This is a genomic window from Paraburkholderia caffeinilytica, assembly GCF_046030355.1.
In the GTDB taxonomy this organism is placed as follows: Bacteria; Pseudomonadota; Gammaproteobacteria; order Burkholderiales; family Burkholderiaceae; genus Paraburkholderia; species Paraburkholderia caffeinilytica_B.
In genome coordinates, this window is record NZ_JAQQCQ010000032.1 from 1 (window position 1) to 83,618 (window position 83,618).

The window sequence follows — 83,618 nt, forward strand, 5'->3', positions numbered from 1 at the left end:
ATTATGTCAAATTTCTAATGCAGGAAGCGACACGCTAACAACCCAGTCCTTTCCCCCCGTCACCCAACTCTACAAATCCCCACCCCAAAAGTGGCCACCCAAAAATAGCCAAAACCGGTCATTTAACAACACCAGTTGAGCGTCTAATCTTCACTCACCGGAGCACTGAACGGGTCCAACTCATCAAGGAGTGAATCATGGAACAACGTCTCGACTTCTACAAAGCCAATCCCGCCGCCATCAAAGCATTGCTCGGCGTCGAAGAGCGCATCGGCAAATCGGCCCTCGAAAAATCGCTGACCGAACTGGTTCGTCTGCGCGCGTCGCAGATCAACGGCTGCGCGTTCTGCGTCGACATGCATACCACCGACGCCCGCAAAGGCGGCGAATCCGAGCGGCGCCTGGCTACTGTCGTGGTGTGGCGCGAAACGCCTTTCTTCACCGACCGCGAGCGCGCCGCGCTCGAATGGACCGAAGCGCTCACGCTGGTGTCGCAGGAACACGTGCCCGACGCCGTGTGGCAAGCCGTACGCCCGCACTTCAGCGAAGAGGAACTGGTCGACCTGACGCTGCTGATCTCCGCCATCAACGCATGGAACCGCTTTGCGATCGCGTTTCGCAAGTTGCCGGCTTGAGCGCGACGCAGCCATCCCGCTGCGAACCGTTTCTGTATAACTTCTGAAGGAAACAAGCTATGAAAATCATGCACGTCGACGCGAGCGCCAAACGCGAGCGATCCAACTCGCGCGCGTTGAGCCGGTATTTTCTGGAGCGCCTGCGTGAGGAAGGTGTGGATATTGAAGTCGATTATCTCGACGTCACGGTCGATACGCCGCCGCATGTGAGCGAAGCCTTTGCCATTGCAACCTACACGCCGTCGCATGAGCGCACGCCCGCCATGAAAGCGACGCTTGCGGCTTCAGATGCACTCTGCAAGCGCCTGCTCGACGCCGACGCACTGGTCTTTGCCATGCCCATGTACAACTGGTCGATGCCCTCTGCGTTCAAGGCTTTCATCGACAGCATCACGCGTACCGGGCTCACCTATGTGAACACGGACGACGGCCGCATAGAAGGCCAGCTTGCGCGGCAAAGCGTGCTTTTCATCACGAGTCGCGGTGCTGACTTGCGCGCCGGCACGCCCTACTCGTCGATGGATGCGTTGACGCCGGCACTGAAGGCCGCGTTCGGATTTCTCGGTGTCACGGAGCCGTCTTTTGTCGACGCGCAGCCGCTGCAGTTTTCGGATCAGGCTGCGCGAATTGAAGCACTCGAACGCGCACGCACCGAGCTTGCCGCGGTGGCGGCGAACTGGGCCAACGAGGCGCAGGCGCGGTCGGAATCGGAATCGGAATCGGCTTCAACGCTGAAACTGAACAACGATGTCATGGCACTCAGCCAGGAGTAATCACATGAAAATTCATACCCTGATAACGATGGCCGCGCTCACCGCGCTTTCCATCCCGGGAATCTCCCAATCCGTATTCGCCGCGGATACGGCCGCAGCACGCGAGACGATTACGCCCGCGTTCACTGAGGCGATCGCTAATGTTCCAGGCAAAACAATGACGGCGCTTGTCGTCGACTATGCGCCTGGCGGCAAATCACCATCGCATCGGCATGGACAGGCTTTTGTGGTCGGTTATGTGCTGTCGGGGGCGATCCGCAGTCGTATCAACAATGGCGAGGAGCACGTCTTTCATGCGGGCGAATCGTGGACCGAGAAGCCCGGCGCGCATCACATGGTCAGCGAAAACGCGAGCGATACCGAACCCGCAAAACTGCTGGCCATTTTTGTGGCAGACACGAAAGATAAAAACCTGGTTACGTTCGACAAGCAATGAACGCTTGATGTGAGCTTCAGGCGGTCCATGCGCTTATCGCATGGCCGCACATTCTCCTGCCCTACCCTCGCCGCTCCCGCCTAGAACTTCGGATGGCACTCGAAATTCACTGACGATGCATGCGCGGCCATCATCTCCACGCCGCTCACCGTTTCAGTCGTGACACTGCTCTGCATACCGCGACGCTCGCAGTAGTCGCGCGCCTCGCTGACTGCATGGTCGTGCGCGCGTGCCCATGCCATCCGCCCGCCGGTCGCGCTCGCGGCTACCGTGTAAGTGCCGGGTTTGCCGGTCGCCACGACATCGGTTGCCGATGCGCATCCCGCCAAGCTGGCGCATGCGACCATTGCCGCAGCAAACGCGCGCGCCCGATCAGACACTGAGCTGCGGGCCTGCCGCACTGCGGATGCCCGCTCCTGATCGAGCACATGATCCGAGAGATGGTTGAACATGTTCGCCTGCATTTTTTAACCGTTTACCAATCTCGAAATTATGCGCAATCAGGCGCACCAGATCAGCTTCGTCGTCTGAAAACACTGTTGCACACGCCTGAACAATCGCCGGCGGTCCTTGTCTGGATAGGCGTTCGTAGGTTCACGGCGTAACGGGCGCAAGATCGGGCGAAAAGCGCGAGCCCATCGGCCAAAGGCAGTTTTTCAGGGTCTTTCTCTGCCATGCAATGTTTGCACTCTCCTCATATAAACAATGCACTAGCTTTATTCCGCTAGTTGACTGAAATTAGCACGGTCATTCCATTTTTCAGGGCGCGGGATTCGGGTCGGAGAACCCTCCCCGCATGCGCCCGCAATAAGACTGTGCAATCGCGTCCGCAGCAGGCGGATATAAAAAGAGGAGACATGTATGCGTTTTATCAATCATGGCGTTTGCGGAGCCACGCTGATTCTTGCCGCAGGCGGCGCCGCGGCTGCCGAGTCGGGCGTGACCTTGTACGGCGTTGTCGATGCGAACATCCAGTATCTGGACAACGGCGGCGTCCATTCGTACTCGGAGAAGAGCGGCGGCTCGACCGGCTCGCTGTTCGGCCTGAAGGGCACTGAAGACCTGGGCGGCGGCCTGAAGGCTCAGTTCAACGTCGAAACGGGTTTTAACGTGAACAACGGCGGCCTGTTCGCCGACACCTCGGCGCTCTTCTATCGTCAGGCATGGGTCGGCCTGACCGATGCCCGATACGGTTCGGTGACCATGGGACGCCAGTACGAGCCGAGCTTCCGGGTCATCTACCCGTCCGATCCGTTTCGCGCGAACGAAGTGTTGTCGCCGTTTTCGGCCACCGTTCTCGCTGTCGACCGGAACACCCTCTCGACGCAATACGATTCCGGCCGCGCCAGCAATTCGATCATGTATCAATCGCCGGATCTGAAAGGCCTGAAGTTCTACGGCATGTATGCGTTCGCCGCCACGGTGAGTCAGCCTGTGCCGGCCACGACGGGCAACATGCTGAACGTTGCGGCGACTTACTCGGGCTACGGTTTCTACGCAGGGCTTGCCTACGTGAACCAGCATGCGGGACAGGAAACCATCGCCGGCCTGCCTGCTTCGCTGAGCCTGTTGGGCACCGAGCATTTCATCGGCGCACTCGCTTACCGGATCGGCATCGTGAACTTCCAGTTCAACTATTCATACAACCGCGCGAATGACCCGGCGCCAGGCTCGCTGGCTGCGCACCTGGGCACCGGCCATTCGCTGAGCATCGCGGAATTGGGCGCGACGATTCAGGCCACGCCGGCTGACGTGATCGCGATTGCCGGCGTTCAGCGCAACGTGCGGGGCGCGCATGACAATACGCCGGGCATCGAAGTGGGCGTCGATCATTCGATCTCCCAACGGACGAGTTTCTACATGCGGGCGGGCTACATGAAGAACAACGGCACCGCCACGGTGAGCTGGCCGGGCGTAACCGTGACCGCACCCGGAACCAAGCAGATTCTGGCGACGCTGGGTATGACGCATCGGTTCTAAGGCGAATTGGCGCCTTCGCTTCATCCATCTGCTGCAGTCGCGGAACCGCAGCCAGCCGTGGCAGCGCCGTATTAGCCAACTTGAGTCAGGCTACCTTGATAGTCACGGCGTACGCTATGGCCGAACCTCAAGGCGATGCGCTCGCGCTAGCCGGCATGCCAGGGTGTGAGTTTGCCGTGCCGCCGCCTGCGTCCGGCGGCAGAACGTCGTCCGGGGTGGGCGTCGGCGCCAGGGCCGGCTCGCCGCTGCCATGCACCTCACCGTCGACTGCCCTGTTTGCCGGCGCGGGCGCTGACGCCGGTGCTTGGAGAAGCGGTGGCTGTGGCGGCAACGCGCGCGGTTCGACATCCGTGGCGGTCGCTGAAGCCGCCGCCGGTGCAGCAGAGGCCGGCGCATTGGCAACAGCAGGCGCATGGCGCGTCGTATTGCGTGTGGTAACCGGCGCCTCGGTTTTCGCGGGCGACGCGGTAAACAAATGCTGGAACCATTCGCGCAGCCTGGCCGAGCGTTCCGCAAACCAGCCCGGTTCCTGATCGGTCGCGAACCTGACGCGGGTGTCCACCAGCTTCGCGCGTTGCGCGCGCTGGAAAAAGTCGCCGACGATCGGCAACGCGCTGTGCGCCCCCTGCCCCCAATAGTCGCTGCGCAAGGTCACCCGGCTGTCGTTGAAGCCGACCCATGCCCCCGCCACGAGTTGCGGCTGGATCAGGATGAACCAGCCGTCCGCGTTACCCTGCGTGGTGCCCGTCTTGCCCGCGACATCGCCACGCACGCCAAAGCGGCTGCGAATGCTCGACCCCGTACCGCGGCTCACCACGTCGCGCATCACATCGACCAGGGTACGGGCGGCGTCGGACGGCAGTTCCTGTTTGGGCGATACCGGCGCGAATTCGGCCAGCACTTCGCCGTTGCGGTCTTCGATACGCGTCACCATCACCGGCTCCACGTAACCGCCGAGGTTGGCGATCGTGCTGTAGGCCGAGACCATCTCCTTCAGCGTCACCGGGCTCGTGCCGAGCGCGAGCGACGGTACCGGATCGAGTTCGCTGTCGCGCACGCCCATGGCGCGCGCCAATCGCGCGACCTTGTTCGGGCCGACTGTTTCCATCAACTGGGCGGTGATCCGGTTGCGCGAATAAGCGAGGCCGTCACGCAGGCTGATAGCACGCTCGCTCGGCTCGTCCTCGTCGCTGGGACGCCAGACTTCGCCGCCCGCCAGCGGTATCTCGACGGGTTTGTCGATAAACGTGTCGCTGGGTTTGGCGCCGTCTTCAAAGGCCGCGGCGTAGACGAACGGCTTGAAGGTCGAACCCGGCTGACGCCGTGCCTGCTGAACATGGTCGAACGGATCCTGGCTGAAATCGCGGCTGCCGACCCATGCCTTGATCTGGCCGTTGCGCGGGTCCATGGCGAGGAAGTCCGCCTGCACCCGGGTCTTGGATTCGCAAACCGACTGCACCAGGTCGCGGTCGGACGAGACGCGTTTCATCGCGTCGTCGTCGGTGAGGCCGGCATCTTTCGCGGCGCGATAGTCGGGCGTTTCGCGCAGGAAAGTCTGCAACAGGTCGCGGCCGTTCGCACAACCCGCGCGCGTGCCCCACGCCGAATTGGCGATGCCCTGCAACTGGTTGCCCTGCAGGGTCACGGCCTGGGTGGCCATGGTCTGCAAGCGTGAATCGATGGTGGTACGCACCACCAGTCCGTCGGAATAGAGGTTGTAGTCGTTGCGATCGGCCCATGCCGCGAGCCACTTGCGCAGCTGCTGCGCGAAGTGCGGCGCGGGTCCGGGCGGCTCGGTCTGCCGCTCGAAATCGATGCGCAAGGGACGGCGCGCGAGTGTCGCGTAGGCCGCGGGCGTGAGCTTGCCGTACTTGACCATTTGCGCCAGCACCGTGTTGCGCCGTTGCAAAGCGCGTTCCGGGTTGAGCACCGGGTTGTAATAGCTATTGCCTTTGAGCATGCCGGTGAGCGTCGCGCTTTCGAGTACATTCAGGTCGCCGGCCGATTTGTCGAAATAGGTGCGCGCCGCCATCTCGATGCCATACGCGTTGTACAGGAACGGCACCGTGTTGAGGTAAGTCTCGAGGATCTCGTCCTTGGTGTAGAGCGCCTCGATCTTGAAGGCCGTAATGGCCTCCTTGATCTTGCGGGTCAGCGTGGGCGCGCGGCCGATCTCGTCGGGATAAAGGTTCCGGGCCAGTTGCTGGGTGATGGTCGAACCGCCCTGGCGGTCGCCGGAAAACGTGTGCAGCGCGGCCGATGCCGTGCGGCGCCAATCCAGCCCAAAATGCTGATAGAAGCGGTGGTCTTCCGTGGCGATCAGCGCATTCACCACATTCGGCGAGATGTCCTTGAGTTTCACCCACTCGCGGTTCGAGGGCTTGAATTCGGCCAGCAGTTTGCCGTCCGCCGAGAGAATCTGGGCCGGCTGCTCGATTTTCGCCTTGCGGATGTCGCCGATGCTGGGCGTGAACGGAATCAGGACCAGCACATACAGAACCAGCAGCACCGGAATCGCGGCGCAAGCCCACGCCGCGCCGCGCAGCGTGGGATGGCGCAGGTGCCAGAAGCCCCGGACAATGGGCGGGTTTGCCAGGATGAGCCCTTTCTCAAGGGTCTGTAGGAATGAGGTGATCAGGCGCTTCACACTTGCTACCGTCTGCTGGGAAAGGCTGAATCCTACCAAGATGCTGGCCGAAGGCCGATTTTTGCGTCGCAATTGGGCAAACCCAGGCGCCGCGCACAGGCAGAAACCCAAGCCCACTATAATGTCGGCAATTCTGACAAGAGGTGCTTCATGATCATCAAACCGCGCGTGCGTGGCTTCATCTGTGTATCGACCCATCCGGTTGGCTGTGAGGCCAACGTCAAAGAACAGATCGAATACGTCAAGGCACGCGGCCCCATTGCCAATGGCCCGAAAAAAGTGCTCGTGATCGGCGCCTCCACAGGTTACGGCCTCGCCGCGCGCATCAGCGCCGCCTTCGGCTCGGACGCGGCCACCCTCGGCGTGTTCTTCGAGCGCGCCGGCAGCGAAACCAAAGCCGGCACCGCAGGCTGGTACAACACCGCCGCCTTCGAGAAATTCGCCACGGAAAAAGGCCTGTACGCAACCAGCATCAACGGCGACGCCTTCTCCGACGAAGTCAAGCAACGCACCATCGAGGTCATCAAGCGCGATCTCGGTCAGGTCGACCTGGTCGTCTACAGCCTCGCCGCGCCCAAGCGTACGCATCCGAAAACCGGCGAAGTGTTCACCTCGACCCTGAAGCCGGTCGGCAAGGCCGTCAACCTGCGCGGCATCGACACCGACAAGGAAGTCATCAAGGAAACCGTCCTCGAACCCGCCACGCAAGCCGAAATCGACAACACCGTCGCGGTGATGGGCGGCGAAGACTGGCAGATGTGGATCGACGCCCTCCTCGAGGCCAACGTGCTCGCTGACGGCGCGAAGACGACCGCGTTCACCTATCTCGGCGAAAAGATCACGCACGACATCTACTGGAACGGCTCAATCGGCGCAGCCAAGAAGGATCTGGACGAGAAGGTGCTCGGAATCCGCGAGAAACTGGCGGCCAAGGGTGGCGATGCGCGCGTTTCAGTACTCAAGGCGGTCGTGACGCAGGCTAGCTCCGCGATCCCGATGATGCCGCTGTACCTGTCGCTGCTCTTCAAGGTGATGAAGGCGAAAGGCACGCACGAAGGCTGTATCGAGCAGGTCTACGGTCTCTACAAGGACAGCATGTACGGCGCCACGCCGCACATCGATGAAGAAGGCCGTCTGCGCGCGGACTACAAGGAACTCGATCCCGAAGTGCAAGCCCGCGTCCAGGAACTCTGGACTCAGGTGACCAACGACAATATCTACGAACTCACCGACTTCAGCGGCTACAAGACCGATTTCCTGCGTCTGTTCGGATTCGAGATCGCCGGCGTGGACTATGAAGCCGACGTCAACCCGGACGTGCAGATTCCCGGACTCGTGCAGATGTGATGCTCGCTTGCGGGGTCTTTACGACCCGCAAGCCGTGCGTCTTCAGTATGGACAGTCGACGCGTTCAGGATGCGTCGTAGCCGTGATCATTCTGCGTATCAGCAGGGAAACGCCGCCTGAAGCGTGCGCAGAATGGCTAGGCCGATCGGAAAATCGTCTGACAGGCCCGGATGGTTGGTGAAAAACTGGTCGAGCAGCGGATAAACGTTCTGATTGCCGATAGCCAGGTTTTGCGGCGGACAGAACAGCGGAGGACGCTTCTTCGACACCAGATCGCCGTTCGCCCACCCCAGTGCATTGATCGTGCCGGTGATGTAAGCCGCGTAGACCGAGTTATTGTCGGTATGAGCCCAGAGCTTGTATTGCGAGGCCGTCATTTCGGCGCTTGCATTGAGAGTGAAACCGGCCATCAGCAAAGCCAGTGCAAATTTCGATACCCGCATCGTCGAACCTTCAATCTGTGTCGCAAAAGCGGCCATTGTAGGCGAGTCGGGTCGGGGTGCGCAGATGCGTCCGGCGCTCACGGCTTTGTAAGCGCCAGACAGGCATTTTTGTAAGCATCCGCGTGCGCTGGAATCTTGGGACGTTCAGCGTCGCCACCACTCAAACCGATTCAAAACCCGTCAACACATTCACCGCGTTCACCCCGATCGCCGCGACCGCGTAACCGCCTTCCATCACGAACAAAGTCGGTTTCCCCAATTGTCCGATCGCCTCGCCGATGCGCAGATAGTCAGCGCTGCGCAGCTTGAACTGCGAAATCGGGTCTTCTTCGAACGTATCCACGCCGAGCGACACCACCAGCGCATCCGGTGCGTAATCAGCGACGCGCGCGCAAGCCGCATCGAGCGCTACCGTATAGTCCGCCCACGCCGTGCCCGGTTGCAGCGGAAAGTTCGCGTTGTAGCCGAGGCCGGCACCCGCGCCGGTTTCGTCGGCGTGCCCGAGAAAGAACGGATATTCGGTGCGCGGATCGCCATGCAGCGACGCGAACAGGACGTCCGAACGCTGATAGAAAATGCTCTGCGTGCCGTTGCCGTGGTGATAGTCGACGTCGAGAATCGCCACGCGTTGCGCGCCCGCGTCGAGGAATGACTGCGCCGCCACCGCCGCATTGTTGATATAGCAGTAGCCGCCCATATAGTCCGCTGCGGCGTGATGCCCGGGTGGCCGGCACAACGAGAACGCACCGCGCGCGCCTTCCCTCACGTGGCGCGCGCCGGTCAGCGCGACATTCACGGCATCGCTCACGGCAGCCCAGGTGCCCGCGGTGATCGGCACACCCGCATCCATCGAGTAGTAGCCGAGCTTGCCGTCGATATCGTCCGGCACGCGGTCCTGGCGCATGCCGCGCACCGGCCATATGAGCGGCAGCGCATCGTGCTTGCGGCCGAGCGCGCTCCATTCGTCCCATGCGCTGCCAAGAAACGCAACGAAGCCTTTATCGTGGATGCGGTGCACCGGATCGAGCCCGAACGAGGCCGGCGCAATCACGTCGCCGAGCTTCGTTTCGCGCACCCGTTCCAGCACGAAATCGGCGCGGCTCGGCATCTCGAAGCACGGCTTCATTTCGCCGTCGATCAATTCAGCATGGCCATGGTGCAGCCGGTGCCGATCGCTATACACAGTCAACATGCAATGTCTCCTCAGGGTGCGTGTTGTTCGAACCTGTCACTCAACCCGCCGGCGAGTCACACTCGCGGACGCTACACGTCAGGATGCGCTTTCCCGGGTACTGTGTTCGCCGTCGCTCGTCGCGAGGATGCCGTAGCAGGCTGGACGCCGGTCGCGAAACACGCCCCATGCGTGACGCGTCGCTGCGACGGCATCGAGATCGAAACGATGAAGCAGGATCGCGGACTCGTCGCGCCCCGCTTTCTGCACCTGCTCGCCGTACTGATCGGCGATGAACGACGAGCCGTAATAGCGCTGCTCGAAGTCACGGCCCTGCTCACGGCCGGTGCGGTTCGCGGCGATCAGCGGCACCAGGTTCGCGCCCGCATGACCTTGCATCACGCGCTGCCAATGCGCGCTGCTGTCAAGCGACGGGTCTTGCGGTTCGCTGCCGATCGCGGTCGGATAGAACAGCAGTTCGGCGCCGAGCAGCGCCATTGCGCGGGCCGTCTCCGGGAACCACTGGTCCCAGCAGATACCGACGCCGAGCGTGCCGTAACGCGTCGGCCAGACGCGAAAACCCGTGTCGCCCGGCGTGAAGTAATACTTCTCGCTGTAGCCTGGGCCGTCGGGGATATGGGTTTTGCGGTAGCGGCCGAGCACGCTGCCATCGGCGTCGATCATCGCCACCGTGTTGAAGAAGACGTTGCCCGCCCGTTCGAAGAAGCTGATCGGCAGAACCACGTTCAACTCGGCCGCGACGCGGCTGAAGCGCGCGATCGCAGGGTGGCCCTCGTACGGCAACGCATGACGGAAGTGCTTTGCGTCCTGTTCGGTGCAGAAGTACGGAAGCTCGAACAATTCGGGCAGCAGGATCACCTGCGCGCCCTGCGCCGCTGCTTCGCGCACCAGACGTTCTGCCTCGGCGAGGTTCGCCTCGCGGTCCCATCCCGATACGGCCAACTGGATGGCCGCCACACTGACTGCACGCATCTCGTGTCTCCTTTGTATTCGTCTGTGAAAATTCTGCCCGAGGTGCGCGAATGAGTGACAACGGAGAAACGGTCATCGAGGGGATAAATGTGGCCAAAGTGACCTCGATATGGCCTCGCGAAATACCGGCGCTCAGGAAAACCCCATACCCTTATCCAACGGGCGCTTGCGCCTCGCTCGCCGGGTTGCGGCGACATGTTGCTTCCTCTATTCTGTATGTACTGGGTTCATGAGCAAGGATCCGCGTTCGTCTGCCTGAACGCGTAGCAGGCGCCCCCATCCTCGTTCACCTCGCGGCGAGTCACCAGGCTCGCACTGTCCCAAAGGAACGGCCCCGGATGGCATATCTGCTCGACACGACTACCGCGCGTCTGTTCGTCGCGGTCATTGAGGAAGGAAGTATCGCCGGAGCCGCCCGGCGCGAAAACATCGTTCCGTCGGCCGTCAGCAAACGCATTAGCGAACTGGAGCAGCGGCTCGGGCATCGCTTGCTGATTCGTCACGCAGGCGGCGTCGAAATGACCTCGACCGGCGCGATCGTTCTCCGCCGCGCACGCAATCTGATCCACGAAGCAGGCCAACTCGACGCGGAACTCGCGCAACTGAGCGCGGGTGTCGAAGGCCACGTCCGTATCATTGCCAGCGAAACAACCCTGGTCGGTTATCTGCCGGAGATTCTCGGCCAGTTCCTGCAAGCGCATCCGGCCGTGCACGTCGACCTCGAAGAGCGTGCAAGCGCCGACGTCGCACCCACAATCGAACAGCACGGCGCCGACCTCGGCATTTACGCCGGCGACACGCCGCCCGGCGGCTTATGGGTGCGGCCCTGCTTTCGCGACCAGATCATCGCGGTCATGCGCAAGGAGCACGCGCTGGCGGCACTCCCTGGCGTCACACTGATCCAGTTGCTCGACCACGAAATCATCGGCGACGACGAACGCGGCGCACTCAGCAGTTTGCTCAACCGGCAAGCGGCCGCTTACGGCCGCACGATGCGAATCCGCGTGCGCGCGCGGGGCTTTGATCTTGCGTGCCGCCTTGCGCACCAGGGGCTCGGTATCGGTATCGTTGCCGAGAGCAACTCCTTGCTGCTGCTGAGCGAAGCCATGGACCTCGTCACGCGCCCCGTTCTCGAACCATGGGCACGCCGCGAGCACCGCGTCTGCGTCCGGCAGCCCGATGAGCTGTCCACCGCCGCGCGGCTGATGCTGGCGCACATCCTGGGCAAACAGGATCGCAACGCCGAGGCTCCGTTCTGAGCAATGATCGGGACCGTGCAGTCTATGGTCCCGATCAGGCCGACGCGCCGGTCGCGCGTCAGAACGTGTGGCGCAGCCCTAACCGGACAACCGCCTGGCGATCGCTCGTCGAGGCCGTCACCTGATTGATCGCGGCCACGGCGGGCTTGCCCGTCGAGTCGAATCCCAACGCCTTCTGATACACGCCGATCATGTACACGTCCGTTCTTTTGGACAGGAAGTAGTCCGCTCCGACGGTTGCCTGGTGGTATTGGGCCGCATCGTGACCGTCGACGGAGGTGCCGCGCGTGTAGTCGTACTCGGCACCTAGCACCAGCGCCGTCGTGAGCTGGTACTTGTAGCTGAGTTCGACGTTGTTGAAAAACGCGCTGCCGGTGTAGTGCACGGTATTCGGCCCACTCGTCTTCGTGTCGCCAAGGCCGGCAAATCGGGTGTACGAGTAGGTTGCGCCGACGGTCGATGCACCGAATGTGTAATTGCCGCCGGCGCCGAAGACCTGATACGTGTTGGCGGACGCGTAGCCGCTATATACCGGACTGGCGATATTGTTCGTCGCGGCGGTCAACGTAGACGACGAACTGCTGCCGAAGAAACTGACGTTTGGATTGCGCACGTTCAGGTAGCCTACACCCAGCAACAAGGGGCCGTTGTTATAGCCCGCGCCGAGCGACCAGACCTGATTGCGTGCGGCGCTCCCGGCAATGCCGCCGAAACTATACAGACCGCCGAAAGTCAGTCCGCCATAGTCGGCGCTGGTGTATTTGACGGCATTGTTGGTTCGCTGGGTGTTGTCGAAGTTGTCGAGATCGCCTGGGTGCGAGCCGATCGTGCCGCCCCATTGATCGCCGACGGTGACAGGACCCACGTAGTCGACGACCGAATCATACTGACGGCCGAGCGTTAGCGTACCGAAGCGTGTTGTCAGCCCGACATACGCCTGACGGCCGAACATCAAACCGCCCTGTCCCAGCTTGCCGCTGTTCACGTCGAAACCATTCTCCAACCGGAAGATCGCTTTCATTCCGCCACCGAGATCTTCCGACCCTCGCAGGCCAAAGCGGCTGCCCCCATGCACGCCACTCACCATGTTGTACAGCGGATGTCCACCGGCGTTCGTGTTGAATTCGAGACCTTCGTCAATCAAGCCGTAAAGGACTACGCTCGACTGCGCGAAAGCAGGCACAGCGGCACTCATGGCGACCGTCGCCACGACATACGATATTTCGCGTTTCATGATTGTCTCCGGATATATAGTTAGGATGTCAAAACATGATGACTGCACCTCTTTTCTGATTGATCGTTTAATGGCAGGCGTCGGTCAGGCTGGATTGCTACATACGGCCAGGCAGCCACATCACCAGGTCGGGCCAGATCGACAGGATCAGAAGCAGCACGAACATGATCGCGTGAAAGGGCATCGTGCCCAGCACGACATCACGCAACACGCCTGTCCAGATACTCTGAATCACAAACAGATTGATCCCGATCGGCGGCGAAATCTGGCCGAGCTCGATATACATCACGAGGATCACGCCGAACCAGATCGGGCTGATGCCGTATTGCAGCAGCACCGGGTGAAGAAGCGGCACGGTGACGACCATCATGCCGATGCTCTCGACGAGGCAGCCGAGAATGCTGTACAGCAGAAACAGCGCGAGAAAGAACGCCAGCCGCGAAAGATGCAGACCGACGATCCAGCTCGTCAATTCTTCGCCGACACCCGACGTATCGATTGCATAAGCGAAGATGAACGCCGCATAGATAATGAACAGCAGATTGCCCACTATCAGCACGGTGCGGCGCAAAGCCTGCCGGAGCTTGTCCAGCGTCAGATCACCCATCAGGATCGCCAGCAGCGTGGCAAAGATGCAGCCTGCCGTGGCGGCCTCGACCGGCGTGACCAGACCGAGATACATGCTGCCCATCGTCCCGCCGATCAGCAGCACAAACGGCACCACGTCGATCAGCGCGCGGCCCAGTTCGGCCATCGACACAAGCGGCGGTTCCGCCGGCGTAGCCTTCGGACGCACGAGCGCATAGACGCCCACGTAGATCATGAACATCGCCGTGAGCATGAGGCCGGGAATCACGCCGGCCATGAACAGCTTGGCGATAGACGTGTCGGTCAGGCTGCCGTAAATGATCAGCGCGACGCTCGGCGGAAACAGAATGCCCAGCGTGCCGCCCGCGGCCAAAGATCCCGCCGAAAGTCGCGGCTCATAGCCCCGGCGCAACAGCTGTGGCAACGCCACGCCGCCGATCGACGCGGCGGTCGCCACACTCGATCCGGTGATCGCCGCGAACAATGCGCAGCCCACAATATTCGTTTGCACGAGGCCGCCAGGCACCCGGCAAACCAGCCGCGACAAACCTCGATATATTCGCGAGCTGAGCCCGCTGAATTGCATGATTTCGGCCATCAGCACGAACAGCGGGACCGCCGTAAGCGTGAAACTGTCCATGCTCCCCCAACTGACGAGGCCCAGTCCGCGCAACGCAGAGAAGCCGTTCTGCAGAAACAGGAACAGCGTGCCCGGCACGGCAATCGCAAACGGCACAGACATGCCGCAGGCGAGCAGAAGAAGGAACGCGCCGAACGATAACGCAACCTGAAGTTCCGGTGGCATGGTCTACCTCCCCCGCTGCCGGCGGATCGCCCCGCCCAGCCAGCCAAGATTCTTGACGAGACTCTTTGCGACCGAAATACACAGCGCTCCCGCGCCGATGGGAAGCGCGAGTTGCGGAATCCACAGCGGCGTCATCAGAATCGTCGAAGCCAGCTCGCCTGACTCCCACGAACCCTGTTCGAGCAGAAACATCTGCCAGAACAGAATCACGCAAAAGGTCAGCGAAATGACGTCGAAGATCACGGCCGACACGGCTTGCCCCAGATCCGACAAGCGCGCCTGAACGAAGTCGACGCGGTGGAAATAGCCATTGGCCTGGCACACGCACAAACTGAAAAACGCCAGTGCCGCCAGCAGATAGCCACCGAATTCGTCGGAGAGTTGAAACGAGAAACCGAACAGATTGCGCGTGACCAGCTCAGTCCCGATGATGCCGATCATCGCGATAATGATGATCTTGCAGATCCACAGGAATACCCACTCCAGCCATCCCGGGTTGGACTCAGGCGCGAACGGGCTTTGCCCATGGCGTAGTGTCTGTTGCAGGACGATCCGCTCCGCGTCTATGCCGAGCTTCGTCGCCGGCCCGGCGGGGTCCGGTTCCTCGATCTGTGTCATGAAACGTATGTCTCCTCGAAATCCGCCTTCACACGACCGGCGTACCGGTCTCCTCCGTGCGATTTGCCGGCCAGGCTAGTCCGGAATCACCAGATCCAGCAGCGGTGCATATTGCTGGCCGCCGTAGACGTCGTTGTCGAGCTTCGAGCCGGAACTCTGCGGCCGGGGGAAGCTGACCTTCACCGCGAGCGCAGCATCGTGATTCACGACGATGACCTCTTCAGGCGTGCGGTGAAACGTGCGCGCGACATCTTCCGCATTGATGACATGACTGTCGCGCACGCGCCGGTACACGGATTCGTCGTTGAACATGATGTCGAACGTCAGCCAGAACGGGCCGGCGTTTTTCGAGCGCACGAGAACGGCGAGATCGCCGATGGTGTTGGCCATGATCAGAGCTCCTCAAATTCGGTGGAAAACAGACTGGTCGGCGAATCGGGAACCAGCACATGATTCAGGTGGAATTCATACACCGGGCCGCGGTTGATTTCATTCGGCGAGTACGGATAGGCCACGCCCGAGATCAAACCGTTCCACTTGGGAATCGGATTATGAACAGCGAGGTGCGAAACGCTGCTCGCGATCGTATGCGACAGTTCCTGCGATTCGCTGATGACATCCCACAGAATCAGGATCTCGTGCCCCTTGATGGTGGGATCGGGCTCCAGTTCGCCCATCACGCCGTTGCGGCCATACACGCGCGTGACGATCTCGTACTTCTTGTCGCCGATGGTGTTGGAGAGCCGTATCTTGATGTTCTCGTCAAGTTGCGCGAGCCACGAGTCGAGGCTGGAAATGATGTACGGGTCACGCACCGCGCCGGGAATGATGGTCGACCATCCACGCTGACGAACCCCTTCGATCTTGATGGTGTACTCGGAAGCCGGCTCGAACCGCGAACCCGATACATTGACGGCTCTATCCGAGATCGCCTTGTACTTCGAGTCCCGCGTAATCAACGTGCCCGACGGTTCTTTCAGATCGAACGGATCGGCGTTTTCATACAGCGTGTGAGAAGCCACGCTTTGCGGCGTGCAGCGATAGTCGTCTCGCATCGGGAAGACATCGAACGAATCGTCGTGCAGCACGGCCATCATGCTGTCCGGTGCAAGCCGCACAGCGACCGCGGCCGCGCCGCATTCGAGGATCTTGGCCATATGCCAGACCACCGCCGGATCGAAGCCTTTCATCAGCGGCATGGCCGCGTAGATCGACGTATCGCTGCTGCGCCCGGCCAACACCACCTGGGCGCCAGCCTTGAGCGCTTCCTGGATCGGCTCGACGCCCATCATCGCGACGATGTGCATCGATTCGTCGACCTCCTCGGCGGTCAGCGGTTTGGACGGCGTCAGCGGATGCGAGCGGCCGGCGTTGACGTGTTCGAGCACCACCTCCTTCGTCAATTCCGAATGGATGATCGCCAGCTTGAAGTGAAGATCCTGCTCTCGCGCCAGATCGCGCACGATCTCGACGAGCGACGCGAGCGACTTGTCAGAGCCCGACGTGCCCGCCGAGCCGATCACGAGCGGAATACGCGCCTTGATTGCGCGCCCGAGAATGTTGCCGACGTCGCGCCTCACAGCCGCCACGGAAAAATGACTTTTCCCCTGGGCAAGTCCGTTCGGACCGGAGTCCGTCGAACCGGCGTCGCAGCCGATCATCTGCGCGCCTAATTCGATTGCCTTGTCGATCGACTCCGCCCGAAACCCGGAACCTAGCATGCCTGTTGCCGCAACCAGCTTGAAAGTATTGGACATCCTGACACCTTCTCAAGAAAAAAATCGCCATAAACACCATGCGCACAACGTCACAGATGCGAGAACATGGTTCGCCCAGGCACGTCCATCTGTGCCGTAATCACAGTGCCGGTCGAAGACTCGGTAATGAATAGGGTTTTACGTTCCGGCCCGCCGTAGGCCAGATTGGTCGTCATGCGGCCGCCGGTGCAGGATGCAATCCGATACAACGGTTCGCCCAGCGGACTGAACAGCCAGACGCTGCCGAGCCCTGCGTGGGCGACCGCGATGTTGCCCTGTTCATCGATCGCCATACCGTCCGGTCCGCCACCGCCCGACATCTGAATGAAGGTGCCGACTTTGCTGACCCCGCCGCGCGTCATCGGCACACGCCAGATTGCGTTGGCGCGGGTCACGGCGAGAAACACCATGGTTTCGTCGGCGTTCAGCACCAATCCGTTCGGACTGGGCACGTTGTTCAGCAGGACGTCCAGCCGCCCGTCGGCGCAGACGCGAATGAGCCGGCCGGTGGGATCCTGATGACCGGACTGCCCCTGATCCGTGAAATAAAGGTCGCCGTTGCTGGCGAACACGAGGTCGTTCGGCCCTTTGAGGCGCTCCAGATTGGCGCGAACCAGAAACGGCTTCGGCTTGTTGTCACCCGGTTCGAGCACCAGCAGGCCGTTCTTCTGATCGGCGATGAAAATCCTGCCGTCCCTGTGGATCTTCAGACCGTTCGGCTCGCCGTCGTATTCGGCGACCACGGTGAATTTGCCGTCCGGCGCGATGCGCAACACGCGGCCATAGGGAATGTCGGTGCAATAAAGATTGCCCTCCCGATCGAACGACGGTCCTTCGAGGAACGACGTCGGTCTGCCATGGTGGCGTCCTTCGAGCCAGTCCGTCGAGCGGTTGCGGATCTCCAGTTCGACCGGAACCTTGGCGAATACATGTGTTTCAAGAAGCGGCGGGGCAGCGTACATTGCTCATCTCCGAGGCGAGGTAATCCGTGTCATTGACCGAGCGCGGCGCGCAGCCGGGCGAGTTGCTGTTCCGCGTCAGGTCCGCGCGACTTCGCCCACTCGCTCCAGTACGGGCGCATCATCGCGGTGATCGATTTTTCATCCGAGTCGCTGCCCGGTATGACGGTCATGCCGCTTTTCGCAAAACCGTCAGTGAGCGAAGTCTCGTTGGTGCGCAGCAGGCGCGTGAGGTTCGCCGCGGCCGTTGCGCCCAGGGCGGAGATTTTCTGCCGCATGTCCGGCGGCAGCTTGTTGAAGTCGGCGAGATTGGCCGTGAAGATGACGGCGACGTAATTCGCGCCGGTGCGCAGGTTGTACTTGAGCAGGTCATGCCAGATCCGGCCGCCCCCTGAGCTCGACGTCAGTACTGCGCTGACAATGCCGCGTTGCAACGCGGCCGACACTTCCGGCGTATCGATGCTGACCGGTATCGCTCCTGCCCGCTTCGCGAATTCGGCCTGCTCGGCGGTCGTCACGCGAATCTTCTGCCCTTTCAGTTCCGCGAGCGACGTCAGCTTCTGCGTACTCCACAACACCTGGGGCGGGTAGTACGAAATGCCGAGCAGCTTGACGTTCTTCGACGCGAGTTGCTGATCCAGGAGGGGCGTGAGGAGCCGGATACCGGTGTCGAGCGCCGCGTCGTTCGCATACAGGCCCGGCAGGGACAGCAGCCCCGCAATCGGCACGAAGCCCGTGTAGGAGCCCGAATCGGTCAGGCCGAACTGCAACACGTTGTCGCGTATCGCGGATGGAATCGTGCTCGACTTGATCGGTAACGAACCGCCGACATTGCACGTAATCGACACCGCGCCGTTGGTCGCCGTGCCGATATCGCGGGCCAGCGCGACCAGCGCCTGATAGGCGGGATCCGTCGACGATGGAAGATAGGTGTAGCAGCGCCAGTTGAACTCGGCGGCCGACGCCGGCGGCGTGATGAACCATGGGCTGATGGCGAGCCATGCCAGCCAGAGCGCGCGCGCTATTTTCATATGTCTCCTCCTCCGTAGCGTTCAAACGCTTTCGGGGTTTGCTGATGCAAATACTAGGAGGGAAGACTCAACATGAAAATTGACCATTGGAGATGAGGCCATCACCAGTGGAGATGGGGATTCTCCCGGCTACGCGCAGCGATAATCGCTCGGGCGATGGCCGGTCCAACGGCGGAAGGCATGCCGGAAGCCGGCCGTTTCACTATAACCGAGCCGCTCGGCGATATCCGATATCGACAGGCGCGTGCGCACCAGGTAGTCGAGCGCGAGATCGTGGCGCACGCGGTCGAGCAGCGCCTGAAAGGCGGAACCGCTGCCGGCCAGACGCCGTCGGAGCGTGCGCTCCGACACACACAGCGCATCGGCGAGCGCGCGCAGCGAACCGTAGCGGCACGGGTCGGAATACAGCAGGCGCAGGCTGCGCGCGGTCACGTCGTTGCCCGCCGCGGTGGCCCATTCGCGCTCCAGTTGCGCGCATTGCTGACGCGCCATCAGATAGCTCACCGGCTGGGCGAGGGGCAACGGTTCGTCGAGCCAGCTGGCCGGAAAAATCAGCGCGTTTTCGGCTGCGTCGAAGGTGGCATGGCGGCCTATCCGCTCTTCGTAGGCGTCCGCGTGAGCCGGCGCACCGAAGGTCACGTTCAGCGCGGATGGCGCGCGCCGTGCTGACAGCACGTCGCAGACGATCGCCCACATCGACGCGAGGCACATGTCCGCATTGAGCACCGTGAGATCCGGCCGGTAATGGTAATCGGCCGCGACGATCGCCGCTTCCTCTGCGTTGCGGCGCAGCGAAACCTTGAAATAACTCCCGAGCAGTACGGGAAAGTCCTGGGCGCACTGCAACGCGTCGCCGAGCGTCGGACTCACCAGCATCGCGTAACCCAGGATGCCGTAGCTCGAAATATGCATGGCGCGGCCGATGTCCAGGCCGATGCGCGTATCGCCGCTGGCGCGCAGCGCATTGGCGAACACGATCAGTTCCTGCGCCTGCGTGATGATCCCGGACGGCTGCCGCAAATCGCCCTCGCCCACGCCGCTTCCCGCCAGCAGCACCTCGGCGCCGATCCCCTGCCGCTCCAGCAAAGCGACGGCGGCAGCAATGGTGTGCAGGGTCGCGACGCATTGAGCGGGCGATGGGCGTTGCGAACAGGGTGCATCGGTCATGGGTGGCGCTCAGATTCCTTCGATGAGTCGATGATATTTGATCAAATTTCCCAAAGGCAAAAATCCATGCGATGATTTGATCAAATCCCATCATGCAAAAAGCCCAGCTTTCCCGAACAGGCAGCGTATCGCGCAAGCATGGCAGCCGCGCTTCGCGCCGTCTTCATCAACCGACTGGAGTCAACCTTGCAAAGCGACCTACGCGACGACCTGCGCGAATTTCTGGAACATCACCACATCCATGAAGTGGAATGCGTGATACCGGACATGACGGGCGTCGCGCGCGGCAAGATCGTGCCGAAGAACCTGTTTCTCTCGGAAGGGAAAATGCACATGTCGAACGCGCTGCTGATGATTACCGTCAACGGCGAGTTCGCGGATTTCGAGCGCTTTGTCGGGCCGAGCGATCCCGACATGGTCTGCATCCCCGATCCAAACACGGTGCGGCTCGTACCGTGGGCGATCGAACAGGTCGCGGTGGTGATCCACGATTGTGTCGGGCTCGACGGCACACCGATCGGCATTTCGCCGCGCGCGGTGTTGCGGCGCGTGCTGAAGTGCTATGAGGAAAAAGGCTGGCGTCCCGTGGTCGCGCCGGAGATGGAGTTCTACCTGATCGCGCAGAACCAGAATCCGCATGAACCGTTGCGCCCGCCGCTCGGCCGTGCGGGGCGCAGCGAAGCCGGCCGCCAGTCGTTTTCAATCGACGCCGTCAACGAATTCGATCCGTTCTTCCAGGATCTGTCGCGCTTCTGCGAGACCACGCATCTCGGCGTCGAAACGCTCGTGCATGAAGTGGGCGCGGGGCAAATGGAGATCAATTTTTCGCACGGCGACGCGCTCGATCTCGCCGACCGCGTGTTCCTGTTCAAGCGCGCGGTGCGCGAAACCGCCTTCCGTCACGGCATTTTCGCGACGTTCATGGCCAAGCCGATGGAGCATGAACCTGGCAGCGCGATGCATATTCATCAGAGCATCGTCGACAGCAAGACCGGCCAGAACATCTTTTCATTGCCCGACGGATCGGCGAGCCCGCTGTTTTTCAACTATATCGGCGGCTTGCAGAAGTACATGCCGCACGCCATGCCGATGTTCGCGCCCTACGTGAACTCTTACCGGCGCCTGTCGCGCTTCACCGCCGCGCCGATCAACGTGCGTTGGGGTTACGACAACCGCACCTGCGGCATCCGCGTGCCGAATTCCGGACCGGACGGCCGGCGGCTCGAAAACCGCGTGCCGGGTGTCGACGTCAACCCGTATCTGGCGATGGCGGCCACCCTCGCCTGCGGCTATCTCGGCATGGTGGAGCAGCAGGAAGCGTCGGCGCCGATGGTCGAAAGCGCCTACGACCTCGAATACGAATTGCCGCGCGGTCTCGAAGATGCGCTCAAGGCACTCCTGAAGTGCACCGAACTCGCGGGGGTGCTCGGCGAACAGTTCGTGCAGGCCTATTGCGCGGTGAAGGAGAAAGAGTTCGAGACCTTCTCGCAAGGCATTACCGCGTGGGAGCGCGAGCATTTGCAACTGCTCGTCTGAGCGCGGTCTGTCGCTGGAAACATTCTGGAAACGTCATTGGAGAAGCTGGATTTGAATACTCGCCACGGCATCAACTGGGCGCGCGCGCAAGCGCTCGTCGAACGCGAACGCAGCGCATTTGCCGACGCCATGCCAGGCTCGCGCGCGCTATCCGAACGCGCCGCGCGCCACCTGTTGTTCGGCGTGCCGCTGCACTGGATGAACGACTGGTCGACGCCCTTCTCCCTCTATGTCGACGAAGCGCGCGGCGCCGCGTTTACCGACGTGGACGGTCATCGTTACGCGGACTTCTGCCTCGGCGACACGGGCGCGATGTTCGGCCACTCGCCCGCGCCCGTGGCCCGCGCGCTCGCGGCCCAGGCCGAACGCGGCTTGACGACCATGCTGCCGGGCGAAGACGCCGCGTGGGTCGGCGAAGAACTCGCGCGCCGTTTCGGCTTGCCCTACTGGCAGTTCGCCATGACCGCGAGCGACGCCAACCGCTTTGCGTTGCGCTGGGCACGCGCGGCGACCGGACGCAAACAGATCGTGATCTTCAACGGCTGCTATCACGGCACCGTGGACGACGTCTTCGTCGATCTCGTCGACGGCAAGCCGCAACAGCGCGACAGTTTGATCGGTCAGGTGCACGACCTGCTCGAGAGCACGCGCGTGATCGAATTCAACGACCTGCCCGCGCTGGAAACCGCGCTGAAGGATGGCGCCGTGGCCTGTGTGCTGGCCGAACCGGCGATGACCAACATCGGCATGGTGCTGCCCGACCCGGATTACTGGCGGCAAGCGCAAGCGCTCATGCGCCGCTACGGCACGCTGCTCGCCATCGACGAAACCCACACCATCAGTTGCGGGCCGGGCGGTTACACGAGAACGGAGGGCCTCGAACCCGACCTGTTCATTCTCGGCAAACCGGTGGGCGGCGGTTTTCCGTGTGCGGTGTACGGCTTCAGCGCCGAGTTGGCGGCCCGCGCACAGCACGCCAAGCGCAGCGCACCACCGGGCCATTCCGGCATCGGCACGACCCTCACCGCGAACATGCTGGCAATGAGCGCGATCCGCGCGACGCTCGCCGAGGTCATGACCGAGGCCGCCTACGCTCATATGTTCGCGCTCGCCGAGCGCATCGAGGCCGGTCTGAAAAGCGCGATCGCGCGTCATGGCCTCCCGTGGTGTGTGACGCGCGTCGGCGCCCGCACCGAATTCCAGTTCACGCCGACGCCGCCGCGCAACGGCGCCGAAGCCGGTCGCCAGCTCGATCCGGAACTGGAGCATATCGTGCACCTGTACCTGCTCAATCGCGGCGTGCTGATTACGCCGTTTCACAACATGATTCTGGTGTGTCCTGAGACATCGGCGGCCGACGTCGACAAACTGGTTTCCACGTTCGACGCCTGCCTTGCCGAGTTGATTTGACCTAGGCGATTTTCAGATCGAGGTTGATCGAATGCGGCCGGTGCGAAACCGTCGACTTTTTTTACCGCCTCTTTTTCGGCTCATTTTTCAGCCCTTTTTCGGCCCCTGCATCGAGCTTTATGAAAACTTCGCGCCACCACACGCTGCAGGACCAGACCTACGAAACGCTGCGGCAATGGCTAACGATCGGGCGCTTCGTGCCGGGCGAGCGCATCAAGATCCGTCACGTCGCTGCCGAACTCGGCGTGGGCGAGATGCCGGTGCGCTCCGCCTTACAGCGCCTCGCGGCCGAATCGGCGCTGGTGAACGTGCCCAATTGCGGCGTGACGGTGCCGCGTCTGTCGAAAGAACAATTCGACGACGTGCTGCGCGTGCGCCTGATTCTCGAAGGCCAGGCCGCCGAACTGGGCGTGCCGCATCTCAGCGCGCACGATCTGGAAACACTGGAAAAACTGAATACGCAAATGACGCAGGCCTTGCGGACCGCCGATGCCAAGGGTTATCTCGATGCCAACGAGGCATTCCATCTGATCCTGTACCGCGCGGCCGGCTCGCCGCTTCTGCTCGAGTTGATCGAAACGGTGTGGCTGCAGGTCGGTCCGATTTCAAATCTGTTGTTTGGCGATGCGCAGTTTGCCGGCACGCTTAACGACGCGCACGATGAATTGCTGAACGCCGCAAAGGCGCGTGACGCCGCCGGCGTGCGGCGCGCGATCGAACACGATCTGAGTCATGCGGCGAGCTGCTTGCGGACGCAGTGTCTGTAGGGGCTGGGGCGGGAATTACGCTTTCAACGTTGCCTGCTCGAGAATCATGTCGTAGAGGGCCTGCGCTGCCGGCGACAATTGAGCGCTCTTACGCGCCACAAGGACGAGCGTGCGCGACACCACCGGGTGCGTGAGTTCGACCATGCGCACCGTCGGATACGCGCCCTTCTGAATCGCGAGCGCCGGCACGACGGCCGCGCCCACGCCCTGTGCGACCAACCCCACTGCAGTCGAACTGCGCTGCACTTCATAAAACGAGCGCAGCGCCAGTTCGTTCTTTGCCAGCGCGACATCGAGCAATGCGCGATTACCGCTGACCTCGCCCGCAAAAATCAGCGGATACGATTGCAATTGCGACCAGGCAATGCGCCGCCGTTTTGCCAGCGGATGATCTTCATGGCAAATCAGCACGTAGCGGTCTTCCGTCAACGGCACGCTGGCAAGATCCGGATGATGCTCGCCGGCGATGTTGATGCCGAACTCAACCTCCCGCCGCAGCACGGCCTCCTCCACCGCGGACGAGGCGTGATCGAGGATCTTGATCCGGTTATGCGGATAACGCGCGGCATACGCCTGCAGAATGCGCGGCAGATACTGCACGCCCACCGTCGGCACGCAGGCCATCGACACATCGCCGCGACGGGCCACGCCTGTCTCACGAATCTCCACCAGCGCATCGGCAAGCTCGCCCAACAGGCGGCGCGCCTGAGGCAGAAAATGGCGCCCGATTTCCGTCAGCGCCATGGAACGGGTGGTCCGCTCGATCAGCGTGACGCCGAGGTACGTTTCGAGTTTGCGCAGACGTTGCGTAATGGCCGTTTGCGTGACGTGCAGTGAATCGGCTGCACCTTGAAAGCTGCCGCGATCTGCGATCGCGACGAACGCCTGTACGCCAAGCGTATCGATTTTCATTAGAAAAATGAACGAATCGGAATAATAAATTCATTTTACTCCGCCCTCGCCACCGCACAAAATGAGCGGATTGGATCGGTTCGACGCCGCACAGCGTGTGCGGATGTCAGCGGACACGGTCCAGCGATCAGGAAAAAGGAGCGCGACGTGACTTCATCGACGAATTGGGCTGCAAAGCAGTATGTGATATTCGAAAACGAGCGCACGCGCCCGGTCAGGGATCTGCTGGCGGCGATCCCGGAAACGGAGGTGCGGGTCGCGGTCGACATAGGCTGCGGCCCCGGCAATTCCACCGAAGCACTGGCGGCCCGCCTGCCCGGCGCGGCGGTCAGCGGGCTGGACAGTTCCGCCGACATGATCGCGGCGGCGCGCAAGCGCTTGCCGCAATTCCAGTTCGAGGTGAGCGACATCGTCACGTGGGACGCCACGGGCCCCTACGACCTGATCCTCGCCAATGCCGTGCTGCAATGGGTGCCGAACCACGAGCAGCTGTTTCCGTCACTGGTGAAAAAACTTGCGCCGGGCGGCAATCTTGCCGTGCAAATGCCGGACAACCTCGACGAACCTGCACACCGTCTGCTGCGCGAAATCGCGGCAGACGGCCCTTGGGCGAACAAGCTGAAGGGAGCGGAACGCACTATGCGCTACGGCGCCGACTGGTACTACGCGTTGCTCAAACCGCTGTGCGCGCGGGTCGACGTGTGGCGCACCGTCTACCACCACCCGCTCGCGGGCGGCGCGGACGCGGTGGTCGAATGGTTCAAAGGCAGCGCGCTGAGACCGTTCCTGGCCGAACTCGACGACAGCGAGAAAGGCGTATTCCTGGAACGCTACCGGGACGCGATCGCGCGAGCCTATCCGGCCCTCGCTGACGGCACCGTGCTGCTGCCGTTCCCACGGCTGTTTATCGTCGCTACGCGCTAGCGCAGTCAGGCCGCCTGCCGCCTGCCGGTTACCACGCGGTGTTTGTGGTGCCGGAACCGCCAGGGTCAGTCAGGCATTGCCGCTCGGGAATTCTGCGTGATATTGTGTAACGTAAGCGGAGGGCGGCTCGCCGTCCTCACCGGAACGCAAATTACAGCAGCGAGCGTCGCCATGAGTGATGTACGCCATCATCTGAGTCCACGTGACCGTTTGGAGCTGTTGTGCTGGCTCACATGCGGCTGCCTGGGTGCTTATTACCTGAATGAGGACTGGCCTGACGCGGCGTTTCACGTGCAGGCCGCTCATAAGTGGCTCGACCATCGGTCCCGGGAAGCAGACTGGCTGAGTATCGCCAGGTTGTCCGCAACTGCCCTGGAGATTGCGCAGCGGCACGCAAAATTTGTGGATGCCGATTGGGCACGGGACGCTGTCGAGGAGATTCTCGATACGGACGAGCTTGACCCTCAGGCGCGGCTGGTGAGACAGGTGCTGGCGGATTGCCAGAACGCGCTGGCGGACAAACGGCTGGCAGACTAGTTTTCCCCCGCACGGCACGTCGAGTGATTCGGGATGCGGCGCTGGGGCCAGCGCCTGCCAGCGCCGCCTAGGCAGATTAAAAATTGTGCCGCAACCCCACGATCACGGAGAGCTGTTTGTCCGTGTCCGAATTGACGATATTCGGAATCTGCGCCAGATTCTCCGTCTGCCCTGTCGACGGATTGATCCCCAGCCCGGCGCCGGAAGACTTCTGCCCGATCGCCACCGCATAGACTGCCGTCCGCTTCGACAGGCTATACACCGCGCCGAGATTGATCTGATGCACGCGCGTCGACGCACTGTTGCTCGGTTTGGCATCATTGAAGATATAGGCCAGACCCAGTTGCAAATCCGGCGCGAGCGCATAGGTCGTATTCAACTCGGCAATGTCGAACGAAATATCCGCGCCGGCCGGCGATGCCGCACTCGCGAAATACTGGCTCTGCGAGAGACGCGTATGCGTATAGGTGAGCGCCACCCCCGCCTTGCCGAACGCATACGAGCCCCCTGCGCCGAAAATCCTCACCTTGCTCGCCTGCTGCAGCAGACAATACGATGCGTCCGCATTCGCGCAACTGAAATCCCCGATATATCCGGTGGTACCGCCTAAGGCCGCCTGCAACGGCTGGTTCAACTCCAGATACCCCGCGCTCAGCGACAGCGGCCCTTGCGCGTAATTCGCCGCCAATGCCCAGCCCTTGTTCTGCGAGAAATTCCCCGCCACGCCCCCCAGGCTGAACAACCCGCCAATCGTCAAGCCACCGAAGCTCGGGCTGATGTACTTGATCGAATTGTTGAAGTTGAAGGCTTCGTTGAGATTGTCGACGTCGCCGAAATGCGAGCCGTACAGCGTCGCCCAGTTATTGCTCGACGCGTACGCACCCATGTAGTCCGAGAACGGATCGTATTGACGGCCGAACGTCAGCGCGCCATACGTGCCGTTGTTCAACCCGACCCACGCGTTGCGGTTGAACAGCGTATTCGATTGCAACATCGCGCCGTTGCCGATCAGAAAGCTGTTCTCCAACGTGAAGTTCACCGTGGTGCCCCCACCGATATCCTCGGCGCCCGTCAGGCCCCAACGCGACGGCACCAGATTGCCGCCCGCCAACTGATAATTCGCGTGACCGTTGGTGCTGCCGTCGGCGAGCGTCGTCTGCTGGTTGGTGGTGTAGACGACGCCGGCGTCGACCGTGCCATAGAGCGTCACCGAAGATTGCGCATGTGCGCCCATCGCGAGGCCGCACGCGGCCAGCGCAAGCGCCGAGCGCTTGACGAATGTGTCTGCCATATTTTTTTGCCGGAAGTTGAGTGGTGAAATCAGCAACAACAAACAGGACGAACCGGACGAACGACATCGCTCCGCCGCCGCTCGAGCATGAACGGCAGCAGTCGATCGTTAGAACGTGATGAGACGAGGCGCGCCGGGTGGCTTGCGCGCCATTCGCTTACTGCCCGAAGCGCGCGTAGATATCCGGCCGCTTCTTACGCAGGATGAGACCGATCACGACGCCGGAGAGCGCCACCGCGAATACGATCCAGGGGAAAGACTTGACGATCGGGCTATCGGAGCCGCTGAGCGCATCGAGATTGCGCACCAGAATCACGCCGATATACAGCAGGCCGATACCGCCCACCAGCGGCGCGACGAACGAGTGCCATACGCGCGTGTCCTTGCGCGTCTTGCGGAAGAATGCGATGACGGAAAAACTGGTCACCGCTTGCAACATCACAATACCGATCGTGCCGAGCGCCGAACTCCAGCTGAAGACGATATTGAACGCATCGCTGCCGGCCGCGATGAAGAGCCCGAGCAGAACGCACACGGAGAGCGTTTGCAAATAGCTCGCCACATACGGCGAACGGTACTTTTCGTGCACCCGGTTGAGCGCTTGCGGCAGGATGCCCTCCAGGCTCAACGCGTGGATATAACGCACCAGCGTGTTATGGAACGACAACAGACTCGCGAAAATACTGCTGAGCAACAGGAAGCTCATCACCGTCGTTACCGCACCGCCCAGGTACTTGCCTGATTGAATGAACCAGAAATCGCCGGGTTGCTTCGTCGCGACCGCGACAACATCGTTCAGTCCGTACGCGCAAACAATCGTCCACGTGACGAAAGCGAAGAACACGAGAATCAGCATGACCGATACGTACGTCGCGCGCGGCACGGTGACCTTCGGGTCACGGCACTCCTTGCCGTAAATCGCCGTCGCTTCGAAGCCGATGAAGGACGCGAAGGCGAACATGACCGCAATGCCGAGGTGGCCGCTGAACACATGCGCCGGTGTGAACGGAGCGAGCGTGAGGCCATTCGGACCACCGCCATGCACGACGATCGCAATCGCAAGCAGCAGCAGGATGCCTAGTTCGAGACACATCAGCACGCCAAGCAGACGGCTATTCAGATCGATACCGCGGATGCCCGTGAATTGCACCACCGCCACGCAGATCAGCGAATAGCCGTACCAGGGCATCGCCGTGTGCAGAAGCGGAGAAAGAATCACGGTGCAGAAAAATCCAAACAGTCCGTATAGCGCGATCTGGATGAAGGTGTACGACATCAGTGCGACGAGTGCGCCGGCCATGCCGAGCGGCCGTCCGAGTCCGGCGGTGATGTATGCGTAAAACGCGCCGGCGCGCACCACGTGCCGGCTCATCGACGCAAAGCCCACGCTGAAAATCAGCAGTACGACGCCGGCAATCACGAACGCGCCCGGAATGCCGGCGCCATTGCCCAGACTGATCGCGGGCGGCACCGCGCCGAGCATGCCGGTAAGCGGCGCGGCCGCGGAGATCACCAGAAACACGATCTGCCACAGGCCCAGCGTATTGCCCTTCAATTCCACGGGGTTCTCCACGTCGACCAGACGGGTTGGAGAGTAGGGTTCATTCATCGCTGCCTCTATTTTGTTGGCTAGTCTGGATCTCGCCTAAACCCTGGAAATACTGGTCCAGACGCTCGGTTGACCGACGTTCGACGTTTCGGTGTGAGCGCATGGTAGGTAGCTAAAAAATAAAGCGACTTCGCGAACTGCGCCAAATTTTCGATAATTTGCGCCAATGGCCGCGAGCGTGTCAGGCACGGCGGTTCGCAGCAAATGCTTAGGAAAGTTTAGGAAACAGAAGTTTTTATTTTCGTGCGGCGACGATGCTCTCACGCTTTCAGAATGAAAGAATTTGCCAGATGGTCACCGTTTATTGTTTTTTCCAGTTGCGCGTGGCGCGCCACAACACGGTTGCATCGGCATAACCCACGGCGCGGGCAATCGCCGCGTTGGTGAGTCCTTCACGTTCAAGCAGCCCTTCCACACTACGTTGCCGCTCTTCGCGCACGATCTGCCGCACAGATGTCCCCGCCTCAGCCAGATGCCGTTGCAACGAGCGATGCGAGAGACCGAGATCTTTCGCGATGTCGGCGACGACCAGCTTTTCATGTGCGAGCCGCCGCGTCACCAGATCGCGGACCTGTTCGACGATGCTGTGGGGCACCGCATCGCGCGCAATCAGATCGGTGGCGTGGCGCTCCATCATGCGCGCCATTTGCGTATCGGCGCTTTTGAGTGGTGCGTCGAGGTCCAGCGGACGCAGAATGACGCCATTGAAAGGCTGTTGAAAACGTACTGGCGCGCGGAAATTTCGTGCATACGGTTTGAGATCGGCGGGTGCCGCGTGTTCGAAATGGAGTTCGACGGGATTCCACGCCACGCCGCGCACCATCCGGATCATGTTGCACATGGTTGAAAGGCTGTATTCCGCGTCCTGCCGTCGCGGCCAGATCTGCGGATTGGCGACCTGATAGGTCCAGACCGGCCATTCGCCATCGCGCAGCAACTCGCAGGTCGTGGCGTTCTGCCACGACGCGAGTGCGAGCGTGAACTTGCGCATCGCCGCATTCAAGGTCGGCGACGACAGAAACACGAGACCCGCCGGCCCGAGTTCCGTCAATTGCAATTCGCTGCCGAGGCGCAAGCCGAGCGACGGCTCGCCGAGCACTTCGGCCGCGCGCTCGAATGCCGCCACGTAACGCGTGAGCGGCAGAATTTCATACGGATTCGACAGGAGCTTGCGACTCATGCCGAACTCCTCGAGCAGCGCGTCGCAATGAGCGCCTGATGCATCCAGTGCGCGCACGACCGGTCCCATTACCGCCGCGCGGATCATCGGAAAACTGCCGTTGAGCGTGACTTTTTTCATGCTGAGCGTCTCCTCTCAAGTCTTCGCTGATGTGCTGCGTGTCATTCCTCCTGGCGCACTTTATCGTTCATTTGGCGCGATAGGCAAGCGCGAAAATATTATTGGGTTCCTACGATTTGCCATCGACTCAGCGTTCGACGCGCTTCACCGAGCCGCGCACGCAGTCCGGTCCAGCCCACTCCTTACGGGAATCTTATGAACACGAATGCCACGAAAGCCGCTCACGCCCCGGTTCATCCGCTCGATCCGCTGAGTCCGGACGAAATGCAACTTGCCTGCGATCTCGTGAAGGCCGCCGAAAAACTCGACGCGCAGGTTCGCTTTCCGATGGTCGAATTGCGCGAGCCGCCGAAAGCCGAAGTAGTCGCATTCAAGGCCGGCGAATATTTTTCGCGCACGGCCTTCGTCCTCGCAATCGATCGTACGAATGGCACGACTATTGAACTCCATGTGGACCTGAGAGAGAAAAAAATCGCCTCACGCAACGTGCTGCCGTTCGATCAGGCGCCGTACGGCCAGCCGCCGATCATGATCGAAGACTTCATGAACGCCGAACAGATCGTCAAAAACGACGCGGCGTGGCGCGTGGCCGTGATGAAGCGCGGCATCACCGAGAGCGATCTGGAGCGTGTCCAGGTCGACCCGTTTTCCGCCGGCTGCTTCGACCGCGAGAACGAGAACGGCCGGCGCCTCGTGCGTTGCGTGAGCTACTACCGCGAGAACGTGACTGACAACGGCTACGCGCATCCGATCGAAGGCGTGGTAGCAGTGGTCGATCTGCTCGAGAAGAAAGTAATCGAACTGGTGGACGACGGCCGCATCATTCCGATTCCGCGCGCGAAGCACAACTACGATACGCCGAGCCTCGGCGAACCGCGCAACACGCTCAAGCCGCTGTCGATCAGCCAGCCCGAGGGTCCGAGCTTCAAGATCGACGGCTGGCATGTGAGTTGGCAGAACTGGAACTTCCGGGTCGGCTTCACGCCGCGCGAGGGGTTGGTGCTGCATCAACTGTCATGGGACGACGGCAAGAACGCGCGGCCGATCATCTACCGTGCGAGCGTGACGGAAATGTGCGTGCCCTACTCCGACCCGAGTACGAATCACTACTGGAAGAGCGCATTCGATGCCGGCGAATACGGCCTTGGCAAACTGGCGAATCAACTTGAACTCGGTTGTGATTGCCTCGGCACGATCCGCTATTTCGACATTCCTTCCGCTGACGATTTCGGCAATGCGTTCGTGATGAAGAACGCCGTGTGCATGCACGAAGAGGACTACGGCACCCTGTGGAAGCACTACGAGTTTCGCACCGGCGTCTTCGAAATGCGCCGTTCGCGACGCCTTGTGATTTCGTTCTTCGCGACGGTCGGCAACTACGACTACGGCTTCTACTGGTACCTCTATCAGGACGGCACGATTCAACTCGAATGCAAGCTGACCGGCATCGTGCAAACCTCGGCGGTAGCTGACGGCGACACCTACCCGTGGGGCGGCATGATCACAGAGAACCTCGGCGGCCCCACCCACCAGCATTTTTTCAATGCACGCATGCACATGATGGTGGATGGTGAACGCAACACCGTGACCGAACACGAATTCGTGCCACGTCCGATGGGCGAAACGAATCCGTACGGCAACGTCTTCGACACCACGAAGCGCGTATTCAAAACCGAGAGCGAAGCCGCGCGCGTGGCGAACGGCAGCACCGGACGTTACTGGAAGGTGACCAACCCGAACGTGAAGAACGCCGTCGGCGCAAATCCCGGCTACAAGCTGATCGTGAACGACTCCCCGCTGATGCTTGCCGACGAACGCTCGAAGGTCCGCCAACGCGGCGGCTTTGCCACGCGTCACGTGTGGGTCACCCCGTTCGATCCGGCCGAGCGCTACGCCAGCGGCGACTACCCCAACCAGCACGCCGGCGGTGACGGCTTGCCGCGCTACATCGAGGCGAACCGCAACATCGAGAACGAAGACATCGTCTTGTGGCACAGCTTCGGTCACACGCACGTGTGCAAGCCCGAAGACTTCCCGGTGATGCCGGTGGAATACGCCGGCTTCATGCTCAAGCCGAACAACTTCTTCTCCGCCAACCCCACGATGGACTTGCCGTCCGAGCGAGACCAGAACAGCGTCGAAGACGGCAAGTCCACCGATCATGGCTGCTGCACGCGCTGACCTGACGACGCGCGGCGCGCGAGCCGCCGCTGCACGCATGGCCGACGCGACACGCGCGCGTCCCGCGACTGCGTGCAGCGTAGTACACCGGCCAACTTCAAGCGACGGCCGCGTACCACGCATGCTGATTGCGGGCGCGGACGGTGGGGAATGCGGACAGATTGCATGCGCGAGAGACGCTGTAGGCGGGTTAATCGCGAGCGTAGGTTGGATGGCACGTGTGTCAGTAGCGAGTGTGAACAACGCAGCACACAGATTAATTGCGAGCATATGCGGCATAGCCTGTGTATTGCTCGTGAGCGGCGCGGCGACACTGATAACGCAAGCCAGTCTTGGTCAACGCGCCAACGCGCTGTGGATGAGCGCATTGGCGCTGGCAACGATGACTATCGTGCCGTTATTGATGTCGAGCGCATCCAGACCGCGGACCACGCTTGCGACGGCGGCAACGCTAATTGCCGCGATGAGTGCAATGAGCATCTTGCCAGCGTATGTGATTGGATTGAAGCATTCCACCACGATAGCCGGGTTGTTTGTGGTGGTGGGTAGCGTGCTGTTATATGGGCAGTATCGTGCGGGCGCGTCAGCGTTGCCTCATGAGGATTCCGATCCGAATCGGCAGGCAAATCGAAACACAGCCCAGTCGGCCGGAGCCATCCACGCAACCGGCGCGACTGCGCTGCTCGCATTGCTTGCAGGCTTATCGAGCGGCAGTCTTGCGCGTTTCCAGTTTTACGCGATTTGCGGCATGAGTAGCGCCCAACCGACATGGCAGATCTTGCTTTCCGTGGGTGCCGTTTGCACGTTGGCGTTCATCGCTGACCGATCCACCGACAACAAGCGAATGTTGATTGTGCTGTACGCGCTACGAGCTGCATTAATTGGAGCCCTCGCATCCGTAGACAGTCCAACACTCGCGCTCCTCGCCGCAAAAATATTTCTGGTTCTCGACTGCCTGACGATTCCGGCGCTGATGACATTGCGTGGGAAATCGCGCAGCGCAATGAGTGCGAGTTGCCCTGGCGCGGCCCACCACATCGGGATGGTGATAGGCGCGACATTATCGACGACGCCCTACTTTTTCGGCGAAGGATTCATCGTGCTGTATGCGCTAAGTGCGATGACGAACCTGCTCTGCGCCGGCACATTAGCAACCAGACGGTTCGAAAGAACAACCCACCCGGCAGACCTTTCCGACGAGCACAAAGTGCGAGGCGGGAAGTATGACTCCCTTGTCACAGGAGTTGAAGGTGCGAAGACACAGATTCCAGATGCACCACAACCCGTTGCGAGCCATGGCGCCCACTTAGCAGGCGTGGTGTGAGCCGCTTTCTTTTGCCTACTTTTCTTTGCGGCCGGCAAAGAAAAGTAGGTGCTGCCCCGCACAGGGGCGAACGCTAATAAACCACAAAAAATTCAAAAAAAGGCCAACACCCCAGGCAAGCAGCAAAAAACCAGAAACCCCGAAAGAAAACCGAAACGCACCCCTCACCCCACCGGAGACAAATCATGCCCGAGCAAAAAACCCCAGCGAAGCTGCCAACCACCATGTTCATCAACGGCGAAAAAACCCCAAGCGCCGCAGGCAAAACCTTCGCCATCTACAACCCAGCAACAGGAGAAGAACTAGCCCACCTCCCAGACGCATCCGAAGCCGACATCGACCACGCCGTCAAAACCTCAAAAGCGGCCTTCGAGGCAGACACCTGGCGCAGAATGCCGCCCGCCGCCCGTGAGCGCCTCTTACTAAAACTAGCCGACCTGATCGAACAACACACCGACGAACTCGCCACCCTGGAAACCTTGAATCAGGGAAAACTACTAGCCTTCTCAAAGATGCTGGAAGTATCAGGCAGCGTCCAATGGCTGCGCTACATGGCCGGCTGGGCCACCAAAATCGAGGGCACGACGTTCGACCTGTCGATCCCTTTCCCGCCGGGCACCCGCTACAACGCCTCAACAAAACGCGTCCCGGCGGGCGTCGTCGCCGCAATCGTCCCGTGGAACTTCCCGCTTCTGATGGCGGTCTGGAAAATCGCTCCAGCCCTGGCATGCGGCTGCACCGTCGTATTGAAGCCAGCGGAAGAAACACCGCTAACGGCAATCCGCCTGGCCGAACTAGCCCACGAAGCCGGCTTCCCCGCAGGCGTCTTCAACGTCGTCACCGGCCGTGGCGAGACCGCCGGCGCAGCGTTAGTCAAGCATCCGCTGGTGAACAAGGTCACCTTCACGGGATCGACCGAAGTGGGCCGCATCATCGGCCGTCAATGCGCTGACGATCTGAAGCGGGCGTCGCTGGAACTGGGTGGCAAGAGCCCCGTAATCGTGCTGGACGATTGCGATCCGAAGAAAGCCATTGAAGGCGCAGCCGGCGCGATTTTCTTCAACCATGGGCAGGTCTGCACCGCCGGTTCCCGCTTGTACGTTGCGCGCTCGATTTACGACGAAGTGGTGCAAGGCATCGCAGCCGTAGCCGATGGAATCGCATTGGGTTCCGGTTTCGATGCCGCGACGCAAATGGGACCGATGGTTTCCGCACGGCACCGCGACAAGGTCATGGGAATGATCGCGCAAGGCCGGCAGGAAGGCGGCGAGATCCTGTCGCGCGACGCGGCCGTTGATGCGGACGGCTTCTTCGTCCGGCCGACGGTCATCGCCAATCGCGCATGCAAGCCGCTTTCCGTGGTCAGGGAAGAGGTGTTCGGACCGGTGCTGGTGGCAATGCCGTATGACGATATCGACGAGGTCCTGATCCAGGCCAACGCATCGGAATATGGTCTTGGCGCGAGTGTCTGGACGAATCAGCTCGATAAGGCGTTGAGGCTGGTTGACGGCATCGAAGCGGGAACCGTTTGGGTCAACACGCACAACATGGTCGATCCCGCGATGCCGTTTGGCGGGTTTAAAGCGTCGGGAATCGGGCGCGAACACGGCAAGGCCATTGTGGATGCTTATACGGAAAGCAAGTCGGTTTGCATCGCGTATTGAGCGGCCGCAGCACGTCTTGCGGCACGAACACTTCGTCGCCACAAGACGTGCGCACCGGTAGCGCCTCGGGGGCAACACAGTAAAATAGCGGGCACCCGCGCCGCAGCGCGTCAGCCTACCCTTGGGTGCCCCACCTTGAAACGCAAAATGCCCGCGCTGAATGCGCTAAAAGCCTTCGAAGTCGCCGGCCGTACAGGCAGCTTCACGCGCGCAGCGGAACTGCTGAACGTGACGCAAAGCGCGGTCAGCCGGCAAGTCCGGCAACTGGAAGCCCAACTCGGCGAGACCCTGCTCCAGCGTCACCATCACCACCTCGAACTCTCGGCCGCCGGCCGCATCCTCCTGCAAGCCCTGCAACAGTCATTCGACCGGATCGAACTGACGGTCCGCAGCCTGCAGGAGAAAACCCATCGCAACCGCCTGCGCATCAATGCGCCCCCCACCTTCACGAGCCGCTGGCTGATGCCGCGTCTCGGACGTCTGCGTGACGCGCATCCGCACCTCGAACTCAGCCTGTCGACCCGCATCGACGACAACCTCGCCGAATCGGGCGTGCTCGACTGCGCCATCCGCTTCGGCAACGGCGAGTGGGAAGGCGTCGACAATCGTTTGCTGATGAATGAACGGCACATCGCCGTCTGCGCGCCCGCGTTGCTCGCGCGCGAGGCGGGACGTACCGCCATCGATCTGAACCAGTTCACGTTGCTGCATGTGCTCGCGAGCGCCGATCAGCGCTATCTGACCTGGCAGCATTGGTTGAAAGCCGCCGGCATCGAGAACGTGGATACCCGTGGCGGCTACGAATTCGATCTGCTCGACCACGCCATCCAGGCCGCTATCGACGGACTCGGCGTGACCATCGCCGATCGTCACATGATCGGTCGCGAACTCGCGGAGGGCCAACTCGTGCAGGTGCTGAACGTCCACGTCGACGGCCATCAGTCGTACTGGCTCGTCACGCGTGCGGAACAGGACGAGCTGCCGCACGTCGCGCTGTTTCGCGACTGGCTGCAGCAGGAGATCTGGCTGACCGGGCGCGCACTCGATTCGTCGGAGTCGGCGCAGCTCGACGAGGCGGATTGAGGCGGGCGAAGTCAGGCCGCGGCAGCGAGTTCCGCCGTTTGGGGTTCAAAGGCAGCTTCGACGGCGGCGTCCATGAGAATCATCTCTGCACCCTTCTCCGCCACCATCATCGTCGGCGCATTGATGTTGCCCGAAGTGATGTTCGGGAAAATCGACGCGTCGACCACGCGCAAGCCCGCAATCCCATGCACCCGCAAACGTGCATCGACCACCGAGGTGCGCGGGTCGTCGCCCATCGCGCACGAACCGCACAGGTGATAGATCGAGCCCGATTGCTCGCGGAAATACTGCAGGAAGCCTTCGCGTGTATTCACCTGCGGCCCCGGCGAGATTTCCTCGACCGTAATCTCTTTCAGCGCCGGCGACGCCATCACCTTGCGCACCAGCTCGCAACCCTGGATCACCTCGTCGATGTCCTTCTCCGTGGTCAACGCGTTGATGCGGATCTTCGCGGCGTCTTCCGCACGGTTCGACGCGATCTCGATCGAACCGCGGCTGGTCGGACGGCACGGGTTGAATGCCAGCAGAAAGCCCGAATACGGTTCGGGTTCGAGATTCGCCTTGTTGCTCTTCGGAATCCGGTACGACAGCGGATTGAAGTACAACTGCAGATTCGGTTGCGTTTCCTGATCATCTCCCTTGAAGAACCCGCCCGACTGGTTCACGCTCATCGCAAGCGGCCCCTTGCGCGTCAGCAGATACTGCAGGCCGAGCTTGAGCTTGCCGAGCAACGGGCGCATTTCATCGTTCAACGTCTTCACGTTCGCGCGATAGTAGAAGCTCACGCACAGATGGTCCTGCAGATTCTGCCCAACAGCGGGTAGTTCCTTGACCATCGCAATGCGATGTTTCGCGAGCAATGCGCTATCGCCCACCCCTGAGAGTTGCAGCAGCTTGGGCGAATCGACCGCGCCCGCCGAGAGGATCACCTCGCGCTTCGCCATGAACTGCCGCGTCGCGCCATTCTGCGTCACGCTCACGCCAATTGCCCGTTGCTTGCCGTCGAACAGCACGCGGCTTGCGAGCACGTCACGCTCCACCGTCAGGTTCTTGCGCGTCAGCACCGGATGCAGATACTCGAAGCTGCTCGACGAACGCTGCCCGTTGCGCGTATTCACATCGTAGATGCCCGCGCCTTCGAATCGTGCGCCATTGAAGTCGTCGCTACGCTGGTAGCCGGCCTGGTCGCAGCCCTTCAGGAACACGTGGCAGATCGGATGGACTGCGTCCTTCATCGGCGAGATACGGATCGGGCCGTCCGCGCCGTGATACTCCGTGTTGCCGAGCGGATGCGATTCGAGCTTGCGGAAATACGGCAGCACGTCGCGAAACGCCCAACCCTGGTTTCCCGCCGCGGCCCAATCGTCGAAATCATGCGGCTGGCCGCGCACGTAGATCATCGCGTTGATCGAGCCGGAACCGCCCTGCACCTTGCCACGCGGGCAATAGATCGGGCGATTGTCGAGCTCCTTTTCGGGCTCGCTGTAATACATCCAGTTATAGGTTTCGTTGTAATACGTCTTGGTGAAACCCACCGGAATCTTGAACCAGAACGAACTGTCCTTGCCGCCCGCCTCGAGCAGCAGCACCGAATATTGGCCCGACGCCGAGAGGCGATTGGCGAGAATGCAGCCCGCCGAACCCGCGCCGACGATGATGTAATCGTAGTTCATGCTCTATGTCGCCAGACGGCGCCCAATCCATTGAATGCGTAAAACAGCGTGTAACCTGCCAGCCGACTCCGGCAGGTTCAAACCTGGCTCAACCCTTGGCCGGCGCGAGATCTTTCACGTCGGCCGGTTGTGCGGCCATTTGCAGATGCAGACGCTCACCGGTATACGGCGTGTGCTGCCTGACGACGTCCATGTTCAACTCCACGCCCAAGCCCGGTTCCTGCGAAGGAATGATGTAGCCGTCTTCCCATTGAATCGGCTTCTTCAACACTGCCGCATGGAAACCGTCCCACGTGCCGATGCTTTCCTGAATCAGGAAGTTCGGCGTGCAGGCCGCGAGCTGAATGCTGGCGGCCGCGCCAATCGGCCCGTTGTACAGATGCGGCGCGATCTGCGCGTAATACACCTCGGCAATCGCCGCAACTTTCTTCGCTTCGAGCAGGCCGCCCACACGCGCCACGTTCAGTTGCAGAATCGATGCCGCGCCCGCTTCGAGCAGCTTGAAAAATTCGTACTTGGTGGTCAGGCGCTCGCCCGCGGCAATTGGAATACTCGTGTGCTGCGCGACTTGCGCCATAGCACCTTCCTGCCCTGGCGGCACCGGCTCTTCAAACCACAACGGATCATATTTCTCGAGGCGTTTGGCGAGACGGATTGCCGACGACGGCACCATCTGCCCATGCGTGCCGAACAGCAGGTCGGCCTTGCTGCCGACGGCTTCGCGCACACGGCGGCAGAAAGTCTCGCAACGGTCGAGCACGTCCAACGACAACTGATGGCCCGAATAGGCCGTGTACGGACCCGCCGGATCGAACTTCACCGCGGTGAAGCCACGCTTCACGTTTTCAATGGCGCATTCGGCGGCGAGATCGGGATCGTCGTAGTCGTATTCGCCGCGGCTGTTCTTCGGATACAAGTACGTGTACGAACGCAGACGCTGGTTCACCATGCCGCCCAGCAGTTCATACACCGGCTTGTTCGCCGCCTTGCCGATAATGTCCCAGCAGGCCATTTCCAATCCGCTGACCACGCCCATCATCGTGAGATCGGGGCGTTGTGTGAAGCCGCTCGAATACGCTTCGCGCCAGAGCCGCTCGATATGATGCGGGTCCTTATCGAGCAGATAGCGGCCGAATACGTCGTCGATGATGTGGGTCATCGCTTTCGGGTGAAACGTCGCCGAATAGATTTCGCCGACGCCTTCAATACCGCAATCGGTCTTGAGCTTGACGAAGATCCAGTACATGCCGCCTACGTGCGGCGGCGGTACGGCGACGATATGCGTTTCGAGCGAGACGACTTTCATTTACGCAACCCCTTTCTTATTGAGCATGTTTCTCAGCGCCAGGCCGGCAAAGCCGCCGAGCGCGGCCATTCCGGCCACGTAGCCGAAGTAAAGCTGGTAACCGAAGACACCCGGGAAGTTCTGCGTCAGATAACCATTGACCAGGGGCAGGAACACGTCGGGTGAATAGCCGAGTACGGAGATCAGGCCGATGGCGAGGCCCATTGTTTCGACCGGGATATTGCAGCGATCCAGCAGCGACCAGTACAGCCCGCGAATCGCGTAAGTCAGAATGCCGATGAACAGCACGAGGAACACCAGCAGCACGTGGCTCGAGATACGCGGCGCAGCCATCAGACCCAGCAGCGACAGGGCAGCGAGGAAGAGCGCAATCACCAGGACCGAGACCTTCGAATAGCGGTCGCCGAGAAAGCCGCCGCCGATGCCGCCGATCGGGCGCATCCACAGCTTGAGCGTCGTGATCGTGCCGGCCATCACCACTGTCAAACCGATTTCGCCTTCATGCAGATACGCGGAGAAGCTGTAGGTGGCCCAGAACACCTGATAGCCGCAGAACACGATGGCGGCGACCAGCCACAACTCAGGAATCGACGCGAGCGTTTTCAGATCGACCAGCACGTTGCTGTGTTTCTTCGTGGCGCGGTTGGCAGCGGCGTCTTTAGCGCCTTGCGCGTCTTTGACGAGCGCAAGCACTACGCCGAGCGCGATGCAAAGAAATGCGTACATGTAGACAACCAGCTTGAAACCGGCTGCCACGGGCTCACCCTTGGTCTGCGTGAACCAGGCGAACAGCGTAATCGCGATGGTCGCGAGCATGGCTTCGATCAAGCCGCGTCCGCCGTCGAGCAAACCGAAAAAACGGCCCTGCTCGTGCGTGCCGGCGATCATCGTCACGCGTTTGATGACGGCGGCCCAGAAGGTCAATCCAGTCGTCAAACCCCAACCGCCGAAGATCAGCATCAGCATCTGGAACGACGGCGCAGTCGAATACCACAGGCCGAGCACACCGGTTGCGATCAGCGAAAAGCAGATCAACAGCCGCGGAGCGATCCGGTCGGCGAGCCAGCCGCTCGGCAGGTAACTCAGCAGAAAGATCGTGCCAAGCGACGAATACAGATAGCCGAGTTGGCTGTCGGTGATGTGAAACACTTCGAGCATGGTCGGTTGATAGACCTGCCGAAGATACAGAATCGGGTAAATCGCACCGGCTGCCAGCACCAGCAAGATGAGCTGGATGTAGCGTTGAGCCTTGCCGTTTTGCAGCGCGATTTCTGCGTCGCGTGAGGCAAGCGGCGCGGTGGTTTGAACGGGTTGAGATGACACGTGAGCGCTCCTGAGAGACACAGCGCCGGTCCACCGGTGCGCCGGGTCTCCAAATTTTTGTTTTAAATGCAGCGGGTTTGCTGCGTCTCTGCGGGTTTCAAGGCGACGCCTGCCGTCTACTCCGAATCGCGCGGCACGCGCCGGTTTCAGCTTCAGTACTTCATGACCACGAGGCGGGTCTGTGTGAATTCGAGCATGCCGTGCTTGCCGTCGTCGCCGCCGAGGCCCGAGCGTTTCCAGCCCGCGTGGAAGCCCTGATACGGATCGGCCGGCGTGCGGTTCACATACAACTCGCCGGCCTCGATGCCGTTAGCGATCTTCATCGCGCTGCGGTAGTTCTCGGTATAGAGCACCGACGACAAACCAAACTGATGGTCGTTGGCCATTTCCAGTGCTTCGTCGAGCGTGCGGTATTTGACGACCGGCATGATCGGACCGAAGGTCTCTTCCTGGATGATTTCCATGTCCTGACGGCAGTTCGACAGCAGCGTGGCCGGATAGAAGAAGCCCTTGCCCTGCGGCAGCCTGCCGCCGGTTTCGAGCGTGGCGCCCGCGGCGATCGCGCGCTCGACCATGCCGTGAATCGACTGGCGCGACGCGTCGTTGACGAGCGGCCCCATTAGCGACGGCTGTTCGCTGCGATCGCCGCTTTCCACCGCGCTCATGTGCTTCTTCAGCAGCGCGACGAAACGGTCATGCACGCTTTCCTGCACGTAGACGCGTTCGATCGCCGTGCAAAGCTGTCCGCAGTGCGTGGTCTTGGATGCGACCAGATCGCGCGCGGCCTTGTCCAGATCGGCATCCGCCTCGATGATCGCGGGCGTCTTGCCGCCTAGTTCGAGCGACGGCTTGGCGATGTTCGCCTTGCAGTATTCGAGCACCTTGCGGCCCGCGCCGACGCTGCCGGTCAGCGTGATCATGCCGACTTTGGGATGCGTGCAAAGCGCCTCGGCGGTTGCGTGATTCATCGCGAGAATGTTCACGACACCGGCCGGCAACCCTGCTTTCTCTACTGCCCTGGCGATCTCGAACGCGGAGGTCGGCGTGTTGTTGCTCGGACGCACCACCACGGTGTTGCCGGCGATCAGCGCGGGCGCCACCTTGCGCATGAACGTATAGACCGGGTAGTTGAACGGGATCAGGCACGCGACCACGCCGATCGGTTCGCGATGCAGCACGAGGTTTTCGTCGGGGGTGTCGCTCGGAATCACCTCGCCTTCGATGCGGCGCGCCCATTCGGCGTGGTAGCGGGTGATCTGGCCGGCGTAGATCGCTTCGTTGGTGGCGTCGGCAACGCTCTTGCCCGACTCCAGCGCGAGCGCCGCGCCGATGGCGGGCGCGCAGTCGGTGAGCGCGTCGGCAAGCTTGTGCAGATAGACCGCGCGCTCGGCCGAAGGCAGCTTGCGCCAGCCCTTCTGCGCGGCGGCGGCCGCGTCGACCGCGGCGATGGCCTCGGCCCGGGTCGCACCCGTGACGTGGCCAATCACGGCTTCAGTGGCGGGGTTGATGACGGCGATGAGCTCGTCGCTTGCCGCGTCGATAAAGCAGCCGTTAGCAAAATTACGATCGAGTCGCATGTCGTCTCCTGAAAAATCGGGTGCGGTGGCGCATTGCCTTCGGCTATTGCCCTCATGCCAAAGGTGCATGGACGGAATTTTTCTCCTGGGCACGGTGCGCCACAAGCGAATAATTCGCGGGACAAACATGCGAAAAAATCACGTTTATCCAGGGATGTGCCTCATTCGCGATTCCTGTCCTGGATAGCAGAATCCGGGCTTTGCCAAAAGCAGCGGCCTTTGCGACCGGTCGAACCGCGTTTCGGACCATTCGCCGCTCACTACCAACGTCTGGAGCTCACAATGAAAAAGAATGTCATCGCCACCGCAGCCTTCACCGCGCTTGCCTCACTGGCGGCTCCGTCCGCCTTCGCGCAAAGCAGCGTGACCCTGTACGGCGTGCTCGATGAAGGCATCGACTACACCAACAACGCCGGGCGCGGCGCGGTCTGGGAAATGGCGAGCGGCTATGCGCAAGGCAGCCGCTGGGGCATGAAGGGTTCGGAAGATCTGGGCGGCGGCATGCAGGCCGTGTTTCAACTGGAAAACGGTTTTGACGTGAGTTCGGGACGCCTCGGCCAGGGCGGCCGCATGTTCGGCCGTCAGGCCTATGTGGGCTTGAGCGACAACCGTTTCGGCACGGTTACGCTCGGGCGGCAGTACGATTCGGTGGTCGACTACCTTGCGCAGACCACCGCCAACGGCAACTGGGCCGGCTACCTGTTCGCGCACCCGTACGACAACGACAACACGGACAACTCATTCCGTCTCGGCAATAGCGTGAAGTACGCGAGCCCGGAGATCGCGGGCTTCCAGTTCGGCGGCGTGTACAGCTTCAGCAACGACACGAACTTTGCGAACAACCGCGCCTATAGCTTCGGCGGCCAGTATGCAAACGGCGGGCTGCTGATTGCCGCCGCGTACCTGCAGGCGAACAATCCGGGCGCAGGGTCGACCGGCGCGATCACCGCGAACGACGCGAGCTTCATCGCCGGGCGCATGCGGGTGTTCGGCGGCGGCATCAACTACACGTTCGGCGCGGCGACCGCCGGTTTTGCCTACACCAACTCCAACTATAAGGACCCGACCGGCAATGGCTATATCGGCATTCCGCTCGCGGCGTCCGGCGTCAGGCTGGATACGCTGAAATACCAGAATTTCGAAGTGAACGGCAAGTACCAGTTCACGCCGGCCTTCTTTATCGGCGCGCAATATGTGTACACGATGGAGAACTACGATGCGTCGACGGGCAGCGTGAAGCCGAAGATTCACTCGGTCGGTCTGATGGCGGATTACAACCTGTCGAAGCGCACGGACGTTTATGTGCAGGGCGAATATCAGAAGGTCGCGGGCGATTCGACCCACTCGATACTCGACAACGCGTTCATTCCGGGCGTGCAGGCGCCGTCGTCGACGGGGAATCAGGTCGCCGTGCGGGTCGCGCTGCGGCACAAGTTCTGAGCGTTAGGGGATTGCAGCGCTGGAGCCACGCGGTAAGCGGCTCCAGCGCTGCAAGTATTCAATTTTGGCGATGTTCGCGTTCCGTATACATCCTGACTTTCTGAACGCGGCGACCGCCAGCAGCATCACGACGCAGGCGCGTCGCGACGCGGCGCGGATATCCGGCCGCACTACTCCGTCGCGTGCGCATGCATCACATTGGCATGCATCGACCACGCCATCCACGGACGGCGCAGCGCGACGATCGCGAGAAACGCGCAAGCCGCCAGCGCGCCGAAGGTCGCAAAACCCATCTGATAGCTGCCCGTGCTTTCCTTTGCGATACCCATCACGACCGGCAGATAGAATCCACCGATGCCGCCCGCCGCGCCGACAATGCCCGACATCAGGCCGGTGCGGCCAGCCCAGCGATGCGGCACCAGCTGGAAGGTCGCGCCATTACCCAGACCGAAGGCCACATACAGACACAGCAGCAGCATGATCCCGCCCGCCATGGACGGCATCGCGGCGGCAAAAATAAAGTCGCACAGCGAAATGATGGCAAGCAGGAAAGTCAGCGCGCGCACGCCCGACACCTTGTCGGCGATCAGACCGCCGAGCGGCCGCACCATCGCGCCGGTTGCGGCAAGCAGCGCCATGAACAGGCCTGCGTCGATCTTCGAGAGTTGATACAGGTTGGTCAGCAGCAGCGAAACATACGACGACATGCCGACAAACCCACCGAACGTAATGCTGTACACCAGCATGATCGCCCACGTGTCGCGCTCGGACAGCACCGAACGATAGCGCCTGGGCAGCACGGCGATCGCCAGCAGCGCACCGATCACCGGCAACAGCAGCACACCGGTCTTGCCGGCACCGAACATGCCTGCTTCGACAAGCAGCACGAGCACGATCAAGCCGACGAGCGTCACCGCGAAACTGCCGAACGCGCGCAGCACGCTGCCGGATTTGATACCGGAATCGTTGGCCCAGAAGTACAGCGTAATTGCGGCAATCGCGAGCAACGGCAGTGCGCCGGCAGTCGCCATTTGCCAACCGTAGTGCGTGGCCAGTTGCGGGAACAGGAAGCCGTCGAGCACCGCGCCGATGTTGCCGGCTGCGGCAAGACCGAGCACGAGGCCCTGCACCTTCGGCGGATAGTTGCTGCCGGCCATCGGCAGTGCCACCGCGAAGCTCGCGCCACCCACACCGAGAAATACGCCGAGCACCAGCAGCAAGGTATACGACGGCACGGACGGTAGGAGCGGCAGCACGATCGTCGGGACCGCCGACAGCAATACCCCCATTAGCGCGATGCGCTTGCCATGGGCCGATTGATAGAGATTACCGAGCGTCACACGCAGGATCGCCGCCGACAGCACCGGCACGGCAACCAGCAACCCTTGTTGTGCAGGCGTCATCGCAACGCTCTTGCTGATGAACGGCGCGAGCGGCCCATATAGCACCCAGACAGTGAAGCCTGTGTCGAAATAGAGGAAACACGCCACTAGCGCGCGCCAGTCCCCGCTCTTCAGGGATTTCATCACGTTGTTCATTAGACATCCTCATATTTGCTGGTTGTTCGCTGACCTGATGCACGGCGCTGACGCGCCACGCACCGGAATGATCACGATGTTGAATACCGGTCGTGGAATGCAATCTCCATGCCACTCGGGTCCTCTTTCGAAGCTCGACTTCGTACGTTCTGAAGCCGTGAAACCGCGCTTGTGTCAACCACTTTAGAAATCAATAAACATCGCGTGCGTAGCGCTTTTCCTGCGCTAAACGGCTCACATAATCGGCGGCTTTTTCCTCACTCATGCAGCCGTGCTGGGCGACCACCTGCTTGAGCGTCGCGTCGACGTCTCGGGCCATCCGGCTTGCGTCGCCACAGACGTAGAAATGCGCACCTTCTTCGAGCCATGCCCACAGTTGCGCACCCTGTTCGCGCATGCGGTCCTGCACGTAAACCTTTTCCGTTTGATCGCGGGAGAAAGCGACGTCGAGCCGGGTCAGCACACCGCTGTCGCGCATCGCTTCCAGTTCGTCGCGATAGTAGAAATCCGTGGCCGCATGCTGTTCGCCGAAGAACAGCCAATTGCGCCCCGTGTCGCCGCGTGCACGCCGTTCGTGCAGAAAACCGCGGAACGGTGCAACGCCCGTACCGGGACCGACCATGATGATCGGCGTGTCCGAAACATGAGGAGGACGAAAGTGTGCGGATTTCTGCACGAATACCGGTACATTCACGTCGCCGGCGCGGTCGGCGAGAAACGTCGACGACACGCCCTTGCGATGCCGGCGGCCATTGCTGTAGCGAACCGCGGCAACCGTCAGATGAACTTCACCCGGATGGGCCTTCGGGCTCGATGCAATCGAATACAAACGCGGTTGCAGGCGCTTGAGCATGCCGGTCAGTTCGGTTGCCGTCAGGTTCACGGGAAATTCGTGCAGCACGTCGGCAAGTTGCTGGCCCCATAGCCATTGTTTGAGATCGGCTTTACGCGCCGGCGTCAACAGATCGCACAATGCGCCGTTGCTGCTTCGCGCGGCGATGAATGCCAATGAGTCGGGACTGGGACGGGCGATCTCGTAGTGCTTGCCGAGCGCGTCGGCGAGGCGCATGTCGCCCACGCCGGAGACGTTCACTGCAGCATCGGCGCTCAAACCGCTCAGGCTGATCAATTCATCGACCAGTTCGGGGCAATTGCTCGGCCATACACCCAGCGCATCGCCGGCTTCGTATTCGAGGCCCGAGTCGCCTGTGCTCAACGAAAAGTAACGCGTATCCTTCGCGGCGCCCTGCTTGTTCAACTGCAGGTTCCTGACGAGACGCGATGCGGCCGGACGCGTCTTGGTCGGCACGGCACCAGGCACTACGGCGTTGATCATGCCGCCCGGGGGCACCGCATGCAGTGCCGCATCTTCTTCCTTGATGCACACGATGATGCTTTCGAGCCACTCGTCAGCGGTTTCCTGATACTCGCTGTCACAGTCGACGCGATCCATCAAACGCAGCGCGCCTTGAGCGGCGAGACGCTCATCCAGACGGCGGCCGTGGCCGCAAAACTGGTCGTAGTTGCGATCGCCCAACGCGAGCACGGCATACCGCAGACCGTCGAGACGAGGCGCGGCGTCGCCGACCAGCTGGGACCAGAAACTTTGCGCGTTGTCGGGCGGATCACCGTCGCCGAACGTGCTCGACATCAGCAGCACGTATTGCGCTTTCGCGAGCGCCGAGGCCTGATAGTCCGCCATGCACGACGTGCGGATTTCGAAGCCCGACTCCATCAGACGCGTGGCATAACGTTCGGTCAGCGATTCGGTATTGCCGGTTTGCGAAGCCCACAGCAAAGTCACTTTGGGCCGCGCGCGCAAGATGCGAACGCCGGATGCCTGTTCCGTGTCGGAATGCGATGCAGCAGGCGCACCTGCCGGCGCGGCCGCCTGGATTCCGCTGCGGCTATAAAGTCCGGCCAGCAAACCGTCCACGTACAAGCGGTTCACCGGATCAAACGGCGCGCCGGCCGGCAGCACCGGCACGCTGTCGATGCCCTGTCCTTCAGCCGAACGCAGGCCGCTGACGAAACCGGCCAGATACGTCCGCTCCGTATCGGTCAACGACGGCGCGGGTATCGGCGGAAGCTGCAACAGACGAGTGAGTGCATCGATACGGGGCATATCCAGATCCTCGGCGTTCGCCGATATAGCGCTTGCCGGCGCGGCGCCGGCTGCAACGATGGGCGCGTCGGTGAGCATCGCATCGTCCGCATTCGACACCAGCGGTCCGACGGTTTCGAGCGCGACCGGGCTGAGCGCGACCGCACAGAACTTGAATTCGGGTTGCTGCGAAACCGGATCGATGGCGTCGCTCGTCACGGCGTTGATGCACAGGTCGTCGCCGAATACATCGTTCCAATGCATCGGCGCAAAACAATTCCCTGCCTGCACGCGCTCCGTGACGACCGCCGGCAACACAGCACGTCCGCGACGCGAACGGATTTCAACCGGGTCTTTGGACTTGATACCGAGCGTGGCAGCATCTTCGGGATGAATCTCGACGAACGGTCCAGGATTCAGCCTGTTGAGCATCGCGACCTTGCCGGTTTTGGTCATGGTGTGCCATTGATGCTGCAAACGGCCCGTATTCAACACGATGGGAAATTCCCGATCGGGCAATTCGGCCGGGGCCGCAAAGGCACGGGCGAAGAACATGGCTTTGCCGCTCGCGGTCGGAAACACGAGCCGCGGACGGCTGCCGTCGGGCAGTTTCTTCAGCGTCTGGCTGACGCCGTCGTTGATATAGCGAATGGGATTTCGATCAGCGGTGTCGTGAGCAGCAAGCGGCCATTGCAACGGCGTTTCCTTCAGACGGAGATGACTCGCGCCGCGCAGGTCGTAACCCGTTTTCGGATTCGACGCGCACGTGATCTCCGCGAAAACTTCTTCGGCGCTCGCATAGGTAAACGCATCGGCAAAACCCATTTCACACGCGACACGCGCGATGATCTGCCAATCCGGCAACGCAGCGCCCGGTGGTTCGATACCCTTCTGCATCAACGTCAGATTGCGCTCGGAGTTGATCATCACGCCTTCGGCTTCGGCCCACAATGCGCCGGGCAACAGCACGTCGGCGTAACGGTTGGTCTCGGTGTCCAGAAAGGCGTCCTGCGAAATCACGAGTTCCGCGGCGCGCAAGCCGGCGATCGCGGTCTGACGATTCGCGACGCTCGCCACCGGATTCGTGCAGATGATCCAGCACGCCTTGATCTCGCCCGCGGCCATGCGCGTGAACATGTCGATCGTGCCGTTGCCGACTTCAGTCTTGAGCGTGCCTTTCGAAATGCCCCACAGGTCTTCGATAAACGCACGATCCGCTTCAACCAGCACCGAACGCTGGCCCGGCAAACCGGGGCCCATGTAGCCCATCTCACGGCCGCCCATCGCGTTGGGCTGACCCGTCAGCGAAAACGGCCCACTGCCGCGACGGCAGATCTTGCCCGTCGCCAGATGCAGATTGCAGATTGCATTGGTGTGCCACGTGCCGTGCGTGCTCTGATTCAGGCCCATGGTCCAGCAGCTCATCCATTCCGGCGCCGCGCCGATCATCTGCGCGGCCTGGCGAATATCGTCGATAGAAAGTCCCGTCATCGCCGACACTTTTTCCGGCGTGTAATCGGCGAGGAAAGCGGGCATGGCGTCCCAGCCTTCCGTGAAGTCAGCGATAAAAGCCGCGTCCGTATGACCGTTTTCGTGCAGCAGATGCAGCAAGCCATTGAGGAGCGCTAGGTCGGTCCCCGGCTTGATCTGCAGGAAGAGATCGGCCTTGTCAGCCGTCGTAGTGCGGCGCGGGTCAACCACGATCAGCTTCGCCCCCGCCTTCACACGATCCATCATGCGCAGGAACAGAATCGGGTGACAGTCGGCCATATTCGCGCCGATCACGAAGAACAGGTCGGCATGGTCGATGTCTTCGTATGATCCCGGCGGCCCGTCGGCACCGAGCGAGAGCTTGTAGCCGCTGCCCGCGCTCGCCATGCACAGACGCGAATTCGACTCGATGTTGTTGGTACCGACAAAACCCTTGGCGAGCTTGTTGACGAGGTACTGCGCCTCGATCGACATCTGTCCCGACACGTAAAACGACAGCGCGTCCGGCCCATGTTCGTCGAGCAGGCCGCGCAAACGCTCGGCCGTGGAGCTGATTGCGTGCGCCATTGGCAGCGGCGTGGGATCCTGGTCGCGTGCATGGCGCACGAACGCGTCTTCCAGACGGCCCGACTTGCGCAACGCGACATGCGCCGACTGGCCCTTGGTGCACAGCCGTCCGAAGTTCGCCGGATGCTCCTTGTCGCCGGAAATCTTCACGACCTGGCCGTCCTCGACGTGCAGCACCATTCCGCAGCCAACGCCGCAGTAAGGGCACACAGTTTTCACGTTAGTGGAGGACATGGCTAGCGGCGTCGTTCGAAGGGGGAACAAGGACAATCAGCAACTCAGGCCGCGATCCACACCTGCCCGTCTTCCACCCGCGCGGCGAATGCACTGACGGAATACGCCGGTGTTTCGAGGCACTCGCCGGTGCGCAGATCGAAGTGGTGCTTATAGATCGGCGAAGCGACCACGAGGCGCTCGCCGAGACTGCCGATCAACCCGCGCGAAAGCACCGCGGCTTGCGAGCCCGGATCGTAGTTTTCGATCGCATACACGGTGCTGTCCGCGTCGCCGTTATTCACATGAAATATCGCCACCTGTTCGCCGTTGACGAGCGCGCACACCCCCGTGTTGGGGACGATGTCGTCAAGGGGGCAAATCGGCGTCCAGGCGAGCGGCAGGCGGTCAAGGTTCATGGCGGAAGTCCTCGGTGAAGGGCAAAAAAATCAAATGGTCTCGGCTACCACGGGAATCGAAGCGAGCTTCGATCGCCGCTCGGCCACCGTCGCGGGCCGGATCTGGCCGCGCTCCTCGACGAAGGCAACATTGCTGTCCGGCTCGCCGCTGTTGACGAAATGACGGAAGCGCTTGCGCGTTTCAGGATCGGTGACGGCCCGCTTCCATTCGCATTCGTAGGTGTCGACCACGTGCTGCATTTCCACCTCGAGCTCGGCAACTACACCGAGACGATCGTTGACGACCACGTCGATCAGATAATCGAGGCCGCCTTCCAGGTTGTCGCGCCACACGCTGGTGCGTTGCAGACGGTCTGCCGTGCGCACGTAGAACATCAGGAAGCGATCGATGTAGCGCACCAACGTCGCCTTATCGAGGTCCGAGGCGAGCAGTTCGGCATGGCGCGGCTTCATGCCGCCATTGCCGCAGACATACAGGTTCCAGCCCTTCTCCGTCGCGATGATGCCGACGTCCTTGCCCTGCGCCTCCGCGCACTCGCGCGTGCAGCCGGATACGCCGAACTTGATCTTGTGCGGCGTGCGCAAACCCTTGTAGCGATTCTCGAGTTCAACCGCGAGACCGACCGAATCGCCGACGCCGTAACGGCACCAGGTCGAACCGACGCACGACTTCACCGTGCGCAGCGATTTACCGTACGCATGGCCCGATTCGAAGCCCGCGGCGATCAGTTCTTCCCAGATGAATGGCAGTTGTTCGACGCGCGCGCCGAACAGATCGACTCGTTGACCGCCGGTGATCTTGGTGTAAAGGCCGTATTTCTTCGCCAGTTGACCGACTGCGATCAAACCGTCGGGCGTCACCTCGCCCCCCGCCATGCGCGGCACGACCGAATAGGTGCCGTCGCGCTGGATATTGGCGAGGTAGTAATCGTTGGTGTCCTGCAGCGCCGCGTGCTCTTTCTTCAGTACGAATTCGTTCCAGCACGACGCGAGAATGCTCGCCACCGCCGGTTTGCAGATATCGCAGCCGAGGCCGTGACCGTGCTTCGAAAGCAACTCGCCGAAGCTGCGCACGCCCTCTACGCGCACGAGGTGATACAGCTCCTGCCGCGAATACGGGAAGTGCTCGCACACGTGGTTGTTGACCGCGAGGCCCTGCTTTTTCATCTCGGCCTTCATCACTTGCGTGACGAGCGGCACACAGCCGCCGCACGACGTGCCGGCTTGCGTCGCGCGCTTCAAGGCGCCGATGTCGGTCGCGCCCGCGCACACGGCGGCGCACAGGTCGCCCTTCGAGACGTTGTTGCACGAGCAGATCTGCGCGCCGGCAGGCAGTGCCTCGACGCCGAGCGCCGGTTTCGCCTGACCGTCGGACGACGGCAGGATCAGGAATTCGGGCGACGGCGGCAACTCGATCCGGTTCAGCATCATCTGCAGCAGCGTGCCGTACTCGCTCGCATCGCCGACCATCACACCGCCGAGCAGATACTTGCCGCATTCGGACACCACCAGTTTCTTGTAGACCTGCTTGCGTTCATCGCTGAACTGGTAGGCGCGGCTGCCAGGCGTGTTGCCATGCGCGTCGCCAATGCTGGCGACGTCCACGCCCATCAGCTTCAGCTTGGTGCTCATATCGGCGCCGGCAAATTCCGCCGAATCGCCGTGCAGTTGCTTCGCCACTACACGTGCCATCTCATAGCCGGGCGCGACGAGACCGAACAGCTTGCCGTTCCAGAGCGCGCATTCGCCGATCGCGTAGATGTGCGGGTCGCTCGTGCGGCAGGCGTTGTCGATTACGATGCCGCCGCGTTCGCCGAGCACCAATCCGCTCGCGCGGGCCAGATCGTCGCGCGGACGGATGCCCGCGGAGAACACGATCATGTCAGTGTCGAGGACGCTGCCGTCGGCAAATTGCATGCGGTGCGTGCCCGTCTCGCCATCGACGATCGCCGCGGTGTTCTTCTGCGTGTGCACCGTCACGCCGAGTTCTTCGATCTTCGCGCGCAGCACGCGGCCGCCGCCTTCGTCGACCTGCACGGCCATCAGGCGCGGCGCGAACTCGACCACGTGCGTTTCCAGCCCCATGTCGCGCAACGCCTTCGCGCATTCGAGACCCAGCAGGCCGCCGCCGACCACCGTGCCGGTCTTCGAACGGGCGCCGCATTCCTGCATCGCCACGAGATCGTCAATGGTGCGATAGACAAAGCAATCGGCGCGTTCGCGGCCTTGCACGGGCGGCACGAACGGATAGGAACCCGTAGCGAACACCAGTTTGTCGTACGGCAAGGTCTCACCGGTCGACACCGTCACGGTGCGCGCGTCGCGATCGACCGCTACCGCTTTCGCGTTGAGCTTCAGCAAGACGTTCTGACGTTCGAAGAAGCCCGGCGCCACGAGCGACAGATCGTCCGCCGTCTTGCCCGCAAAGAATTCAGACAGGTGCACGCGGTCGTACGCCGGGCGTGATTCCTCGCACAGCACGGTGATGTCGAGGCCATGCGCCGCGTCTTGCGCGAGGCATTCGACCAGTTTATGACCGACCATCCCGTGACCGATAACGATGATTTTCATGACCGCGGCTTCCTCAATGTGCTGGGCGCGAATCGCTGCCGCGTGGCTGCTGCGCGAAAGCGATTCCGGAAATAAAAACGGCGTCCCGCGAACCCAGTCGATGACTGAATTCGGGGGACGCCGTTGTCCTGACCTGTGCTGCGGCGAGTGCGCTGTTGTTGCACTCACGACGGATCCACGTTGATCCGCTGACAGGGCTTAACGCAAAGGCTATGCCAATTGCGCGAAATTCCCGCTGCAGCGCTGTGGCACGGGGCTTCGCGGGACATGATATGGACCTGCTGCAAATACCGCGCGTGGCGCGTCTTGATGCAGCGAGGCACAGGGATGGTGCGGCGCAGCACCGTGCGCGTGCGGACAATGTTTCATTGCGACCGGTAACAATGCAGCGCAACTCGATCGGCTAACGGGTGAGCGCCGCTTTCGTCGGGACTTCAAATTGCTCAATACACGGTACGCAATTACGGTACGCAACCTGGAGAAGCCGGATGCCCATCGATGATGCCGCGCGCCTGCTGATCGCCGACGACGATCCGGACCTGCTGGCCGCTTACGTACTCTATTTCAGCGCACACGGTTTCGACATCCGGACCGCGCGCAACGGCCTCGACGCGTTCGCGCAGTATTGCGCATGGCATCCGCGCGCCGCGCTGCTCGACGTCGAAATGCCCTGTCTCGACGGTCGCGCAGTCGCCCGGCGCATCCGCCATGTGGCCGACACGCCGGCGCCCACGCTGGTTGCCGTGACCGGTCTCGCGCGCGATGAGGACCGGCGCGAGTCGCTACGCTCCGGATTCAATCATCATTTCGTCAAACCCGTGCCGATGTCGGTGATCCTCGCGGCGTTGACCGGGCATAGCCGCCGTTAATCGCCGAAGCCCAATTCAGCGTCGACCGTTTGCCCGACCCGCAGCCACGCCCCGGCCCCACGCGCGACGAGCGCGTTGTTGCCGAATGTCACCGCTCCGCCCCGCTGCGGATTCGCCCGGTAGACACTCATTGTGTCGGTCGGTTCGTTCGGCCAATCGGGATCAGGGGCGCCCTTCGCCTGATCGATGGTCGGCATCGGACAGCGTGCGCACAGCTTGACCAGTTGCAATTGCACGCCCTCATCCGCTGCGCCGTCGATATGCAGACTTTCGACATAGTCCTCTTCGTACGCATCGAGCCCCGTCAGCACGACATTAGGGCGAAACCGGTCCATCGGAATCGACGGAGCGCCTTTGCGGTTGAGACGCACGTTCAGATCGTCGAGCGAAGCCTGGCCGACCACCAGCAGCGGAAAACCATCGGCGAAATGCGTGATGGCGCCGCCGACGCTGTCGGTGTAATCCGGATCGACAATCCGCTCGCGCTCGGGATTGAAGTGCAGAAGTCGCGCGGGTATGCCTAGAAAGCCCGAAAACCATGTGGCGCTTTCTTCGCCGGTGTCGAGCCCGTAGGCCGTGTCGCGCCAGACCACGGTTTGTACCTTTTGCGGTGCGCCGAGTTCGGCGGGATCGAGCGGCGTGCGCAATTCGCTCATGCCCGGCGCGCGGATCACGAGTTCCTGGTCGCCGAACTCGACCGTGATCAGCGCCATGCGGGGATACGCACGCTGCGTAAGCATCGCGCCGTTCGGGTCGGTGACCATCCAGCGTCGATCGTATTCGAGGCCGGTGGCGAGCAGGCGTGCTTCGTTCAGCGCAACGCCGGCGCAGGATTTGATCGGATAGACGAAAAGCTCGCTGATGGTAGGCATGATGGAGGCGGTGGGGAAAACACGCGTTTTTTGTGTCGATACCCGATTGTAGCGGCGCATTGGCCGACCTGTCCCGGAACGCCTGCTGCGCGCGGGTTTGCGCCGCACGATCCCGAATCCGGCGGTTTTCAACGCGCGGTCTGAAGCCGGCCGGGCGACGCGGCCGTTTCTTCCGGCTGCGCTTGGACGTAAAATCGCGAGGCAAAGCGTGCGGGCAAGGACCAGGCCCCGCGCCGCGGCATCCGCGCAAAATGCTGGAAAGCTCGCAAGCCGGAGATGATCGTCACGGCCAACATCGGTTGCCAGCCCCATCTGGGCGGCGCCGGACGCACGCCAGTGCGCCACTGGATTGCACGTGTAGAAGCATCCCTACCATAAACGAAACAGGAAATTCATTATGCTGAGCAAACCCGTGTTGACTGTTGCCGAAACGACCCGAATCCTCGAAGCCGCCCGCGCGGAGGCCGAGAAGAACCAGTGGGCCGTCGCCATTGTGGTGGTCGACGATGGCGGCCATCAGCTCGGCATGCTGCGTCTGGACGGCAGCGCGCCGGCCAGCTCGTACATCGCGACGGAAAAGGCCCGCACGTCGGCAATCGGCCGCCGTGAAACCAAAGTGTATGAAGACATGATCAACAACGGCCGCACGGCATTCCTGAGCGCGCCGCTGCAAGGCACGCTGGAAGGCGGCGTGCCGGTGATCGTCGACGGCCAGGTGGTCGGCGCGGTCGGCGTGTCGGGCGTCAAGTCGGATCAGGACGCGCAAATCGCCAAGGCGGGTATTCAGGCAATCGCTGCTTAAGTTCGGATCCGTCTGGAATCCGTTCAAAGCGGCGGCAATAAAAACGAAACAACACGGACCGGTGCCCCCACATCGGTCCCATTCAAGGATGGAGCAGTCGATGAATCAGATGAACCCGCGCGGTGGACTGCAAGTCGCCGCCAACCTCGACCAGTTCGTCGAAACCGAAGCCCTGCCCGGCACCGGACTCGACAGCGCAGCATTCTGGTCGGGTTTCGACGCCCTCGTGCACGAGCTGGCGCCCAAGAACCGTGCGCTGCTGGCCGAGCGCGACCGCCTGCAAACCGAACTCGACACCTGGCATCGCGCCAATCCAGGTCCGGTGCGTGATCTGCGCGCGTACCGCGCCTTCCTCGAAGGCATCGGGTACATCGTGCCGTCGCCGGCAAGCGTCAAAGCCACGACCGACCACGTGGACACCGAAATCGCCGAACAGGCCGGCCCGCAGCTCGTCGTACCGCTGTCGAATCAGCGCTATGCGCTCAACGCCGCCAACGCGCGCTGGGGCAGCCTGTACGACGCACTGTACGGCACCGACGCGATCCCCGAGACCAACGGCGCCGAAAAGCAGAAGGCCTTCAATCCGGCGCGCGGCGCCGCGGTGATCGCTTATGCCCGCAAGTTTCTCGACGAAGCCGCCCCGCTCGCGAACGGCTCGCACGTCGACGCCACGCTGTATAGCGTCGAAGGCGGCAAGCTGGTCGTCACGCTGAAGAACGGCAAGACCGAACTGAAAACGCCGGCGCAGTTCATCGGCTATCAGGGCGAGGCGAGCACGCCGTCCGCCGTGCTGTTGAAGCACAACGGCCTGCACTTCGAAATCCAGATCGACGCGAACGATTCGATCGGCAAGACCGATTCGGCGCACGTGAAGGACGTGCTGGTCGAAGCAGCGGTGAGCACGATCATCGACTGTGAAGACTCGGTTGCAGCAGTGGATGCGGACGACAAGGTGCAGCTCTATCGCAACTGGCTCGGCCTGATGAACGGCACCCTGACGGAAGAAGTCACGAAGGGCGGCAAGACCTTCACGCGCCGTCTGAACGCCGATCGCGAGTACACCGGCGCGGATGGCAAGCCCGTCAAGCTGCATGGCCGCTCGCTGCTGTTCATCCGCAACGTCGGTCATTTGATGACGAATCCGGCGGTGTTGACGAAAGACGGCCAGGAGATTCCGGAAGGCATTCTCGACGCCGTCATCACCACGCTGTGCGCGCTGCACGACCGCCAGCACAAGCTGAATTCACGCACCGGCTCGATCTATATCGTGAAGCCGAAAATGCACGGTCCGGCCGAAGTCGCATTCGCGAGCGAGGTGTTCGCGCGCGTCGAAGACCTGCTGAAGCTGCCGCGCAACACGATCAAGATGGGCATCATGGACGAGGAGCGCCGCACCAGCGTCAACCTGCTCGCCTGCATCGGCGAAGCGTCCGAGCGCGTTGCGTTCATCAACACGGGTTTCCTCGACCGCACCGGCGACGAAATGCATACGGCGATGGAAGCCGGCCCGATGATGCGCAAGGGCGACATGAAGTCGAGCGCATGGATTACCGCGTACGAGCGCAGCAACGTGCTGGCCGGTTTGAGCGCGGGCCTGCGCGGCCGCTCGCAGATCGGCAAGGGCATGTGGGCGATGCCCGATCTGATGCACGCCATGCTCGAACAGAAGATCGCGCATCCGAAGGCCGGTGCGAACACCGCCTGGGTCCCCTCGCCGACCGCCGCGACGCTGCATGCGCTGCATTATCACCAGGTCGACGTGCAAGCGGTTCAGCAGGAACTCGAACGCACGGATTACGCGAAGGTGCGTGACGAACTGCTCGACGGCCTGCTGACGATTCCGGTCGTCGCCAAGGCGAAGTGGAACGCGGACGAGATCCGCAGCGAAGTCGAGAACAACGCGCAAGGCATTCTCGGCTACGTGGTGCGCTGGGTCGATCAGGGCGTGGGCTGCTCGAAGGTGCCGGACATTCACAACGTCGGTCTGATGGAAGACCGTGCAACGCTGCGTATCTCCAGCCAGCACATTGCGAACTGGCTGCATCACGGCGTCGTGACGCGCGAACTGGTCGAAGAAACCTTCAAGCGGATGGCGAAGGTGGTCGACGAGCAGAACGCGGGCGACCCGCACTATCAGCCGATGGCGCCGGGCTTCGACACGCTGGCGTTCAAGGCCGCGCAGGCGCTGGTGTTCGAAGGACGTGCACAACCGAGCGGCTATACGGAACCGTTGCTGCATAAGTTCCGGCTCGAAGTGAAGAAGGCGCAGTAAGGGCTTTTTGGGGCGGGGCTCGGGTATCAGGCACGATCTGTCGGGTTCGCCTGGGTTCCAGTCGCAACTAAGCTGCAACTAGGCTGCGACCAAGCCGCAACCAAGCTCTAAGCCAGGCCGGAAAGAAAGACGGGCACCGCGTGATGTGGCGCCCGTTTTAATTTGCGCGGTAGTGCTGCGCGTTGCTTCTGCGTGAAGCGTTCGTCTCTTACACCTTAAGCCGCTTCGGCCGTATATTGCGCCGGCACATTGGCTGGCATATTCGCCTGCATATACGTTTGCAAATACGCTTCGAACTCCGCCTTCACTTCCGGATGACGCAGCGCGAATTCCACCGTCGCCTTCAGATAGCCCAGCTTGCTGCCGCAATCGAAGCGTGTGCCGAAGTAGCGGTACGCGAGCACCTGCTCTTCAGTCAGCAGCGATTGCACCGCGTCGGTCAATTGCAACTCACCGCCCGCGCCCGGCTTGAGCGCGCGGATATGCTTGAAGATAGTCGGCATCAGCACGTAGCGGCCTACCACGCCGAGGTTCGACGGCGCCTTGTCCGGCGCCGGCTTTTCGACGATGCCCGACAGCTTGATCACATTGTCTTCCCACTCGCGGCCATCCACGACGCCGTACGAGCGGCTGTCTTCGCGCGCGATGGTTTCGACGCCAATCACCGAGCTGTGATAGTGATTGAACGTGTCGACGAGCTGGCTCATCACCGGCTTCGAGCTATGCAGTAAATCGTCAGCCAGAATCACGGCGAACGGACTGTCGCCCACCAGTTTCTCGGCGCACAGCACCGCGTGACCCAGACCGAGCGCTTCGGCCTGCCGCACATAGAAACAATCGACATTGGCCGGCTTGATGCTGCGCACGAGGTCGAGCAGCTTCTGTTTGTTGCGCGCTTCGAGTTCCGCTTCGATCTCGTAGGACTTGTCGAAATGATCTTCGATAGCGCGCTTGCTGCGGCCCGTCACGAAGATCATTTCAGTGATGCCGGCAGCAATCGCTTCTTCAACCGCGTACTGAATCAGCGGCTTGTCGACGATCGGCAGCATTTCCTTGGGACTTGCTTTGGTAGCCGGCAAAAATCGTGTCCCGAGGCCCGCTACGGGAAACACGGCTTTGGTGACTTTCAGCATGGTAGGCATTCCCACATCGGTTAGAAATTAGTGTGTGTTCGCGGGCCTCGCGGCCACTCGATGTCGCCGAAAAGACTAACAAAAAAATTAATCTATTTCAGGCGTGAATTTTGTTCAATTTCAGTAAATAAATCGATTGGCTTTCGATATGCCAGATCGTGGAATAAATCAGGAAACAATTACGTCCCGGCATCGAATTATTTTCGGAAATTCCGAAAATTTTACATATCCGGCGAAGACGGTCGCGGGGTGCCTCAAGCGGCTCCGAACGCGGATCGTGGAAGCGCCCGAGCGCTTCCAGACACCGATCATTCGTTCTCGTCGAGTTGGGGAAGCTTGCCCGGGTTCATGCGGAAACGGCGGATCGGCTCGTTGCGCAGCGCCTCCCGGTAGGCGGAGGCGGCGACAAGGATCAACAGCACGGCAATGCCGGCGAGTAAATGCAGGTTCATGACTTCACCTCTGGTCAGAGAATCCGTGTCTTAAATTAGCACAACAAAACCGGCAAATAATTCGATGTAGCAAGTGCTTATGCGTAATTACAATTCGTCACAAAATCGCCATTTCATTCGATTCATCACGCAATTTTTTATCGATTTTTTACCTCCGCAGTGCACTAGCATGTGATGCACCGCGGGCGCGCCATAGAATAAGCGGGCGCCCCCGGGAATAAGCTTTTCTTCCTTCAGAATAAGGATCGCGCATGAGCGACTCAGCACTGGATGCCGCCGGCTCATCCCTGCCCCTTTCCCCGTCACGACCGGCTGCCGCGCCGCGCACGCAGAGCGAAGCGCGCGCCGACAGCGCCGGCAAGGAACATGTCATCGACGCCATGCGGGGCTTTGCCGCGCTGCTGGTCGCGTATTTTCATTGCCGCCAGGTGGAATGGGTCGGCATGCAGGCTTTTCACCAAAGCGTTGGCCACACATTCAGTCTGAGCACGCTTGCCGCCTATCTGACGTTCCCGATTGCGTGGGGTTCGGCCGGTGTGCCGATTTTCTTCGTGATCAGCGGCTACTGCATTCATCGCGGCGGCGCGCTACGTCTGGCAAAAAATCCCGACTACCGGCTCGACACCAGCAATTTCTGGATGCGCCGTTTCGCACGCATTTATCCGGTGCTGCTTGCGGCGCTCGTGCTGACTTTTGCACTCGACTGGGTCAGCCTGCAATTGCCGCCGGTCAATCACAAGATCCGCGAGATTGGGCTGCAGGCATTTCTCGTCAATCTGTTTTCGCTGCAAGGCGTGGCCGGCAAGACGTTCGGGTCGAACGGCGCGCTCTGGACCCTTTCGCTCGAAGTGCAGTTCTACGCGATCTATCCGCTGCTATTCGCGCTGCGCCGGCGTCTGGGCATGACCTCCGTGCTGGCAATCGTCGCGGTGATCAACGTCGTGTCCGCGTATGGGCTCGAACGCCACGATATCCAGTTCTTCACGTCCTATTGGTTTTCGTGGATGCTCGGCGCATGGATCGCCGACGCGAAGGCGCATCGCGCGCCGGATGCGCGCTCCTCGGCGTGGCTCTACGTGCTGGCCGCGGCGTTCATCGCGCTCGGCTGCGCGGCGTTCCATTTCGGCCAGTATGGCGCGTTCCAGTTATGGGCCGTCGGTTTCGCGTTCTACCTGTACAAGGCGCTGGAGCGCCGCCATGCCGACACGCCCGGCGTGCGCCTCCTGTCGCGTTTCGGCGACTTCAGCTTTTCGCTGTACCTGATCCATTTGCCGATCTTCGTGCTGCTCTCGTCGATCCTGTTCCGCTCGTCGCTGCAGATGTCGATCTGGCCGTCGTTCGGCTACATGCTGGTGGCGGTGCCGATGGCTTACGTGTTTTACCGGCTGGTCGAACTGCCGGCGATGAAGTGGTCGGCGAGTTTTAAGTCGAAGCGTGGCGTGAAGGCCGCCTGAGAGCGATGCAGCAAGAAGGTCGGGGAAACACCATGTTCCGTTCAGAAACAGGTTTCTCCTTCGACAACGAGAGCAAGGCGTGCCGCTGCGAGCACGTTGTGCAACCCGGTTGCATAGGCGGCGCACGGTGCGAAAAAAACGGAGCGGAAGTCCGTGGGACTTTCGCTCCGTTGCGCTAACGACAGAGACTGGCCGAATCCCTGCCTACTCTCGCGTTAAATCACCGCACTCCATCATCCGTCTGACAGCCCACATAAACCCCATAGCGCTCTCTTAGCGCCCCGCCACGCGCTTCAGAATCCGCTCGACACCTTCCACATACGTCGCCGTCCCGAACCGGCTCAACGCGGTCTGATAACCGTTCCTGACCAGCCTGTTACGCAGATCGTCGTTCGAGCGCAACTCAGCCAGCGTATCGGCGAGACCATGCGCGTCGCCAGGCGTGCATAGCACGCCGTTTTCGTAATCGTCGATGATCTCCAGCACGCCGCCCGCGCGTGCCGCCACGACCGGCCGCTGCGCCAGCATTCCCTCGACGATCACGCGACCGAACGGCTCCGGCGTAATCGACGTGTGAACGACCGCATCGACCGCGCACATGCAAGCCGGAATATCGTGCTGGAAGCCGAGAAAATGCACTCGGTTGCCCAGGTTGTGCGCGGCGACGAAGGCGTGCAGTTCGATTTCGTACGCGTCCTCGCCGAATAGCGGCGCGCCCACCAGCACCGCATGCATCTGCGGATTGAGGACCATCGCTTCGAGCAGCACGTGTTGCCCCTTCCAGCGCGCGAGGCGGCTGAACGAGCCGACCAGAAACGCCTCTTGCGGCAGCTTCAGGCGCTGGCGCAGCGTCGCTTGCGGGACCGTGCGCAACGCGTCGAACGGGGTCGCGGAAATACCGTTGAACACCACGTCGATACGTTTTTTGTCGAAATGCGTGAGTTCCGCGAAAGCACGCGCGGACGCCGCCGAATTGGCGATCACGTGCGTGAGACCGAGGCGCGCGCACCACTTGATGATCGCCAGCTGCTTGCCGCCGAAATGCTCGGGACTCACGATATCGCGCAGATGCCAGACCACCGGCCGCCTCGCGAGCTTGCCGGCAATCGCGCCGATCACCATCGCACGCTGCGTGTTCGCGTAGATCACTTCGGCGTCACGCGCGCGTTTCGCGGTAGCACGCACGAGCGACAGCAAGCCCTTGAGCGCCTGGCCCTTCGGCAACGACCCACCTTGCTTGCGCACATTGCGCAATGCGCCGGCGTCCAGCACGTTGACGGTCACGCCGGTTTTCGCCAGCGCGGTGTGGAACGGACCGTCGTCGAACAGCACGACTTCGATGCGCGAGCGCAAAGCCTTGACGATTTCCAGCAGCGATAACTCCGCACCGCCAAGCACGCCGCTCTGGTCGACCGCGAGAATGCGCGGCGCATTGGCGCCTGGTTCTGCTTTGTAGGGGACATACGGGGGCAGCGTCGCCGAGCGCAATGCCGGCACCGAAGCCCGCACGTGAGCGAAGAAACGTTCGCGGAAATGAGCAGCCGAAAACTGCTCGGCGTTCGCGCGGCAATCCACCGGCGAAAAACGCTTCACGTGGCCGTCGAAACGCTCGACCGCCGCGACGATCGACTCAACGTCCTGCTCGTCGAAGAACATGCCGGTAGGCCGCGGCTCCGACAGATCGCGCACGGTTTCAAGCGCCCCACCCTTGCCGTAGGCAATGACCGGCGTGCCGCATGCCTGCGCTTCGACCACTGAAATGCCGAAGTCTTCTTCCGCGGCGAACACGAAAGCCTTCGCGCGGCTCATTTTTTCCTTGAGCACCTTGAACGGCTGATAACCCATGATCTCGACATTCGGCCCCGCCTTCGCGCGGATCTTCTGCATGTCGGGGCCGTCGCCAATCACGATCAGCTTGCGCTCGGGCATTCGCGCGAACGCCTCGACGATCAGATCGATCTTCTTGTACGGCACCATCCGCGAGGCGGTCAGGTAGAAATCATCCTTCTCGGTGCACAGCGCAAACGCTTCGACATCGACGGGCGGAAAGATCACCCGGGCTTCACGCTGATAAACCTTCCTGATCCGCCGCGCGATGAAGTCGGAGTTCGCAACAAAGCCGTCCACCGAATTCGACGTGCGGATATCCCAGTTGCGGATGTAGTGCAGAATCAGCCGCGCCATGGCCGACTTCGGCCCGGCGGTCAGTTTCGACTGCTGCAGGTACTGGTGCTGCAAGTCCCATGCATAGCGGATCGGCGAATGCACATAGCTGATATGCACCTGGTCGGGGCCGGTGAGAATCCCTTTTGCAACGGCGTGGCTGCTCGATATCACCACGTCGTAAGCCGACACGTCGAGCTGCTCGATCGCGAGCGGCATCAACGGCAGATACGCGCGGTACCTGGTGCGTGCGCGCGGCAGTTTCTGGATGAACGAGGTCGTAACCGGCTTGCCGCGCAGAAAGCTGCGGTCGTCGAGAAAATCGACGAGGCTGAACAGGTCCGCGTCCGGAAAGCACGCGACGATCTGCTCGAGCACTTTCTCGGCGCCCGCATAGGTGACGAGCCAGTCGTGCACGATCGCGACACGCACCGTCTTGTCGCTGCGCAACGCCGAGCGGCGCGACGGCGCCTGAACACCGGGAACGGTGGTGAGTTCAGCCAGTGCGCTGCGCGTCGCGGGTTGCAGCACGGCTTCTTCAAGGACTTCGTGGTTCATGCGCTTTTCCTCGGATTCAGTCGCAACAGCAGTGAACGCGCAAGATCGCGCAAAGCGGGTGTCATCGTGATCGACCAGGCAACGTTCGCGCCGACCATCAACAGGCCGGCGACGATTGCAAGAGCGAGACCTGGCAGGAAGCTGGCAAGCCACAGGCTGGCCAGCAGAAAAACGAGGTGGGCGAGCATGTCGAGCGTGATCTGGCGGGCGTGGATCGCCGACAGCCGCAGTAGCACGGCGTAGTCGAAGAGCGCCCGGCCGGCCACGGCCATCGCAGCGCCGGTCAACCCGAAATGCGCAATGCCGAGCCACAATGCCCCTGCAAACAAGGGCAATTCGAACAAGCCGACGCGCGCGGCGGTGGCCGGGTTGACCTGTGACTGAATCAGAATCCGCGTGACGTTCGCCTGGCCGACCAACCACACGGCGACGATCATGATCCGGCCCACCGGTGCGGCCACGGTGGCAATTTCATTACCGACCCACAGATGCAAAAACGGCTCGAGCACCAGCATCGCGACCAGTGCGACCGGCGTGAACACACCGTTGAGAAATTCGAGCGACTGCTGCGTGATGGTGTCCGCATCCGCGCGGCCCACGGCCGAGAGCCTTGGAAACAGCGTGCGCACCAGTGCGGTCGGCACGATATTCAGGCGCGTCACGAGGTTCTGCGGCACGGTGTAGTACGTGACGAAACGCGCGCCGAGACTCGTACCGAGCATCACACGGTCGAGCGATTCGGCGATCATGTTGGTGACGCTCGCAATCAGCATCCAGCCGCCGAAGTTGAAGAGTCCCTTCGCCACGCCGAGTTGCGGCGGAAGAATGCTGCGAATCTCCAGCACCTTCAGCGCGGAGCGGCCCAGCAGAATCGCCGCGAGAATGCGGGCGAATACCGCGGCGGCGAGCACGTTCTGCAAGGTCGCGCCCAGCCACAGCGCGGCGCCGAGCGGCAGCAACTGGAACAGAAAGGTGCCGATGGTCTGATTGGTGTTGTAGACGCCAAAGCGTTCCGCGCCGTTGATCGCCCCGGCGAACACCCACGACACATTGGCAATCGGAATCGCCACCGCGAGCCACGGCAGCGCCATATAGACTTCATGCTGCAGTTCGGGCGACACCTTGGTGAAATACGCGGTGTACAGAAACGCGCCGAAATAGATGATCAGGCCGCCGATCACACCGGTCGCGAGATTGAGCCACGTCGCGCTCCAGAACACGCGCGCGCTCTCGCCCTTGTCGCCCGAAGCACGTGCCTTCGAGATGTGGTTCTGCGCGGCCATGCTCATGCCGAGATCGAGAATCCCGAAGTAGCCGATCAAGGTCCACACGAGACTGATCACGCCGTAGCGCTCGACGCCGAGCAGCTTGATATACGACGGCACGGTCACGAGCGAGACGAAAGTCGGCAATACCAGCCCGAAGAAGTTGATCGCTACGTTCTTGAGAATACCTTTGTCCATCGGATGCCTTGGGTTTGACTACATTTGCGTGGCGCTTTTGCGTGGCGTTTTTGCCTGGCGCGTTTGCCTGATATTGCGAATAAAACGGCCCCACACCGCGTCACGGTTTCCAGCGATACATCATCACTTTCCCGCGTGCGTCCTCTTCGACGAACACGAGGTACTCGCCATTGCTGCGTTTCGCGGCGCTGATGCCGTTTGGCACATCGACCCAGCCCGACGCACCACCGACTTCCGGACCCGGACGGATCACCCCAAGCTCCTTGCCGCTGTCCTTGTCCCACACGTGCACCGCGCCGACCGGCTCGACGCCGAAGAGGTATTGCCCTTCAACCGTGAGGCCGATGATCGTGGCGATAGGTTTGGTCTGCGTGGTCCACGGCAGCGTGATCGAATAGCGCTGCACCGGATTGCCGCTCGACCATTTGTCGTAGCGCACCAGCACGCGGCCCACTTCTTTCCAGAAGCCGCGATCCACCGGCGTATCGGGCGTATAGCCGGTCACATACATCGTGTCGGTGCCGGGCTCGTAGATCGCGCGATGGAGCTCGGTGAACGGTGGCGGCACCGGGTACTGCGTCAGGTTCGAATACGCATAGATGGGGTTGCCCTTCGCATCGAGTCCACCGAAACGGAAGCGGTAGATGCCCTTGTTGTCGCGGGTGCGCCAGATGTCGCCGGCGCTGTCGACCCACCAGCCCCAACCGCCCGCGAGTTTCGTGCCGCTCGTGTTGAGCGTGAATTCGTCCGTGTTGAACTTGCCGTCGCCATTCACGTCGCGCCAGATCCAGTCGCCGCCCGGCGGCGCATTCGGCACCTTGGCGACCGCGCGCTCACGCCCGGCGATGAAGCCCGAAGGAATCGCCGTCTCGCCGTCGTGCTGCGGGTCGAAGCGATAGATCTTCAGGTGGTCCGCGTACATGTCGGTCAGGTACAGGAACGTGTGTCCCTTGAGCTTGCGAGCGATCGGCAATCCGGGATATTGGTCGGTGTGAAAGACCGGGTCGTCGGGATACTTGAAGCGATTCGACAGAAAACCCGCGTATTTCCAGTCCTGTCCTGCAGGCTTCGACAAATCGAGGTCGAAGCGTTTGTTGCCGGTATAGACGCTGTCCGGACGTGACGGATCGATCCATGCGCCGTCGACGAACAACAAACCTTGCACCTGCCAGTTCTGTTTGCCATCCGGCGCATAGCTTTCGAGCGTGGCGCCGAGGCCCGCGCCGATCGGGTCGTAACGCGGTCCGATGCCGTTGGTCGACACATAGACGTTGCCGCGTGCATCCACGCCCACGCCGGTCAGGCCGTTGAAGCGCTGTGGGCCTGGCTTGCCAGGCGTGCCGCTGAAAATGCCGCCGCGCTCGCCGAGCGAGCCCGACTCCGCATAACGGCCATTGCTCCTGCTGAAAAACAGCACCTGTTGGCGCGGTCCGTTGTCGGCGATCAGAACGCGGCCTTGTGCATCCAATGCGATATCGACCGCGACCGTATCGGCGGGCAACGCAAACGCGTCGTCGATGCGCTTGCCCGCGGCGGTGTAGTGCTCCACATGCGGCGCCTTATCGCTGCGCGTGCCGCTCAACACCCAGAGCGTGCCGTCAGGGGCCAGCGCAATGCGGCCGGGCTCGTGCACGGTCCAGGTCGTTTTCTGCTGCATCGATTCCGCGTCATACACCTCGATGCGATCGCGCGCCGTGTTCGCCGCGTAAAGCGTGGTGTCGTTCGCCGCCAACCCGCCGATTTCAGCGCTCGTGCCGGCCGGCACTTCGTTCATCATCAGAAAGCCCGCTGCCAGTTGCGCATGCGGGTCGGCGCTTTTTGCGGCCGGCTGAAATGGCGCGGCACGCTTCGGATCGGCGATCTGCCGACGCGAAATGCCGAACCATTGCTTGCCTTTCTCCGGCCACACCCCCTGCTCGACCAGATGCCCCTTCTCGTTACCGACCGTGATCGCCACGAAGGCGTACTTACGATTCACCGCGATCGCGCTGCCGCCGCCATTGCCCCAGCCGTGCGTGCCACCCGCGAAGCCCAGCATCTTGCCGTTCTGGTAGACGCTCGCTTCGGCGCCGCTTTCGTCCCATGGCGCGTTTGTATAGACCTTGCCGTCGGGCGCGACCGCAATGGCGGTGATGTTGATTTGCGCCCACGTGCCGTCGCCGAAACCGAAGGTGTTGCCAATCCAGGAATTTTTCGCGTTCAACACGGTTTCCGCGGATGCCGTGAAGCTGACCGATGCCGCCGTCATTCCGGCCGCATAGGTGAATACAGCAATCCAGGTTTTGAACGTGAAACGCGCCAAAGTTATTCCTCCAATCCGGGCCGTGCCGCGCCCGGGCAACGGACCCGCACGGCACGGCTCACATTACGCGGAAAGAATGCCGTGACGAAAATCGAAAATAATTCAAAAATATTCGGCGCTTTAAGCGTTGTGAAAGAAAATGATTTAAAAATAGATTAAATAGAAATGGCGCTGAAGGCGGCTTCCCGCCGTGCCTTTGCGTCCCATCCTTACCGATGAAGCCCGATTCCGGCTGCACTTCTTACGGATTACGACAACCACAAGACATACGCATAAAAATCTATTGAGAATGGGTAACGAAACACCTTGTTGCAATCTGATTCATTTATCCATTTCATTCCCGTTTTTTCATCAATTTATTTTCCCTAGAATCGAATGCACTTCCGTTGCGATGCGAAGCGAGCACGCTGTTGCTCTCAAACCCCGTTCCCGCTTCGCCCGGCCCATCCGCTTCACTCCATGGACGGTTCATGACTGCTAGCGCACTGCCCTTAGCGCCTTCTCACTCTCGCCGCATCGTGCAGCTCGACGGCTTGCGCGCGATCGCCGTGCTCGCGGTATTTGCCCAGCACGCCCTGAAGGCGCCGCTGTGGATGGGCGTCGATCTGTTTTTTGTTTTGAGCGGTTTTCTGATTACCGGCATCCTGCTCGAGCGCAAGGCGCGCCAGCAGTCGTATTTCGGTTATTTCTATGCGCGCCGGGCGCGGCGCATCCTGCCGCCTTATCTGTTGCTGATGGTGGTGTCGTCGATTCTGTTCGGCTTCGGCTGGGCGCAGCACTGGCAGTGGTATGCGTTCTTCGCGACCAATATCGGCGAGGCGCTCAATCAAAGCGGTCACGACAGCCTGAATGTGCTGTGGTCGCTGGCGGTCGAAGAGCAGTTCTATATCTTCTGGCCGTTCGTAATCCTGCTGCTGCCCGAGCGCGTACTCGGATACGTGGCGGCCGCGTTGATCGTGCTGGTGCCGGTACTGCGCGCGGTCGCCACGCCCTGGTTCGATTCGTTCTGGCCCATCTATTACCTGACGCCGTTCCGCATGGACCTGCTGGCGGCCGGCGCGCTGCTCGCCGTCGCCGTGCGGCGCGATCGCAATGCACTCGAACCGTTCAAGGGCCTCGCGGTGCTCGGTTTTTTTGCCGCACTCGCCGTGCTAGCCTGGTTGCATCTGCACTATCCGCGGTTCCGGGCGGCCAATACGCCGCTATCGAACGCCGCGCTCTACAGCGTTTCGCTGGTGCTTTGCACTTCGGTCGTGGTCATCGCCCTGCAAAGCAAGGGCATCGTCAAACGGTTGCTGTGCAACCCCGTGCTGGTCTATATCGGCACCATTAGCTACACGATCTATCTGATCCACCTGAGCGTGCTGTACACGCTGTGGCCGCTGCATCTGAACCGCTATCTGACGGCAGCGCTGGCGCTCGCGATCACCCTCGCCTACGCCAGCATCACGTGGTTCGCGTTCGAAAAACGGTTGATCTTCGGCTCGGCGGGCAAAGCCCATGCGTCCGCCGGCAGCGTGTCAGGGGGCGCGTCGCAAGCGCCGCAAAGCCGCGCATGAGGCGCCGCGCGTGGCTCACCGCGGGCGTGTCGGCCGCTGCGTCGATGCTGGTTTTACTGGCAGTGGATGCGCACGCCGGCAATCCAGCATCGCAGGTGCTGGTGGACGCCTACGGCGATTCGACCACGCTCGGCATTACATGCAGCAACGGCCGCTGTGGACCGCAGCCGCAAAACGCCGTGTCCTATTTGCAGGACGAATTACAAGCCCGGTACGGCCAACGGGTGCGCGTCACGAACTACGGTGTGGGCGGCACGACGGCGACCCAGTTGCGCGACGGCACCGGCAACCGCCGCGCCGGTCCGACTGCCGGTCTGCCGTGGCAGGAACGGCTCGCCGCTTCCTCCGCGCAGATCGTGTTGATCAATTACGGCATTAACGAAGTGATGCAGAACCAGACGCCCGAGCAGTTCTACGCGGCCGAAACGGCGCTCGTGAAAACCGCGCGCGCCCTCGGCAAAGAGCCGGTTCTGCAAACCTCGAACCCGATGCCCGACAACCGCCTCAACGCGCGGCTCGCCGCGATGGTCGCAATGACGCGCCGCGTGGCCGCCGAACAGCAGGTGCCGCTCGTCGATCAGTTCGCGGCCATCAGCAATTTACCGGACTGGAAGACGCAGATGTCCGACGGCGCGCATCCCAAGCCGGATTTGTACCGGCTCAAGGCGGAACAGGATTTTCGGGTCGTCGATCCGCTGGTGCGGCGACTGCTGGACGGCACGCTTTGACGCTCCTTTTCACGTGCACTTCTCTTTCTCTTTTACCAATATCGAAGGCAAGCTATGAGCCAACCACGCAAAGCGATCATCACCGGCGTATCCGGACAGGACGGCGCCTATCTGACCAAACTGCTGCTCGACAAGGGCTACCACGTGACCGGCACTTACCGGCGCACGAGTTCGGTCAACTTCTGGCGCATTCGTGAGCTGGGCGTCCTCGATCATCCGAATCTGCGTCTGGTCGAGCACGATCTGACCGATCTCGGCTCGACGCTGCGCCTGCTCGAAAGCGCGCAAGCCGACGAGTTGTACAACCTCGCGGCGCAAAGCTTCGTGGGTGTCTCGTTCGACCAGCCCGTGACGACCGCCGAAGTGACCGGCATCGGCGCGTTGAATCTGCTCGAAGGCATTCGCATTCTGAATCCGAAGACCCGTTTCTATCAGGCGTCGACGTCGGAAATGTTCGGCCTCGTGCAGGCCGTGCCGCAACGCGAGGACACGCCTTTCTATCCGCGCAGCCCGTATGGCGTCGCCAAACTGTTTGCGCACTGGTCGACTATCAACTATCGCGAGTCGTACAACCTGTTCGCGAGCAGCGGGATTCTGTTCAATCACGAATCGCCGCTACGCGGCCGCGAATTCGTCACCCGCAAGATCACGGACACTGTCGCGAAGATCAAGCTCGGCAAACAGGACGTGCTGGAACTGGGCAACCTGAGCGCCAAGCGCGACTGGGGTTTCGCACTGGAATACGTGGAAGGCATGTGGCGCATGCTGCAAGCCGATGAACCCGACACCTTCGTGCTCGCCACCGGCCGCACCGAGACGGTCCGCGACTTCGTGCGCATGGCGTTCGCCGCGGCGGGCTATCAGCTCGAATGGTCGGGCAAGGAAGAGCGCGAGACCGGTATCGACGTCGCCACCGGCAAAACGCTGGTGCGCGTGAACCCGAAGTTCTACCGTCCGGCTGAAGTGGATCTGCTGATCGGTTGCGCGGACAAGGCGCACGAGAAGCTCGGCTGGAAGCCGGAAACCACGCTTGAACAACTGTGCCACATGATGGTTCACGCGGACCTCGGCCGGAACGAGCATCACGAGACGTTCTGATTCGACGTGGCGACGGCGGCCGCACGAGCGGTCGCCGTCTCATCTGTGCTCATGCGCTCGCCTTCCCCAGGCGAGCCGAAAAGAGGTAAGCCTGATCGCAATGATTCAGGTCAATGCTGCCAATACCTGGTAGTGCAAAAATAGCCGTTCAGCGGTCGCGTCCGCGCTGGTCTGTTTTGGTCAGCGTCAACGCACAGATATGCACCTTCTATGAGGAATCCCCCATCTTGACATCCCAGCAGGACAAAATCCGCCAACGCGCACCCGCGCCTCAGCTCGTCAGCCACGGCGACGTCGCCGTCAACATTCGCGACGCTGCCCGTGACGACTCGCAAACCGACTCGCCTGGCGACTTCATCAGTGCAGCCGCGGCGCGCGCCAATCAGGCAGCGCGGGCCGCCGAGCGCAGCGAAACCAGCCGCTCGGTGGAAGCCGCCAACGCCTTTATCGTGAACGGTATGGAAAGCGTGCTCGCGGGGCAAACCCAAACCGAACGCGAACCGGGTGGTGTAATAAGCACCATCAAGACACTGCTGGACGGCCTCTCGCCCGACGAAGCGAAGGCGCTACGCATGCAATTGCTCGAAGGCAATCCTGCCACCTGGCATGCGGGCGCCGTGCGCCATCCAGACGACGAACTGTCGCCGGCGCTGCGCGAAGGCGGCTATCCGTACCGCAATCTGATGTCCCGCCGCGCGTACGAAAAGCAGAAATATCGCTTGCAGGTCGAATTGCTGAAGTTGCAGGCCTGGGTGCGGGAAACGGGGCAGCGCGTCGTGATCCTGTTCGAAGGCCGCGACGCGGCGGGCAAAGGCGGCACGATCAAACGCTTCATGGAGCATCTGAATCCACGCGGCGCGCGGGTCGTCGCGCTGGAAAAGCCGAGCGAGTCGGAACGCGGCCAATGGTACTTTCAGCGCTACGTCCAGCATCTGCCCACCGCGGGTGAGATCGTGCTGTTCGACCGCTCGTGGTACAACCGCGCCGGCGTCGAACGGGTCATGGGATTCTGTTCGCCGCAGGAGTATGGCGATTTTATGCAGCAAGTGCCCGAGTTCGAGCGGCACCTTGCGCGCAGCGGCACGCATATCGTCAAGTTCTGGTTCTCGGTAAGCCGTGAAGAACAGCGCCGCCGCTTCAAGGAACGGGAGGTTCATCCGCTCAAGCAATGGAAGCTGAGCCCCGTCGACCTCGCCTCGCTCGACAAATGGGACGAATACACTCAGGCCAAAGAGGCGATGTTCGCGCAAACCGATACGGCCGACGCGCCGTGGGCCGTGATCCGCTCCGATTGCAAGAAGCGCGCGCGGCTCAATGCCATGCGCTACGTGCTGCATAAGCTGCCGTATGCGAATCGCGACGCCGAGGCGGTCGGCGTGGTGGACCCGCTGATCGTCGGGCGCGCGATGTAACGCCGGCGTGGTTGCGGCAGGTATCACAAGCCGCAAACAAGCCGCAAACGCGCCGGGTTGTCTTTCAATGCATCCGACCCGCCGCAACCGCTCCCGGTTGTCCTTCAATGCACCCCGCCCGCCGCAATCGCCTCGCTATACACCGAGGCCACCCGTTTCGCGATCACCGCGTTATCGAAGTTCTCGCGGGCATAGCGGCGGCAAGCATCGGCATCCGGCAACTTCAGCGAGCCGTTCAACGCACCTGCCAGGCCTTCAGCGATCGCCTTCGCGCCGGTCGCCGGCAACACCAGATTCGGCGACAAACCCGCCACCGCTTCCGGCAAACCGCCCACCGGCGTGACCAGCACCGGTGTACCGGAAGCCAGCGATTCCACGGTAATCAGCCCGAAGCCTTCCAGCGCCACCGTCGGCACCACGCTGATATTCGCCGCACGGTATAGCGCCGCCAGATGCTGATCGGGCACGAAGCCCAGCAACTTCACGTTGTCCTCGAGACCCGCCTCGGTGATACGCGTCTGTAACTCGCCTTCCAGGCGCCCCTTGCCCGCGATCAACAGCAGGACATCGGGTTCGGTGCGCTTGAGCAGCTTCACCGCATCGATCAGATCTTCCAGACCCATGCGGCGCACCAGACGCCGCACGGCCAGCACGATCGGCCGGTCCTGCGGCAGTTGCAGTTTCAGGCGCGCCTCGGCCGGCGTGATCGGCAAATTGAACTGCTCGACATCCACGCAGCCCGGCACCACGCGCACGCGGTCCGGCGCGATGCGATAGCGCGAAGTCAGAATCTTGCCGAACGCCTCCGACAACACGATCAACCGCGACGAGCGCGCATACACCGATTGCTCCAGATAGCGCTTGGCGCGTTGACCAAGCGAATCGGCGCCTTCCACGTGGCTCTCGTCGGCCCACGGTCCCTGAAAATGCGAGACCTGCGGAATGCCGCGCGTCACGTCGAGACCCGGAAACGTGTACAGCGCGAAGTGCGACGAAATCACGTCGGGACGCGAGGTGCTGATCTCCTGGCGCAGCGCGCGGCGTGCCGCCATCAATCGCAGCGGCAGCGACTGCGCGGCGGAGCCGAAGCCGTTGATCGCGCCACCGGTGTCCGCGGCGACTTTAGGCGATCCCGCCACCACGCCGCGCACCGCGACGCCCGCGCCGGGCAATGCGCCGACCAGCGAATAGTACATGCGGTCGAGGCCGCCCGCGCGCTCGGGAAACCAGTGCATCCCGATCTGCAGCGATTTGATTGAGCTTGTGGTCATGATTGTTGCCCCTGTGCGTTATGGTGGTTTGTCTGTCCGGCCAGCGTGTTCAGCGTCAGCGCGTCGGTCCTGGCGACCGCCGCCGCTTCCGCTTCGCTGCGTCGGCGGTCTTTCTGCTGCCCCGCCAGTTGCCGGTACAGTGCGATGTATTGCGCGGCCATCCGCGCCCAGCCGAAGCCAGTCGCGAGTTCGCTGGCGGCGACGCCCATCGCGCGGCGCGCGTCGTCGTTTTCAGCAAGGCGCGCGACGGCGCCTGCCAATGCCTTGGGGTCGTCCGGGTCGTCGAGCACGATGCCGCATTCCGGCGTGATGATCTCCGCACCGCCCGCCGTACGCGCCGTGACCACCGGCAGGCCCGCGGCCATCGCTTCGAGCAGCGACAGGCTCATCGCCTCGTAGCGCGACGGAAACACGAACGCGTCGACCGAATGCATCAGCACCGGCATCTCCTTGACCAGCCCCAGAAAATGCACGCGATGCGCAATGCCGAGCGCCTTCGCTTCTTCCGGATACGGACTGCCCGGCAGAAACCCGGCCACCGCGATCTGCACGTGTTCGGGCAGATGCTTGAGCGCTTTCAACACCGTGCCGAGATTCTTGCGCGGCGTGCGCAGGTCGCCGACGAACAGCAGCAGAAATGCGTCCGCCGGCAAGCCGAATTTCGCGCGGTCGCCCGTGGCGGCTGCGAAGCCCTGCGTATCGACGCCGTTGTAAATCACGTCGACGCGGTTATGAGGTGTCAGCCCGATCGCGCGAATCTCATCGGCGACCTTTTGCGATACCGCCGTGATCACCTTCGAGCGACGGTAAGCCCAGCGTTCGAGCAGCGCATTACAACGCGTATAAACCGACTGATACGCGGACCACACGCCCTTGGTAAGCCCGAACGGGTAGTACTTGCTGCCGAACCAGCCGCTATGCACGAAGTGCGAGGTGTTGACGTCGGCGGGCATCCACGTGATGAAACCGTTCACGTGCAGCACGTCGAATTCACGGCGATGCGCGCGCAACCACAAGGCGCTTTTGAACGCGAACACCTGCTGGCGCAGCAGATTGGTGGGCCACCAGCGGCCGATCTTCATCGGCACCCAGCGGACGTTCGGATGCGCGAGCAAATCCGGCGCAACGTGCGACGCGACCAGCGTCACACCGATGTTTTCATCGAGCGCGGCGCGCGCAATCTCGTGGTTGACGCGCCCCTGGCCGTCGTTATGGCGTACGACGTGCGTGACAATGGCGACTCTCAATCAGTGCCTCCGTGGAGAAATAGCGTGCGTCTGCGGTTCATCTTTTCGTAATGCACCGCGGAAAGGATCGAAAAAACACTCATGAAAAGCAGCAGGCCGCCGGTGCCGACCAGCGAATTGGTAAACACCAGCATTGCGAAGGTCGCGAGACTGAGGCTCAGGCAGGCGGACACGAATTTGTCGTTGCGCAGCTTGAACGAGGCGAGCGCCGCGCGGACCACCAGCCACACGATGCCGGACATGTAGAGCAACGTACCGGGCCAGCCGAGTACGAACGGGATGTTCATCACGCCACTGTCGAAGTTGCCGTACTGGCCGAGCTGGCCGCCGTCGTTCGAGAGCTTGGTCGAGGTGCCGGTCGCGCCCATGCCTTCGCCGGAGACGTCGGTGAAGGCGGTCTTCGCGAAGGTCGCGTAGAACTCGTTACGCGCGGCGTAGCTCTGGTCGTCGCTCAGGTTGACGAGCGTGTTCAGGCGCGCCTGCATCCGCTCGGCAACCGGCCCGACCGTGAGCAGCGGCACGCAAAGACCGGCAAGCAATACCGCACTCGCAACGATCCGCACGCGCACCTTGTTGTTCGACTTGACCAGCTGGATCAGAAGCGCGATCACCCAGCCGCCCCACGTCGACCGCACGAGGCTCAGCGCGAACGAAAAGAAGCCGAGCGCCGCCGCGACCCAGCGTACCCGGTGCGTCGCCGCCATCACGTAGACCATTGCCCCCATCATCGCGAACGCGAACGGTCCCGACGAGTTCATCGTGCTGAAGACGCGCACGCCCATCGGCACGGCGTCGCCTTGCGAATTCATCTGCGAACCGAGCATCCACAGCGCGTCCCACGGCGGCATGATGAAGAACTGGATCAGGCCATAACCGCCCATCACCAGCATGCCCCAGATGAAGGTATTGACGATGGTGTCGCGGTACTTCGGGTACTGGCGCGTGTGTGCCATGATGTGAAAACCGATCAGGATCGGATAGAGCCAGTTCGCGAGGTCATAAGTCGCGGCGAGCGGACCGCTCGACATCACGCCGATCATGAATGCATAGGCGAGCCCCATCAGAATCAGCAGCACCGGCAGGCCGCGCCGCTGCGAAAGCAGCTTGTAGTAGCGCAGCAGCGAGAACGCGCTGATCATCGTCACCGCGAGCGGCGCGACCTGGATCAGGCTGGTCGGCGTGAACGAGCCTTTGGACCAGTCGGCAAGACGCCGCACTTCCGGGCTCAGGAACCACAGCCACCACATGAAACCGATGTAGCGCGCCGGGCTCTTGAAATAGAGCCACAGGCCCGTCAGGATCGCGAGCACCGGGAATCCGAGCGTGAGGACCGTGCCCTGATGCGCGATGATCAGCATCACGGTGATCAGCCACAGTAAGGCCTCCGGCAACCACTCCTTGCGGGCGCCGGACAGTACCCGCTCCGCGTTATCGCCGCCTCGCGCAATCGTCGACATCGTTTAGAGACCTCCGCGTGATTCGCGCGGGCCAGAGCGTTGGCGTGGCCCCTGGCTGCCCGCGCGGACTCGCGCCGGCTGGTTCACCGCCGTGGCGGTGGCCGCCGTACGCGGCGCCTTTGCCACGGCATCGGCGTCGGCCGTACCGGCCATCACGCGCCCGCGTGACGCAGCCCTCGCCCGCAGCATCTCCTGCGTCATTCTCACGTGCTGCATCGCATAGTTCTGCGTGGTCAGATCGCGCGACAGCAAACCGGCAGCCGCCGCCTGTGCCTGGTGCAACGCATCCGCAGGCGAAGCGGCCAACTGGTCCACCGCCTCACGCAACGCCTGCGGGTTGAACGGCGGGATATACGCCACCTCGCCCGCCGGAAAGTAATCCTGCAATGCGCCGACGTTGGTGACCACCATCGGCTTGCCGACCGCCGCCGCTTCCAGCATCACCGTAATGCCCGAGGCGTGCGAATTCGGCCGCAACGGCACGACGATCAGGTCGGCCCAGTCGTAGAGTTCGTGCTGCTTTTTAATGCCCGAGAACAATGCGATCTCGACATTCGGCGCGCGCAGCGAAGCGGGAATCCGCCGGCGTGTCGCGAGCTTGACCGTGTAGCGCGCATCGTTGCCGAAAGCCTTGATGAGCGTCTCCCAGTCGCGGTCGCGATCGTTGCCAATGGCGGCGATACGGATCGGCGTGTGCGGCGTCCACCCGGTCGGCACTTTGACGGGAAAATCCTGCGTGTTCAGGCCGTAGAGAAGCGGCTTCGCTTCGCGGTTGAAATAGCGCTGGCACAGTTCGGCGTTTTCGCTGGCAAGCGTGGTCAGTTGATCGGCGCGCGTCATCAGCTTGCGATACAGCCACCTGCGCAGAATCCCATAGGAAGGCCATTTATCGAGCAGCCACACGCTTTGCGCCAACAGCAAGGGGCCAGTAGCATCTCCGGCCTTGCGGCCGCTCAGCAGCAGCATTAACGCGGCGGAGAGCCATTCCTGCTCGGTATGCGTCCAGATCACGTCCGAGCGCAACATCTCGGCACGATTGCGCCACGTATGAATGAAGTCGAACCCGAGCGCCGCTTTTAGCCCGCGGCGCAGCAAACGCACCGGCTTGCTCTCGCGCGCGTCCTGCGAATACGTAAGCGCGAACGCGTCGGATTCCGCGTGGTGATAGCCGTACAGGCAACCGATATCGTCGCCCGGACGGTAAAAGCGCGGGTCGGCGCCATAAAACAGATGAACGTGTACTTTCGTACTCATGCAGACACTCCGCTCTGCCGGTGGAAAGGGGCATCGGCTGGCGCGAACAGGCGCCAGTACCGATGCACGAACGTGCAGGACGATTGGGTCACGCGGCGCTCACGCCGTCCGTGACAACGCGCGGCGCGCTTCATGCGCCCCGGTGCGGACCGCGCGCCAGCGCGACAGCCTCAGGCGTGCCTGTTTCGACATCAGCGCAAGCGCGGCATGCGTGAGGCCCGGATAAACGCGCGTGCCCACCAGCGTCCACCACCACCACGCGGTCTCGCGGCGCAGCGGCGGCAACTGGTCGCGCAGGATCAGGTGGAAGTTGAAGGCGGCATTGCGCAACGCCGCCATGGTTTGCGCGTCGCGCCGGTCGTCGTCGAAACGTTCGGCCGGGAAATGGTCGACGGCTACGCGCGGGTCGTACATCAGCTTCCAGCCGGCGTTCTTCACGGCGAGGCTGAAGGCCATGTCGTTGTGAACCTGGGCGCCCGCCCCGCGCAGACGCTGATCGAAGCGGATCGTGCGAACCGCCTCGCGCCGGTAGCTCATGTTGGCGCCCTTCAGGATGTCGACTTCGCGTGCGCCGCCGACCCCAAGGTGGTGATTACCGATGATCTTGCCGTGCGCCGTGACCTTGCCGACCAGCGGCCGCTCGCCGTCGAGCACGCGGCCTTTTTCATGCACCCAGTCACGACCACCGAGTGCGCCCAGACGCGCGTCGCTCCCGAACGCCGCGGCAATCCGTTCGACCCAGTCGACGTGCGGCGCGGCGTCGTCGTCGGTAATCGCGATCACGTCGCCATTGGCCGCATCCAGCCCGCGATTGAGGGCCGCGACCTGGCCGGGCACATCTACCAGCGCGACGGACAACGGCAGCCTGCCCGGCACGGCGGGATCGCGCAGGCAGATGTGCGTCGCTTCGTCGTCGGCGCGCGCGACCACCACCACTTCGTCCGGCGCGCGCGACTGCCGTTGCAGCGCCGCGAGGCAGCGCGCCAGGTCGGCCGGGCGGCGGTAAGTCGGAACCAGTACCGTCACTTTCATCGTGATGTCCTTTTCTCTCGTGTTTGCGCTGGCATCGGAACGCCGGGTTTTGCCAGGTGGCTCAAATGCTCAGACTCAGGTGCTCAAATATTCCTGGACCGCTGCATAGCCACGGTCGTAACCGCCGCGCGAACGCGCCGGCATACCGTTGAAAATGCCGCCCTGCACGTGCACACCCGCGGCGCGCAGACGTTTCAACGACTCCGCGATCTCGCCTTCGTTATGCACGCCCGAGCGCATCACGAAGAAGGTCGAACCGGCATACGCGCCGATGATCGACGCATCGGTCACGGCCAGCACCGGCGGCGTGTCGATCAGGATCACGTCGTAGCGTTTGGCGAGGCCGTCGAGGTACTGCGGCAGACGCGGCGACATCAACAGTTCCGACGGATTCGGCGGACGACGGCCGCACGAGATGAAGCTCAGATTTTCGACGTTCGAGGCGCGGATCGCTTCTTCGAGCGAGATCTGCCCGCTCAACAATTCCGACAGGCCGTTGTCCTGCACACCGCCCACGTACCGTTCGAGCACGCCGCGACGCATATCGCCGTCGATCATCAGCACGCGTTTGCCCGAGTTCGCCAGCAGCACCGCCAGGTTGACCGTCAGGAAGCTCTTGCCGACACCGGCCATGGGGCCCGTCAGCATGACGATACGGTTCTTCGCGTCCATCATCGTGAACTGCATGGACGTACGCAGGCTGCGCAGGCTTTCGATCGTGACGTCCTTCGGCCGCGCATTCGCCAGCACCGAGCGCAGGCGCTCGCCGCCGCGCTGGAAGCTGCTTTCGAGCACGGCCTGTTCGGCGCTCAAGGGCACGAGACCGTACACCGGCAGATGGAACGCCCGCTCGATATGGTCGGGGTCGTCGATCCCCTTGAACATATTGCGGCGCAGGAACACGAAACCGGTGCCGCAGATCAGGCCCAGAATCACCGCAGCCGACAGGATCAGCACCTTCTTCGGCTTGACCGGCGCGCCCGGGCGCATCGCCTGGTCGACGATATGCACGTTGCCGCCGGTGCCGGCCTTCTGCACCGAGAGCTCCTGCACGCGGTTGAGCAGCAGCACGTAGATGTCTTCCGCCACTTTCGCGTCGCGTTGCAGCTGCACGGCCTTCACTTCGGTCGCCGGCAGATCGCGGAAGCGGTCCGCGTATTTGGCGCGTTGCGCTTCCAGTTCGGCCATCTGCTGGCGCGCGGCCACGAGCATGGGGTGGTCGTCGCCGTAGCGCTCGGCCAGTTGCGTCATCTGCAAACGCAAACCGGCGATCTGCTGCTCGTACTGCACGCTGCCTTCGAGGTAGACCTTGGCTTCGTCGCTCGCATTGATCGAGCCGGATTGACGCTGGTACGCGGTCAACGCAGCTTCGGCGCGTTCGAGGTCGGCCTTGAGGCGCGGCTCTTCGCTCTTCAGGAAGTCGAGCATCTTGCTCGCGTCGACCTGCTTGTTCGATACGTGTTGACGCACATACGATTGCGCGAGCGCATTGGCCACCAGCGCGGCGTGTTCCGGGCTCTTGTCTTCCAGCGAGATCTGGATCACGCCGGTCTGCTTGCCCTGCTCCTGCACGGTAATGGCCGATTGGAACGCGGTGATCGCGTCGAGATCGTTAAAGCGCGTCACGGTGAACTCTTCACCCGGGCGGGCCACCAGCTTGCTGACGAGGATCGTCACACCGCCGCCCTGCTCCTGCTGACCCACCTGGCCGCGCAGCAGCAGCGAGCCGTTCTTTGCGTACAGCTCGTAATGCTGATCGTCGAACACCTTCATCGTCAGCTTCTCGCCTTCGAGCGCAGGCACCACGTCGAGCGAATCGACCTCGGCCTCCTCACCGCCCCATGCGTACGACGACAAACCCAGCCACGGCCGCGCCGGTTGCCCCGGCGTCGCCATGTGCGCGGCGATGCTGCCGAGCAGCGGAATCGTCTTCGGCGCGACGCTGAAGTTCAGCTTCAGTTGCTGGACCACCGGACCGACTACGCCGCGGCTCTTGATGATTTCGATTTCGGCGTCGGTCGGCAGGGAAGTCGAGCCGCTGCTGATCGCCGCGCCCGTCTGCGTCTGCGTGAGCGCCTGCGAGGTATTGTCGGACTGCTCGACCCGCACGTGCGCGTCGGCCGAATAGATCGGCTTGGCGAGGAAACAGTACGCGGCGGCCAGCGCGACGATCACACCGGCGATTGCGATCAGCCACCAGATGTCGTCGAGGATCACCTGCACCAGTTGCCCGAGGACGACGTCCTCTTCTTCGGTCTTGATCGGACCGGCCATGTGTGGAGAGATTTGATTGCTCACAATTCGATCCCGTTTCGGTTGCTTCGGCGTGGGCTTCAGCGTGTGCTTTGGCATGGGCTTGCGCGCTTGCCTCGGCGTTTGCTTCGGTCCCGCGCCCTGTGAGAGCGGCGCGGGCCTGTCGACGGCTCAGACGGTCATTTCGTCAGTTGCTTCAGGTAGAACAACGTCTGGATGGTCGGCAGGACTTGCTGCAACACACGGTTGAACGTGGTCGACGCGGCAGTGCCCACATACACGACGTCCATCGGCTGCAACTGGAACTGGGACGACAGCATGATCGCGTCGGGCTGCGTCATGTCGAGGCGGTACACGTCCGGCGTGGTCGGATGCTCGCGCATGCCGCGCATCACGAAGATCTGGCGCGGATTGGCGTCCGTGTCGAGAATGCCGCCCGACTGCGTGAGCGCGTCGGCGATCGTCAGCCGGCCCTTCAACATCGGCAGCTGGATCGGCGTCTTTACTTCGCCCATCACGAAGATGCGGCTGTCGCTGCGGTCCGGAATGTTGATCACGTCGCCGTTTTGCAGCATCACGTTCTGCGTGGTGTCGCCCTGGTCGAGCATGCGGTTGGCGTCGAGCACATACAGCTTGTTGTCGCGCGTGAGGCGCACCCGCTGGATGTCGGCGTCGCTGTTCGTGCCGCCCGAGCGCGTGATCGCGTCGACCAGCGTGAGCGGCACGTCGCTGATGGCGAGCGGGCCGGGCGTCTTCACGTCGCCGGTCACCTGCACCTTCTGGCCGCGGTACGACAGCACGCGCACGTCGACCTGCGGGTTACGGATATAGCGCACAAGGCCGGCGCTCAACTGATCGCGCAACTCGCCCACGGTCTTGCCCGCGGCCCGGATGCGGCCGACGAACGGGAAAAAGATCGTGCCGTCGGCCGCGACGGTCTGGCCGTAAGGATCGGCCTGACCCGGCAGCGCAGCGGTATACGGCTGCTGCAGGGCGCCGCCGATCCACTGCGTGGTGTTGCCGCCCGCGGACAGCGTGCTGCCCTGCGGCGTGGTCAACTCCGGGTGGTCCCACACGGTGATGCCGAGAATGTCCTGCGGCGAGAGCCGGTACACGTACTGCGACGGATCGCTATAGCGCGAAACCGGCAGCGCCTGTTGCGCGGCAGAGGCTTGCGCCTGCGCTTGCGCCGCAACCAGCGGGCCGTCGATCAGATGAACCGGATAGGTTTCGTTAGCCTGCTGACTTTGATGCTGGCCGTCGTCTTTCAGACGGGACGTGTCGAGGTAATTGCCAGGTGCGGTAGCGCAGGCCGACAGAAAGGACGTCAGCAAAAGCGTGGCGGCGAACTTCGACTTAAAACCTGTGAAATCGACGTTCGCGAATGTGTGTGCAGTGCGTTTTTTCATCAGCATATTTTCTTCAGCCATCCCATGACCAGGTGTTCGATGAGCACGAGACTCTCCCTATAGTCGGCTTCCTTGCCGCCGTGCGGATCGGCGACGTCGGAATCGTCTTCCCACTTGCCGAGCGGATAGACCTTGCCGCGCGAGGCCGGATCGAGCGCTTCGACCGCGCTCACCTGCGCGCGCTCGGTGACGAGCACGAGGTCGGCGGAACGCACGAGCCGGCGGTCGAGGCGCCGCGAATAGTGGATGCCGGAGGCGACGCCCTGCTCGGCGAGCAGGCGACGCATCACCGGGTCCATGGCGTGGCCGTTGGTGGCGCGCAGGCCCGCCGAATGAAACGCGATCGGCGCTGAAGACTGCCGCGACGGCACACGCTGCCTGGCCTTGAACAGCATCTCGGCTGCGGGCGAACGGCACACGTTGGCGTGGCAGACGATCAGAACGTTGGCGAACATGGCGGGCTCCTTAATGAGGCGTAGTGGCGCGACGGCTTACTGCCCGGTCTCGACGGTGTCGGCCACTTCGACCGCATCGACCGTGCCCGGCAGGCCGTTCGCGCCGACCTTCGCCGGTGCATTGCGCAGCGCGTGCTGACGGCCGATCGCGTGATACTCGATACCGAGTTCGAGCAGCGCGTCCGGCTCGTACAGATTGCGGCCGTCGAAAATCAGCGGCGTGGTGAGGATTTCCTTGAGCGATCCAAAATCCGGACTCTTGAAGACCTTCCATTCAGTGAGGATCACCAACGCATCGGCGCCCACGGCCGCGTCCATCTCTTCGTTCACGAACGACAGGCGCGCGTGCTGTTGCGGCACGTCCTTCAGATCGAGCGCGAACACGCGCTTCGATTCGTCGATCGCGACCGGGTCGTAGGCTTTCACGCGCGCGCCGCGGCGCAGCAGTTCGGCGATCAGCGGACGGCTCGGCGCTTCGCGCATGTCGTCCGTGTTCGGCTTGAAGGCGAGGCCCCACACGCCGAAGGTGCGATCCGACAGGTCTTCTCCCAGACGGTCGACGATCTTCTGCGCGAGGATCTTTTTCTGCGTGTCGTTGACGGCTTCCACCGCCTCGAGAATGCGCAGGTTGGCCTTGTGGTCGGCTGCGGTGCGAATCAGCGCCTGCACGTCTTTCGGGAAGCAGGAACCGCCATAGCCGCAACCGGCATACAGAAAGTCATAGCCGATGCGCGGATCGGAACCGATGCCGCGGCGCACCGCTTCGATATCCGCGCCGACGCGATCGGCCAGATTCGCGAGCTCGTTCATGTACGAGATACGCGTGGCGAGCATCGCGTTAGCCGCGTATTTGGTGAACTCGGCCGAGCGCACATCCATGTACAGCGTGCGTTCGCGATTGCGGTTGAATGGCGCATAGAGGCGCTTCATCAGCTCGCGCGCTTTTTCGCCGGGCACGTCTTCATCGCAGCCGAGCACGATGCGATCCGGACGCGTGAAGTCTTCCACCGCCGCGCCTTCCTTCAGGAACTCCGGATTCGACACCACGGAGAACATGTGGCTCGCGTTGCGCGCGGCCAGTTCTTCGGCGATCACGTCGCGCACACGCGAAGCCGTGCCGACCGGCACCGTCGATTTGTCGACGATCACCTTGAAGCCCGTCATATGGCGGCCGATGTTGCGCGCGGCGGCGAGCACGTATTGCAGGTCCGCGGAACCGTCTTCGTCGGACGGCGTGCCGACCGCGATGAACTGGATGTCGCCGTGCGCGACCGCGGCTTCGATGTCGGTCGAGAACGTCAGGCGGCCGGCCTTGCGATTGCGCGCGATGATCTCCTGCAGACCCGGTTCATGGATCGGCACGCCGCCGTTGTTGAGCACGTCGATCTTGCGCTGATCGACGTCGAGACAGAACACGTCGTGGCCGATGTCGGCCAGACATGCGCCCGTCACGAGGCCTACGTAGCCACTACCGATGATCGTCAGGTTCATGTATTACAC

General features: G+C 62.0%; 64 protein-coding genes. 24 read left to right on the forward strand and 40 right to left on the reverse strand.

Going from position 1 to position 83,618, the window contains the following annotated elements:
- The first annotated feature begins 197 nt into the window (after nt 1-197).
- Genes PQQ95_RS32635 through PQQ95_RS32645 form a run of 3 tightly spaced genes read left to right on the forward strand, consistent with a single transcriptional unit; the run spans nt 198 to nt 1,844 of the window.
- The gene (locus tag PQQ95_RS32635) at nt 198-635 is read left to right on the forward strand and encodes a carboxymuconolactone decarboxylase family protein (protein ID WP_408445457.1); all 438 of its coding nucleotides are present in this window, start codon (nt 198-200) and stop codon (nt 633-635) included.
- Nucleotides 636-694: 59 nt separating this feature from the next.
- Complete coding sequence (locus PQQ95_RS32640) at nt 695-1,408, forward strand: FMN-dependent NADH-azoreductase (protein ID WP_408445460.1); 714 nt, start codon at nt 695-697, stop codon at nt 1,406-1,408.
- A 4-nt stretch (nt 1,409-1,412) separates the two neighbouring features.
- A complete protein-coding gene (locus tag PQQ95_RS32645; RefSeq protein WP_408445462.1) occupies nt 1,413-1,844 on the forward strand; it encodes a cupin domain-containing protein in 432 nt (143 codons plus the stop codon).
- 80 nt (nt 1,845-1,924) lie between these two features.
- Here the strand turns inward: PQQ95_RS32645 and PQQ95_RS32650 are convergent, their stop codons facing one another.
- Nucleotides 1,925-2,191, reverse strand: coding sequence for a hypothetical protein (locus tag PQQ95_RS32650; protein ID WP_408445605.1), 267 nt, complete (start codon nt 2,189-2,191; stop codon nt 1,925-1,927).
- A gap of 514 nt (nt 2,192-2,705) precedes the next feature.
- On the opposite strand from PQQ95_RS32650, the gene PQQ95_RS32655 reads away from it, so the two are divergent.
- Nucleotides 2,706-3,824: a porin gene (locus PQQ95_RS32655; RefSeq protein ID WP_408445465.1), complete on the forward strand. Its 1,119-nt coding sequence runs from the start codon at nt 2,706-2,708 to the stop codon at nt 3,822-3,824.
- A 127-nt stretch (nt 3,825-3,951) separates the two neighbouring features.
- Here the strand turns inward: PQQ95_RS32655 and PQQ95_RS32660 are convergent, their stop codons facing one another.
- Nucleotides 3,952-6,471, reverse strand: coding sequence for a penicillin-binding protein 1A (locus tag PQQ95_RS32660; RefSeq protein ID WP_408445468.1), 2,520 nt, complete (start codon nt 6,469-6,471; stop codon nt 3,952-3,954).
- 150 nt (nt 6,472-6,621) lie between these two features.
- On the opposite strand from PQQ95_RS32660, the gene fabV reads away from it, so the two are divergent.
- Nucleotides 6,622-7,818 (forward strand): enoyl-ACP reductase FabV, encoded by a 1,197-nt coding sequence (gene fabV, locus PQQ95_RS32665; protein WP_211701578.1) that lies wholly within the window; start codon nt 6,622-6,624, stop codon nt 7,816-7,818.
- A 98-nt stretch (nt 7,819-7,916) separates the two neighbouring features.
- Here fabV and PQQ95_RS32670 read toward each other — a convergent pair whose 3' ends face one another.
- From PQQ95_RS32670 to aguB, 3 genes are all read right to left on the reverse strand, one after another.
- The gene (locus PQQ95_RS32670; protein WP_408445470.1) at nt 7,917-8,261 is read right to left on the reverse strand and encodes a hypothetical protein; all 345 of its coding nucleotides are present in this window, start codon (nt 8,259-8,261) and stop codon (nt 7,917-7,919) included.
- Nucleotides 8,262-8,421: 160 nt separating this feature from the next.
- Nucleotides 8,422-9,453, reverse strand: a complete 1,032-nt coding sequence (locus PQQ95_RS32675; RefSeq protein ID WP_408445473.1) for a histone deacetylase family protein — start codon at nt 9,451-9,453, stop codon at nt 8,422-8,424.
- Between the two features lie 78 nt (nt 9,454-9,531).
- Nucleotides 9,532-10,425, reverse strand: coding sequence for an N-carbamoylputrescine amidase (gene aguB / locus PQQ95_RS32680; protein WP_408445476.1), 894 nt, complete (start codon nt 10,423-10,425; stop codon nt 9,532-9,534).
- Nucleotides 10,426-10,763: 338 nt separating this feature from the next.
- On the opposite strand from aguB, the gene PQQ95_RS32685 reads away from it, so the two are divergent.
- Nucleotides 10,764-11,684 carry a LysR family transcriptional regulator gene (locus PQQ95_RS32685; RefSeq protein WP_408445479.1) on the forward strand — a complete coding sequence of 307 codons (921 nt, stop codon included), beginning with the start codon at nt 10,764-10,766 and terminating at the stop codon, nt 11,682-11,684.
- 58 nt (nt 11,685-11,742) lie between these two features.
- Here PQQ95_RS32685 and PQQ95_RS32690 read toward each other — a convergent pair whose 3' ends face one another.
- The 8 genes from PQQ95_RS32690 to PQQ95_RS32725 all read right to left on the reverse strand — a co-directional run bounded on the left by PQQ95_RS32690 (nt 11,743) and on the right by PQQ95_RS32725 (nt 19,843).
- Nucleotides 11,743-12,918: a porin gene (locus PQQ95_RS32690; RefSeq protein WP_408445482.1), complete on the reverse strand. Its 1,176-nt coding sequence runs from the start codon at nt 12,916-12,918 to the stop codon at nt 11,743-11,745.
- A gap of 97 nt (nt 12,919-13,015) precedes the next feature.
- Entirely contained in the window at nt 13,016-14,311 is a 1,296-nt protein-coding gene (locus tag PQQ95_RS32695) for a TRAP transporter large permease (RefSeq protein WP_408445485.1), read from the reverse strand.
- Nucleotides 14,312-14,314: 3 nt separating this feature from the next.
- Entirely contained in the window at nt 14,315-14,929 is a 615-nt protein-coding gene (locus PQQ95_RS32700) for a TRAP transporter small permease (RefSeq protein WP_408445488.1), read from the reverse strand.
- 75 nt (nt 14,930-15,004) lie between these two features.
- Nucleotides 15,005-15,319: a DUF4387 domain-containing protein gene (locus PQQ95_RS32705; RefSeq protein ID WP_408445491.1), complete on the reverse strand. Its 315-nt coding sequence runs from the start codon at nt 15,317-15,319 to the stop codon at nt 15,005-15,007.
- A 2-nt stretch (nt 15,320-15,321) separates the two neighbouring features.
- Entirely contained in the window at nt 15,322-16,686 is a 1,365-nt protein-coding gene (locus PQQ95_RS32710) for an acyclic terpene utilization AtuA family protein (RefSeq protein WP_408445494.1), read from the reverse strand.
- A 50-nt stretch (nt 16,687-16,736) separates the two neighbouring features.
- Nucleotides 16,737-17,648 (reverse strand): SMP-30/gluconolactonase/LRE family protein, encoded by a 912-nt coding sequence (locus PQQ95_RS32715; protein ID WP_408445497.1) that lies wholly within the window; start codon nt 17,646-17,648, stop codon nt 16,737-16,739.
- Nucleotides 17,649-17,677: 29 nt separating this feature from the next.
- A complete protein-coding gene (gene dctP, locus PQQ95_RS32720; RefSeq protein WP_408445500.1) occupies nt 17,678-18,676 on the reverse strand; it encodes a TRAP transporter substrate-binding protein DctP in 999 nt (332 codons plus the stop codon).
- Between the two features lie 129 nt (nt 18,677-18,805).
- Entirely contained in the window at nt 18,806-19,843 is a 1,038-nt protein-coding gene (locus PQQ95_RS32725) for an AraC family transcriptional regulator (protein ID WP_408445503.1), read from the reverse strand.
- Between the two features lie 138 nt (nt 19,844-19,981).
- Between PQQ95_RS32725 and PQQ95_RS32730 the strand changes: the two genes are divergently transcribed.
- The 3 genes from PQQ95_RS32730 (at nt 19,982) to PQQ95_RS32740 (ending at nt 23,556) form a co-directional block, all read left to right on the forward strand.
- Nucleotides 19,982-21,379, forward strand: a complete 1,398-nt coding sequence (locus PQQ95_RS32730) for a glutamine synthetase family protein (protein ID WP_408445506.1) — start codon at nt 19,982-19,984, stop codon at nt 21,377-21,379.
- Nucleotides 21,380-21,430: 51 nt separating this feature from the next.
- Nucleotides 21,431-22,789, forward strand: coding sequence for an aspartate aminotransferase family protein (locus PQQ95_RS32735; RefSeq protein WP_408445508.1), 1,359 nt, complete (start codon nt 21,431-21,433; stop codon nt 22,787-22,789).
- Between the two features lie 119 nt (nt 22,790-22,908).
- Nucleotides 22,909-23,556, forward strand: coding sequence for a GntR family transcriptional regulator (locus tag PQQ95_RS32740; RefSeq protein ID WP_408445511.1), 648 nt, complete (start codon nt 22,909-22,911; stop codon nt 23,554-23,556).
- Nucleotides 23,557-23,571: 15 nt separating this feature from the next.
- Here PQQ95_RS32740 and PQQ95_RS32745 read toward each other — a convergent pair whose 3' ends face one another.
- Complete coding sequence (locus PQQ95_RS32745; protein ID WP_408445514.1) at nt 23,572-24,468, reverse strand: LysR family transcriptional regulator; 897 nt, start codon at nt 24,466-24,468, stop codon at nt 23,572-23,574.
- Nucleotides 24,469-24,615: 147 nt separating this feature from the next.
- Between PQQ95_RS32745 and tam the strand changes: the two genes are divergently transcribed.
- Both tam and PQQ95_RS32755 read left to right on the forward strand, forming a co-directional pair.
- Nucleotides 24,616-25,392, forward strand: coding sequence for a trans-aconitate 2-methyltransferase (gene tam / locus PQQ95_RS32750; protein ID WP_408445516.1), 777 nt, complete (start codon nt 24,616-24,618; stop codon nt 25,390-25,392).
- A 171-nt stretch (nt 25,393-25,563) separates the two neighbouring features.
- Nucleotides 25,564-25,929: a hypothetical protein gene (locus PQQ95_RS32755; RefSeq protein WP_074283910.1), complete on the forward strand. Its 366-nt coding sequence runs from the start codon at nt 25,564-25,566 to the stop codon at nt 25,927-25,929.
- Between the two features lie 76 nt (nt 25,930-26,005).
- Here PQQ95_RS32755 and PQQ95_RS32760 read toward each other — a convergent pair whose 3' ends face one another.
- From PQQ95_RS32760 to PQQ95_RS32770, 3 genes are all read right to left on the reverse strand, one after another.
- A complete protein-coding gene (locus PQQ95_RS32760) occupies nt 26,006-27,220 on the reverse strand; it encodes a porin (protein ID WP_408445519.1) in 1,215 nt (404 codons plus the stop codon).
- Between the two features lie 157 nt (nt 27,221-27,377).
- Nucleotides 27,378-28,829 carry an APC family permease gene (locus tag PQQ95_RS32765; protein ID WP_408445522.1) on the reverse strand — a complete coding sequence of 484 codons (1,452 nt, stop codon included), beginning with the start codon at nt 28,827-28,829 and terminating at the stop codon, nt 27,378-27,380.
- Nucleotides 28,830-29,130: 301 nt separating this feature from the next.
- Nucleotides 29,131-30,129 carry an AraC family transcriptional regulator gene (locus PQQ95_RS32770; protein ID WP_408445525.1) on the reverse strand — a complete coding sequence of 333 codons (999 nt, stop codon included), beginning with the start codon at nt 30,127-30,129 and terminating at the stop codon, nt 29,131-29,133.
- A gap of 195 nt (nt 30,130-30,324) precedes the next feature.
- Here PQQ95_RS32770 and PQQ95_RS32775 point away from each other — a divergent pair, with 195 nt between their 5' ends.
- The 4 genes from PQQ95_RS32775 (at nt 30,325) to PQQ95_RS32790 (ending at nt 36,381) form a co-directional block, all read left to right on the forward strand.
- Entirely contained in the window at nt 30,325-32,310 is a 1,986-nt protein-coding gene (locus PQQ95_RS32775; protein WP_408445528.1) for a primary-amine oxidase, read from the forward strand.
- A gap of 235 nt (nt 32,311-32,545) precedes the next feature.
- Nucleotides 32,546-33,634 carry a hypothetical protein gene (locus tag PQQ95_RS32780; RefSeq protein ID WP_408445531.1) on the forward strand — a complete coding sequence of 363 codons (1,089 nt, stop codon included), beginning with the start codon at nt 32,546-32,548 and terminating at the stop codon, nt 33,632-33,634.
- Between the two features lie 185 nt (nt 33,635-33,819).
- Nucleotides 33,820-35,298 carry a phenylacetaldehyde dehydrogenase StyD gene (gene styD, locus PQQ95_RS32785; RefSeq protein WP_408445533.1) on the forward strand — a complete coding sequence of 493 codons (1,479 nt, stop codon included), beginning with the start codon at nt 33,820-33,822 and terminating at the stop codon, nt 35,296-35,298.
- Between the two features lie 147 nt (nt 35,299-35,445).
- Nucleotides 35,446-36,381 (forward strand): LysR substrate-binding domain-containing protein, encoded by a 936-nt coding sequence (locus PQQ95_RS32790; RefSeq protein WP_408445536.1) that lies wholly within the window; start codon nt 35,446-35,448, stop codon nt 36,379-36,381.
- An 11-nt stretch (nt 36,382-36,392) separates the two neighbouring features.
- On the opposite strand, the gene PQQ95_RS32795 is transcribed toward PQQ95_RS32790, so the two are convergent.
- The 4 genes from PQQ95_RS32795 to aldA form a co-directional block, all read right to left on the reverse strand.
- The gene (locus tag PQQ95_RS32795) at nt 36,393-38,054 is read right to left on the reverse strand and encodes a GMC family oxidoreductase (protein ID WP_408445539.1); all 1,662 of its coding nucleotides are present in this window, start codon (nt 38,052-38,054) and stop codon (nt 36,393-36,395) included.
- A gap of 88 nt (nt 38,055-38,142) precedes the next feature.
- Nucleotides 38,143-39,360 (reverse strand): mandelate racemase/muconate lactonizing enzyme family protein, encoded by a 1,218-nt coding sequence (locus PQQ95_RS32800; RefSeq protein WP_408445541.1) that lies wholly within the window; start codon nt 39,358-39,360, stop codon nt 38,143-38,145.
- Nucleotides 39,361-40,683, reverse strand: coding sequence for an MFS transporter (locus PQQ95_RS32805; protein WP_408445544.1), 1,323 nt, complete (start codon nt 40,681-40,683; stop codon nt 39,361-39,363).
- Between the two features lie 152 nt (nt 40,684-40,835).
- Nucleotides 40,836-42,260, reverse strand: a complete 1,425-nt coding sequence (aldA, locus tag PQQ95_RS32810; RefSeq protein WP_408445547.1) for an aldehyde dehydrogenase — start codon at nt 42,258-42,260, stop codon at nt 40,836-40,838.
- A gap of 282 nt (nt 42,261-42,542) precedes the next feature.
- Here aldA and PQQ95_RS32815 point away from each other — a divergent pair, with 282 nt between their 5' ends.
- A complete protein-coding gene (locus PQQ95_RS32815) occupies nt 42,543-43,700 on the forward strand; it encodes a porin (protein ID WP_408445549.1) in 1,158 nt (385 codons plus the stop codon).
- A gap of 170 nt (nt 43,701-43,870) precedes the next feature.
- Here the strand turns inward: PQQ95_RS32815 and PQQ95_RS32820 are convergent, their stop codons facing one another.
- From PQQ95_RS32820 to nirB, 4 genes are all read right to left on the reverse strand, one after another.
- Complete coding sequence (locus PQQ95_RS32820) at nt 43,871-45,238, reverse strand: MFS transporter (RefSeq protein ID WP_408445551.1); 1,368 nt, start codon at nt 45,236-45,238, stop codon at nt 43,871-43,873.
- A gap of 190 nt (nt 45,239-45,428) precedes the next feature.
- Nucleotides 45,429-49,634, reverse strand: a complete 4,206-nt coding sequence (locus tag PQQ95_RS32825) for a bifunctional nitrate reductase/sulfite reductase flavoprotein subunit alpha (RefSeq protein WP_408445552.1) — start codon at nt 49,632-49,634, stop codon at nt 45,429-45,431.
- 44 nt (nt 49,635-49,678) lie between these two features.
- Complete coding sequence (gene nirD / locus PQQ95_RS32830) at nt 49,679-50,032, reverse strand: nitrite reductase small subunit NirD (RefSeq protein WP_408445555.1); 354 nt, start codon at nt 50,030-50,032, stop codon at nt 49,679-49,681.
- Between the two features lie 30 nt (nt 50,033-50,062).
- On the reverse strand, nt 50,063-52,603 hold the full coding sequence (gene nirB, locus PQQ95_RS32835; RefSeq protein ID WP_408445557.1) for a nitrite reductase large subunit NirB: 2,541 nt from the start codon (nt 52,601-52,603) through the stop codon (nt 50,063-50,065).
- Between the two features lie 488 nt (nt 52,604-53,091).
- On the opposite strand from nirB, the gene PQQ95_RS32840 reads away from it, so the two are divergent.
- A complete protein-coding gene (locus PQQ95_RS32840; protein ID WP_408445559.1) occupies nt 53,092-53,472 on the forward strand; it encodes a response regulator in 381 nt (126 codons plus the stop codon).
- Here PQQ95_RS32840 and PQQ95_RS32845 read toward each other — a convergent pair.
- Nucleotides 53,469-54,344, reverse strand: a complete 876-nt coding sequence (locus PQQ95_RS32845; protein WP_408445561.1) for an MOSC domain-containing protein — start codon at nt 54,342-54,344, stop codon at nt 53,469-53,471. The genes PQQ95_RS32840 and PQQ95_RS32845 overlap by 4 nt on opposite strands.
- A gap of 397 nt (nt 54,345-54,741) precedes the next feature.
- Between PQQ95_RS32845 and PQQ95_RS32850 the strand changes: the two genes are divergently transcribed.
- A complete protein-coding gene (locus PQQ95_RS32850) occupies nt 54,742-55,146 on the forward strand; it encodes a heme-binding protein (protein ID WP_028196523.1) in 405 nt (134 codons plus the stop codon).
- 100 nt (nt 55,147-55,246) lie between these two features.
- The gene (locus PQQ95_RS32855; protein ID WP_408445563.1) at nt 55,247-57,418 is read left to right on the forward strand and encodes a malate synthase G; all 2,172 of its coding nucleotides are present in this window, start codon (nt 55,247-55,249) and stop codon (nt 57,416-57,418) included.
- 215 nt (nt 57,419-57,633) lie between these two features.
- Here the strand turns inward: PQQ95_RS32855 and galU are convergent, their stop codons facing one another.
- Nucleotides 57,634-58,551 carry a UTP--glucose-1-phosphate uridylyltransferase GalU gene (galU, locus tag PQQ95_RS32860; RefSeq protein WP_408445566.1) on the reverse strand — a complete coding sequence of 306 codons (918 nt, stop codon included), beginning with the start codon at nt 58,549-58,551 and terminating at the stop codon, nt 57,634-57,636.
- Between the two features lie 308 nt (nt 58,552-58,859).
- A complete protein-coding gene (locus PQQ95_RS32865) occupies nt 58,860-59,003 on the reverse strand; it encodes a hypothetical protein (RefSeq protein ID WP_165923841.1) in 144 nt (47 codons plus the stop codon).
- A 251-nt stretch (nt 59,004-59,254) separates the two neighbouring features.
- Here PQQ95_RS32865 and PQQ95_RS32870 point away from each other — a divergent pair, with 251 nt between their 5' ends.
- Nucleotides 59,255-60,457, forward strand: coding sequence for an acyltransferase family protein (locus tag PQQ95_RS32870; RefSeq protein ID WP_408445568.1), 1,203 nt, complete (start codon nt 59,255-59,257; stop codon nt 60,455-60,457).
- A 273-nt stretch (nt 60,458-60,730) separates the two neighbouring features.
- Here PQQ95_RS32870 and PQQ95_RS32875 read toward each other — a convergent pair whose 3' ends face one another.
- The 3 genes from PQQ95_RS32875 to PQQ95_RS32885 form a co-directional block, all read right to left on the reverse strand.
- On the reverse strand, nt 60,731-63,178 hold the full coding sequence (locus PQQ95_RS32875) for a glycosyltransferase family 4 protein (protein ID WP_408445571.1): 2,448 nt from the start codon (nt 63,176-63,178) through the stop codon (nt 60,731-60,733).
- On the reverse strand, nt 63,175-64,641 hold the full coding sequence (locus tag PQQ95_RS32880) for a flippase (RefSeq protein WP_408445574.1): 1,467 nt from the start codon (nt 64,639-64,641) through the stop codon (nt 63,175-63,177). The genes PQQ95_RS32875 and PQQ95_RS32880 overlap by 4 nt, the downstream gene beginning before the upstream one ends.
- 100 nt (nt 64,642-64,741) lie before the next feature.
- Nucleotides 64,742-66,943, reverse strand: a complete 2,202-nt coding sequence (locus PQQ95_RS32885) for an NHL repeat-containing protein (RefSeq protein WP_408445577.1) — start codon at nt 66,941-66,943, stop codon at nt 64,742-64,744.
- A 470-nt stretch (nt 66,944-67,413) separates the two neighbouring features.
- Here PQQ95_RS32885 and PQQ95_RS32890 point away from each other — a divergent pair, with 470 nt between their 5' ends.
- The 4 genes from PQQ95_RS32890 (at nt 67,414) to ppk2 (ending at nt 71,740) form a co-directional block, all read left to right on the forward strand.
- Entirely contained in the window at nt 67,414-68,502 is a 1,089-nt protein-coding gene (locus PQQ95_RS32890; RefSeq protein ID WP_408445579.1) for an acyltransferase family protein, read from the forward strand.
- Nucleotides 68,499-69,230, forward strand: coding sequence for an SGNH/GDSL hydrolase family protein (locus tag PQQ95_RS32895; protein ID WP_408445581.1), 732 nt, complete (start codon nt 68,499-68,501; stop codon nt 69,228-69,230). Before PQQ95_RS32890 ends, PQQ95_RS32895 begins: the two co-directional genes overlap by 4 nt.
- 54 nt (nt 69,231-69,284) lie before the next feature.
- A complete protein-coding gene (gene gmd, locus PQQ95_RS32900; RefSeq protein WP_408445584.1) occupies nt 69,285-70,328 on the forward strand; it encodes a GDP-mannose 4,6-dehydratase in 1,044 nt (347 codons plus the stop codon).
- A 356-nt stretch (nt 70,329-70,684) separates the two neighbouring features.
- On the forward strand, nt 70,685-71,740 hold the full coding sequence (ppk2, locus tag PQQ95_RS32905) for a polyphosphate kinase 2 (RefSeq protein WP_408445608.1): 1,056 nt from the start codon (nt 70,685-70,687) through the stop codon (nt 71,738-71,740).
- A gap of 104 nt (nt 71,741-71,844) precedes the next feature.
- On the opposite strand, the gene PQQ95_RS32910 is transcribed toward ppk2, so the two are convergent.
- The 9 genes from PQQ95_RS32910 to PQQ95_RS32950 form a co-directional block, all read right to left on the reverse strand.
- Complete coding sequence (locus tag PQQ95_RS32910; protein ID WP_408445586.1) at nt 71,845-73,011, reverse strand: glycosyltransferase family 4 protein; 1,167 nt, start codon at nt 73,009-73,011, stop codon at nt 71,845-71,847.
- A complete protein-coding gene (locus PQQ95_RS32915; RefSeq protein WP_408445589.1) occupies nt 73,008-74,258 on the reverse strand; it encodes a glycosyltransferase family 4 protein in 1,251 nt (416 codons plus the stop codon). The genes PQQ95_RS32910 and PQQ95_RS32915 overlap by 4 nt, the downstream gene beginning before the upstream one ends.
- Nucleotides 74,255-75,715 (reverse strand): glucose-6-phosphate isomerase, encoded by a 1,461-nt coding sequence (locus PQQ95_RS32920; RefSeq protein ID WP_408445592.1) that lies wholly within the window; start codon nt 75,713-75,715, stop codon nt 74,255-74,257. Before PQQ95_RS32920 ends, PQQ95_RS32915 begins: the two co-directional genes overlap by 4 nt.
- Before the next feature lie 3 nt (nt 75,716-75,718).
- Nucleotides 75,719-76,969, reverse strand: coding sequence for a glycosyltransferase (locus PQQ95_RS32925; protein WP_408445595.1), 1,251 nt, complete (start codon nt 76,967-76,969; stop codon nt 75,719-75,721).
- A gap of 99 nt (nt 76,970-77,068) precedes the next feature.
- Nucleotides 77,069-78,001, reverse strand: a complete 933-nt coding sequence (locus PQQ95_RS32930) for a glycosyltransferase family 2 protein (RefSeq protein ID WP_408445597.1) — start codon at nt 77,999-78,001, stop codon at nt 77,069-77,071.
- A 75-nt stretch (nt 78,002-78,076) separates the two neighbouring features.
- Nucleotides 78,077-80,275, reverse strand: coding sequence for a polysaccharide biosynthesis tyrosine autokinase (locus tag PQQ95_RS32935; RefSeq protein WP_408445610.1), 2,199 nt, complete (start codon nt 80,273-80,275; stop codon nt 78,077-78,079).
- Between the two features lie 158 nt (nt 80,276-80,433).
- On the reverse strand, nt 80,434-81,669 hold the full coding sequence (locus tag PQQ95_RS32940) for a polysaccharide biosynthesis/export family protein (RefSeq protein ID WP_408445613.1): 1,236 nt from the start codon (nt 81,667-81,669) through the stop codon (nt 80,434-80,436).
- Nucleotides 81,663-82,118, reverse strand: coding sequence for an arsenate reductase/protein-tyrosine-phosphatase family protein (locus PQQ95_RS32945; RefSeq protein ID WP_408445600.1), 456 nt, complete (start codon nt 82,116-82,118; stop codon nt 81,663-81,665). Before PQQ95_RS32945 ends, PQQ95_RS32940 begins: the two co-directional genes overlap by 7 nt.
- A 36-nt stretch (nt 82,119-82,154) precedes the next feature.
- The gene (locus tag PQQ95_RS32950; protein WP_408445603.1) at nt 82,155-83,609 is read right to left on the reverse strand and encodes a UDP-glucose dehydrogenase family protein; all 1,455 of its coding nucleotides are present in this window, start codon (nt 83,607-83,609) and stop codon (nt 82,155-82,157) included.
- Between the last annotated feature and the right edge of the window lie 9 nt (nt 83,610-83,618).

Coding starts and splice junctions, on each gene's coding strand:
- PQQ95_RS32635 (WP_408445457.1), top strand. CDS start 198: ATGGAACAACGTCTCGACTTCTACAAAGCCAATCCCGCCGCCATCAAA.
- PQQ95_RS32640 (WP_408445460.1), top strand. CDS start 695: ATGAAAATCATGCACGTCGACGCGAGCGCCAAACGCGAGCGATCCAAC.
- PQQ95_RS32645 (WP_408445462.1), top strand. CDS start 1,413: ATGAAAATTCATACCCTGATAACGATGGCCGCGCTCACCGCGCTTTCC.
- PQQ95_RS32650 (WP_408445605.1), bottom strand. CDS start 2,191: ATGGTCGCATGCGCCAGCTTGGCGGGATGCGCATCGGCAACCGATGTC.
- PQQ95_RS32655 (WP_408445465.1), top strand. CDS start 2,706: ATGCGTTTTATCAATCATGGCGTTTGCGGAGCCACGCTGATTCTTGCC.
- fabV (WP_211701578.1), top strand. CDS start 6,622: ATGATCATCAAACCGCGCGTGCGTGGCTTCATCTGTGTATCGACCCAT.
- PQQ95_RS32670 (WP_408445470.1), bottom strand. CDS start 8,261: ATGCGGGTATCGAAATTTGCACTGGCTTTGCTGATGGCCGGTTTCACT.
- PQQ95_RS32675 (WP_408445473.1), bottom strand. CDS start 9,453: ATGTTGACTGTGTATAGCGATCGGCACCGGCTGCACCATGGCCATGCT.
- aguB (WP_408445476.1), bottom strand. CDS start 10,425: ATGCGTGCAGTCAGTGTGGCGGCCATCCAGTTGGCCGTATCGGGATGG.
- PQQ95_RS32685 (WP_408445479.1), top strand. CDS start 10,764: ATGGCATATCTGCTCGACACGACTACCGCGCGTCTGTTCGTCGCGGTC.
- PQQ95_RS32690 (WP_408445482.1), bottom strand. CDS start 12,918: ATGAAACGCGAAATATCGTATGTCGTGGCGACGGTCGCCATGAGTGCC.
- PQQ95_RS32695 (WP_408445485.1), bottom strand. CDS start 14,311: ATGCCACCGGAACTTCAGGTTGCGTTATCGTTCGGCGCGTTCCTTCTT.
- PQQ95_RS32700 (WP_408445488.1), bottom strand. CDS start 14,929: ATGACACAGATCGAGGAACCGGACCCCGCCGGGCCGGCGACGAAGCTC.
- PQQ95_RS32705 (WP_408445491.1), bottom strand. CDS start 15,319: ATGGCCAACACCATCGGCGATCTCGCCGTTCTCGTGCGCTCGAAAAAC.
- PQQ95_RS32710 (WP_408445494.1), bottom strand. CDS start 16,686: ATGTCCAATACTTTCAAGCTGGTTGCGGCAACAGGCATGCTAGGTTCC.
- PQQ95_RS32715 (WP_408445497.1), bottom strand. CDS start 17,648: ATGTACGCTGCCCCGCCGCTTCTTGAAACACATGTATTCGCCAAGGTT.
- dctP (WP_408445500.1), bottom strand. CDS start 18,676: ATGAAAATAGCGCGCGCGCTCTGGCTGGCATGGCTCGCCATCAGCCCA.
- PQQ95_RS32725 (WP_408445503.1), bottom strand. CDS start 19,843: ATGACCGATGCACCCTGTTCGCAACGCCCATCGCCCGCTCAATGCGTC.
- PQQ95_RS32730 (WP_408445506.1), top strand. CDS start 19,982: ATGGCAGCCGCGCTTCGCGCCGTCTTCATCAACCGACTGGAGTCAACC.
- PQQ95_RS32740 (WP_408445511.1), top strand. CDS start 22,909: ATGAAAACTTCGCGCCACCACACGCTGCAGGACCAGACCTACGAAACG.
- PQQ95_RS32745 (WP_408445514.1), bottom strand. CDS start 24,468: ATGAAAATCGATACGCTTGGCGTACAGGCGTTCGTCGCGATCGCAGAT.
- PQQ95_RS32755 (WP_074283910.1), top strand. CDS start 25,564: ATGAGTGATGTACGCCATCATCTGAGTCCACGTGACCGTTTGGAGCTG.
- PQQ95_RS32760 (WP_408445519.1), bottom strand. CDS start 27,220: ATGGCAGACACATTCGTCAAGCGCTCGGCGCTTGCGCTGGCCGCGTGC.
- PQQ95_RS32765 (WP_408445522.1), bottom strand. CDS start 28,829: ATGAATGAACCCTACTCTCCAACCCGTCTGGTCGACGTGGAGAACCCC.
- PQQ95_RS32770 (WP_408445525.1), bottom strand. CDS start 30,129: ATGAAAAAAGTCACGCTCAACGGCAGTTTTCCGATGATCCGCGCGGCG.
- PQQ95_RS32775 (WP_408445528.1), top strand. CDS start 30,325: ATGAACACGAATGCCACGAAAGCCGCTCACGCCCCGGTTCATCCGCTC.
- styD (WP_408445533.1), top strand. CDS start 33,820: ATGCCCGAGCAAAAAACCCCAGCGAAGCTGCCAACCACCATGTTCATC.
- PQQ95_RS32790 (WP_408445536.1), top strand. CDS start 35,446: ATGCCCGCGCTGAATGCGCTAAAAGCCTTCGAAGTCGCCGGCCGTACA.
- PQQ95_RS32795 (WP_408445539.1), bottom strand. CDS start 38,054: ATGAACTACGATTACATCATCGTCGGCGCGGGTTCGGCGGGCTGCATT.
- PQQ95_RS32800 (WP_408445541.1), bottom strand. CDS start 39,360: ATGAAAGTCGTCTCGCTCGAAACGCATATCGTCGCCGTACCGCCGCCG.
- aldA (WP_408445547.1), bottom strand. CDS start 42,260: ATGCGACTCGATCGTAATTTTGCTAACGGCTGCTTTATCGACGCGGCA.
- PQQ95_RS32815 (WP_408445549.1), top strand. CDS start 42,543: ATGAAAAAGAATGTCATCGCCACCGCAGCCTTCACCGCGCTTGCCTCA.
- PQQ95_RS32820 (WP_408445551.1), bottom strand. CDS start 45,238: ATGAACAACGTGATGAAATCCCTGAAGAGCGGGGACTGGCGCGCGCTA.
- PQQ95_RS32825 (WP_408445552.1), bottom strand. CDS start 49,634: ATGTCCTCCACTAACGTGAAAACTGTGTGCCCTTACTGCGGCGTTGGC.
- nirD (WP_408445555.1), bottom strand. CDS start 50,032: ATGAACCTTGACCGCCTGCCGCTCGCCTGGACGCCGATTTGCCCCCTT.
- nirB (WP_408445557.1), bottom strand. CDS start 52,603: ATGAAAATCATCGTTATCGGTCACGGGATGGTCGGTCATAAACTGGTC.
- PQQ95_RS32840 (WP_408445559.1), top strand. CDS start 53,092: ATGCCCATCGATGATGCCGCGCGCCTGCTGATCGCCGACGACGATCCG.
- PQQ95_RS32845 (WP_408445561.1), bottom strand. CDS start 54,344: ATGCCTACCATCAGCGAGCTTTTCGTCTATCCGATCAAATCCTGCGCC.
- PQQ95_RS32850 (WP_028196523.1), top strand. CDS start 54,742: ATGCTGAGCAAACCCGTGTTGACTGTTGCCGAAACGACCCGAATCCTC.
- PQQ95_RS32855 (WP_408445563.1), top strand. CDS start 55,247: ATGAATCAGATGAACCCGCGCGGTGGACTGCAAGTCGCCGCCAACCTC.
- galU (WP_408445566.1), bottom strand. CDS start 58,551: ATGCTGAAAGTCACCAAAGCCGTGTTTCCCGTAGCGGGCCTCGGGACA.
- PQQ95_RS32865 (WP_165923841.1), bottom strand. CDS start 59,003: ATGAACCTGCATTTACTCGCCGGCATTGCCGTGCTGTTGATCCTTGTC.
- PQQ95_RS32870 (WP_408445568.1), top strand. CDS start 59,255: ATGAGCGACTCAGCACTGGATGCCGCCGGCTCATCCCTGCCCCTTTCC.
- PQQ95_RS32875 (WP_408445571.1), bottom strand. CDS start 63,178: ATGAACCACGAAGTCCTTGAAGAAGCCGTGCTGCAACCCGCGACGCGC.
- PQQ95_RS32880 (WP_408445574.1), bottom strand. CDS start 64,641: ATGGACAAAGGTATTCTCAAGAACGTAGCGATCAACTTCTTCGGGCTG.
- PQQ95_RS32890 (WP_408445579.1), top strand. CDS start 67,414: ATGACTGCTAGCGCACTGCCCTTAGCGCCTTCTCACTCTCGCCGCATC.
- PQQ95_RS32895 (WP_408445581.1), top strand. CDS start 68,499: ATGAGGCGCCGCGCGTGGCTCACCGCGGGCGTGTCGGCCGCTGCGTCG.
- gmd (WP_408445584.1), top strand. CDS start 69,285: ATGAGCCAACCACGCAAAGCGATCATCACCGGCGTATCCGGACAGGAC.
- PQQ95_RS32910 (WP_408445586.1), bottom strand. CDS start 73,011: ATGACCACAAGCTCAATCAAATCGCTGCAGATCGGGATGCACTGGTTT.
- PQQ95_RS32920 (WP_408445592.1), bottom strand. CDS start 75,715: ATGTCGACGATTGCGCGAGGCGGCGATAACGCGGAGCGGGTACTGTCC.
- PQQ95_RS32925 (WP_408445595.1), bottom strand. CDS start 76,969: ATGAGTACGAAAGTACACGTTCATCTGTTTTATGGCGCCGACCCGCGC.
- PQQ95_RS32930 (WP_408445597.1), bottom strand. CDS start 78,001: ATGAAAGTGACGGTACTGGTTCCGACTTACCGCCGCCCGGCCGACCTG.
- PQQ95_RS32935 (WP_408445610.1), bottom strand. CDS start 80,275: ATGGCCGGTCCGATCAAGACCGAAGAAGAGGACGTCGTCCTCGGGCAA.
- PQQ95_RS32940 (WP_408445613.1), bottom strand. CDS start 81,669: ATGCTGATGAAAAAACGCACTGCACACACATTCGCGAACGTCGATTTC.
- PQQ95_RS32945 (WP_408445600.1), bottom strand. CDS start 82,118: ATGTTCGCCAACGTTCTGATCGTCTGCCACGCCAACGTGTGCCGTTCG.
- PQQ95_RS32950 (WP_408445603.1), bottom strand. CDS start 83,609: ATGAACCTGACGATCATCGGTAGTGGCTACGTAGGCCTCGTGACGGGC.